Annotated in this window: 87 protein-coding genes, 8 tRNA genes and 4 pseudogenes; 46 read left to right on the top strand and 53 right to left on the bottom strand. The window is 34.5% G+C overall.

All coding sequences use genetic code 11. The features are described from left to right. From ACGH49_RS07515 to tcdA, 7 genes and pseudogenes are all read right to left on the bottom strand, one after another. Positions 1–77: pseudogene (locus ACGH49_RS07515) on the bottom strand (elongation factor Tu); the annotation flags it as partial. 191 nt (positions 78–268) lie between these two features. Then, positions 269–344: transfer RNA gene (locus tag ACGH49_RS07510), tRNA-Thr, on the bottom strand. 3 nt (positions 345–347) lie between these two features. Next, positions 348–422, bottom strand: a tRNA-Gly gene (locus tag ACGH49_RS07505). Between the two features lie 55 nt (positions 423–477). Beyond that, positions 478–562: transfer RNA gene (locus ACGH49_RS07500), tRNA-Tyr, on the bottom strand. Between the two features lie 33 nt (positions 563–595). After that, positions 596–671: transfer RNA gene (locus tag ACGH49_RS07495), tRNA-Thr, on the bottom strand. 152 nt (positions 672–823) lie between these two features. Then, positions 824–3520, bottom strand: a complete 2697-nt coding sequence (gene adhE / locus ACGH49_RS07490; RefSeq protein ID WP_411588895.1) for a bifunctional acetaldehyde-CoA/alcohol dehydrogenase — start codon at positions 3518–3520, stop codon at positions 824–826. 294 nt (positions 3521–3814) lie between these two features. Next, entirely contained in the window at positions 3815–4609 is a 795-nt protein-coding gene (gene tcdA, locus ACGH49_RS07485; protein ID WP_411588893.1) for a tRNA cyclic N6-threonylcarbamoyladenosine(37) synthase TcdA, read from the bottom strand. A gap of 287 nt (positions 4610–4896) precedes the next feature. On the opposite strand from tcdA, the gene ACGH49_RS07480 reads away from it, so the two are divergent. Then, a complete protein-coding gene (locus tag ACGH49_RS07480; protein ID WP_411588891.1) occupies positions 4897–5904 on the top strand; it encodes a dihydroxyacetone kinase subunit DhaK in 1008 nt (335 codons plus the stop codon). 1 nt (position 5905) lies between these two features. Beyond that, positions 5906–6535 (top strand): dihydroxyacetone kinase subunit DhaL, encoded by a 630-nt coding sequence (dhaL, locus tag ACGH49_RS07475; protein ID WP_411588889.1) that lies wholly within the window; start codon positions 5906–5908, stop codon positions 6533–6535. Between the two features lie 166 nt (positions 6536–6701). Here dhaL and ACGH49_RS07470 read toward each other — a convergent pair whose 3' ends face one another. The 7 genes and pseudogenes from ACGH49_RS07470 to ACGH49_RS07440 form a co-directional block, all read right to left on the bottom strand. Then, a complete protein-coding gene (locus ACGH49_RS07470) occupies positions 6702–7337 on the bottom strand; it encodes a class II aldolase/adducin family protein (protein ID WP_411588887.1) in 636 nt (211 codons plus the stop codon). A 61-nt stretch (positions 7338–7398) separates the two neighbouring features. Next, positions 7399–9468 (bottom strand): BglG family transcription antiterminator, encoded by a 2070-nt coding sequence (locus ACGH49_RS07465; RefSeq protein WP_411588885.1) that lies wholly within the window; start codon positions 9466–9468, stop codon positions 7399–7401. A 93-nt stretch (positions 9469–9561) separates the two neighbouring features. After that, positions 9562–10946: pseudogene (locus ACGH49_RS07460) on the bottom strand (PTS galactitol transporter subunit IIC). A 10-nt stretch (positions 10947–10956) separates the two neighbouring features. After that, the gene (locus tag ACGH49_RS07455; RefSeq protein ID WP_065605804.1) at positions 10957–11235 is read right to left on the bottom strand and encodes a PTS sugar transporter subunit IIB; all 279 of its coding nucleotides are present in this window, start codon (positions 11233–11235) and stop codon (positions 10957–10959) included. 9 nt (positions 11236–11244) lie between these two features. After that, positions 11245–11721 (bottom strand): PTS sugar transporter subunit IIA, encoded by a 477-nt coding sequence (locus ACGH49_RS07450; RefSeq protein WP_176701674.1) that lies wholly within the window; start codon positions 11719–11721, stop codon positions 11245–11247. A gap of 289 nt (positions 11722–12010) precedes the next feature. Continuing rightward, positions 12011–13366, bottom strand: coding sequence for a PFL family protein (locus ACGH49_RS07445; protein ID WP_411588882.1), 1356 nt, complete (start codon positions 13364–13366; stop codon positions 12011–12013). 35 nt (positions 13367–13401) lie between these two features. Then, positions 13402–13671, bottom strand: coding sequence for an ACT domain-containing protein (locus tag ACGH49_RS07440; RefSeq protein ID WP_296206888.1), 270 nt, complete (start codon positions 13669–13671; stop codon positions 13402–13404). A 140-nt stretch (positions 13672–13811) separates the two neighbouring features. On the opposite strand from ACGH49_RS07440, the gene ACGH49_RS07435 reads away from it, so the two are divergent. Beyond that, positions 13812–15026, top strand: a complete 1215-nt coding sequence (locus tag ACGH49_RS07435) for a pyridoxal phosphate-dependent aminotransferase (RefSeq protein WP_411588880.1) — start codon at positions 13812–13814, stop codon at positions 15024–15026. 63 nt (positions 15027–15089) lie between these two features. On the opposite strand, the gene ACGH49_RS07430 is transcribed toward ACGH49_RS07435, so the two are convergent. Continuing rightward, complete coding sequence (locus ACGH49_RS07430) at positions 15090–15236, bottom strand: hypothetical protein (protein ID WP_411588878.1); 147 nt, start codon at positions 15234–15236, stop codon at positions 15090–15092. A gap of 316 nt (positions 15237–15552) precedes the next feature. Further along, positions 15553–16311, bottom strand: a complete 759-nt coding sequence (locus ACGH49_RS07425) for a M48 family metallopeptidase (RefSeq protein WP_411588876.1) — start codon at positions 16309–16311, stop codon at positions 15553–15555. A 152-nt stretch (positions 16312–16463) separates the two neighbouring features. Between ACGH49_RS07425 and queA the strand changes: the two genes are divergently transcribed. Further along, positions 16464–17495 carry a tRNA preQ1(34) S-adenosylmethionine ribosyltransferase-isomerase QueA gene (gene queA, locus ACGH49_RS07420; protein ID WP_411588874.1) on the top strand — a complete coding sequence of 344 codons (1032 nt, stop codon included), beginning with the start codon at positions 16464–16466 and terminating at the stop codon, positions 17493–17495. Positions 17496–17582: 87 nt separating this feature from the next. Here the strand turns inward: queA and ACGH49_RS07415 are convergent, their stop codons facing one another. Both ACGH49_RS07415 and ACGH49_RS07410 read right to left on the bottom strand, forming a co-directional pair. Continuing rightward, positions 17583–17723: a hypothetical protein gene (locus tag ACGH49_RS07415; protein ID WP_411588872.1), complete on the bottom strand. Its 141-nt coding sequence runs from the start codon at positions 17721–17723 to the stop codon at positions 17583–17585. Further along, entirely contained in the window at positions 17723–18262 is a 540-nt protein-coding gene (locus ACGH49_RS07410) for a M48 family metalloprotease (protein ID WP_411588870.1), read from the bottom strand. Before ACGH49_RS07410 ends, ACGH49_RS07415 begins: the two co-directional genes overlap by 1 nt. A gap of 138 nt (positions 18263–18400) precedes the next feature. On the opposite strand from ACGH49_RS07410, the gene tgt reads away from it, so the two are divergent. Next, complete coding sequence (tgt, locus tag ACGH49_RS07405) at positions 18401–19537, top strand: tRNA guanosine(34) transglycosylase Tgt (protein ID WP_065636970.1); 1137 nt, start codon at positions 18401–18403, stop codon at positions 19535–19537. A gap of 71 nt (positions 19538–19608) precedes the next feature. After that, positions 19609–19685, top strand: a tRNA-Pro gene (locus tag ACGH49_RS07400). A 481-nt stretch (positions 19686–20166) separates the two neighbouring features. Here ACGH49_RS07400 and ACGH49_RS07395 read toward each other — a convergent pair. Continuing rightward, the gene (locus ACGH49_RS07395) at positions 20167–20373 is read right to left on the bottom strand and encodes a LacI family DNA-binding transcriptional regulator (protein WP_411588868.1); all 207 of its coding nucleotides are present in this window, start codon (positions 20371–20373) and stop codon (positions 20167–20169) included. Positions 20374–20644: 271 nt separating this feature from the next. On the opposite strand from ACGH49_RS07395, the gene ACGH49_RS07390 reads away from it, so the two are divergent. The 4 genes from ACGH49_RS07390 to rimL all read left to right on the top strand — a co-directional run bounded on the left by ACGH49_RS07390 (position 20645) and on the right by rimL (position 23418). Further along, entirely contained in the window at positions 20645–21088 is a 444-nt protein-coding gene (locus ACGH49_RS07390; protein WP_411588866.1) for a PTS sugar transporter subunit IIA, read from the top strand. A 32-nt stretch (positions 21089–21120) separates the two neighbouring features. Continuing rightward, on the top strand, positions 21121–21393 hold the full coding sequence (locus ACGH49_RS07385) for a PTS sugar transporter subunit IIB (RefSeq protein ID WP_065605788.1): 273 nt from the start codon (positions 21121–21123) through the stop codon (positions 21391–21393). 20 nt (positions 21394–21413) lie between these two features. Continuing rightward, the gene (locus tag ACGH49_RS07380) at positions 21414–22766 is read left to right on the top strand and encodes a PTS ascorbate transporter subunit IIC (RefSeq protein WP_065605786.1); all 1353 of its coding nucleotides are present in this window, start codon (positions 21414–21416) and stop codon (positions 22764–22766) included. Positions 22767–22866: 100 nt separating this feature from the next. Further along, positions 22867–23418 (top strand): 50S ribosomal protein L7/L12-serine acetyltransferase, encoded by a 552-nt coding sequence (rimL, locus tag ACGH49_RS07375; RefSeq protein ID WP_296300876.1) that lies wholly within the window; start codon positions 22867–22869, stop codon positions 23416–23418. Between the two features lie 85 nt (positions 23419–23503). Here rimL and ACGH49_RS07370 read toward each other — a convergent pair whose 3' ends face one another. Both ACGH49_RS07370 and adhP read right to left on the bottom strand, forming a co-directional pair. Beyond that, positions 23504–24955 carry an APC family permease gene (locus tag ACGH49_RS07370; RefSeq protein ID WP_411588863.1) on the bottom strand — a complete coding sequence of 484 codons (1452 nt, stop codon included), beginning with the start codon at positions 24953–24955 and terminating at the stop codon, positions 23504–23506. A 185-nt stretch (positions 24956–25140) separates the two neighbouring features. Beyond that, positions 25141–26175, bottom strand: coding sequence for an alcohol dehydrogenase AdhP (gene adhP, locus ACGH49_RS07365; protein WP_411588861.1), 1035 nt, complete (start codon positions 26173–26175; stop codon positions 25141–25143). A 387-nt stretch (positions 26176–26562) separates the two neighbouring features. Between adhP and ACGH49_RS07360 the strand changes: the two genes are divergently transcribed. Beyond that, on the top strand, positions 26563–27603 hold the full coding sequence (locus ACGH49_RS07360) for a tagatose 1,6-diphosphate aldolase (RefSeq protein ID WP_411588860.1): 1041 nt from the start codon (positions 26563–26565) through the stop codon (positions 27601–27603). 115 nt (positions 27604–27718) lie between these two features. Here the strand turns inward: ACGH49_RS07360 and grxB are convergent, their stop codons facing one another. After that, on the bottom strand, positions 27719–28369 hold the full coding sequence (grxB, locus tag ACGH49_RS07355) for a glutaredoxin 2 (RefSeq protein ID WP_296206911.1): 651 nt from the start codon (positions 28367–28369) through the stop codon (positions 27719–27721). Then, a complete protein-coding gene (locus ACGH49_RS07350) occupies positions 28366–28935 on the bottom strand; it encodes a Pr6Pr family membrane protein (protein WP_411588858.1) in 570 nt (189 codons plus the stop codon). The genes grxB and ACGH49_RS07350 overlap by 4 nt, the downstream gene beginning before the upstream one ends. A 335-nt stretch (positions 28936–29270) precedes the next feature. Here ACGH49_RS07350 and xerD point away from each other — a divergent pair, with 335 nt between their 5' ends. The 5 genes from xerD (at position 29271) to ACGH49_RS07325 (ending at position 34665) form a co-directional block, all read left to right on the top strand. Beyond that, positions 29271–30185 carry a site-specific tyrosine recombinase XerD gene (xerD, locus tag ACGH49_RS07345; RefSeq protein ID WP_411588856.1) on the top strand — a complete coding sequence of 305 codons (915 nt, stop codon included), beginning with the start codon at positions 29271–29273 and terminating at the stop codon, positions 30183–30185. 25 nt (positions 30186–30210) lie between these two features. Then, on the top strand, positions 30211–30909 hold the full coding sequence (gene dsbC / locus ACGH49_RS07340) for a bifunctional protein-disulfide isomerase/oxidoreductase DsbC (RefSeq protein ID WP_065605773.1): 699 nt from the start codon (positions 30211–30213) through the stop codon (positions 30907–30909). An 82-nt stretch (positions 30910–30991) separates the two neighbouring features. Further along, positions 30992–32728 (top strand): single-stranded-DNA-specific exonuclease RecJ, encoded by a 1737-nt coding sequence (gene recJ / locus ACGH49_RS07335; protein ID WP_411588855.1) that lies wholly within the window; start codon positions 30992–30994, stop codon positions 32726–32728. Positions 32729–32848: 120 nt separating this feature from the next. After that, positions 32849–34228 carry a UDP-N-acetylmuramate:L-alanyl-gamma-D-glutamyl-meso-diaminopimelate ligase gene (mpl, locus tag ACGH49_RS07330; protein ID WP_411588854.1) on the top strand — a complete coding sequence of 460 codons (1380 nt, stop codon included), beginning with the start codon at positions 32849–32851 and terminating at the stop codon, positions 34226–34228. Positions 34229–34305: 77 nt separating this feature from the next. After that, a complete protein-coding gene (locus ACGH49_RS07325) occupies positions 34306–34665 on the top strand; it encodes a helix-turn-helix domain-containing protein (RefSeq protein WP_411588852.1) in 360 nt (119 codons plus the stop codon). Positions 34666–34726: 61 nt separating this feature from the next. On the opposite strand, the gene ACGH49_RS07320 is transcribed toward ACGH49_RS07325, so the two are convergent. Next, complete coding sequence (locus ACGH49_RS07320; RefSeq protein WP_411588851.1) at positions 34727–36094, bottom strand: L-serine ammonia-lyase; 1368 nt, start codon at positions 36092–36094, stop codon at positions 34727–34729. Positions 36095–36384: 290 nt separating this feature from the next. Beyond that, entirely contained in the window at positions 36385–37683 is a 1299-nt protein-coding gene (locus ACGH49_RS07315; protein WP_411588849.1) for a serine/threonine transporter, read from the bottom strand. A 386-nt stretch (positions 37684–38069) separates the two neighbouring features. On the opposite strand from ACGH49_RS07315, the gene proS reads away from it, so the two are divergent. After that, positions 38070–39791 (top strand): proline--tRNA ligase, encoded by a 1722-nt coding sequence (gene proS, locus ACGH49_RS07310; protein WP_411588847.1) that lies wholly within the window; start codon positions 38070–38072, stop codon positions 39789–39791. A gap of 201 nt (positions 39792–39992) precedes the next feature. Beyond that, positions 39993–41444, top strand: a complete 1452-nt coding sequence (locus tag ACGH49_RS07305) for a M48 family metalloprotease (protein WP_411588846.1) — start codon at positions 39993–39995, stop codon at positions 41442–41444. A gap of 66 nt (positions 41445–41510) precedes the next feature. On the opposite strand, the gene ACGH49_RS07300 is transcribed toward ACGH49_RS07305, so the two are convergent. Continuing rightward, positions 41511–42173 (bottom strand): histidine phosphatase family protein, encoded by a 663-nt coding sequence (locus tag ACGH49_RS07300; RefSeq protein ID WP_411588844.1) that lies wholly within the window; start codon positions 42171–42173, stop codon positions 41511–41513. Between the two features lie 23 nt (positions 42174–42196). Next, the gene (gene rluC / locus ACGH49_RS07295) at positions 42197–43180 is read right to left on the bottom strand and encodes a 23S rRNA pseudouridine(955/2504/2580) synthase RluC (protein ID WP_411588842.1); all 984 of its coding nucleotides are present in this window, start codon (positions 43178–43180) and stop codon (positions 42197–42199) included. A 143-nt stretch (positions 43181–43323) separates the two neighbouring features. Here rluC and dsbB point away from each other — a divergent pair, with 143 nt between their 5' ends. From dsbB to rapZ, 4 genes are all read left to right on the top strand, one after another. Further along, the gene (dsbB, locus tag ACGH49_RS07290) at positions 43324–43857 is read left to right on the top strand and encodes a disulfide bond formation protein DsbB (RefSeq protein WP_411588840.1); all 534 of its coding nucleotides are present in this window, start codon (positions 43324–43326) and stop codon (positions 43855–43857) included. 79 nt (positions 43858–43936) lie between these two features. Continuing rightward, the gene (gene rluA, locus ACGH49_RS07285) at positions 43937–44593 is read left to right on the top strand and encodes a bifunctional tRNA pseudouridine(32) synthase/23S rRNA pseudouridine(746) synthase RluA (protein ID WP_411588838.1); all 657 of its coding nucleotides are present in this window, start codon (positions 43937–43939) and stop codon (positions 44591–44593) included. An 84-nt stretch (positions 44594–44677) separates the two neighbouring features. After that, positions 44678–45280, top strand: a complete 603-nt coding sequence (locus ACGH49_RS07280) for an XTP/dITP diphosphatase (RefSeq protein WP_411588836.1) — start codon at positions 44678–44680, stop codon at positions 45278–45280. Positions 45281–45361: 81 nt separating this feature from the next. Next, positions 45362–46210 (top strand): RNase adapter RapZ, encoded by an 849-nt coding sequence (gene rapZ, locus ACGH49_RS07275; RefSeq protein ID WP_065605755.1) that lies wholly within the window; start codon positions 45362–45364, stop codon positions 46208–46210. Between the two features lie 3 nt (positions 46211–46213). On the opposite strand, the gene ACGH49_RS07270 is transcribed toward rapZ, so the two are convergent. The 3 genes from ACGH49_RS07270 to ACGH49_RS07260 all read right to left on the bottom strand — a co-directional run bounded on the left by ACGH49_RS07270 (position 46214) and on the right by ACGH49_RS07260 (position 49376). After that, entirely contained in the window at positions 46214–47044 is an 831-nt protein-coding gene (locus ACGH49_RS07270) for a divergent polysaccharide deacetylase family protein (RefSeq protein ID WP_411588834.1), read from the bottom strand. After that, entirely contained in the window at positions 47044–48207 is a 1164-nt protein-coding gene (gene envC / locus ACGH49_RS07265; protein ID WP_411588832.1) for a murein hydrolase activator EnvC, read from the bottom strand. The genes ACGH49_RS07270 and envC overlap by 1 nt, the downstream gene beginning before the upstream one ends. 440 nt (positions 48208–48647) lie before the next feature. Continuing rightward, a complete protein-coding gene (locus tag ACGH49_RS07260; protein ID WP_065606186.1) occupies positions 48648–49376 on the bottom strand; it encodes an outer membrane protein in 729 nt (242 codons plus the stop codon). Between the two features lie 364 nt (positions 49377–49740). Here ACGH49_RS07260 and ppnN point away from each other — a divergent pair, with 364 nt between their 5' ends. Then, the gene (gene ppnN, locus ACGH49_RS07255; RefSeq protein WP_411588830.1) at positions 49741–51117 is read left to right on the top strand and encodes a nucleotide 5'-monophosphate nucleosidase PpnN; all 1377 of its coding nucleotides are present in this window, start codon (positions 49741–49743) and stop codon (positions 51115–51117) included. 99 nt (positions 51118–51216) lie between these two features. Here ppnN and radA read toward each other — a convergent pair whose 3' ends face one another. The 4 genes from radA to ACGH49_RS07235 all read right to left on the bottom strand — a co-directional run bounded on the left by radA (position 51217) and on the right by ACGH49_RS07235 (position 56397). Continuing rightward, the gene (gene radA, locus ACGH49_RS07250) at positions 51217–52596 is read right to left on the bottom strand and encodes a DNA repair protein RadA (protein ID WP_296300414.1); all 1380 of its coding nucleotides are present in this window, start codon (positions 52594–52596) and stop codon (positions 51217–51219) included. A gap of 9 nt (positions 52597–52605) precedes the next feature. Beyond that, complete coding sequence (serB, locus tag ACGH49_RS07245) at positions 52606–53580, bottom strand: phosphoserine phosphatase (RefSeq protein WP_034913517.1); 975 nt, start codon at positions 53578–53580, stop codon at positions 52606–52608. 146 nt (positions 53581–53726) lie between these two features. Continuing rightward, the gene (rsmB, locus tag ACGH49_RS07240) at positions 53727–55016 is read right to left on the bottom strand and encodes a 16S rRNA (cytosine(967)-C(5))-methyltransferase RsmB (RefSeq protein WP_411588827.1); all 1290 of its coding nucleotides are present in this window, start codon (positions 55014–55016) and stop codon (positions 53727–53729) included. Between the two features lie 37 nt (positions 55017–55053). Next, entirely contained in the window at positions 55054–56397 is a 1344-nt protein-coding gene (locus ACGH49_RS07235) for a Na+/H+ antiporter family protein (RefSeq protein WP_065560866.1), read from the bottom strand. Between the two features lie 184 nt (positions 56398–56581). On the opposite strand from ACGH49_RS07235, the gene ACGH49_RS07230 reads away from it, so the two are divergent. From ACGH49_RS07230 to ACGH49_RS07180, 11 genes are all read left to right on the top strand, one after another. Next, entirely contained in the window at positions 56582–57454 is an 873-nt protein-coding gene (locus tag ACGH49_RS07230) for a shikimate dehydrogenase (RefSeq protein WP_065560865.1), read from the top strand. Positions 57455–57564: 110 nt separating this feature from the next. Next, complete coding sequence (aroD, locus tag ACGH49_RS07225; protein WP_411588825.1) at positions 57565–58329, top strand: type I 3-dehydroquinate dehydratase; 765 nt, start codon at positions 57565–57567, stop codon at positions 58327–58329. Between the two features lie 327 nt (positions 58330–58656). After that, positions 58657–61083, top strand: a complete 2427-nt coding sequence (plsB, locus tag ACGH49_RS07220) for a glycerol-3-phosphate 1-O-acyltransferase PlsB (protein WP_411588824.1) — start codon at positions 58657–58659, stop codon at positions 61081–61083. A 268-nt stretch (positions 61084–61351) separates the two neighbouring features. Continuing rightward, a complete protein-coding gene (gene fdnG / locus ACGH49_RS07215; protein WP_296302088.1) occupies positions 61352–64420 on the top strand; it encodes a formate dehydrogenase-N subunit alpha in 3069 nt (1022 codons plus the stop codon). Positions 64421–64436: 16 nt separating this feature from the next. Further along, a complete protein-coding gene (gene fdxH, locus ACGH49_RS07210; RefSeq protein WP_296318094.1) occupies positions 64437–65411 on the top strand; it encodes a formate dehydrogenase subunit beta in 975 nt (324 codons plus the stop codon). Beyond that, complete coding sequence (locus ACGH49_RS07205) at positions 65404–66096, top strand: formate dehydrogenase subunit gamma (RefSeq protein ID WP_065590251.1); 693 nt, start codon at positions 65404–65406, stop codon at positions 66094–66096. The genes fdxH and ACGH49_RS07205 overlap by 8 nt, the downstream gene beginning before the upstream one ends. Positions 66097–66214: 118 nt before the next feature. Further along, positions 66215–67123, top strand: a complete 909-nt coding sequence (gene fdhE, locus ACGH49_RS07200; protein WP_411588822.1) for a formate dehydrogenase accessory protein FdhE — start codon at positions 66215–66217, stop codon at positions 67121–67123. A gap of 200 nt (positions 67124–67323) precedes the next feature. Continuing rightward, positions 67324–68283, top strand: coding sequence for an ABC transporter substrate-binding protein (locus ACGH49_RS07195; protein WP_065590249.1), 960 nt, complete (start codon positions 67324–67326; stop codon positions 68281–68283). 259 nt (positions 68284–68542) lie between these two features. Next, positions 68543–69520 (top strand): ABC transporter substrate-binding protein, encoded by a 978-nt coding sequence (locus ACGH49_RS07190; protein WP_141672738.1) that lies wholly within the window; start codon positions 68543–68545, stop codon positions 69518–69520. A gap of 61 nt (positions 69521–69581) precedes the next feature. Then, the gene (locus tag ACGH49_RS07185) at positions 69582–70526 is read left to right on the top strand and encodes an ABC transporter permease (protein WP_065560857.1); all 945 of its coding nucleotides are present in this window, start codon (positions 69582–69584) and stop codon (positions 70524–70526) included. Positions 70527–70528: 2 nt separating this feature from the next. Next, positions 70529–71323: an ABC transporter ATP-binding protein gene (locus tag ACGH49_RS07180; protein ID WP_034911817.1), complete on the top strand. Its 795-nt coding sequence runs from the start codon at positions 70529–70531 to the stop codon at positions 71321–71323. A 67-nt stretch (positions 71324–71390) separates the two neighbouring features. Here the strand turns inward: ACGH49_RS07180 and ACGH49_RS07175 are convergent, their stop codons facing one another. Next, on the bottom strand, positions 71391–72740 hold the full coding sequence (locus tag ACGH49_RS07175) for a histidine-type phosphatase (protein ID WP_065590248.1): 1350 nt from the start codon (positions 72738–72740) through the stop codon (positions 71391–71393). Between the two features lie 249 nt (positions 72741–72989). Here ACGH49_RS07175 and dauA point away from each other — a divergent pair, with 249 nt between their 5' ends. Both dauA and ACGH49_RS07165 read left to right on the top strand, forming a co-directional pair. Next, positions 72990–74663, top strand: coding sequence for a C4-dicarboxylic acid transporter DauA (gene dauA, locus ACGH49_RS07170; RefSeq protein WP_411588819.1), 1674 nt, complete (start codon positions 72990–72992; stop codon positions 74661–74663). 195 nt (positions 74664–74858) lie between these two features. Then, positions 74859–75401 carry an HdeD family acid-resistance protein gene (locus ACGH49_RS07165; protein WP_411588818.1) on the top strand — a complete coding sequence of 181 codons (543 nt, stop codon included), beginning with the start codon at positions 74859–74861 and terminating at the stop codon, positions 75399–75401. 141 nt (positions 75402–75542) lie between these two features. On the opposite strand, the gene rsgA is transcribed toward ACGH49_RS07165, so the two are convergent. Further along, positions 75543–76571: a small ribosomal subunit biogenesis GTPase RsgA gene (gene rsgA / locus ACGH49_RS07160; RefSeq protein ID WP_411588815.1), complete on the bottom strand. Its 1029-nt coding sequence runs from the start codon at positions 76569–76571 to the stop codon at positions 75543–75545. A 79-nt stretch (positions 76572–76650) separates the two neighbouring features. Between rsgA and orn the strand changes: the two genes are divergently transcribed. From orn to ACGH49_RS07135, 5 genes are all read left to right on the top strand, one after another. After that, a complete protein-coding gene (gene orn, locus ACGH49_RS07155; protein ID WP_034911832.1) occupies positions 76651–77217 on the top strand; it encodes an oligoribonuclease in 567 nt (188 codons plus the stop codon). A 5-nt stretch (positions 77218–77222) separates the two neighbouring features. Next, complete coding sequence (gene waaA, locus ACGH49_RS07150; RefSeq protein ID WP_065608943.1) at positions 77223–78494, top strand: lipid IV(A) 3-deoxy-D-manno-octulosonic acid transferase; 1272 nt, start codon at positions 77223–77225, stop codon at positions 78492–78494. 9 nt (positions 78495–78503) lie between these two features. Further along, on the top strand, positions 78504–79490 hold the full coding sequence (hemH, locus tag ACGH49_RS07145) for a ferrochelatase (RefSeq protein ID WP_296206975.1): 987 nt from the start codon (positions 78504–78506) through the stop codon (positions 79488–79490). Positions 79491–79689: 199 nt separating this feature from the next. Then, the gene (locus tag ACGH49_RS07140) at positions 79690–81021 is read left to right on the top strand and encodes a CoA-disulfide reductase (protein WP_411588813.1); all 1332 of its coding nucleotides are present in this window, start codon (positions 79690–79692) and stop codon (positions 81019–81021) included. 75 nt (positions 81022–81096) lie between these two features. Continuing rightward, a complete protein-coding gene (locus ACGH49_RS07135; RefSeq protein WP_411588812.1) occupies positions 81097–82518 on the top strand; it encodes a cation:dicarboxylate symporter family transporter in 1422 nt (473 codons plus the stop codon). Positions 82519–82933: 415 nt separating this feature from the next. Here the strand turns inward: ACGH49_RS07135 and murJ are convergent, their stop codons facing one another. Beyond that, complete coding sequence (gene murJ, locus ACGH49_RS07130) at positions 82934–84472, bottom strand: murein biosynthesis integral membrane protein MurJ (protein ID WP_411588811.1); 1539 nt, start codon at positions 84470–84472, stop codon at positions 82934–82936. A 138-nt stretch (positions 84473–84610) separates the two neighbouring features. Next, positions 84611–84757 (bottom strand): hypothetical protein, encoded by a 147-nt coding sequence (locus ACGH49_RS07125; protein WP_335340233.1) that lies wholly within the window; start codon positions 84755–84757, stop codon positions 84611–84613. Positions 84758–85437: 680 nt separating this feature from the next. Here ACGH49_RS07125 and ACGH49_RS07120 point away from each other — a divergent pair. Both ACGH49_RS07120 and pepT read left to right on the top strand, forming a co-directional pair. Next, positions 85438–87000: pseudogene (locus ACGH49_RS07120) on the top strand (AbgT family transporter). 28 nt (positions 87001–87028) lie between these two features. Further along, complete coding sequence (gene pepT, locus ACGH49_RS07115) at positions 87029–88261, top strand: peptidase T (RefSeq protein ID WP_411588810.1); 1233 nt, start codon at positions 87029–87031, stop codon at positions 88259–88261. A 465-nt stretch (positions 88262–88726) separates the two neighbouring features. Here the strand turns inward: pepT and ACGH49_RS07110 are convergent. From ACGH49_RS07110 to znuA, 12 genes and pseudogenes are all read right to left on the bottom strand, one after another. Beyond that, positions 88727–88802, bottom strand: a tRNA-Lys gene (locus tag ACGH49_RS07110). Between the two features lie 132 nt (positions 88803–88934). Beyond that, entirely contained in the window at positions 88935–89672 is a 738-nt protein-coding gene (gene ybgF / locus ACGH49_RS07105; RefSeq protein ID WP_296206985.1) for a tol-pal system protein YbgF, read from the bottom strand. A 67-nt stretch (positions 89673–89739) separates the two neighbouring features. Next, entirely contained in the window at positions 89740–90219 is a 480-nt protein-coding gene (pal, locus tag ACGH49_RS07100; protein ID WP_065606134.1) for a peptidoglycan-associated lipoprotein Pal, read from the bottom strand. A gap of 168 nt (positions 90220–90387) precedes the next feature. Then, complete coding sequence (tolB, locus tag ACGH49_RS07095) at positions 90388–91683, bottom strand: Tol-Pal system beta propeller repeat protein TolB (RefSeq protein WP_411588897.1); 1296 nt, start codon at positions 91681–91683, stop codon at positions 90388–90390. 388 nt (positions 91684–92071) lie between these two features. After that, positions 92072–92320, bottom strand: coding sequence for a transposase (locus ACGH49_RS07090; protein ID WP_411588808.1), 249 nt, complete (start codon positions 92318–92320; stop codon positions 92072–92074). Positions 92321–92410: 90 nt separating this feature from the next. Then, positions 92411–92713 (bottom strand): hypothetical protein, encoded by a 303-nt coding sequence (locus ACGH49_RS07085; protein ID WP_411588898.1) that lies wholly within the window; start codon positions 92711–92713, stop codon positions 92411–92413. Further along, positions 92713–92787 (bottom strand): annotated as a pseudogene (locus ACGH49_RS07080) (hypothetical protein); the annotation flags it as partial. The pseudogene ACGH49_RS07080 and the gene ACGH49_RS07085, both read right to left, overlap by 1 nt. 113 nt (positions 92788–92900) lie before the next feature. Next, entirely contained in the window at positions 92901–93200 is a 300-nt protein-coding gene (locus ACGH49_RS07075; RefSeq protein ID WP_411588806.1) for a transposase, read from the bottom strand. Positions 93201–93323: 123 nt separating this feature from the next. Next, positions 93324–94133, bottom strand: coding sequence for a bifunctional DNA-formamidopyrimidine glycosylase/DNA-(apurinic or apyrimidinic site) lyase (gene mutM / locus ACGH49_RS07070; RefSeq protein ID WP_065561616.1), 810 nt, complete (start codon positions 94131–94133; stop codon positions 93324–93326). An 11-nt stretch (positions 94134–94144) separates the two neighbouring features. Next, complete coding sequence (mrcB, locus tag ACGH49_RS07065; RefSeq protein WP_411588803.1) at positions 94145–96478, bottom strand: bifunctional glycosyl transferase/transpeptidase; 2334 nt, start codon at positions 96476–96478, stop codon at positions 94145–94147. A gap of 127 nt (positions 96479–96605) precedes the next feature. Continuing rightward, on the bottom strand, positions 96606–97955 hold the full coding sequence (gene mepM / locus ACGH49_RS07060; protein WP_411588801.1) for a murein DD-endopeptidase MepM: 1350 nt from the start codon (positions 97953–97955) through the stop codon (positions 96606–96608). A gap of 27 nt (positions 97956–97982) precedes the next feature. After that, the gene (gene znuA / locus ACGH49_RS07055) at positions 97983–98933 is read right to left on the bottom strand and encodes a zinc ABC transporter substrate-binding protein ZnuA (RefSeq protein ID WP_411588896.1); all 951 of its coding nucleotides are present in this window, start codon (positions 98931–98933) and stop codon (positions 97983–97985) included. 103 nt (positions 98934–99036) lie between these two features. Here znuA and znuC point away from each other — a divergent pair, with 103 nt between their 5' ends. The 3 genes from znuC to ACGH49_RS07040 all read left to right on the top strand — a co-directional run bounded on the left by znuC (position 99037) and on the right by ACGH49_RS07040 (position 102258). Continuing rightward, positions 99037–99819, top strand: coding sequence for a zinc ABC transporter ATP-binding protein ZnuC (gene znuC, locus ACGH49_RS07050; protein ID WP_065561619.1), 783 nt, complete (start codon positions 99037–99039; stop codon positions 99817–99819). Further along, a complete protein-coding gene (znuB, locus tag ACGH49_RS07045; RefSeq protein WP_065561620.1) occupies positions 99812–100612 on the top strand; it encodes a zinc ABC transporter permease subunit ZnuB in 801 nt (266 codons plus the stop codon). Before znuC ends, znuB begins: the two co-directional genes overlap by 8 nt. A 122-nt stretch (positions 100613–100734) precedes the next feature. Further along, positions 100735–102258, top strand: coding sequence for a YifB family Mg chelatase-like AAA ATPase (locus ACGH49_RS07040; RefSeq protein WP_411588797.1), 1524 nt, complete (start codon positions 100735–100737; stop codon positions 102256–102258). A 4-nt stretch (positions 102259–102262) separates the two neighbouring features. Here the strand turns inward: ACGH49_RS07040 and ACGH49_RS07035 are convergent, their stop codons facing one another. From ACGH49_RS07035 to ACGH49_RS07025, 3 genes are all read right to left on the bottom strand, one after another. Beyond that, positions 102263–102601, bottom strand: a complete 339-nt coding sequence (locus tag ACGH49_RS07035; protein WP_411588796.1) for a DUF413 domain-containing protein — start codon at positions 102599–102601, stop codon at positions 102263–102265. A 134-nt stretch (positions 102602–102735) separates the two neighbouring features. Beyond that, positions 102736–102811, bottom strand: a tRNA-Trp gene (locus ACGH49_RS07030). A gap of 8 nt (positions 102812–102819) precedes the next feature. Further along, a tRNA-Asp gene (locus ACGH49_RS07025) sits at positions 102820–102896 on the bottom strand. Between the last annotated feature and the right edge of the window lie 102 nt (positions 102897–102998).

The following is a 102998-nucleotide window of genomic DNA, read 5'->3' as shown; positions in this document are numbered from 1 at the left end:
GTTTTCCCGTGGTCAACGTGGCCGATTGTACCAACGTTAACGTGGGGTTTTGTACGTTCAAATTTTTCTTTAGACATTTATTGTCCCTCAAATGTAATACAAATCGGTGGTGAATCACCACATTAACCAAGTATCATATTTAATATCAACATAATACTAACTTAAAATTAGCTCTGAATGATAACAGATAAAGTTACCAAGTGACAAGCTCTAAAACAGGCAAATTTGATATTTTTAGAAGCTTAGGAAATTATGAGATTAACAAGAATGGTGCTGATAGGCAGATTTGAACTGCCGACCTCACCCTTACCAAGGGTGCGCTCTACCAACTGAGCTATATCAGCAATTGGAGCGGGCAGCGGGAATCGAACCCGCATCATCAGCTTGGAAGGCTGAGGTAATAGCCATTATACGATGCCCGCATGTTCAAACTCGGCTACCTAAATGCTTCAATTAGCTATTGCTAATATTAGATGATGGTGGTGGGGGAAGGATTCGAACCTTCGAAGTGTGACACGGCAGATTTACAGTCTGCTCCCTTTGGCCGCTCGGGAACCCCACCCCGAATCTTTATAAATTTGTCTACTTAGGAAAATGGTGCCGGCTGCCGGAATCGAACTGGCGACCTACTGATTACAAGTCAGTTGCTCTACCTACTGAGCTAAGCCGGCCTAAGTGCTGCGCATTATGAACTAGAACATTTAACCTTGCAAGCAAAAAAAACAAATTTTATTTTGTTTGCTTAAAAATAAATCAAAATCATAAAAAAACCCCAAAATATATGCTTATTTCAGGGTTTTATTCAGTTCAAAATAAACTTATGTTATTTCTTTTTAACTACTTTCTTTTTGGTTGTTCCTACACCTTTAGCCGCTGTTTGTACAGCTACATCTTCGCTAAGATCGCCTTTGTCTTGATATGCACGACCATAATAAGTATCAAGAAGGATCTGTTTTAGCTCCGCAATTAGAGGATAACGTGGATTTGCACCAGTACATTGGTCATCAAAAGCATCAACAGCAAGCTGATCAACTTGAGCCAAAAAGACCTTTTCATCCACACCAAATTCTTTAATAGAAAATGGAATATCAAGATCTTTTCTAAGTTGATCTAACCAACCAATTAATTTCTCGACTTTCTTTTCATCATTATCCGTAGCAGCGGTTAGACCTAAATGATCAGCAATTTCTGCATAACGGCTAACTGCTTTAGGATAACCATATTGGCTAAATGTACCTTGTTTAGTCGGTTTATCGGTTGCATTAAAGCGAACAACATTACTAATTAACATCGCATTAGCAACACCATGAGGAATATGGAACGCTGCACCAATTTTATGAGCTATTGAGTGACAAACACCAAGGAATGCTTGAGCAAAAGCAACACCAGCTAACGTTGCAGCACTATGCACTTTTTCTCGAGCAATAGGATTTTTAGCCCCTTCTCTATAACTTGCTGGTAAATAAGCTTTAAGTATGCTTAGCGCTTGTAGCGCTTGCCCATCAGAAAACTCACTTGCCATAACTGATACGTAAGCTTCTAAAGCATGCGTTACGGCATCATAGCCTCCAGCTGCACAAAGTGAACGAGGCATATTCATCACTAAGTTCGCATCAACTATTGCCATATTAGGCGTAATAGCATAATCCGCTAATGGATATTTTTGACCTGTTGCATCATCAGTAACAACGGCAAATGGAGTTACTTCAGAGCCTGTACCTGATGTGGTTGTTACACAAATTAATTTTGCTTTTTGCCCCATATTTGGGAAGTGGCAAGCACGTTTACGAATATCCATAAAACGTAATGCTAGCTCTTCGAATTTAGTTTCAGGGTGCTCATATAAAACCCACATGATTTTTGCAGCATCCATTGGTGAACCACCACCTAACGCAATAATTGTATCTGGTTGGAATGCTTGCATTGAATCAGTACCTTTACGCACGACACTTAATGTTGGATCTGCTTCAACATCAAAGAAAGTTTCACAAATAACACCTTGTGCTTCTAATTGATCAGTGATTTGTTTTGAGTAACCGTTATTAAATAGGAATTTATCTGTTACCAAAAATACACGCTTTGCACCTTGCTCAACCACTTCACTTAAAGCTACTGGTAGTGAACCACGTTTAAAATAGATAGAACTTGGTAGTTTGTGCCATAACATATTTTCTGCTCTCTTAGCGATTGTTTTCTTATTGATTAAGTGCTTCGGTCCAACATTTTCAGATACCGAGTTACCACCCCAAGAGCCACATCCTAATGTTAAAGATGGCGCTAAATCAAAATTATATAAATCACCAATACCACCATGAGCCGCCGGTTGATTTATTAAAATACGGCAAGTTTTCATTTTACTACCAAAATAAGCAATACGTTCACGATTGCTATCTTGATCAGTATAAAGGACTGAAGTGTGCCCCATTCCACCCATTTCAACCAATTTTTCTGCTTTATCAACAGCTTCAGAGAAATCTTTAGCCTTGAACATAGCAAGCGTTGGAGAAAGTTTTTCGTGGGCAAACGGTTCAGATAAATCAACTTTACTTACTTCGCCAACAAGTACTTTCGAACCAGCTGGAACTTTAAGACCAGCCATTTCAGCAATTTTAGTTGCTGGCTGACCAACAATATTGGCATTTAAGGCGCCTTTGTCGTTTAAAATAATACCTTGTACTGCTTTAGTTTCTTTAGCATTTAAGACATATGCACCATATTGAGTTAATAAGCGACGTACTTCATCATAGACAGAATCAACAACAACAATTGCTTGTTCTGATGCACAGATCATCCCGTTATCAAATGTCTTAGACATAAGTACTGAGGCAACAGCACGTTTCAAATCAGCTGTTTCATCTATAACAACTGGTGTATTACCTGCACCAACACCTAACGCAGGTTTACCTGAACTATAAGCCGCTTTTACCATGCCTGGTCCACCGGTTGCTAAAATAGCAGACACATCATCGTGGTGCATTAATGCATTTGATAATTCGATAGATGGCTCGTCAATCCAACCAATAATATCTTTTGGTGCACCAGCTTTAATTGCGGCATCTAATACAATTCGAGCAGCTTCAATAGTTGATTTTTTAGCTCGAGGATGTGGAGAGAAGACAATTGCATTGCGAGTTTTTAAGCTAATTAATGATTTAAAAATCGCAGTTGAAGTTGGGTTAGTTGTTGGAACAATTCCACAAATAATACCAAGTGGCTCTGCTATAGTAATAGTACCGAATGGTTCATTTTCAGCAACGACTCCACAAGTCTTATCGTGACGATATTTATTTAAAATATACTCAGCGGCAAAAAGGTTTTTTATGACCTTATCTTCGACAATTCCCATTCCTGACTCTGCAACAGCTTGTTGCGCAAGTGGAATACGTGCCGCAGCGGCGGCTGTCGCAGCTGCTACAAAGATTTTGTCTACTTGTTCTTGAGTATAAGTTGAATAAGTCTCCTGTGCCTTTTTGACTCGAGCCATTAACTCATTTAACTCATTCATGTTAGTTACTGCCATAGATTTCTCCTTGAAATAAAAAAATAAATCTGGATCGTTTGGCGTCTTCCCTGAAACTATTTAATGCTTAAGCATAATGACAAAACGAAATTGACGTTATCGTAAATCAGATTTTTACTTTATACAATAATATATTGAATAAAAAAAAGCATGTAACTAAAAGTAACTAATTTTTTATGCCTTTAATCAGTAAAAACGAAATAGATATAAAAACAAAAGGCAACCACTTTTACTCAAAAGTGGTTATCATTAATGGAATTTGTTATGGAAGAAAAAAGGACTAGTTTAAAAAAATTATATATTACACAATTTATTTAGCACATAACTAACCGCCACAAAACCAAAAGTAGCTGTAACTGTTGTAATTGCACCAAACCCTGACTCACAATCCATTTTTTTAAGACCATCTGCTTCACTTTTTGTTAAGCATACTTGTCCATTTTTAGAAGGATACGTTAATTGCTCTGTCGAAAATACACAAGGAATACCATATTTACCTTTACTATCTTTATTTAATTTATAATTATGCTTTAGTTTCTCTCGTAACTTCGCTACCAATGGGTCTTGAATTGTCTTTGCTAAATCTGAAATTTTAATTTGGGTTGGATCTTTTTGCCCACCAGCTCCACCAATGGTAATCACTTTCAATTTTTGTCGCTTACAATATGCAAGCACAGCCGCTTTATCGTATACACTATCAATTGCTTCAATAATATAATGATAACGGTGGGATTGCTTTGTTCCTAAATATTTGCCAACATTACTCGCATTAATAAAATCATCAATTTCATTTACGATACATTCAGGATTAATTTGTAAAATACGTTCAGCCATAACTGATGTTTTAGCTTTGCCAATATTGGATTTTAACGCATGAATTTGGCGATTTGTATTTGTTACACAAACATCATCCATATCAATTAGGGTAATTTGACCAATACCGCTACGCGCTAGCGATTCAGCAATCCAAGAGCCTACACCACCAATACCAATTACACAAATATGCGCTTGCGAAAAACATTGCAAAGCCGACTGACCATAAAGCCTAGCTATACCGCTAAAACGTTGAAAGTAAGATTCTTTATTCATCAATAATTAATAATAGTGTTTTATACTAAAACAACTACTCTCCTGAAACTTTTTTACAAAGTATAACTGTAATATTTTTTATATAAAGAACTTATCAATAATTATTAGAAATATTATACCTTTCACGAATAAAAAAACAAATTCATAACTTTTATAAAGGTCAACTACATCATCCCGATGATGAGCAATCGGTAGGATATTATTTGTCATTAATTGTATTCGTTCAAATTATTAATTTTTCCTACAATAAACATTGTTAACTATGATTACTTAAAAGGAAAAAATGAATGCGCAACCCAAAAAAACTACTTAATGATCCAAATAATGTAAGACAAGAAGTTATGCAAGGGTTAATTTATGCCTATCAAGGAAAATTAACTGCAATTTCAGATCATTGTGCCGTTTACGGCAACCATATTGCAAGCGATCAAGTTGTTATTGTCTCGGGCGGTGGCAGTGGGCATGAACCAACCTTCGCTGGATTCATCGGTAAAGGCGGTATTGATGGCTGTGCTGTTGGTGAAGTTTTCACATCACCATCACCAGATCAAATCATTGAAGTAACCAAAACTATAGAAAAAGGAAAAGGTGTACTATTTTTATATGGCAACTATTCTGGAGATGGAATGAATTTTGATATTTCAGCTGAAATACTGGCTGAAAACAATATTATTACTAAAACAATTCGTGCTACTGATGATATTGCTTCAGCGCCATTATCAAAGATTTCCGATCGTCGAGGTGTAGCGGGTATTATGTTTTTATTCAAAATTGCTGGTGCTGCGGCACAATTTGAAAAATGCGATCTAGAAAGTCTTCATCAAGTAGTATCAAAAGCTAACAATAATGTTCGTACTATAGGGGTAGCCCTAGATGGATGCGCATTACCTCAGTCCAGTAAATTCAATTTTGAGTTAAAAGATAACGAAATTGAAATTGAAATTGGTATCGGTATCCATGGTGAAGCGGGATTACGCCGGCAAGAGATAACATCATCTGATGAGGTTGTTAAAGATATGATAAACCACCTCTGTGATGATTTACCTTTTAAAAAAGGCGACCGAGTGTGTGTACTGATTAACAATTTGGGCGCACTTAGTAATACCGAGCTGTTCGTCATAACACGTAAAGTAGGTATTGAACTTGATAATCGAGGCATAATCAGACACGATGTTGTTGGTCATTTTTGTACGTCGCTTGAAATGTCGGGCTTTTCAATTACCTTAATGAAGTTAGATGAAGAACTTCAACATCTTTATGATTTACCTTGCAAAACACTAGGATGGAGAAAATAAAATGAATTTATCACAAATTCGCAAAATGATGTTATTCACTGCCGAAAAAATGGTTGAAAGTGAGCCAACATTAACATCTTTAGATCAAATTGTGGGAGATGGTGACCATGGCATCGGTGTGAAACGTGGATTCGCTGCGATCATTGCGTTACTACAAGATGAAAAATTTCAACCAACTAATATAGGTGATTTTTTTATCCAAATTGGCACAAAATTAATGACAAGTATGGGCGGAGCCTCAGGGGCAATTTTTGGTACTTTATTTAGAGCGGGGGGAAAAAGTATTACTGGAATCACAGTATTTGATTCCAATGCACTATCAAAACTACTTAATGAAGGTTGGCAGGCTGTTTATCAACGTGGCAACGCTAAACCTGGAGATAAGACCATGGTTGATGCCTTAGCCGCTAGTGCAACAACAGCAAGTCTATTAACTACTTTGAAGTTAAATGATGCACTACCTAAAATAGCACAATCAGCTATGGAAGGCGCAAAAAAAACGAAACAAATGATCGCTGTATTTGGTCGAGCTAAAAATTTAGGTGAACGAGCAATTGGTCATATGGATCCTGGTTCGGTTTCAATGGCGTATATTTTGAAATTCATGAATGAATATATTCAAACCCAATAAAAAAAGATCCGCCGATGATATTGGCGGATTTATTATAAAGATATAGATAAAATAAATTTACAAATAATATTAAAAATGTCTAATAACTCAAACAACTTCTAGCACATTTAAAATAAAAACCTTTCGTTACTCACTGTTTTTCAATTAACGCATTAAAATTAATAGACTAAAAATTATTTTTAAACTTAATTTGCGAAGGATACGCCCAGCTTTGTAACTCCTCTGAAGAGAATCCTCCGGGATCTTTGCCTCCATTAATAAGCAGAGAGTGATAGTAAATTTCAGCCATTTCTTCAATATAAGTGGCTTTTAATACAGCTTCATAAGGGTCTTTATCTACAGCAATAGCACCATGTTTTTCCATCAGAATCGCATCAGCTCTTTTTATGGATCCTATAACGCTATTTGAAAGATCTGGAGTTCCTGGTCTTCCATAGGGTGCAACAGGAATAACACTATCTTTTAAATTAAGAATTGCACATTCATAAACAACAGCGGGAATAGGTCTAGCTAATACAGCAAATGAAGTTGCAAAAATAGAATGAGTATGCGAAATAGCAAAAATATCTGGGCGAGCTTTATAAATCTCAAGATGCATTAAACATTCACTCGTTGGTCTCAATCCAGAATCAGCTTCAATAACATTTGCATCAAGATCCATTACAACTATATCCCTAATTGTTAACAATTTTTTATCAATTGTTGTTGGCGTAACAAGTACATACCCTGTTTCTTTATCACGAACACTAGAATTACCGGCTTTATGTTTACACAATCCCCACTCACTAGATTTTTTAGCCATATCGACCACGTATTATTTTTGTGTTTCTAACATTTTATAACTCCTATTTTGACAAAATATTTCATTGATAATTGGTAAATAATTCCCAGATTTCATTGCTATTTTTGGCATTTCGTATGCGAGTTGCGCCTTCATTTAATTCTAATAATTCGTTTAATTGGGCAAGTGCTTTAAGATGTTTTTGTGGATTATTTGTTGCTAAAACAACAATTAAATCAGCCTTCATATAACCACAAATATTGATTTTTTCAGATAATTTAAGTAGAGACATAGAAACTTTATTCACACCATCATCAATACCAGCATGAGCAATAATTAAGCCATTAACCAACATAATATAAGGTTGTTCAAATTGGATTTTATTAACCATTCTTTCAAGATAATAACTTTCTATGGATTGGTTATTTAATAGTGGCTGAGCAGCCAATGCCAATGCCTCTTGCCATGTTATATCAACCTTTTCTGTAATATTGATATGTTCTTTTTGCATTAAATCGGCTAATGAGGGAACTTCCTGTTGTGCTATTCGTACTGGGTTATCATTCACTTCATCGTTATAAAGATATGCAGTTAATTCCTTTTGTAAGGCTTTTTGATCTTTGATATTGGTGTATTTTTCAATAATTAACATAAGTTCTTCTACTTGAATTATGCTCTGATCAATACCTTGTAAAGCACCAATCACTTGATTTCGAAAAGCATTTTTATGGGAATTATTAAGTAAAGGATTGACAATAAATAACAATTTATCGGTAGATAAATATGAGGTAGAAAAAACAATATCGTAATAGTGATTATATTTTTCAAACTCACGTTTAGACATAACATCAGAAAAATGTAATTCCGGGAGTAACACTTGTAAAGTTAAATAAAGATAAGTTGAAACAGTTGCACTATTTTCACAAACAAAAATAGCTATCTTTTTAGTTTTAGTTTTAATTTGATTGATCAAACCTTCTCGAGTTAACCAACCACCAAATAATACAGTAATAAAAGCGGCCTCTTCATCTGGCATATTACAATGTAAAATTTTTTCAAAAGGACAAATCGCTTTTCGAACCATTTCATGTAAATGACCAAACTCTTGTAATACGATGCCATATACACTATCAATATTGTTAATATGATAACGAATACGATAATAAGCTGGTTTCCAATGCTGATATATACGTTCAATCAGTTCGCTTTTATCTTGAAAAGCTATACAACTGATCCGTTCAAAATTATTAATAACATCAACGACACTTTCTAACAATACCGCATCTAAATGAAAATATTTATCAGATATTGTTTGTATATTGGAACTTTGAACTAATACCATTAAAAAAATTTGTTCATTAATATCTGTAATACCGAATTTTTTGATCAACTTTTTCAATAATTGAAAATCTCGACTATTGGCAGCTTCAGCATAATTTTCAGGTAAACGTTTAATTTTTTTATCTGTTTCTATTCGCTGTAGTATAAAACAAATAAAATAAGTCAACTCTTGCAACTGCTCATCAGTAAAAACAATTTTCAATTTTCTTTCTATTTCACTAAAAACCTGTCCTACTTGTTCTAAATGCCCTTGAGTAATAATCTCATTTTCTCTAAAAATTTTATCAGCTATTGGCATACTGATAATTCTACGAATCAATTTTAGTAACAAATAACGTTTGTCGATTTCATCACCGATGATACGATATCCATTCTCACGGTCATAGCTGATTTGTAAATGATATTGAACAATCATTGCTTGTACTTTTTTAATATCATTTATAACTGTATTTTGGCTGACAGTAAGAGACGAAGAAAGATGTATTAATGACAACCTTCCTGTTCTAATTAACAAAAAAAACAGAAGCAAATGAATACGTTCATCTTCTGAATAAATATAACGTCCAATAGCAAGAGATACTGGTTCATCCCTAAATGTTTCGATCACTAATTTTGGAACACTAAATTTACCAGTCTTAAATCGTCTAATTAACCCAAAATTAGATGATTCAAGAAAATCATTAATTTTCTTAACGGTGTAACTAAGCTGTTTGCGGGTTAGCCCAAATTCAGATTGAAGTTCAACTCCACTAATGTTTGGATTATGAATTAATGCTTTTAATACAGCATGAATTCGCTTATCGACAACCATATAATAATTACCTTATCGTTCGTTGCCTGATGGTAATTAACATTACTATCAGATTTACTGCAAATTATGTTCAACGAATACTTTAACTTTCATTTATTCATTATTTTTTTTCGCTACATCTTGTATGACTTCTTTTCGTAGCTCACGTGCATAAAAGAAATAACCCACACACCAATAAACAGTAAAAATCAATGGCACAAAATAACCTTGCAAACATTGCCAAATAAATGAAAAAGCATAGGTAAAAACAGGTGCATCAATAGAACTATTTGAAATTAACTGATTAGATGGAATATCAATAGCTTTAGTGATTAATCCCAAATTGGTAATAATCGGTGCAAATTGAGTTCCGACAAATAAAAAGAATGGCACTCCAATAATGGCCAAAATTACCATCCTCAATGTGTTTCCTTTAGTTAGAATATAAGCAAGAACAATAAGAGCAACATTAATAATACCAGCAAAAGGCAGAATTTTGTTACCAGGTAAAATAACAGCCCAAATTAAGGTAAAAGGAATAGCAACTATTACTGTAAACCAAATCTCGCTCGCCCCCCCATAAATGGCCAATCTAAACCAACAAATAATTTGCGACCAGCAAAACGTTTATTCATATAATCACTAATCGCCTCAGAAATCGGCGATAGTGCTTGCATAAATAACTTAGAGATCATTGGAAATAACATAAGAGCAGTAGCAGCTTGTACCCCAAGCATTAAAATAGCTGCAACATCATAACCAGCAATAATCCCAAAAGTCACACCTAATAAAAATCCAATAACATGATTTTCAGCAAATACGCCAATCTTTGAGCGTAATGTTGCTGCATCCATCGGTTTATTTAAAATAGGTATTTTCCGTAGTAACAGATCAAAAGGATAATAAATTGCACTGAAAAACAACATTCTATGAGTACAAGTTACACTAGGAATACTGGTTAGTTTTTCGATTCGATGCTGATTAATATCACCAGAATTAAGTTCTAGTATGATCTGCAAAGTAGTAATAATAAAAGCAACAGCTAAAGCCATAACAGAACCTAAAATTGGAGTAGTTACAGCAACAACAATAAAAGCTGTAAAAATTTTCCCCCACACATTCCATAAGTCAGCGTTAAAAGTATCCGTCTTTTTTAAGACTAGCATTAAAATATTGACTCCTACTTGCAAAGGAAACATAAGAAAAGCATACGGCCAAGCCCAAGATACATTTGCCATAGTAGTCCAGCCACCATCAACAATGCTAAGTTCAATACCAGTTCGTTCCATCATGGTCTGCGCTGCTGAACCAATAGCACCAACCATAAATCCAATCAACATACTCATACCGACAAATGCAACACCTAAAGTAATAGCAGCGGAAGCGCTATCTCTAAATTTCATACGCACAATTAAACCAGCAATTAGCATAATGAATGGTACAAAAACCGGTGCGCCCAAGTTCAAAATATAATTTATAATTATTTCTAGAAACCCCATAACTGCACTCCTACTTACAGGCATCGATAATTTTTTGTAGTTCTGATTCCATATTTATCCCTGTTAAAAATGCAATACCATTGATGACGGGAATAGGGTACTGTTTTTCAATTTTAGTTATCACTATATAAGCAGCACTATTTTTAATGTGAGTATCAACAGATTTAAGATCAACTACTTCCACCTTTATCTCATCAAGGTTACGTTCTTTTAGTAAACGAGTAACCTTACTAGCGACGGTTTGTGATGTAGCTACTCCGCTGCCACATGCAACAATAACTTTTTTCATAATGCCTCCTTATAAATTTATATTCGACGTCAACAGTGTAAAAATTTCATGTTTAGTTTCTGCGTAATAAAGTGCTTCTAAAAAATGTGAATTCACAAAACAGGTTATCAACTTTTGCAATAAATCAATATGCTCATTTTTTTGATTAAATCCGAGTAAAAAGACAAAATTAGCTCTTAATACATTGTCATTATTAGCCATTTCACACCATGGAATCGTACCTTTAGCTCGAGCAAAATAGATAAAAGGTCTAATAACATGCTCAACATCAGTATGGGGCATTGCAACAACATAAGGTTCTGTTGGTAGTGCAGTTGGGAATAATGATTCTCTTTTTTTTATTGCGCCTAAAAAGGAATGATTCACATAGCCACCACTTTTTAAAATAGGAAACGTAAAATCGAAAAATTGATTAGTATTCTGAAAGTTTTTATCTAAAAGAATCAAATCTTCAAAAAACATTTGCCCGTTAGATTCATTTCCCATTTCGTCCTCCATCATAATGTGATCTGCAACTTTATAAAAATGTTACTAATTTGCTATTTCGTGAAATAAATCATTACTAATTTGATATCACTAATTTTAGGAAATTAAGATAAAAGAAACGAATGGATTTGATACCAAATAATATCCAAGATATTGCTCATCATAGGGATTATTATGTTGAAACAATTATTGAGTAGGAATTAAAAATGTATTTTACGAAAATGACAAACTGATTAATTTTTGATATTCCGCCTATTTTAGTGTAGGCGAAATAAGAGAAATAAATATATTAGTTTTTAAATGAATGAATTGGAGCGGGAATTCTTCCACCTCTATTAATAAAATCACATGAACTAAATTTGTTTACTGACATAACGGGAGCATGGCCAAGTAAACCACCAAATTCAATGTTATCTCCTACTTTTAATCCCTCGGCTGGAATAATTCGCACAGCTGTTGTTTTGTGGTTAATCACCCCTATTGCAGCCTCATCTGCAATAATAGCCGAAATAGTTTCAGCTGGCGTATCGCCTGGAATTGCAATCATATCCAGTCCAACGGAACAAACACAGGTCATTGCTTCTAGTTTTTCAAGATTAAGTGCACCGTTATTTACAGCATCAATCATACCAGCGTCTTCCGAAACAGGGATAAATGCACCGCTTAATCCGCCAACATGACCACAAGCCATTACTCCACCTTTTTTAACCGCATCGTTTAACATAGCTAGTGCTGCAGTTGTACCGTGTGTACCAACTGCTTCTAATCCCATTTCTTCTAAAATGTGTGCAACCGAATCACCAATTGCTGGGGTTGGAGCTAACGATAAATCGACAATACCAAATTTAACGCCTAAACGTTCAGAAGCCTCTTTACCAACCAGTTGCCCCATACGAGTAATTTTAAATGCAGTTTTTTTGACAGTCTCAGCTACAACATCAAATGACTGACCTTTGACTTTTTCAAGTGCTCGCTTAACTACACCAGGACCACTGACCCCAACGTTAATGACGCAATCAGCTTCACCTACGCCATGAAAGGCTCCTGCCATAAATGGATTATCTTCAACAGCATTAGCAAACACAACTAACTTAGCGCAAGCCATGCTACTATTATCAGCTGTTAATTGCGCGGCTTCTTTGATGACATTTCCCATTTGCTTTACTGCATCCATGTTGATCCCAGTTTGTGTAGAGCCAACATTTACCGAAGAGCAAACTCGTTCAGTTTGTGCAAGTGCTTGTGGAATTGATTTAATTAAAATTTCATCACCTTTATGGTAACCTTTTTGTACCAGTGCTGAAAATCCACCAATAAAGTTAACATTAACTGCTTTGGCGGCTTCATCCAAAGTTTTAGCAAACGCTACATAATCTTTATCATCACTAGCACCGGCAATTAAAGATATTGGCGTAACAGAAATACGTTTATTGATTATTGGAATACCAAATTCTGAAGTAATCTGATCACCTACTTTAACAAGATCTTTTGCCAGACGTGTAATTTTGTTATAAATCTTTTGGCGTGCTTTTTCACCATCACTATCTATACAATCAAGAAGAGAAATACCCATGGTTATTGTGCGGATATCAAGTTTTTCTTCCTCAATCATTTTAATGGTTTCGAGGATCTGTTTTGTTTCCATTAGTATTATCCTTTTATTAAAATATAGAATTAATATTATAAACGATGCATAGCATCAAAAATTTCTTCTCTTTGAAGATTAACTTTAACTTTTAGATTCTCACCTGTTTGCATCAATACTGTTTTTACTTCATCAAATGTCACATTGATTTTAGATAGGTCAAGTAACATAATCATCGTAAAATACTCATCCATAATAGTTTGGCTGACATCTAAAATATTAATATCTAATTCATATAACTTTTGGCTAATACCAGCAATAATACCTGTTTGATCTTTACCAATTACCGTTAAAATGGTTTTCATAACACTCTCCAGCACAAAAATTAGACAATTAAATAATATTTATTGAACTAACTATAATAGCATCTTCAAAAATTATCGAAATAGGAGTAGATTGTTTTTTCAGTAAAAATATCAACGCAAGAACTAAAAAGAGCAACTTTATGGTAAATTTTTCAAAATCCACAAAATTGGATCATGTTTGTTACGATATCCGTGGTCCAATTCTAGAGCATGCAAAACGACTGGAAGAAGAGGGTCAAACTATCCTGAAACTTAATATTGGAAACCCAGCACCGTTTGGTTTTGCCGCCCCTGACGAATTATTAATTGATGTAATTAGAAACTTACCCTCTTCACAAGGATATTCCGATTCCAAAGGTCTTTATTCTGCTCGTAAAGCAATCATGCAATATTATCAAGCTCGCGGAATTAATAGTTTAGATGTTGAAGATATTTACATCGGTAATGGTGTATCAGAATTAATCGTTCAATCCATGCAGGCATTACTAAATAGCGGTGATGAAGTACTTGTACCTATGCCTGACTACCCATTATGGACAGCGGCTATTAGTTTGTCCGGTGGGAGCGCTGTGCACTACCTTTGCGATGAAGAAGCAAATTGGTCACCTGATATTGATGATATTAAACGGAAAATAACCCCCAAAACTAAAGGAATAGTAATTATTAATCCAAACAATCCAACTGGCTCTGTTTATAGTAAAGAAGTATTACTTGAGATTGCTGAAATCGCTCGTCAAAATAATCTAATCATCTTCGCTGATGAGATTTACGATAAAATTTTATATAATGATGCTGTGCATTATTCAATTGCCGCATTGGCACCCGATTTATTTGTCATTACCATGTGTGGCCTATCAAAAACTTATCGAGTTGCTGGTTTTAGGCAAGGCTGGATGGCGCTTTGTGGCCCCAAAAACCATGTAAAAGGCTATATTGAAGGCTTAAATATGCTAGCTTCAATGCGTTTATGTGCCAATGTGCCATTACAACATGCTATTCAAGGAGCGCTAGGAGGCTACCAAAGCATTAATGAATTTATTGTTCCTGGAGGTCGCTTATATGATCAATGTATGTTGGCATGGCGTTTACTTAATGATATCCCTGGGGTTTCATGTACTAAACCACAAGGTGCTTTGTATTTATTTCCAAAGCTAGATCAGAAAAAATTCAACATCCATAATGATCAAAAATTAGTATTAGACTTTTTGTTACAAGAAAAAGTATTACTTGTACAAGGAACCGGCTTTAATTGGCATAAACCGGATCACGTTAGAATTGTTGCTTTACCTCATTCCGGTCAACTAGAAGACGCTATTGGGAGATTTGCTCATTTTTTATCTTCCTATAAGCAATAAATCGCTTATTAATGAATCCCCAGTTTCAACTGGGGTAATTCCAATAACTCAGTCAGAATAGATTTATAAAACCATACATGTATCTTCAAAACTTTTCTCAATCTTTTTAGTTTTTGATTCTAATGCAGGTAGAAGTTCTTTTTCTATAATATCTATTTGTTCTTGCAATTTATTTACACCTATATAAATAGCCATACTACCTTTAGCCATTTCATCATGGATATGAGCAACTTATCGATAGAAACGCTGTGCATTACGCAATAACTCTGGCGAAATACCTAACGTTACGGTTAAAAATTTCATATTTTCAAGCTAAACAGCATTGTTAATGTTCTTGATTAGTTACTAAATACGCCCTCTATAATTGTCGCGGTAAGAATAGAAAAATTGACTGTTCCAAAACTGCCTTTTAATTTCATCCATTTGTTCCACGCCTTAAGATTTGACCTTAACTTGTCAATTTAAGTTATTTGGTACCAAATAAAAAAGCGCTATTAATAGCGCTTTAGATTAAAAATTACTGTACTTATTTTTTAAGTTCAGCAATTTTTTTACGAATATTGTTTGCTCGATCAGCTGAAGATGGATGGCTACTTAAGATTGAAGCGTCACCACCACCTAATTTATCAAATGCAGATGCAAGTCCTGCTGGATTAATTTTTTTCTTAACTAAGAAATCGAATGAATAATTATCCGCATCTTGTTCTTGTTTTTGTGAAAATTGAGAGTGAATTACTGCTGATGCTAAAGCCCCTAATTTAGACTTTGATAGTGAGACTACTGCAGCATTACCTGATGACGCTGCTACATCATGTGCAATTTCGGTTGCATAAGCAACTTGCATTGCTTTCTTACTATGACCTAAAGCAACATGACCTAATTCGTGACCTAAAACGCCTTGAATTTCGTTATCAGTCATCATATCCATTAGACCACTATAAACACGAACACAACCATTAGCCATTGCCCATGCATTAACATCTTTAGTGATGTATACTTTATAGTTAATTGGTGTTCCATCTAAATTATTCCCAATCGCTTTAGCAATTTTATTTAATCGTTTAGTATAAGCGCTTTTTACTGGAGCAATTTTTGATTGTGCATCCATTTCAGCACATGATTGTTGACTTAATGCTTTCACATCATTATCACTTAGAGTAGCAGCTTTCAAACCTTTCATGCCAAGACTAGTTAAGTCATCTACACTCATATTTTTACAACCAACTAGTGACATTGCAGCAACTAAAGGAAATGCAGCCAACAATGTTTTTTGATGTTTATTCATAGTTCTTTCCTTACATTAATACAAATTTAAATAGCCTAACTTCCGTTAGGCGGCTAAATTCTAACGCAACTTTCTTAATAATCAACAAATAATTACTTGATTAGACATTATCAGGGATTTAGACTAGTGCCTCATTTTTGAGGAACATGATTATGCAGCTATCCGACTTTGATTTTTATCTTCCAAAAGAGCTAATTGCCAAACATCCTTCAGAAACCAGAAGTGCATGTAAACTTTTATCACTTAATAGTCACACAGGTAAAATTGAAGATAATGTTTTTACTGATATTATTGATAAAATCAATCCTGGGGATTTACTTATTTTTAATAATACTAAAGTTATTCCTGCTCGCCTATATGGAAAAAAGGCTTCGGGTGGAAAAATTGAAGTATTAATTGAAAGAATATTAGATAATAACCGAGCCCTTGCGCATATTAAGGCATCCAAATCACCCAAAGCCGGTGCTGAACTAATATTAGGTGAAAATGACCCTATTAAGGTTACCATGCTAACACGTCACGATGCTTTATTTGAATTGCAATTTCCAAATGATGTTCTTAGTATTTTAAATAAAATAGGTCATATTCCATTACCGCCATATATTGATCGTCCTGATAATGAACAAGATTGGGAAGTTTATCAAACAGTGTATAGTAAAGTGCCAGGAGCCGTTGCTGCACCCACGGCAGGTCTTCATTTCGATAAACCTTTATTAGAAAAACTAAAACAGAAAGGCGTCGAAATGGCATTTGTCACTTTACACGTTGGAGCAGGAACATTCCAACCAGTTAGGGTTGAAAACATTGAAACCCATATTATGCACTCTGAATATGCTGAAGTGCCGGAAACTGTTGTGGAAGCGGTGTTAGCATGTAAAGCACGAAACAAAAAAGTTATTGCTGTGGGAACAACTTCTGTTCGAGCTTTAGAAAGTGCAGCACAAAAAACAGGGAAAATAGCACCTTTTTTTGCCAATACCCAAATTTTTATTTATCCTGGCTATCAATTTAAGGTCATTGATTCACTTATAACCAATTTTCATTTACCTGAATCAACTTTGATTATGCTTGTTTCTGCCTTCGCTGGTTACGAAAATACCATGAAGGCTTACCAACATGCCGTTAAAGAAAACTATCGATTTTTTAGTTATGGTGATGCTATGTTTATTACAGCACAAAATTAAAAATATTTTAAATATCAAGAAAGTAGTCAATAAAATCAAACTAAGCTCAAACTTTATTGGCTATATTAAACCTATCTATATAAATACTTATATAGTACCTAATTTTTCTAAAATACGATCAATACGTTTTATATTTGATGGATGTGATGTTGTTGTATTATTTGTTGAATGAATGGGCATTTTTTTTAACATAGTTACAAGCCCTGTTGGATTTATATTTCTGCTCATTAATAACTCCAAAGCATAATGATCGGCCTCAAACTCATATTGTTGAGCAACCTCTTTTTTACAAGAATAACTACATCATTATTGGTTATCTCAACGTAAGGGGCTAATCTAAATGATTTTATAGCATGTTTAAGAGCAATATGTGCTTGTTCATGAGCTAAAACTGCCTGTAATTCATTATCGTTTAATAATTTTATTAACCCACTGTTTATGCGAATACAGCCACTAGCAGTTGACCATGCATTAGGATCTGTATTTAAATAAACTTTATAATTTACTTCAATATTATTAATCTTTTTAGGTAGCGTTCCGGTTAACCTTTCAAGTTTTTGGTTGAGCCAACTATTATCATTAGCAATAACAGATCGTTTATCTGAATCAGCACACACTTGTGCGCCAATAGCCTCTATATCTTGTTCAGATAAATGTTTAATTTGCTCTGATGTAATAGTTAGTACAACCTCGTTATTTTGATTTTGACAACCAACTAATAAAATAATTGAAAAACATGATATTAAAAATAAATCAATATACCTCAAAAGCCTTAAATCCTTATCAAATATTGTTTATTGAGAACTAGCACGATAAACTAATACCGCAAATTAATGATACTATAACGTATTACAACAATAATTCGCGCCAAACTGTTTATTTGGTCGCAAGAGGTTAACTAAAAAATGAAATTTGAATTAGACAATACCGATGGACTTGCTCGTCGAGGACGTATGAAATTCGATCGTCGTGGAGTCGAATATACTGTTGAAACACCTGCATTTATGCCTGTTGGCACTTATGGCACAGTAAAAGGCATGACCCCAGAAGAGGTTACTGCAACTGGAGCTCAAATATTACTAGGCAATACATTCCATTTATGGTTAAGACCTGGACAAGAAATCATGCGAAAGCATGGTGATTTACATGATTTTATGCAGTGGCATGGCCCAATTTTAACCGATTCGGGAGGGTTTCAAGTCTTTAGTTTAGGTGATATTCGCAAAATCAAAGAGGAAGGTGTCTATTTCCGTAATCCAATTAATGGTGATTCGATTTTCTTATCACCTGAGGTTTCAATGGAAATTCAATATGATCTTGGTTCTGATATTGTGATGATTTTTGATGAATGTGCCCCGTTTCCTGCTGATTGGGATTATGTCAAAAAATCAATGGAAATGTCTTTACGTTGGGCTAAACGTAGCCGAAAGCGTTTTGATGAATTAGGCAACAAAAATGCACTCTTTGGTATTGTGCAAGGCGGAATACATCAAGAATTACGTGATATCTCAATTAAAGGATTGACCGAAATAGGCTTTGATGGCTACGCTGTTGGTGGATTAGCTGTTGGAGAGCCTAAAGCTGATATGCATCGCATTTTGGAGGGTACTTGCCCACAATTACCAGCCGATAAACCTCGTTACCTAATGGGCGTGGGTAAACCTGAAGATTTAGTTGAAGGTGTACGTCGAGGTATTGATATGTTTGACTGTGTGATGCCAACCCGTAATGCACGTAATGGTCACTTATTTGTCACAAATGGGGTGATTAAAATTCGTAATGCAAAATATAAAGACGACACTACTCCGCTTGATCCTCATTGTGATTGTTATACTTGCAAAAATTATACTAAATCATATCTTCATCATTTAGATAAGTGCGGTGAAATTTTAGGTGCACGTTTAAATACCATCCACAATTTACGTTATTATCAACGCTTAATGGCTGAAATTCGTGAAGCTGTTGCGAATAAACGTTACGAAGATTTTGTCATTGAATTTTATCAACGAATTGGTAAAACACCAGCACCTTTACCGAAATAAGGACATAGCAGAATAAATCTTTATCTTAGGTATTGACACTTTTTAGGAAGCGCAGTATTATGCGCTTCCAACGGCGAGTAGCGCAGCTTGGTAGCGCAACTGGTTTGGGACCAGTGGGTCGGAGGTTCGAATCCTCTCTCGCCGACCAATTTTGTGAAAAAACTGTCAATTTGAGTATTTTTTATTTAGCATTGCTTTGTGCCAGCCATGTAAAAGTTGTTGAAAAAGATAGTATTGCTCGTTAGCTCAAAGCAATCCAATATATCAATAACCTTTTTTAATTACATGTTCCGACAACATATACATTGCTAAACTATCATCCAGTTCAACATTCATATTGATTAATTTATCATATTGCTTACCAATATTTATAATAGGAACAGTTTTTTTTCAGAACCACCTGTCGAATAAAATCATCCCTTTCAATATAAAAAAGCAAAATTGCCTCGATGTTATGGCTATATAGTGTATTTAATAATTATGATTCACATTTAAAGTAGTGATAAGACTCAATGATCAATACGGTATGTCCTTCTTTTGCTAGGCTTATTTGTAACGTATTAATTAATATTTGAATTGTGTGATCATGGATCTTATTGTTATAACTGCAATAACTTGATTAACAGATGCTAATGTAACAAACTAGTTACGATATTTGGTTTATAACTTAAAGCATCGACAGCTAATTGAATTTTTCCCCGAAGTTTATTAGAGACTCGCTCTGGTGTTTTTAAAGCACGAGATACTGTCATAGTTCCAACACCAGCATATTTAGCAACATCAAATAAAATAATCTGCCCATTACTTTTACGTTTTTTATATCCTGCATCTTTCATCCTAATTAACTTTCAACAATGGCAAATTAACAAGAGGTATAATAACTATACATGAAATTAGGTATCTATCCTTTTAAATCACAATTAATTAAATAATACAACTATGTTAAATAATATTATTTGATTAATTCATTAAAAATGTTACCTACATCACATAATAATTAAAAAAATTATCAATTTTGATAGCGCTATCACATTTCTTATTTTTTTTTATTTCTATTATTACGCTGTGTGTTAGTTTCTTAGTAAGATATAATTTAGCGGAGAAAAAATGTTAGCAAAATGGTTAACAAGTCAAACGGTCAACATTGTTGATTCAGTCGATGATTGGAAGGCTGCAATACAACTTTGTGCAAAACCTTTGTTAAAAAATAAAAATATTTCACCTGATTATATTCAAGCAATTTTTCATCTTCATGAATCAATTGGACCTTACTATGTATTGGCTCCAGGTATTGCCATGCCTCATGCTAGACCAGAACAAGGCGTAAACCAATTAGGCCTATCAATGCTATTAGTAAAAAAAGGAGTCAAATTTAATTCAGAAGAAAATGATCCTGTGTATTTAATTACTTTATTAGCAGCAAGTGATAGTACTAGCCACATTGAAATATTAACTAAATTGGCAGCACTATTTGGTGAAACAAATGATATCCAGAAAATTTTCAATGCACAAACCCCTGCTCAAATATTGTCTGTTATCAATCACTATTAAATTTAATTAAACTCAATAGAAGGATAAACAAAATGAAAATTATGGCAGTTTGTGGTTCAGGTCTTGGTAGTAGTTTTATGGTTGAAATGAATATAAAAAAAGTATTAAAAAAATTAAATATTGATGCAGAAGTAACTCATGCCGATCTTGCTTCTGCAACTCCAGATCAAGCTGATGTATTTGTCATAGCAAAAGATTTAGCAACCAGCTCGGGAATTCCTGCTGACAAATTAGTTATCCTTAATAACATTATTGATATCAATGATTTAGAAAATAAACTTGTTGAATTTTTTGCAAAACACTAATCAAATGATGGGGTGTTACTATGATCCAAGAAATAATAAAGTTTATTGTTGATATTCTAAAAACGCCAGCAATACTAGTTGGCTTTATTGCTATGGCAGGGCTTATTGTCCAACGCAAATCATTTGCTGATACGGTAAAAGGGACTGTCAAAACAATTTTGGGGTTTTTAGTATTAAGCGGTGGTGCTAATGTACTTATCAGTGCTATAACTCCATTAGGTATAATGTTTGAACAATCTTTTCAATTACAAGGAATTATACCTAATAACGAAGCCATTGTTTCTATGGCCTTAAATGAGTATGGTACAGCAACTGCATTAATTATGGCTTTTGGTATGATTGCCAATATCGTAGTGGCTCGATTTACACGTTTAAAATTTATTTTCTTAACTGGCCATCATACTTTCTACATGGCTTGTATGATCAGTATTATTTTAAAAGTTGCTGATTTTGATGGTTGGCAATTAGTATTTACTGGTTCATTGGTATTAGGTCTAATTATGGCTTTCTTCCCTGCTTTAGCTCAACCACAAATGCGTAAAATTACAGGAAATGATAATGTAGCGTTTGGTCACTTTGGTACTTTAGGATATATACTAGCTGGTTATATTGGTAAATTATTCGGTAAAAATTCTCGTTCAACTGAAGATATGAATTTACCTAAAAATTTAAGCTTTTTACGTGATAGTTCAATTTCTATATCATTAACGATGATGATCATTTATTTAATTCTTTCCATATTTGCGGGTTCTGATTATGTTCAAACAAATTTAAGTAAAGGCGATAATTATCTCGTTTATGCTATTATAGAAGCTATTACCTTTGCAGCAGGCGTTTTTATTATTCTGCAGGGTGTTAGACTTATTCTTGCTGAAATTGTACCTGCATTTACTGGTTTTTCGGAAAAATTAGTTCCAAATGCCAAACCTGCCATAGATTGTCCTGTTGTTTTCCCATATGCACCAAATGCTGTTTTGATCGGTTTCTTATTTAGCTTTCTTGGCGGATTAGTAGGTCTATTTATTTTAGGTAAATTAAATACTGTACTTATACTTCCTAGTGTAGTTCCCCATTTCTTCTGTGGTGCAACAGCAGGAGTGTTTGGTAACGCTATGGGTGGTCGCCGAGGTGCAATGCTTGGTGCATTTGCTAATGGTTTACTTGTCACATTTTTACCGGTTATTTTATTACCAGTATTAGGAGCACTTGGTTTTGCAAATACCACGTTTTCGGATGTAGATTTTTGTGGAATAGGAATTATTCTTGGTAATATGGCTAACTGGTTAAATAAAGATGCAATAATGATTATTATAATCGGTATTTTTGCTTTATTAGTTGCTTATAATTATTGGGTCAAACCTAAAAAACAATAATGCTTAGTCATTAATATTATAATATCATTATGCCAGATAGATAGATCTGGCATCATTTACAATTGCAGTTTTCTCGTAGATGTACTTTAAACGGTTAAAAATGACTAGTAATAACCAAGATTTTATCAGTGTTAATAAACATATTTGTTTAAAAACTGCGACAAAAAATTATGCAACAGAATTATTCAATATTATTAATTTTAATCGAGATTATTTTAGTCAGTTTATGGCATGGCCTAACTTCGTGATAAATGAAGTTGATACAACTAATTTTTTAAATGATTGCTTTGTTAAACATCGACAAGATCAAGCAAAAATTTATGTGATTTTACTCGAAGGTATTCCTGTTGGATTACTTTCCTTCAATCAAATCGATAAAGCGAATAAAACAGCTTATATCGGTTATTGGTTAGATAGCAGAGCACAAGGAAAAGGGATTATGACTCAAGCAATCCAAGCACTTACCCAATTTTATGCTCAAGAACGAATAATTAAACGCTTTATTATAAAGTGTTCAGTAGCTAATCTAAAAAGTAACCAAGTCGCTAAACGATGTGGATTTAGTTATGAAGGGCGATTAAAACAAGCTGAATATCTTAATGGTATTTTTCATGATCAAAATATTTATAGCTTGGTTTCAAATTATATTTAACTTTTTATTAAAAAAAATAAACCGACATTAGCGGCCTATTTATTGTATTGATTTTAGAATTTAAATTAATAATTAACTATTCTTATCATTTGCCACTAACGATATAACCATAAACAATTAATCCCAAAATGATACTTATTGAAACCGTAACGATCATATATTTAGTGCTAGTATCATATTTTTTCATTTCGCCAAGTGATAGCTCTTTATTTTTATTTCTTATATGATAATAGTAATACACAGGCAAACCAATTAAGGTGACCACTATTGAAGCTATACCATTTACGGTTTGATAAATTAACATTCCGTAAATAACATATATTGCACCTAACATAGCGATGATAGGAATAATCGGATAACCAATTATTTTATAAGTTCTAGTCACATTCGGGTATTTTCTTCGAGCAATTATTACACCAATGAAAGTTAATAAATAAAATACCCATATGGAAAACATCGATATTTCAGATAGACGATCAGCATCGAGTAACACTGAATAAAGGAAAGAAAAAATAACTAAAACGATAATCGCATTAATTGGTGAGCGACTTTCTTCATCAATAGTACTTAAATAACTAGCACCAATAATAGTCCCTCGTTCTCCCATGCTAAAAATTGTACGAGATAGCGTCATAATATAGCCATTAATACCACCTAAGATGGAAACCATAATACCAACTGCAACTAAATTACCACCAAAATGCCCAAACATCCGCTGTGAAGCAACCGCTGAAGCATCATGTCCTAGTGATACCATTTCTTTAACAGGAAAAATTTTGAATAATGCAATATTAATACAAGCATAAACTACAACAAGGAAGATTATGCCTAAAATTATGGCTTGGGGTAAAACTTTCGACGGATTACGGATTTCACCAGCTACCGATGCGACTTGCGCCCAACCGTCATACGCAAATAAAGTAGCTAAAATAGCAACAGCAAAAGGCGCATAGCTTTCAATCCCTTGCCCACTAGCACTGAACAATACCACTTGTCCACTACCTTTCCATAATCCAAATATAGCTAATAATAGTATTGGAATGAGTTTGCATATAGTGGCAATGGTTTGCAAATAACCTGCTTGTTTAATGCCAACTGCATTGATTGTTGCAATAAACACTAAAACGCCAGCACTCACTGCCATTCGATAAGCATCATTGATATGAAATAATAAGCAAAATACTGAGCTAAAATACCCGACTAGTGCTCCAATAAGTGAAGGCGCAAATAAGACAGTTATCATCCAACCATAAAGATGAGAAACTTTTGCTCCATAAATTTTTTCTAAATATACTAACATTCCACCAGTTCGAGGAAACATGACTCCTAGTTCACAAAGAGTTAAACCGCCACAAATAGAAAATACACCACCTATTACCCAAGCTAGCAACGCAAAATTATAATCACCAGCAACTTCTAACACAGCAGGAGGTTTCATAAAAGCTCCTGCACCTAAAACCATTCCAACGACTAGTGATAATGCAGAAACTAAACCAAGATCCTTGCGCAAATTATTCTCTAAATTATGATCTGCCATGAAGTTCCTCTTGAAACATATAAAATTAATTAGCAAAATCTGATTATGATAGGGATTTATTTATAAAATAACAAGAAAAGATTAACATCATTTACATAAAAACACCGATAAATCAAATAAATAATTTTTTTATTTATAAAAAAGCCAGCATATAGCCAGCTTTTTGAATTACAAATAAGGTTAATTTATTTAGACTTCTGCATTTTCATATCAACAACCATACGACCTCGAATTTTACCTGCTTTCATTTCGTCGATCATATCATTGATATCTTCCAACGGTCTTTTTTCAACTATCGGCACGACCTTTCCTTCTGCACTAAACTGAAATGCTTCTGCTAAATCTTCACGAGTTCCAACCAATGAACCTAAAACTTGAATACCATCTAACACGGTTTTAGGAATACTTAAATCCATATTTTCTGAAGGCAAACCTAAGGCTACCACACGCCCTAAAGGTCGCACTGAATTGATGGCCTGATTGAATGCTGTTTTAGTCACAGAAGTTACAACAGCACCGTGCACTCCCCCTCCTGTGTGTTCTTTAATATAAGCTCCCACATCCTCAACTTTTTTAGGATTAACGACCAAATCAGCACCTAGTGTTTTACATAATTCTAATTGGCTATCGCTGTTACTAATAGCAACCACTTTATTATTAAACACTTTTTTACCATATTCGACAGCAAGTGTTCCCAAACCACCAATCCCAAATACTGCAAGCCATTGTCCTGGTTTAGTAGCAGCCACTTTAATACCTTTATAGGTAGTCACACCAGCACAAGTTACACTTGTTGCTTGTGCAGGATCGAGCCCTTCTGGTACTTTAACCGCATAATCAGCTTTAACAATGCACTGCTCTGCCATACCTCCATCAACAGTATATCCAGAGTTTAATGCATTACGACAAAACGTTTCTTGCCCAGAGATACAATATTCACAAGTACCACAACCAGCATGGAACCAGGCAATACTAACCCGATCACCAACTTTTAAGCTTTTTACATCTGGGGCAACTTTAGTCACAATTCCTACACCTTCATGTCCAATAACACGACCTGGTTTTTTACCAAAATCGCCAGCTGCAACATGAAGATCAGTATGACAAAGACCACAATACTCAACATCAACTAAGGCCTCCCCTGCTTCTAAAGGACGAATAGGAATATCTTTGATTTCGACTTGACCATCGCACTCTTGCTTAATAACTGCTGCTTTCATTTTTTCTCCTAAATAATTTTAAAGTTAAAACATGATTACTTATCATTCTAAACTAATTATTTTTGAAAAATATGAGTAATTTCACAATTTCATTAAATAACATTGATTATTTAATCACCCACACTGAAATGTACAATTTAATAAAACTTTCTTACAAAATAAGAATAATTTAACCATTAAAATAGTAATCGACTATTTTGAAATTATCGAATTAAAAAAATAAGATACAATCGATAGCTCATACATGAATTATTTGATCAATAATACCATTACACAACTATTGAATTTACTAAAATTATGTATATTGCTAAAACCAGCACAAATGATTAATAAATAGCCAAACAAAAAAACTACAATAGCACATCTTACTAAACGGAGAGCTATAAAATGGCTAAAAAATGTATTTCTCGTGGTAAATTTACACGTATGCAGCAGTTATCAAACCAAGATGGCATTATTGCAGCACTAGCGATTGATCAACGCGGTTCAATGGTTAAAATGATGGAATCTGCTGTGGGGAAAGATCGTTATAATATCGATATGGTGTATGAATTTAAAGAACTTGTCTCTCAAGAATTAACTAAATATGTTAGTGCAATTTTGTTAGATGAAGAATATGGTTTTAAAGGCATGGCGGCTAAAAATAGCAATGCTGGATTAATCATGTCATACGAAAAAACAGGATATGATGCTAGTACTCCAGGACGATTACCCGATATTTTGCCTGAGGATTCATTACAACGCCTAATAAAAAAAGGTGCCGATGCTGCAAAAGTATTGGTTTATTATAATCCAGATGATCCTCAAGATATTTTAGACAAAAAACATGCTTTTTTAGAACGTTTAGGCAATGAAGCTAGAGCTGCTGATATTCCTGTATTTGTTGAACCGATTGTATATGATAACGTGATAACCGATGATAAAAGTCCTGAATTTGCAAAAATTAAACCTCAAAAAGTCATCAATACAATAAAAGAGTTCACTAAAGAGCAGTATTATATTGATATTTTAAAAGTCGAAGTTCCCGTATTGTTTAAGAATGTAGAAGGCTTTAACGACAACAATGTAGTTGTTTACACACAAAAACAAGCTGCTGACTATTTTAAACAAGCAAGTGAAGTAGCAACCCGCCCTTTTATCTATTTAAGTGCTGGCGTACCAACAAAGACCTTCCACCAAGAACTTATTTTTGCTGGTGAAAATGGCGCTAAATATAGCGGCATCCTTGGAGGTAGAGCAACATGGTTTGAAGGTGTTGCGGCCTATGCTAATGGAGGCAAAGAAGGTTTAAAACTTTGGTTAGATCAAACTGGTCGTGAAAATGTTGAGCATCTCAATAAGATATTAAAACAATATGCAACACCTTGGTACGATATCTATGGTGGTAAAGATAATATTGAAGTGATTGATGTTAAATTAGGTAATTAATTGCTAAAACAAAAAAGAACAGGTTTATTCCTATTTTTCCTGTTCTTTTTAATACCTCGTTTTAGAACCATGATTTAATATCAAACAAAAATAGCAAGATCCGCATTTTTAATCATTAAATAGCTTTATCAAAAAATAGATCAACTTTACTAAATTTAGCCATTGATTGTAGGTAATCCTTAATTTTAGATGAAAAAGTTAAGCTTTTAACACACGTCAAATTCCGTAAAACTGGAAACAAACAGATATCATCTAAAGATAATTGTCCATTACATGCATCTGGTGACACAATCAATAACTCAAGTTTATTTAATATAGCAGATACGGCAGACACTAATGAATCCGTTTGCATCAAACATTCATCAAACGATCCCATTTTTTTTGATTTACTATTAACAAAAGAATCGATAGCACTTTGTGTCGCAAACTCAGCTAAACCTAGTTTTATATAACGTGGACACACTAACTTATAATCATATTGTTGCAACTGTTTTATTAAATCTGTGATATCTGGCGATCTAGGACCTGTTAAAATGGGTTTATCGCCATAATTGTTATCAACATAATCAACAATGTCTAAACTCTCAGGCATATAGCTACCATCATCTTTTTGTAAAATAGGCACCATTTTTTCACCAATCATACGCTCTGGCGATTGAAAATCATCACTCAATAATACCTGTTTTTCAACCGGTATATTTTTTAGACCAAAAATCATTCTAGCCCTAACACAAAAAGGGCAATGCTCATAAATATACAGTTTCATTTTCGCTTCCTTAAGCGTTCAACCGCCCATAATAAAAAAACTAACCCCAAAAATAATAAAAAAACAATACTTGAAGCATACAAAGCTTTGGGATAACCGATTCGTACAACATTAATAAAAGGGTATGGATATTGATTAGTATAATAACCTCGGACAAAAATATAAATGCCGTAAGATAGCATTGATAATATTGATCCTATAATGACATGAACGTTGATGCGTCTAAATGGCCCCCAAATCAGCCAACTTAATAAACCCAAAGCAGGTATAACAGCATGTAAACTTTCGTTAGTGATTTTCATTAATACATTAGGCGGGGTATGGATACCTCTTAACACTAAATTATACACAATAGCCGTTATAATCACACCAGCCAAACCATTTAAACGAATAACTTTAAAACTATATCGATTACAATTAGGGTTAACAGATAGCCGCAAACAACTTAATGCCAGCATCAAATTTGATAACACCGTAAAAAAGCTATAATAATAAATTAATCGACCTATGGAAGAATTTGGTTGCCAAGGACGAAACTTTGTATGCCAATAAATATAAGTTTCCATAGCAATAATAGAAATAGCAAACAGCACAATAAAAAGATTAATACTTTGCTAAAACATAGACAGGACAAAAAACATCTAAAAACCCCTGTATATAGTAGAGCAATTAATAGAAAATATAATGCACAAAATCAATTCTTCGAAAAAATTGTCAAAAAGTTTCAGGAAAGATAGTGTTTAAGTATAAAAATTATTTTTAATAAAGAGTTATATAAATATAAAATACCACGATATAAACTTTTACGGTTATTATAAAAAGTAACTTATTGACTAAAACTGCAACTTATTGACAGCTAGTATATAATATAAAGAATAAACGTAATGTAGAGATAATTTTGATGTCTAGCCAAGATACACCTACCCAAAATAAAATGTTAATAGACTGTTTTCTAGATTCATTGTGGCTAGAAAGGAACTTAGCTGAAAATACCATTGCTTCTTATAGACTTGATTTGTTGGCACTAAGTCAATCTTTACAACAACAAAATGTCACATTCCTAACAACTCAAACGTTTAATTTACAAAACTTTTTAATGCAACGAGTAGAAGATGGGTATAAAGCAAGTAGTTCAGCACGTTTGCTTAGTGCAACTAAACGTTTTTTTCAGTATTTATATCAAGAAAATTATCGCACTGATGACCCCTCTGTAGTATTATCATCACCCAAACTTCCTAAAAAATTACCTAAAGACTTAACTGAATCGCAAGTCGATGCGCTACTAAGGTCGCCAAGCATAGAAGACCCCATTGAACTTAGGGATAAAGCGATGTTGGAAGTACTTTATGCCACCGGCTTACGCGTATCTGAATTAGTAAATTTAGAAATTAGCAATATTAGTCTACGTCAAGGCGTAGTAAAAGTAATTGGTAAAGGTAATAAAGAGCGCTTAGTCCCACTTGGAGAAGAAGCAATTTATTGGCTTGAATATTATTTTAAATATGCCAGAAATGAGCTTTTAAAAAATGGACCTATTGATGTGCTTTTTCCAAGCCGATTAGGAAAAAAAATGACACGACAGACTTTCTGGCATCGAATTAAATATTATGCCATACTAATCGGTATCAACATTGAAGCACTTTCTCCCCATGTGCTTCGACATGCATTTGCAACACATCTACTTAATCACGGAGCGGATTTGCGCGTCGTTCAAATGTTGCTTGGGCATAGCAGTTTATCAACCACACAAATTTATACACACGTTGCAACAGAAAGGTTAAAACAGTTACATAGTAAACATCATCCTCGAGCATAGAGTTGACAAAAATAAGGATAATTGAATGAAAAAATTAGTTATATGTTTAGGCTTAGCGTTAATTTCAAGTTCAGTATTAGCAAGTAATAATGAAATTGCAAAATCTTTAGATAAATTCGGTTACGATAGCAAAGAATCAAAAATTTTTGATAGTCCAATTAAAGATTTTAAAAGCGTTAGCACGCCAGAAGGTATTGTATACATTAGTAAAGATGGTAAATACTTAATTCAAGGTTCTATTTTTGATTTACAAGGTGATGAACCAGAAAACATTGCTAACAGCATCAATCTTAGTCTAATAAAATCAATTGAAAAAGATGCCATTATTTATAAAGCTAAAAATGAAAAATACATCATTTCAGTATTTACTGATTATACTTGCCATTACTGTAAACTGTTACATGAAAATATTGATAAGTATTTAGAAGCGGGTGTTTCAGTTCACTATTTTGCATTCCCTCGTGCAGGTGCTGACAGTGATGTTGGCAAAAACATGCAATCTATTTGGAGCATGGCTGATCGCAAAGCTGCATTTGACAATGCATACAAAGGTAATACAATTTCTCCAGCAAGCAGCATGATACCTTATGTAACACAACAATTTAACGTCGGTAAAAAGTTAGGGATTGGAGGCACACCTGCAATTGTTTTACCTAACGGTCAACTTGTTTCAGGTTACGTGCCTGCAGATAAACTAATTGAATTTCTTGATCACAAAAACTAAATAAAAATTAGCAGTTATTGTTGCTAAAATTTAAATATAAAATGAAAACACATGTTAGCGCGAATGCGCTAGCATATAAATTATGAAAAAAAGTAAATTAAAACATCGCAAATTACCTGAAGTACTTCCAAAATTTTCTGATGATATTCCGTTATTATTACAACGGATTTATGCATTGCGTGGTATTACTAGCATGCAAGATCTTGATTACACCACACGCAATCTATGTAATTACGATAAACTAGATGGTATTGAAAAGGCAGTCGAAATTCTTTATTCAGTAATGAAAAATAATCAACAAATCATGATTGTTGGTGATTTTGATACTGATGGTGCCACCAGTACTGCTTTAACCGTCAGAGCCCTAAAAAATATGGGGTACCAATTTGTTGATTATATCATTCCTGATCGCTTTGATGATGGATATGGATTAAGTGTTTCAGTTGTTAAAAAAGCTATATTACAAAATGCACAACTTATTATTACCGTTGACAACGGAATATCAGCTATTGAAGCTGTAGATTTTGCCAAGCAATCAGGATTGTCAGTCATTATTACTGATCACCATTTATGCCCTGAGCTACTACCTAATGCTGATGCCATAATCAATCCTAATTTACCTAATTGTACATTTCCATCTAAGCATTTAGCTGGGGTGGGTGTAGCTTTTTACTTTATGCTGGCTTTACGAGCAAAATTACGGCAAGAAAAGTGGTTCTCCGACAATAATTTAGCTGAATATAATGCAGCAAATTTATTAGATCTAGTTGCTTTAGGCACTATTGCTGACGTGGTTAGGCTTGATCATAACAACCGTATTTTAGTTCATCAGGGTATAAACAGAATACGAGCTGGTTATTGTTGTGAGGGTATCAAAGCCTTATTACAGGTATCTAAAAAAGATCTTATTAATCTTACATCTACCGATTTAGCTTTTTATATAGCGCCACGATTAAATGCAGCAGGCAGAATGGACAATATGTCATTGGGAGTTGAATTACTACTTTGTGATAATTCTGATTCAGCAATCAACAAAGCTATAGATTTGGATAATCTCAATAGTGATCGAAAGTTAATTGAGCAAATGATGCATAAAGAGGCCTTATCATTTATTCAAGAAATTGAAAAACAAAATATCACAATTCCTAATTTACTCGTGTTCCATCATCCAGAATGGCATCAAGGCATTATTGGGATCTTATCTTCACGTTTAAAAGATAAATATCATCGACCAGTCATATCTTTCGCCTCAACAGAAGATGGTTTTCTAAAAGGCTCAGGACGTTCAATTAAAGGCGTTCATTTACGCGATCTTCTTGATGAATTAAATCAGCAAAATCCTGATTTAATAATCAGTTTTGGAGGTCATGCAATGGCTGTTGGATTAACTATTCGGGAAGAAAATTTAGAACATTTTAAAAATAACTTTGAAACACTTTTAGATACACACTTAAAGCTTGATTTGCTAGAATCAATTATTGAAACTGATGGTGAAATAGATAGCCAAGATCTTACTTACGAAATCGCCAAGCGATTAAAAGAATCAGGACCATGGGGAGAAGGATTCTACACTCCCATTTTTGATGGTGAATTTATTATTCATCAACAGCGACTACTTTCAGACAAGCACCTAAAACTAGTGCTAGAATCCCAAAACGGAGGTCCACTTATTGAAGGGATAGTTTTTAATGTAAATCGACAGCAATGGCCTGATAAATCGATAAAAAATGTGAAAATAGTTTACCATTTAGATGTAGATGAATACCGCGGCAACAAAGCCCCTCTATTAATAGTTAAACATCTATGGCCTCTCGCATAAACAATCAGAATCGATTATAATTACAGAGTTGAGCTGAATTTACATCTGTTTACCAATCAAATAAGTAATGGTTGGCCTAATACTAGTGATATAAAATTTATACAACGTTAAGGATTCAAAATGCATATTCATATTCTTGGAATTTGTGGCACATTTATGGCAGGGATTGCCTTGATAGCCCGTTCTCTAGGTCATAAAGTAACGGGTTCAGATAAAAATGTTTACCCACCAATGAGTACACTTTTACAAAAAGAACACATTGATATCATTGAAGGGTATGATCCATCACAACTAACATCAAGACCTGATTTAGTCATTATCGGCAATGCGCTATCAAGAGGTAATCCTTGTGTTGAATATATTTTAGATAATAACATTCCTTATATTTCAGCACCTCAATGGTTACATGACAATGTATTACGAGATCGTTGGGTCATTGCTATTGCAGGAACTCATGGTAAAACTACAACTGCTGGGATGGTCAATTGGATTTTAGAAAAACAAGATTACAAACAAGGATTCGTTATTGGTGGTGTACCGGGTAATTTTGATGTATCCGCAAGATTAGGTGAAGGCAATTATTTTGTTATTGAAGCAGATGAATATGATTGCTCGTTCTTTGATAAACGTTCAAAATTCATGCATTACTGCCCAAAAACACTTATCATGAATAATCTAGAATTTGATCATGCTGATATTTTTGATGATCTCATTTCTATTCAAAAACAATTTCACCATTTGGTTCGTTTAGTGCCAAGCAATGGATTAATTATCTCACCACAAGAAGATGTAAATTTAAAACAAGTATTAGCTAAAGGTTGTTGGAGCCAAAAAACTTTTACTGAATCTGAAAATGGCTGGCTAGCACAACGTATGAATAATGATGCGAGCCATTTTGCGGTTTACTTTAATAATAAAAAAGTTGGCGAAGTAAAATATTCATTAGTTGGCGAACATAATATGCATAACGCACTAATGGCAATTGCAGCAGCTCATAATGTAGGCATTGATCCTGTTGATGCTTGTTTAGCATTAGGTTCCTTTGTCAATGCTAAAAGAAGGTTAGAATTTTATGGTGATGTTAATAATATTGAAATCTATGATGACTTTGCTCACCACCCAACTGCAATAGTAGCCACTTTAGAAGCTTTACGTAGTAAAATAGGAGCTAATCGTCGCATTTTAGCTGTACTTGAGCCTCGCTCAAATACAATGAAATTAGGGGTATCTAAAGATGAACTAGCCCCATCACTTGGCCGTGCTGATGAAATTTTTATGTTTCAACCTGAACAATTGCCATGGTTAGTAGCCGATGTGGTTGATGCTTGTATTCAACCTGCTTACTGGACTGGCGATATCGATTTATTAGTTGAAATGATCACAAAATCAGCTAAACCAACCGATGCAATTTTAATTATGAGTAATGGTGGCTTTAATGGTATCCATAAAAAGATTTTAGAAAACTTAAAAAAGAAACAAATAAAAAACCAAGAACAATAACCGCTAGTCTAAAAATAATATAAATAGCAATATGATATATGCCACATCATGTGGCATATCAAAAAAAAGGATATTTCATGAATGAAACTACCGACATGATTGCTATGCTATGTCGTAGAATAAAATTAGCCAGAATTGAGAAAAATTTATCTCAACTAGAACTTGCGCAAAAATCCAAAATTGGCATTGCCACAATAAAACGTATTGAACAAGGCGAATCAATTACATTACAAACATTAATTTCCGTCCTCCGTGGATTAGGCGAACTTGATCAACTTAATAATTTACTTGCCTATAACGAAGTTATCCATATTGCCTCAACAGAACAACCAAAACGAAAAAGAAAGCAACGGAAAGTAAAAACTGAACGAGTAGATGTACTAACAGAAAATGATTTTTTGCGCTCTAAAGTTAATACTATGCATTGGAAACATTAAATTGTATTTAATGTTTCGCCGATTTTACAATCGGCGAATTAGACAGAAAAATAGCAACAACCTAATTACAATGAACCGTAATTGCTAGCCCGCCACGCGATGTTTCTCGATATTTTGCATTCATATCCTTTCCTGTTTCATACATAGTTTTAATAACTTTATCTAAAGATACTTTTGCTGCAGTAATTCGTCTTAAAGCCATTCTTGTCGCATTTATCGATTTTACTGCAGCAATGGCATTACGCTCAATACAAGGAACCTGAACTTGGCCTGCAACTGGATCACAAGTCAAGCCTAAGTTATGCTCCATTGCAATTTCTGCCGCCATGCATACTTGTTGAGGATTACCGCCTAAAAGCTCAGCAAGTCCTGCCGCAGCCATAGAACAAGCAACGCCAACTTCCCCTTGACATCCCACTTCTGCACCAGAAATAGAAGCATTTATTTGATAAAGTTGTCCTATTGCGCCACAAGTTAGAAAGAAACGAATATAAATATCAGGTGTAACTGGATTAATAAATTTATCATAATAAGCGAGCACAGCAGGTATAATACCACATGCACCATTTGTTGGCGCAGTAACCACTCGTCCTCCTGCTGCATTTTCCTCACTAACTGCAAGCGCAAACATATTTACCCAATCAATAATCACCATTGGATCACTAATAAATTTATCCTTAGTGGTAGACAATTGACGGTATAACGAAAACGCACGACGAGGAACTTTAAGTGGTCCTGGTAATAGCCCTTCTGTATTCATACCTCGTTTGATACATTCCAAAATAGTTTGCCCAACACGAGAAAAATAGGATTCAATTTCTTCATAAGAGTGTATTTGCAACTCATTTTTCATCATAATACTAGAAATTGATAATGAGTTATCTTCACAATGTTTTAATAATTGCTCAGCTGAAGCAAATGGATAAGGAAATTTTACTGAATCCTGCTCTTGTTGACTAAATTGCTCTTCTTCAACAACCTGGCCACCGCCAACAGAATAATAAGTTTTCTGAAAAACTAATTTATCGCCGCTATATGCACTCAAAGTCATACCATTTTCATGTAATGGTAAAAATTTAGAATGAAACACCATACAACTTTCCAACGGAAAATCGATTTCATAACGATCATTGTAAATAGATAACCGCTGAGTTTGGCTAAGTTTTTCGATAACACTTGGAATACTATCAATATCAACAGAATCAGGTTTTTCGCCAGCTAATCCCATAATAATAGCAATATCTGTTTGATGACCTTTGCCTGTTAACGACAAAGAGCCATAAACATCAGCCACAATTTTTGTTACTGATGCCATCATATTATTACTGATTAGTTGATCTATGAATGCCTTCCCGGCCCTCATTGGTCCTACTGTATGTGAGCTTGAAGGTCCAATGCCAATTTTAAATATTTCAAATACCGAACTCATATTTTTCCCTTTTGATGCAAAAACATAAATTAATACTGCTATCCTAGTGATATCTTTACGAATTAACTTTTGCTAATAAAATAACCAATAATCATCTTGCCACTTACACCATACTAATACCTAGGTATCACTTTTGAAATTATGAAAATAAGTTTTAATACCCATTAATAGTTAATTCTTGCTATATCGGTAGATTATTTTACTAGTAGCTGTATTTACCTACCAACGAATGCCAGTAGGTTTTATATATTAAATAAACAAGTAAGTGGTAATTACCCATGAATTAAATTTTATAATAATTTATAGATGGCGGCTGAAATTGCAACTAATCCCATAACAACAATAAACACATTACTTAGCCTTCCTTTATATTTTGCTAGTACAGGTAATTTATGAATTGCATACATTGGCATTAAAAACAACAACACAGCTAAAATTGGACCACCAAGTGATTCAATAAGACCTAAAATACTTGGATTTAATGTTGCAACCCCCCAAGCAGTTACAAACATAAAGGCAATAGCTAATTTATCAAGTTTGTTTTCTGAAATTGTTTTATTACGGCTACGCAAAAATTTATTAACAACACCATTAAATCCTTCTTTACCACCTAGATAGTGACCTAAAAACGATTTAGCCATTGCAATAAATGCAATTGGAGGACCAATATACTCAATAACAGGTGAATTAAATCGATTAGCCAAATATGACAACGTTGAGATATTTTGAGCTTTTGCATCTAAAAGTTCAGCAGGCGACAAGCAAAGCGCACAACTAAAAACAAAAAACATCACTGTTACAACCATCATGATATTGCTTGCTGCAATAATTCTAGAACATTTAGGTTCAGCATAAACGTTACCATATTCTTTACGTTTAGCTACCGCTAAAGATGAAATAATTGGTGAATGATTAAATGCAAAAACCATAACAGGAATAACTAACCAAAGTGTCATTAAAATACTTTGTTCTCCGTCACTACTACCAAAAGACAAATTGGTAAAAATTTCACCATTCCACTCAGGAATTAAAAATAACGCTAAAATCATTAAAACGGCAATAAATGGAAAAACTAATATTGACATAACTTTAACAATAAGTTCTTCGCCAAAGTGAACAATTGACATTAAAAATGCAACTAAAACAAATGAAAGTAAAGCTCGTGGTAATGACTCCATTCCTAATTGATGAACCATAAAGCTATCTACTGTATTTGTAATACCAACGCTATATACTAATAATATTGGGTAAATTGCAAAAAAATAAAGTACAGTTATCCAGTTTCCTGCTGTGCGCCCAAAAGCCTCTTCAACAACAACGGTAATATCGCCATCGCGACTTTTACCTGATAATACAAATCGACACAAAGCTTGATGAGCAAAAAATGTCATAGGAAAGGCAAGAACCAACATAACCAGCAACGGAATTAACCCACCGACACCTGCATTAATTGGTAGAAAAAGTACTCCAGCACCAATCGCTGTACCATAAAGGCTAAGCATCCATAACGTATCACTTTTTTGCCATTTAGGTAATTTTGATTCTTTACATGAATCTATTACATTTTCGTTAGTCATTAACGTACTCATTTTGAACTACTCCTCAATCTAAAATTCTGCGCATATGATATCAATTTAATAACTTTTACAAAGTGATCTTTATCACACAAACAACAAAAAATTAAATATAATCAATATGATGAAAAATATCCAATTTGATACCTAGCAAAATAAAAATTAATAAAGTATTAATATTGATACAAAAAAGTAAAACATACTGCCATTCTATAGCCAAATAATCTGTATTTAGCGACTATAATTTAAAAACATACTTTATTAATGCTGAGTTGGAGGTATTACAAGAATTCCATATTAAAAATAACAATAAAATTACTTTAGTGTTACGCTTGGTACTGCTAAACTAGCTCACATTTTTATCATATATATTTATAAATAAATTTTTTTAGGATAAATTTATGCGAACCAGTAAATATCTTCTTTCTACGTTAAAAGAAACCCCTGCTGATGCTGAAGTCATTAGCCATCAATTAATGTTACGTGCAGGCATGATCCGCAAAGTGGCTGCTGGATTATATACCTGGCTTCCCACTGGTTACCGCGTACTTAAAAAAGTAGAAAATATTGTCCGTGAAGAGATGAATAAAGCCGGTGCAATAGAAGTATTAATGCCAGTTGTACAGCCTGCTGATATTTGGCAAGAAAGCGGACGTTGGGAACAATATGGCCCTGAATTATTACGTATTAAAGATCGTGGCGACCGTGATTTTGTTCTAGGCCCAACTCATGAGGAAGTCATTACAGACTTACTACGTAATGAAGTTAGCTCATATAAACAATTACCACTTAACGTGTATCAGATTCAAACCAAATTTCGAGATGAAGTACGCCCTCGCTTTGGTGTGATGCGTTCACGTGAATTTATTATGAAAGATGCATACTCTTTCCATACTACACAAGAATCATTACAAGAAACTTATGATGAAATGTATAAAGCCTATAGCGCAGTTTTTACACGTGCTGGTTTAAACTTTAGAGCGGTGCGTGCTGATACAGGATCAATTGGTGGCAACTGGTCACATGAGTTCCAAGTATTAGCCGACAGTGGCGAAGATGATATTGTTTTTTCAACCAAATCTGATTATGCGGCTAACATAGAAATGGCTCAAGCATTAGCACCAACACAAAAACGCGCTGAACCTACAAAAGCAATGGAGTTAGTCGATACTCCTAATGCCAAAACTATTGACGAATTAGTCGAACAATTCAATTTACCGATTGAAAAAACCGTAAAAACCTTGATGGTTAAAGCCACGAAAGAGAGTGGTCATCAATTAGTAGCTTTACTGGTTCGAGGTGATCATACATTAAATGAAATCAAAGCTGAAAAAATCGATATCGTTGCCTCACCACTTGAATTTGCAACTGAAGAAGAAATCCGTACGATTGTGAATGCAGGGCCAGGCTCGCTAGGTCCAATAAATCTAAACATGCCAATTATTATCGATCGTGATGTGGCTGTTATGAGCGACTTTAGTGCTGGTGCAAACATTGACCATAAACACTATTTTAATATCAATTGGGAACGTGACACTGCTTTACCTCGCATTGAAGACATCCGTAATGTGGTTGAAGGAGATATTAGCCCTGATGGTAAAGGCACATTACAAATTAAACGAGGTATTGAAGTGGGACATATCTTCCAACTTGGTACTAAATACTCACAAGCAATGAAAGCAACAGTCCAAGGTGAAGATGGACAAAACCACGTTATGATTATGGGTTGTTACGGCATTGGAGTAAGCCGCATTGTAGCTGCTGCAATTGAACAATGTCATGACGATCGTGGTATTGTATGGCCAGAAGCGATTGCTCCATTTAGCGTTGTCATTATTCCAATGAACATGCACAAATCCGAAAAAGTTCAAGCAACAGCCGAAAAACTTTATGCTGATTTACAAGCTGCTGGCATTGAAGTTTTATTTGACGATAGAAAAGAGCGCCCTGGCGTGATGTTTGCTGATGCGGAACTAATCGGGATCCCTCACACTATCGTAATTGGTGAACGCAATCTCGATAATGGAGAAGTGGAATACAAACACCGTTCCGGTGGTGATAAAGAAATGGTGAAAGTTAACAAAATCATTGAATTTATCCAAAGCCGCCGTCAAAAAGCATAATAAATCCAAGCATAAAAATCAAAATAACAACAACGTATTAATATAGTTGTTGTTATTTTACCAATTCAAGAATAAACATTATTATTCATAACACATATTACATCAAATAAGTTAAACCCTTAATTATAAATTCAAAGTGATATTGTTGTTTTTTTCAGCTAGAATAAATCAACGCAACTCTTATTTTAATTGGTTTGAATAATGTTAAAAAAAACAATCGCATTGGTATTATCCACCTCATTATTATTACAAAGTACATCTATCGTTTATGCTGATAATATTAACCTCCCTGATATTGGTACTGCGGCAGCCACAACGCTTAGCATTGGCCAAGAAATGGAAATGGGCGATTATTATATGCGAATGTTACGAGCAAGTGCTCCCATAATAAACGACCCTGTTTTAAACCAATATATTAATGATCTAGGCAAAAAATTAGTATCAAAATCAGAATCAGTAAAAACGCCATTCCATTTTTATATTATGAAAAGTGACGTACTTAACGCATTTGCTTTTTTTGGTGGAAATGTCGTCATTCATTCTAAACTAATATTAGACACCGACAATGAAAGCCAATTAGCCTCTGTTATGTCTCATGAAATTGGCCATGTCACCCAACGCCATTTAGCCAGAGCAATGGAAAACCAAAACCGTAATAGCCCTTATGTTTGGGGTGCAACATTAGGCTCTCTACTACTAACATTAGCCAATCCCGAAGCTGGCATGGCGGCAATGACAAGCACCATGGCAGGATCAGCTCAAAATATGATTAGTTTTACGCAAAGTAATGAACAAGAAGCCGATCGTGTTGGTTTAAGAACGCTTGCTAAAGCAGGGTTTGATCCTTATGCTTCATCAGAATTTCTACAAAAACTTGCCGATCAAAGCCGATTTAGTAGTAAAGCTCCCGAAATTTTACTTACTCACCCATTACCTAACAGCCGATTAACCGATATTCGAAATCGTTCATTGCAATATAGCAAAAAAAATGTATCTCCGTCATTAAACTACTATTTAGCGAAAGCTCGATTGGCCATATTAATGGCTAAAAATAAAAATACCGCAAAGCTATTAGTTGAAGATTATAAAAAACTAAACAATGAACAAAGTAAAACAGCTATTATTTATGCTAATGCTTTAGCAGATAATCTAAGTGGAAATAATCAAAAAGCGAAACAACAACTACAGCCATTATTAGATAGTGATCCCAATAATATTTGGTATATTGATTTAATGACTGATATTGATTTAGCGCTCAACAATAGCAGCACTGCAATCACTCGCCTACAAGCAGCATTAAAAAAAGCACCAAACAGTTCTGCATTGCAACTAAACTTAGCTAATGCGTATATAAAAAACAAAAACTATCAACAAGCCGTAAGCTTGTTACATCGCTATACTTTTGACCATAATGATGACTTAAATGGATGGGAATTACTCGTCACTGCTTACGGGGGATTACATGCAAGAGCAAAAGAAATGAGTGCTAGAGCGGAATTAATTGCATTAGGAGGTCAATTTCAACAATCCATACAACTACTACAAAACGCTAAGAATCAAACAAAAGGCGATCAGACAATGATTTCCAAAATTGATGCAAGAATTAATCAATTAAAGCAGCTACAAAAACGTTATGCAGCTTATAAACGATAATTTTATTAACAAAACCTTCTCGACTAATTATTTACACACCCATTAGTCGAGAAGATAACAAAATACTTATTTATCAACTAAATGATCCACATTATTGAAGAATTTTACAGTAAATGTCCCTTCAGATTGTTCATTACTTTGCTTATAATTAACCACACTAATGCTAGTATTTAACATTCGAGGGAAATAATCCTCATCACGATGTAAACGCCAATCACCACCATTTAAAACACAAAGTAATATACGTAATACCGTTCCATGTGACACAACCAAAATATTACCCATATCTTGAGGTGCATTTTTTACAATAGTATTTAACCCCTGCTTCATACGCAAAAGGGTATCAAGATAATTTTCACCTTGATTGACCGAAGCATCAAAATTAGCAGGATCTGTCAAATAAGTAGTAAATTCTGGAAACTCCTTTTTCAATTGAGGGACTTTCTTGCCTTCCCAAATGCCAAAATCCATCTCACGTAAATCAGCAAGCTCAAAAGTAGGAATAACTATATTATTTTCTTTAACAATATAATCTCGAGTTTCCATAGCTCGTTGTTGTGTACTTGAGTATGCTTGCATAAAAGGAACATTTTTTAAATGCTGTCCTGTCACTTTAGCACCAAAAATACCTTGCTCTGTTAAAGGTGAATTTTGAGAACCTTGCATCTGATCTTTAATATTCCACTGCGTTTGACCATGTCTAATTAAATATAAATTAATATCTTTCATTCGTACTAACTACCTTTTTTATTTTAAGATTCTGTTTTTTCATATTTATCTTTTCTTAGATACGACAAGCAAGCCTGCAAAACATCATCCATTGGTGCATTTAATTGCATCTCTTGCAAACTTTTAGGATGAATAAACCTAACACTTGCTGCATGTAAAAATAAACGATTAAGCTTAGTATCAGCTAATAACGTATCAAATTGTCTATCGCCATAACGATCATCAAAAGCAATTGGATGACTAGCGTATTGAGTATGTATGCGAATTTGGTGTGTACGCCCAGTAACAGGGCTAGCTTTAATCAAAGTGGCAAAATTGAAGCGCTCCTCAACTTTAAAACGCGTTTCAGAAGGTTTACCCTCTTTATCAACCTTCACCACACGCTCACCGCTTTTTAATACATTTTTAAGCAATGGGGCTTGTATCACTTTACATTCAGAAGGCCAATTCCCCTTAACAAGCGCCAAATAATTTTTTTGCATTTGCTTAAGGCGCAACTGCTCATGTAATGCTTTTAGTGCTGAGCGTTTTTTAGCAATCAATAACACGCCCGATGTTTCGCGATCTATGCGATGCACCAACTCCAAAAACTTTGCTTCAGGTCTTAAGGCGCGTAATCCTTCAATCACGCCAAAACTTAAGCCACTACCGCCATGAACAGCAATACCTGATGGCTTATTAATTGCCAACATTACCTCATCTTCATAGATGATTGCCTTTTCTAAATCAGCGACTTTATTAAGCTTGGTCGAAATCTCTGGCGTGGATTTTTCAGTCATACGAATAGGAGGAATACGAATTTCATCGCCAATGTTTAATTTATATTCAGGTTTAATCCGTTTTTTATTAACACGAACCTCACCCTTTCTTAAAATGCGATAAATCATACTTTTTGGCACACCTTTTAAATAGGTGATTAAAAAGTTATCAATACGCTGTGTCGCATTTTCCTCAGAAATAGTAACAAATGAGACTTGTAGTTTTGTATGTGGAACCGTTGAATGCATAAGGAATGATTAATCCGCCGTCAATAAATAAAATCGTTTTACATTACTCAAAAATAAACTACACTATTGTAATAAGAGTAAGATAGATTATATTTAATATAATTAAAAAAAGATTATAGCGAAATATGAGGGAATAAAATAGTATGTTATCATTACTTAATCAATACTCCCAAGCTAGATTGGCTTGGTTCTTATTGTTCTTTTCTACTTTTGCTTTTGAAATAACCGCACTTTATTTTCAACATGTTTTAGGGCTATCGCCTTGTACTCTCTGCATTTATCAGCGTTGCGCTATTTTTGGTATTATGTTGTCCAGCTTTGTTGGACTGATTGCTCCTCGCAACATTATTGTTCGATTAATAGGTATTTTCATTTGGCTTTTTAGCGCCTATAAAGGCTTTTCATTAGCAACATTTCATGCTCATCTACAATTTGAACCTAATCTAAATGATACTTGCTCAATTAAAGTACACTTTCCTGCTTGGCTACCATTAGATTCGTGGTTTCCTAGTTTGTTTAATGCTTATGGCTCATGTGCCGATAAAATTTGGACATTTCTAACAATTGAAATGTCACAATGGATGATTATTATCTTTGCTTGCTATCTTATTGTTGGTTTAGCTGTATTAATATCTCAGGTATTTCTATCCTCAAAAAACTCAATCTGGAGTAAATAACTTTATTTATAAAACTGGCACTTTTCGTTGATTTTGTTAGAATGTGTGACAATTTTATTTTACAAAACGTCACACATAAATGCTTTTGGAATACCACCCACCTATTGAACCTTGGCTATCAGTTTTGCATCAAGACGACCATATTGTGGTTGTAAATAAACAACCGGGTATTTTGTCGGTTTCAGGCAATAAACCTCAATTTATTGATAGTATTATTCACCGATTACAACAAAAATATAGCTACGTTGAATCCGTGCATCGGTTAGATATGGCGACCAGTGGTATCATGGTTGCCGCACTTTCTAAACTTGCCGATCGAGGGATAAAAAAACAGTTTCGTGAACGTATTCCTAAAAAAAACTATATTGCTGTTGTGCATGGACATCTTGAACAAGATTCTGGTCGTGTTGAATTACCACTAATTTGTGATTGGCCCAATCGACCAAGGCAAATGGTCGATTTAGAAAATGGCAAACATGCGCTGACAGAATATCAAGTTATTTCACGCAATCCTGACAACACAACTCGAGTGAAATTATTCCCTTTTACTGGGCGATCACATCAATTACGGGTACATATGCAAGCCATTGGTCACCCTATTTTAGGCGATAAATTCTATGCCCACCCTGAAGCCTTTGCTATGTCAAAAAGGTTGCTATTACATGCTCAATTACTAACAATTAACCATCCTAAAACAGGCGAAAGTATGACGTTTAGCTGCGAACCTGATTTTTAAAAATAGAAATATAAAATTAGCGACCATTATATAAAATCTGCTCATACGAATAAAAGATAAACAACTGTTATAAAGGAAATTAAAATGCAAAAAATTGTTCTAGCAACGAATAATCAAGGTAAAGTCAATGAATTGCAAGCATTACTCGCTAATGCCAGTTTTGATATTATTGCACAAAGCCAATTTAATATACCGGATGCCGACGAAACAGGTTTAACATTTATTGAAAATGCACTTTTAAAAGCAAGACATACTGCCAAATTAACTGGACTGCCCGCCATTGCTGATGACTCTGGTTTAGCGGTCGATGCACTTGGTGGGAAACCAGGGATCTATTCTGCTCGTTATGCAGGTGAACACTGTAACGACAAAAGTAACAATCAAAAATTACTTAAAGCATTACAAAATATTCCAAAAGAAAAACGCACCGCTTACTTTTATTGTGCGCTAGTTTTTATGCAACATGAAAACGACCCAACACCTATCATCTGCTTAGGAAAATGGGACGGTTTAATTTTAAATGAAGAACAAGGTGATGGGGGATTTGGTTATGATCCACTTTTTTATGTACCTGAATTAGATTGTACCGCAGCACAGCTAACAAAAGAACAGAAAAGCCAAATATCACATCGAGGCCAAGCACTAAAACAATTGATTGCAAAAATTAAAACTGCTAAGCAATGCTAGCAATATTATTTACACGCGAAATTGCATAGCAAGAAGTAAACAGTATATACTTAATGCATTAATGATATTGGAGTTAATATTGTGATATTAATGATAGTAAGTGGTCGCTCCGGTTCAGGAAAATCAATCGCACTACGCGCTCTAGAAGATATGGGATTTTATTGTGTTGATAACATACCTGTTGTTTTATTACCTCAATTAGCCGACTCATTAAAAAACCATAACACCCCAGTTGCAGTTAGCATTGACATTCGAAATTTACCTGAACGATTTGATTTTAATAACGATATATTCCAACGTTTACCCGAATCGGTGACACCTGAAATTCTTTTTCTCGATTGTAGCCGTAATACATTAATTCGACGCTATAGTGAAACACGACGCATACACCCATTAACCAATCAACACTATTCTCTTGAAGAAGCAATAGACCTTGAAGAAAAATATCTAGAACATTTAAAATCAAACGCAAGCCTTATTATAAATACCGATAACCTGTCAGTCCATGAACTATCTGATATATTAAGATCACGAATTTTAGGTAAAAAAGAGCGTGAATTAACCATCATTTTTGAATCATTTGGTTTTAAACATGGCTTACCGGTTGATGCTGATTTTGTATTTGATGTCAGATTTTTACCTAACCCACATTGGGAGGTAAGTCTACGCCCACTCACAGGATTAGATGAGCCGGTAAAAGAATATTTATTACAACACAATGAAGTATCCAATTTTATCTATCAAACCGCCAATTACTTAAATCAATGGCTACCTTTATTAGAAAAAAACAACCGCAGTTACTTAACCATTGCTATTGGATGTACTGGTGGTCAACATCGCTCTGTTTTTATTGCTGAACAATTAGCCGCATTTTTTAAAGCACAAAACAAACAAGTAAAAATTTGCCATCGAACTTTAGAAAAGAAGTAATGACTATTCTTCTTCAATTTTAAAATTTGATATTTCCTCAATGCGTTTTTTACATTTCCCCAAAATATCTTTCAACGTAGCTTTATGTTTAACTGGCGCTTGAGCTGGTATTGATACTGGCATAACCAATTGACTAAGTTTAGTTAACTCAATATCTACAGGTAAATTTGCAATCTTCGACCTTAATACATTAACTGTTTGAGGATAAGGATGACCAATAGCAATAGCAACGCCATTTTTGCGTGCTAATCTTACAGCCAAATCAAATTGCTGGCTAATAGCACTTTCTTTTTGCTGATCATCCAGAAAAACATCACGCGTTAACACTGGAATATTATAATCGCCCGCAGCTATTTTTACTTGCGTTTTACCAATTGTTTTACTATCCAAAAAAAACATCGAATAATGACTTAATGCTTTCATAACATTTGTCATTCCGGTAAGATTTGATGTCATTAAACTTCCCATATGATTATTAACACCAACAGCATAAGGCACTTTTGCAACCGCACTTGTGACAATTCGATTTACTTCAGCTTCATTCATAGAAGGAAATAAAGTATCTTTTTCCAAAGGTTGTTTACCTAATGGAGCCATAGGTAAGTGAATGATCACATCATTACCGCTATCATGAGCAATAGTTGCAATACGTTTAGCATTAGGAGAATTGGGTAGAACTGCAATAGTAATATTAGGCGAAAATAAGATTATTTGCTCTTCATTATGCTGTCGATAGCCAAAATCATCAATAACTATTGCAAGTTTTGCTGCCCAGGCATGTTGGATATTTAGCGTCAAAAATATGATAAAAAATAAATTGATAAAATAACGCATTATTTTATCCATCCTCTTGGATCAAGCGCCTTACCATCACGACGAATCTCAAAATATAAAGCAGGTGTATTTTGTCCACCACTTGAACCAACCAACGCAATGGGTTGACCAATATGGATCTTATCGCCCACCTCAACCAACATACGCTGATTGTAGCCATATAAACTCATATCTCCCTTACCATGCTCAAGAGCTACAACAAAACCATAGCCTTGTAACCAACTTGCCAATATAACTCGACCATCAGCAATAGCTCTAACTTGAGTACCATCTTTAGCATTAATCACCATTCCTTTCCAATGAAGTTCACCTTGAAGTGATTCACCAAATCGATACGCAACACTACCTTCAACAGGCCAATTAAACTGATGTTGAGGTTTACCAATCCCACTTACACGAGCCATAAGCGCCTTTTCATCCGAATTTAGGGTATAACTTGTATTCTTTTGCTTTTCTTCAATATTTTTTGCTTGTCTTACTTCTTCTTCTGCAATGCGCCGGCTTTCCTTTTCTGCTTGGGCAATTTTAGCTTGTAATTTGGCCTCATTGTTACGCAAATCGGTCAATTTTTGTTGATTAACTTGCATTGATGATTCAAGAGAAATTATTGTTTTTTGACGATTTTGACGTTTTTTTTCAAGCCCAACTTGTTGTTCTTTCAGTTTACTTTTTAATATTTTTTGCGAAGTTAGCTTTTTTTGTAACTCAGCTCTCTTTTCGCTCAATTGAATTTGTGTATCTTCAAGATTCTGAATTTCCTGTTGACGAGCTTGATTAATATAACTGTAATAAGTAATTATTCGATCATTACGTCTACTTTTCTCGCCCAAAAACATCAGCTCCCACCCTGTTATGTTGCCTAGCTTAAATGCACTTTCAAGTTGTTTTGCCAATACAGCTCGTTGCTGTTTTAGTTTTGTAGTTAATATATTAATTTGTTTAACTAAATTATTAATTTCTTGATCGAGTTTTCTGAGCGACAAATTATTTTTTTCAATTGATGTCAAAATCTTAGCTATTTCAGTTTCTTGCTGTTTAAGGTCATTAACTAGCTTTATACGCTCTTTTTTTTGCTGCGTTAAACGCTTTTCTTGTTCTTCTATAGAGCGACGTAAAGATTGAAGTTGCTGACTGTCATCAGCATACAAAAAACTGATTTTCATTAATCCAATAAAAACAATAATAACAATTTTTTGACAAATAGACATGGCGTTGTATTTATAATTTATAACCAAGTAATAATCATAATGTCACTATACCGACAAAGATAAATAAGTAAAGATGCAAGATGAAAACTATATTAAGTGCGTATAATTTTATTTTTGACATTGCTAATTTTTGTTTTTTTGTTACCAACACATTTAGACATCAATACTAGTAATATTCGTATATTATGAAAGAATAATATATTTTCTTTAAAAGAATTTATTACAACATTGATTTTATTTTTAATTGAAATTAGATACCTGATATGTGGTTTATGTCTTAATAAAGTTAAACCACATAAAGCAATTTCGAGTAAAAATTCTTATAAATTTTTAAAGAGTTATTTCAATTATGACATGTAAACAATCCAACGTTTTCCTACAACTTAACCTATTAATTAGAAGTTATAACGAACGCCTGCTAATAAATCAATTGAACTTAACTTACCGCTAGCTTTAGTTCGATAGTATTCATTATGCTCTTTAATCGTTACTTTACCTGCATCTACATAACGGGCAGTGAAATCTAAATCAATATTATTATTTAATTTATAACCTACACCAGCAGCAACATTCCATGCAAACTTTGTTTTCGTCTTTGATAATGAACGTTCATAATCAACACCATCAACAGAAACATTATATTTTTCTTTATAATTATTTTCTAATTTAGTGAATGCAACGCCTACTCCAGCGCCAATAAATGGGGTAATTGGCAAGTCATCAATATTTATATCATAATAACCATTTAACATTAGTGTATTCATGCGCACTTTGACTTTTTGAGTAGTACGAAGATGATATTCCTCATAAATATCATACCTATTTTCATTTTTATCTGCATTACCACGTAGTGTGAAAGATAATTCCGCTCGCACTGGAACATCATCATAATCAGAAAAGAAGTTGTAACCTAAATTTAAAGAGCCTGCTAATTTAGTTTTATGCATGGAATCTAAGATATTATCATTCAAAATATACCCATCATAATTCAAGGTATTTTTGAAACTATTCGTTTTTAACACTGATACCCCTAATTGTCCACCTATATAAAATCCATTTGTTTCAGCATGAGAAAAAGTTGAGAAACTCGCAAAAGTAGTTAATGTAATTAATAGTTTTTTCATTTATTTTTCATCACCTTTATAATCATTATTTATTTAATAAACAATGATTATAAAGTAGACACGTTTGAAAATCCACATTAAATATTAAAGATACTCCCAAAGTTAATACAGCAAAAAGTAAGAGAGAATTTAAATATGAAAAAATAACTAAATACCAAATCGTATTGATATTAAAAAGCCAATTAAAAAATGATCTTCTTATAGTTTAGTGGAAACTTTTGTAAGTTTAATTCAGCTTGGATTTTGTTGTATCACTTTTAGCTGTTAATTTAATATTAAGAATAATTTATCAACTTTACTTATTAAGCCAGTTTAAGTATATAATAGTCAGCATTGCCGATAAAATAGTCAAATCGAGGTTGTAATGATCACCCATATTAGCCCATTAGGATCAATGGATCTACTTGCTCAGGCAGAAGTCGATATTCTGAAAAAATCTGCCAATAGCGAACTTTATAAATTATATAGAAATTGTTCGTTAGCAACACTAAATGCAGGTAGTAAAACCGATAATACAAAAGATCTGTTAGATAGATTCCAGTCTTTCGAAATTAATGTGATTAGTAAAGAGCGAGGCGTTAAGTTAGAGTTGGTTAATGCTCCAGAAAGCGCTTTTGTTGATGGTCGGATTATTCGTTCAATTCAAGCTAATTTGTTTGCAGTATTACGCGATATTCTTTTTTTGAATAGTCAAATCAGTGCAGTTAAAGAGCTTATTTCCGATTTCAAATTTGAAAGGGATCATTCGTTTTATATTACAAACCTTGTTTTTTCTATTTTACGCAATGCCAATGCGCTCCATGTGGGTGAAGAGCCAAATTTGGTTGTCTGCTGGGGTGGACATTCGATTAACGAAAATGAATACTATTATGCTCGTCAAGTAGGCATGCAACTTGGTTTGCGTGAACTTAACATTTGTACTGGTTGTGGTCCAGGTGTTATGGAAGCACCAATGAAAGGAGCTGCCGTTGGTCATGCGCAACAGCGTTATAAAGAAAGCCGTTTTATTGGTATGACCGAACCGTCAATTATTGCAGCAGAACCGCCTAATGCATTAGTCAATGAATTGATTATTATGCCCGATATCGAAAAACGCCTTGAAGCGTTTGTACGAATGGCTCATGGTATTATTATCTTCCCTGGTGGACCGGGAACCGCTGAGGAGTTGCTTTATATTCTGGGTATTTTATTAAACCCTGCAAATAAACACCAAACTCTACCTCTTATTTTAACTGGGCCTAAAGAATGCGAAGATTATTTTGCTTCAATAGATAATTTTATTCGTAGTACATTAGGCGATAAGGCAACTAAACTTTATCAAATTATTATCGATTCACCTGAACAAGTAGCTCGTATTATGAAAGAGGGTGTTAATCATGTTAAAGCTTCACGCTTAAAAACAGGTGATGCTTATGGGTTTAATTGGCTATTAAAAATCGATGAATCATTACAACATACTTTCGAACCTACTCACGCTAATATGGCATCATTAAATCTTCATCGTGAGCAGCCTGTCGAGCTGTTAGCCGCTGATTTGCGCCGTGCGTTTTCTGGTATTGTTGCAGGAAATGTTAAAGAATTTGGTATGAAGCAAATTGCCGAAAATGGTCGATACAAATTACAAGGTGATATTGAAATTATGCAGCAACTTGATAATTTATTGCGTAGTTTTGTTAAACAAAACCGAATGAAATTGCCAGGAGGAAGCGCTTATCAACCTTGTTATGAAATTTGTTATTAAACAATAATATTAACCCATTTAATAAAATTGAATCCAACTTTAATCCGCCGATAATCTTATTGGCGGATTAATTTTAACTATTACTATTTTATATGGTTTTTAAAAATCACCTAAAATATCTAGTGCTTCTGACACTTTTTTAACTGCAAAAATTTGCATATTTTCGGGCTTCTTCTTCGGCATATTGGCAATAGGTACAATTGCTTTTTTAAAACCATGTTTAGCCGCTTCAGAGATACGTTCTTGTCCACTTGGTACTGGTCGAATTTCGCCACCAAGACCAATTTCACCAAAAATAACGATATCTTGTGGCAACGGACGATTGCGAAAACTTGATACAAGTGCTGCAATCAATGCTAAATCCGCACTTGTTTCGGTAACTTTTACACCACCAACAACATTAACAAAAATATCTTGATCGGCCATTTGCAATCCCCCATGCCTATGCAATACTGCAAGCAATAATGCAAGCCGATTTTGATCTAATCCTACAGTCACACGTCTTGGATTACCATACATCGAGTGATCGACTAGCGCTTGGATTTCGACCAGTAATGGGCGAGTACCTTCCCACAATACCATTACCGAACTACCTGGTAGCATTTCATCTCCACGGCTTAAAAAGATTGCTGATGGGTTGCTAACCTCTTTTAAACCTTGTTCGGTCATAGCAAATACACCCAGCTCATTTACTGCTCCAAAACGGTTTTTATGACTACGTAGAGTTCTAAAACGTGAGTCGGCATCGCCATCTAATAAAATTGAGCAGTCAATACAGTGCTCAAGTACTTTTGGACCAGCAAGAGAGCCATCTTTAGTAACATGCCCCACCATGATAATGGCAATGCCTTTTGTTTTAGCAAAACGTGTTAAATAAGCAGCTGTTTCTCGAACCTGAGCGACACTACCAGGCGAAGATTGGATATCAGTAAGGTGCATCACTTGGATAGAGTCAATCACCATTAATTTAGGCTTGGACTGCTCAGCCAATAAACAGATTTGCTCAATACTGGTTTCGGACAACATATTAATATTATCCACAGGTAAACCTAATCGATGGGCACGCATCGCAACTTGTTGGAGGGATTCCTCACCAGTAACATAAAGTGTATTCATTTGTGATGAGAGTTTACTCATGGTTTGCAGTAACAACGTACTTTTACCTGCTCCGGGATTCCCTCCTATGAGAATGGCACTCCCCGGTACGACACCACCACCAAGCACACGATCAAATTCTGAAAAACCAGTTGAAAATCTTGGCAGTGCCTCTAAACTGATCTCGGACAATTTTTGAATTTTAGCTTGCCCAATCCCGCTACCTGCATAACCCGTTAATCTGTCGTTACGTGAAGAGGTACTTGCAAGCCTAACTTCGGTAATGGTGTTCCAAGCATGGCATGAACTACATTGCCCTTGCCAACGTGGGTAATCTGCTCCACAATCATTACAAACATAAGCACGTTTCACTGCTTTTGCCAATTTAATCTCCTAACCTTCACTTAATAAACTAGTGGATAAAATACACCATAAACCTGTTAAATCTGCATAATTAATACTAATTCGTGCTTTTTCGACAACTTTAGGTTTACCATGATAAGCAACACCTAGACCAGCAATACGAATCATCATCAAATCATTGGCTCCATCACCAATTGCGACAGTTTGTTCAATGGGAATTTCCAACGATGCTGCTAGTTGTTGTAATGTCCTTGCTTTATATTTTGCATCAACAATTTGACCAGAAACTTTACCAGTTAATTTTCCATGTTTGATTTCTAATTCATTAGCATAAACGTCAACTAATTTTAACTTTTGCTTTAAATGATCCGCAAAATAGGTAAAACCGCCTGAGGCAATAGCAACATGCCAATTTTTTTTATGCAGTTCTTTTACTATATAAGTAAGCCCAGGAGTAAGTGGTAAATTATCTTTAACTTGATCTAAAATAGCTTGATGCGCCCCTTTTAAGGTTGCCACACGTTTTCGCAAACTTGTGGCAAAATCAAGTTCACCACGCATAGCTTGTTCAGTTACCGCTGCAACTTGCTGCCCTACACCATGCAATTTGGCCAGTTCATCAATACATTCAATGCCAATCGCTGTCGAATCCATGTCCATAACAAGTAACCCCGGGGAGCGTAGCGTGGGTAAATTATCGATTGGGGCAACATCAATACCTAATGCTAATGATATCGATTTAGCTTTTTTAGGTATCACCCCTGCAATACGAACAATCTGATAAGTTTTGATTTTCCATGATGAAACAATCACCATTGGCATAGCAAGTTGATCTTGGAATTTTGATAAGACTGTTTTATTTAACTTTTTACCATAAATAATCCAGCCTGTTTTACCTGCATTATAATCTAAAGGAACCACTTCACAGCCATTTAATGACAGTGGTAAACCTTGCCAATGTTGGATATTTTCAGGTAAATCATTGTAGGTGAGAGTATAAGCCATATCTGAACATCTTTATAAGATAAAACAAGCCCAAAATTTATCACAACTACTAAAGATTGTCCAAATTAGGATTGTGTAATTTTTTTAGTTTTTTATACTTAAACACATAGTTACCTGAAACTTTTTAACAAAAATAAAAGGGAAAATTATACTTTCTTAAATACTGCATAAAAGAAACCATCACCACCATTTTCAGTAGGTAAAAATTGTTTAATTTCACCTTGTAATTTGGCGCTGGTGTTTTCTTGTAAAAAACGCTCAATTTGTAATTTATTTTCGTCTGGTAGAATTGAACAAGTGGCATAAACTAAAGTACCACCAGTTTTTAAATAAGACCAAATATTAGTTAAGATTGCATGTTGTAGCTCAGTTAATTGGGCAATATCACTATCTCGGCGTAACCATTTTATATCTGGATGACGGCGAATAACGCCTGTTGCAGAGCAAGGTGCATCAAGTAAAATACGATCAAATTGTTGCCCTTCACACCATCGTTCTGGGGTTAATCCATCACCAACTTTAACTTCGGCATGTAAGTTTAATCGAGTTAAATTTTCGTGAATGCGCTTCACTCGGCTAGGCTCAATATCCACCGCTAAAACTTGTGCTTTTGGAGCAAATTCTAAAATATGTGTGGTTTTACCACCAGGTGCTGCGCACATATCCAAAATATACTCGCCATTTTGCGGTGCTAACAAATAAGCGGCATATTGAGCAGACAGATCTTGTACCGTGACAGCACCCCCATCAAAACAGGGTAATTTATTTACATTGACAGGTGACAATAATCGCAGAGCACTAGGTAACTCTGGAAAGCTATCAGACTCAATTTGTTGTTCAGCAAGTAATTGTTGGTAATCACTTACTGAATATTGGTTAAGATTAACTCGCAACCACATTGGTGGTTTTTGATTATTAGCATGAACAATAGCTTGCCACTGCTCTGAATAGGCTTGCTTAAGGCGTGTTAACAACCAACTTGGGTGTAATGTTTGCTGGTTTTGTTGCTTGCTGTCTTGCGTAAATTTTTGTTGTAATGATGTTTGTTGGCGCAAAAACTCACGCAATACACCATTTACAACCCCTTTAAGCTGTGTTTTTTTGAGAGTATTGACCGCATTAACTGTCTCACCGACTGCCGCATGTGCTGGGATACGGGTATAAAGAATCTGGTAAATACCCACTAACAATAGGTCATGTAAAATTCTATTTTTACCCGTTAACACTTTACTCATCAAAGTATGAATATAAAAATTGAGTTCAGGTAATACTCGCATCACACCAAAACAGATTTCTTGTACTAACGCCTTATCTTTATCGGCTATTTTGTGGTTTAAAGTTGTCAATGTAGCGCTTAATGACTGTCCTTCTTCTAGCACATTAAAAATAGCTTGCGCACAAATAGCTCTAATATTTTGGGATGATTTTTTATTCATAATGAATAACGACCTTAATTCATTTAATTGGATTAACTTATAAAATTAACGAGCCAACCCAACCAGCAATAAATAATGGAATATTAAAATGGGTAAATGTTGGGATAACGCTATCGCGAATATGGTCATGTTGTCCATCATGATTTAGCCCTGCTGAGGTCGCTAAAATAGTATCTGATGGCGGCGATCCCGCATCACCAATCGCACCTGATGCACCAATTAAGCATACGGTGGCAATTGGTGAAAAACCGAGTTGTACACAAAGTGGGACATATACTGCAGCAATGATAGGGACTGTCGAAAATGAAGATCCAATACCTAATGTAATAACCAGCCCAATTAGCATCATCACAAAAGCTGCAATCACTTTATTACCAGCAAATAATGCTGCACTGTTGATAACCAAAGGTTCTATTTCATGAGTCTGTTTTAACACTTCGGCAAAACCTTGTGCTGAAATCATTACAAACCCGATCATAGCCATCATTTTGATGCCGTCCGTAAAAACGCCATCAGCTTCGCCCCATTTAATCGAACCCGACACAATAAAGCAAATAAAACCAATTAAGGCACCTAAAATCATTGAACCAGTATAAAGTTGAACAGTAAAAGATAGAACAATCGCCAATAATGAAACAATAAGAGAACGCTTATTCACATCTTTTAAAGCATCTTGATTTGCCTCTCCACGAATAATTTTATATTCTCTAGGCTTACGATAACTAACAAAAATAGCCCATAATAGACCAGCAAACATGCCTAATGCAGGAATTGCCATTGCATGCATTACATTTACATGGCTAACATCCATTCCTGATGCGGTAATATTTTTTAATAAAATTTGATTTAAAAAGATATTCCCAAATCCTACTGGTAAAAACATATAAGGCGTAATTAATCCAAATGTCATAATACAAGCAATCATTCTTCTATCAAGCTGTAAACGGGACATTACGTATAAAAGCGGTGGAATTAAAAGCGGAATAAAAGCAATATGAATAGGAATAACATTTTGCGATGAAATACTTACTAACCCAATAATAACAATCAAAATCCACTTGATACGTTTTTTTGCATCGCTTGATGTAAGTTGCTTAATAGCTTTATCAGCCAATAATTCGGGTAAGCCAGATTTCGATATTGCCACAGCAAACGCACCTAACATAGCATAAGAAAGCGCAATATTAGCTCCATTGCTGATCCCAGTATTAAATGCATCAATGGTTTCTTTTAACGATAAATGACTAAATAGCCCACCAACAAATGCGCCAATTATTAAGCTAATAACGACATGAACACGGCAAAGAGATAAAATTAACATACAAATTACCGCAACTACAACCGCATTTATTGAAGAAAACAAATCAAGCACTGTATTCATAAAAATAGATTCTTAGTTAAGACGAAAACTTATTATTCTAGGTGATAGATGTTGAAAGTGCAATCGATAGTGTATACTCACTCTTTCATCTATATATAAATATATATAAAATTAAAAATATTCTAATAAAGAATTCTAAAAATACCCCCTTACTAATCAGTAGGGCTATTATGGAGAGTTGCTAATGAGAAATAACATCGACGGACATTTTCTATTGATTGGTTTAATGGCTTACCCTATTCGCCATAGCTTATCCCCTCAAATGCAAAATACCATTTATTCTAAACTAAAGGTGCCTTATGTTTATTTAGCATTTGAAGTTGACCAAAAAAAACTCCCTGACGCAATTAAAGGAATTCGAGCATTAGGATTACGTGGCAGTGCCGTGTCTATGCCCAACAAGCAACTAGTCTGCCAATACCTTGATAAGTTAACACCTGCTGTGGAAATGAGTGGTGCGTGTAATACTATTTCAAACGATAATGGTGTTTTAACAGGCTATAACACAGATGGAATGGGCTACATGCGTATGCTAAAAGAAGCCAACATTAATGTGATAGGCAAAAAAATAACCATTCTAGGCGCTGGAGGGGCTGCAACGGCCATTGTTGTACAAGCTGCTCTTGATGGCGTAAAAGAGATCACTGTCTTTAATCAAAAGGATGAGTGCTATACAAAAATAGAAGCTATTGCGAAAAAATTAAATCAAAATACTCAATGTTATGTACGCGTTATCGATCTGGCCGATAAAGATCAACTACGCAAAGAAATTTCAGATAGTGTCGTACTTTGCAATGCAACAGGTGTCGGAATGAAACCGTTAGAAGGAAAAAGCTTAATTACAGATCCAACAATGTTAACCCCCGATCTTGTTGTTACAGATTGTATTTATAGTCCGCGTAAAACAAAACTACTTGAAATAGCTGAGCAACAAGGTTGTAAAATATTAAATGGTATTGGCATGATGTTATGGCAAGGTGCAGCTCAAATAAAAATTTGGACAGGCGAAGATGCCCCTATTGAATATGTGAAAGAGCAAATGGGTTTTAATGATTAATAAATAATTTCTTATGCTAATGACTGCATGCTACTGTTTTATTTAATACAAAATTAAAACCAGATAAAATTATGGTCTATTAACGGAATTTTTAGCTAACAGGATACAAAATGAAAACACTTACCATCAAAAATCTTGAAATCGGTTCAGGTGCACCCAAAATTATTGTGCCAATTATCGGTAAAACCGAAGCAGAATTAATTGATGAAGTACAGTTTTTACAATCAATTGATTTTGACGTTTTAGAGTGGCGTGTAGATCACTTTATCCACGTTGATAATCTTAATACTGTAAAGTTAGTCGCTAAAAAAATAGCAGATTTACTACCAAATAAACCTATTTTATTCACTTTTAGAACCGCAAACGAAGGTGGAGCTAAGCCATGGCCATTAACATCTTATATCCAATTGAATAAAGAAATGGCTTGTAGCGGGCTTATCGATCTAATTGATGTTGAGATGTTTATTGGTGATGACTATGTAAAAAATATTATCAATGTCGCACACAAACATCAGGTATTTGTTGTGGTATCAAATCATGATTTTGAAAAAACGCCATCTAAGAGCGATATTGTCTATCGAATAAAAAAAATGCAAGAACTTGGCGCAGATATTCCCAAAATTGCTGTTATGCCCAACACCGAGGATGATGTATTAACTTTGTTAGCTGCTACCACAGAAATGAAAAAAAAACACTCAACAACGCCGATTATTACTATGTCAATGGCTGGGCTTGGAGCTGTTAGCCGTATTGCTGGCTCGACATTTGGTTCAGCGATGACCTTTGGAGCGGCTAAAAATGCATCGGCACCAGGTCAATTAGATGTCAAACAATTACGATATATCCTAGACGCATTATATCGAAGTCACAGTTAATACTTCAGAAATCATTGTATTAATCTATTGACTGCACAAGACAAAAAACAAAGAAATCTATGGAGTTGATATCAATAAATCTTTATATTAGACTTGCGTATCATTATATAAGTTGTTTTCATCTACCACTTGCATAGTGCTAAATATTGTGCAAATTTACTAATAGTTAAGCGGTAACAAGTATATACTTCTTATGTGCTTTTTTAGACTAAAAATAGTATCTTTTTTAATCGAAAATCCATTTTTTCGGTTTGGTTAAAAGGTGAAAAATATAATTTATTTAATTGGATGTGGATAATTAATAAAAATGTATGAGGTTTATTTTTTATGTTTTCTTGGTGGACTAAAGTTTATTTTTTTCTGATCCAGATTTTGGTGAAACTTTTTGTTAAAAGTAAACCAATTCCTACCGATCCAATAACAGAATTAAACCTAGATACCAACAAACCAGTTCTATACGTATTACCTTACAACTCTCAAATCGATTTGATGGTGATTCGTTCCCTGTGTTTGCAATATAATTTACCTGATCCATTAGTTGGCATAGATATTAATGGTAAGGTTATTCCCGCTTATATCTATATCGATAAAAAACCTGGTATTTTTGCATCTAACCAGCAAAAAAATAAAACAATTGAAATATTGAGAGATTATATTTCTGCACATCAACAAAATCATGCTCTTGATATCCAGATGTTACCTACTTCGGTCATGTTTGGACGACGCCCCGATAAAGAAGGGGAAAAAAAACTTTCACTACAAGTACTCGGTGCGCCCAGTAAATTATTAAAAATAATAACATCAGGCCGAGACTGTTATACACGCTTTTCTCGTACTGTTTCGTTTAAAGATATTCATGCCGATAAACAAGATCTTTCAGTGTTGGCACATAAATTATCTCGCGTAGCACGTATTCATTTTTCAAAACAAAGAATAGCATCTGTAGGTCCAAAGCTACCCGTTCGCCAAGAAATGCTTAATAAATTATTAAATAATCCTGGACTGTCAGAAGCAATACAAGAAGAGGCTAAAAGCAAAAATATTAATATTGATAAAGCGAAAAAAAATGCTTTAGTAATGCTAAACGAAATTGCCGCTAATTTTTCTTATTGTATGTTAAGAATAACTGATTTTGTGCTCACTTGGGCATGGAATAGGCTTTATCAAGGTCTTAAAGTAACAAACGCAGATCCAGTTCGTGAGCTTGCGCAAAACGGACATGAAATTGTTTATGCTCCTTGTCATCGTAGCCATATGGATTACTTATTATTATCTTATGTGCTTTATCAGCAAGGATTAGTTCCCCCCCATATTGCTGCTGGTATTAACTTGAACTTTTGGCCAGCAGGTCCTATTTTTAGACGACTTGGCGCATTTTTTATTCGCCGTTCATTTAGAGCAAATAAGCTATATACTGCCGTTTTTCGTGAATATTTAGCAGAACTATTTATCCGTGGTTATGCTGTTGAGTATTTTATTGAAGGAGGTCGCTCACGTACAGGTCGGTTGCTCGATCCTAAGACAGGCATGTTAATGATGACTATCCAGACTCTGTTACGAGGAGATGCTAGACCAATTACCATTGTTCCTACTTATATAGGCTATGAACATGTTTTAGAAGTCGCAACTTATGCCAATGAACTACGCGGTGCAAAAAAAGAAAAAGAAAGTTTATGGCAAACAATTAAAGCATTTTTCAAGTTAAAAAAATTAGGATTTGGCTATGTTAATTTTGGCCAACCTATACCTTTGAATCAGTTTTTAAATCAACAAGTTCCTGATTGGCGAAACGAAATTGAACCAACTGGTACACAGCGCCCTAGTTGGTTAACACCAACAACCAACTTACTCGCAAAAAAAATAATGGAACGCATCAATTGTTCTGCTGCAATTAATGCTATAAATTTATGTAGTTCAATACTATTGGCCGCAGATCAACGAGCACTAACCAAAGTTAAACTAATAGATTTTATTGATAACCTATTAAAATTTTTAAAAAACATTCCTTATTCAGATTTGATCACAGTTCCAGATCTAACAGCGCAAGAATTATTTGAACATGCAAAAGAAATGGGAAAATTTGTTATCACAACCGATGCTGCAGGCGAAATTGTTGGTCTGACAGACGAACAAGCGGTTTTAATGACTTATTATCGTAACAACATTCAACATTTGCTGATTATTCCTGCTATCGTAGCCAGAATTTTACTCAAACAGAACCAAATTTCATCTGGCGAAATTTTAGATCAAGTAAAACTACTTTTTCCTTTAATCAAATCAGAACTATTTCTTTATCATAATGAAGAGCAACTCACTGAATATGTGAATAAAATTATTAAAACATACGCCGAATTAAGCCTAATCAACTATTCATCCGACAAATTAACAGTCAACAGTTTAAAAATATCAGGATTACAATTATTGGCTTCATCATCCAGAGACACGCTACAACGTTATGCTATTGCGTTTTCATTATTACAAAAAGATCCAACTGTTAGCCGTGCGACACTTGAAAAAGAGGCTCAACTTATTGCTGAGCGATTGTCTGTCTTACATGGCATTAATGCTCCTGAATTCTTTGATAAAGGAGTATTTTCAATATTAGTTGCATCACTGCGAGAACAAGGTTATTTAGATGACTTAAATAGCACTAATCTAGTAAAAATTGAAAAAATGAATGCAATACTCAAACCACTTATAACTACAAGAGTAATGCAAACTATTGACGAAATTAATCCTTTAGTTAAACAATAAAATAACAAGGATATTTAGTCCCTTTTGTCCATTTATCCAAATGGACAACCTTACATTTATAAATGAGCTCAAAAGTAAGGATAAAAAATAAATTCATATAAAAATAATTATTTTGTATAAATTTTGATACACATCAAATTTTTGTCATTCTTCCTCGTTTTTTCCTTTATTTTCATTTAATTAAAGATTATCATTACAATTAGTAAGGATGTTAATCGCTTCCAATATAATAAATTAAAAAGTAATGTCAGCTTTCTAAGGAGTCCATATGCTATTTAACCGTAGACAGTTCTTTAAGATCTGTGCTGGTGGTATGGCTGGAACAACGGTAGCTACGCTTGGTTTTTCTCCAAATGTAGCGCTTGCTCAAACTCGCCAATATAAATTATTGAAATCAAAAGAAACTCGAAATAATTGTACTTACTGCTCTGTTGGCTGTGGTATGTTGCTATATAGCCGTGGCGATGGGGCTAAAAATGCCGAATCGTCTATTTTCCATGTAGAAGGAGATCCCGATCATCCTGTTAGTCGAGGCTCTCTTTGCCCTAAAGGTGCAGGTGTTCTGGATTATGTAAAAAGTGAACAACGAGTTAAATATCCTGAATATCGTGCCCCTGGTTCAGATAAATGGCAACAAATAAGTTGGGATGAAGCCATTGATCGTATTGCTCGTTTAATGAAAGCTGATCGAGATAAAAATTTTGTTGAAAAAAATGCGGAAGGCACAACAGTCAATCGCTGGACAACAACAGGCTGGCTTGTTACCTCAGCAGCTAGTAATGAAACAGGTTGGTTAGCGTTCAAAGTTGCTCGCGCATTAGGTATGTTAAGCCTTGAAACCCAAGCTAGAGTTTGTCATGGTCCTTCTGTATCTAGCTTAGCGGCTACTTTTGGTCGCGGCGCCATGACTAACAACTGGAATGATATCAAAAATGCTAATGTTGTTATCGTAATGGGGGGAAATGCGGCTGAAGCTCATCCGGTTGGTTTTAAATGGGCTATAGAAGCAAAAATTAATAATGGTGCTGAACTAATTGCCATTGACCCTCGTTTTCATCGAACAGCCTCAGTGGCTGATTTGTATGTACCTATTCGCTCAGGTTCTGATATTGCTTTTCTACTTGGTATTATCAATTATCTTATTAGCAATAACGAAGTTAATTTTGACTACTTAGTTACTCATAGTAATGCAAGCCTAATTGTTCGTGATGATTTTAATTTTGATGAAGCTACAGGGCTATTTAGTGGTTATGAAGCTGATACCAAACAGTATGATCAGACAAGTTGGGCATATCAAAAGGATGACAACGGGTATGCTCTTCGGGATAAAACGTTAAGTCATCCCCGTTGTGTATGGAATCTATTAAAACAGCATGTCAAACGTTATACACCCGAAATGGTAAATAAAATAACGGGAAGTCCTATTGAAGGTTTTTTGCATGTTTGCCGCTCACTTGCTAGCACTAAAACTAACAATAGAGCAGCCACATTTTTATATGCATTAGGTTGGACTCAGCATACTTATGGATCACAAATTATCCGTACTGCTGCCATGATTCAGCTTATTTTAGGCAATATTGGCGTAATGGGCGGAGGTATTAACGCACTACGTGGACATTCAAATATTCAAGGCTTAACTGATGTTGGTTTATTATCAAATCGTCTGCCTGCTTATCTTGATTTACCAAAAGATTCTCAAGTTTCACTTACTCAGTACCTAGATGAAAAAACACCAAAACCACTTGGTCCAAGCGAAGTGAATTTTTGGGGGAATTATCCAAAATTCTTTGTCAGCTTTATGAAATCAATGTACGGTGATAAATCGACTAAAGATAACGATTGGGGATTTGATTGGTTACCTAAATGGGATAAAACCTACGATGTTTTAAGATTTAGCAAAATGATGCGTGATGGTCAAGCCAATGGCTTTATTTGTCAGGGCTTTAACCCACTTGCTGCACTTCCCGATAAAAATAGTATTCGCGAAGGTTTGTCTAACTTAAAATTCTTGGTGAGCATTGATCCAATGCCAACAGAAACAGCTGAGTTTTGGAAAAACCATGGCGAATCTAATGATGTAGATTCTAGCAAAATTCAAACCGAAGTATTTAGATTGCCATCAAACTGTTTTGCAGAAGAAAACGGTACAATAGTTAACTCATCTCGCTGGCTACAATGGCACTGGGCAGCAGCAAGACCGCCTTATGAAGCTTTATATGATCCTGAAATTATTGCGCGTATCTTTTTGAGAATAAAAGAGCTGTATGCTGAAGAAGGTGGTGCTTATTACGAGCCAATTGAAAACTTAGTTTGGGATTATAAGGAGCCAGAAGGCCCAGCGGCTGAGGAATTAGCCAAAGATTATAATGGACGAGCACTTGCTGATATAACCGACGAAAATGGCAATGTTATTCTTAAAAAAGGTCAATTACTAAGTGGTTTTTCACAATTAAAAGCAGATGGTACAACCTCATCGGGTATTTGGATATTCTGTGGTTGTTGGACAGAACAAGGTAACCAAATGGCAAGGCGTGATCCAAGCGATCCATCTGGTAAAGGTGTTCATGCTGGTTGGGCATGGTCGTGGCCGATGAATCGACGAGTACTTTATAACCGAGCTTCAACAGATGAAAATGGTAAACCATGGGATCCTAAACGAGTTTTAGTAAAATGGAATGGCTCAAGTTGGGTAGGCAATGATGTACCTGATTTTACAGCAACATTACCACCAAGTAGTGGGGCAGGTGCTTTTATCATGAATAATGATGGTTTAGGTGGGTTATTTTGTTTAAATCGGTTAGTCGATGGGCCATTCCCAGAGCACTATGAACCGTTTGAAACACCTATTAGTAATAATCCATTGCATCCAAATCAAGTCAGCAGCCCTGTAGCTCGCGCATTTAAAGAAGATTTGGCTCGCTTAGGGAATGCTAGCGAATTTCCTTATGTTGGTACCACTTATAGTATCACTGAACATTTCCATTTTTGGACGCAACATGCAAGGCTAGCTTCAATTACTCAACCTGAGCAATTTGTTGAGTTAAGTGAAAATCTTGCCCTCAAAAAAGGAATCAAATTAGGTGATACGGTTAAAATCACTTCACATCGAGGTTATATTAAAGCTAAAGCAGTTGTGACTAAACGTCTTCCAACTTTAACAGTTGATGGTAAAGAGATCGAAACTATTGGAATCCCAATAGTATGGGGATTCACAGGTCAGACAAAGAAAGGTTTTTTGGTTAATGAATTGACGCCACATTTAGGTGATGCAAATTCACAAACACCAGAATATAAATCATTCTTAGTCAATATCGAAAAAGTTACTACAGCGGCATAAGATGGGAGGATAAATTATGTCATTACAAACTCAAGATATTATACGCCGCTCAGCAACCAATTCTTTAACTCCAGCGCCACGAGCTAGGGACTATCAACAAGAAGTTGCAAAACTTATTGATGTAACCACCTGTATAGGTTGTAAAGCATGTCAGGTTGCTTGTAGCGAATGGAATGACCTTCGAGCTGAAGTTGGCAATACTGTTGGTGTTTATGATAATCCTGCCGATTTAGAGCCAAAAGCATGGACTGTAATGCGGTATTCAGAAGTCGAGATAAATGGAAAATTTGAATGGTTAATTCGTAAAGATGGCTGTATGCACTGTTCTGATCCTGGTTGTTTGAAAGCATGCCCATCAGAAGGTGCTATCATTCAATATGCTAATGGTATTGTTGATTTTCAATCGGAACACTGTATTGGTTGTGGCTACTGTGTAGCAGGTTGTCCGTTCAATATTCCACGAATTAGTAAAGAAGATAATCACTCCTATAAATGTACATTATGTGTCGATCGCGTTGCTGTGGGTCAAGAACCCGCCTGCGTTAAAACTTGTCCTACTGGCGCTATACACTTTGGTACTAAACAAGATATGATTCGCCATGCTGAACACAGAATTGTAGATTTGAAAAAACGTGGTTTTGAACATGCTGGTCTTTATGACCCGCAAGGAGTTGGGGGAACACATGTTATGTATGTTCTTCATCATGCAGATCAGCCAGAATTGTATCACGGCTTACCAAAAAACCCTAAAATTAGTGAAATTGTCAGATTTTGGAAGGGTATTTGGAAACCATTATCTGCAGCTGCATTTGTGGCAACTTTTAGTGGTTTGCTGTTCCATTACATGGGCGTTGGTGCAATTGAAGTTGATGAAGATGACATTGAAGAAGAAAAAGAAGCAGATAAACAAGCTCGAAAGCGTTTAGGCTTGCCTGTTTTAGAACAGAAAATTGACTCTAATTTATCACAACAGGAGAATCATCATGGATAAGAAAAGCATGATATTAAGAACACCACTTATTGTTCGCTTCTGTCACTGGTGTATGGTCTGTCTGTTTATTCTGACTGCGCTATCTGGCTTATCTTTATTTTTTCCATCTATAAAACTGTTTGGATTATTTCTTGGTACGCCGCAATTAGTAAGAGCATTGCATCCATTTTTAGGGTGCATTGTTTTTGTTTTACTCATGTTTATGTTTATAAAACTTGCTCACCATAATATTCCAAATAAAAATGATCTTTTATGGATTAAAAACTTTAAACATGTCATTTTGGGCAAAGAAAGAGGCATTCCAATAGGCAAATATAATGTAGGACAAAAGTTTTTATTTTGGTGCATTATGGGGTTAATTTTAGTTTTATTTGTTACAGGCCTCATCATGTGGCGCCGTTATTTTGCGGATAATTTTTCTGTTCCAGTTGTCCGTATTGCGATATTTTTTCATTCTCTTGCTGCAATTGGCTTAATCCTGCTTGCAATTGGTCATGCTTATATGGCTATTTGGGTTAAAGGTTCCATTAAAGGGATGATAACAGGCTATGTTTCGCGTGCTTGGGCACAAAAAAATCATTCAACTTGGTATGAAGAAGAAATGGAAAAGATCTATCAAAATGAACTAAGGTTAAAGGCCAAATCTGAAGAAGAATCTACAGATATTAAACATAAACCAGCATAGTAATTTTCCTGCATCTATAATGGTATTTTCCGCTGATAGTTACTATCAGCGGTGTCATTTTAATAGTAAAAAAATAAAAAGCAGTGATGAATAAAATCACAATCAATGAGCATTTATAATGAGTATAAAAATTATCCCCCAAGAACAACTTGAACAACAAGCTACAAACTCAGTTATTAGACAAATCCCGTTACTATTTTATCCATCACCTAAAACACTTTATGCTCATCGAGCAGAACGTTTAAAAACTCTTGCAAACAATAATGCAATTAGTGATTATTTGAATTTTTGTGCAATTATAGCTGAACAACAAGCCAATTTAATTAAACATCAGCCTATAGATATTGATGTAACGTGTTTATTAAATAGCGAATATCCTCCACTTAGTTTAGATAATTTACCTCTTAAAGATACTTGGCAAGATTACTTTACTTCATTACTCGACTCATTTTCTGATACCACGCAGCAAATCGCTATAGTCATTGAACAGCTTAAAAAAAATAGCACTTTAGAATTACAAAATAAAGCATTACATTTGCTTAAAGGAGAATTTGATAAAGTTGATGGTAATGAAGCAATATTTATTTGGTCATCATTATCTGTTTATTATTGCCAACTGGCTAGTCAAATTAAAAGTAAAGCTATCGCAGAAAATACAGATAAACTCTGGTTATGTCCAGTTTGTAATAGTATGCCTACTGCTAGCATTATTCAATTAGGCGGTAACAACGGATTACGCTATTTACATTGTAGTTTATGTGAAAGTGAATGGTATGTACCTAGAATTAAATGTACCTGCTGCGATAATATGAAAGACATACAATACCTCTCTTTAGAAAAAGAACTCGCTGCAATTAAAACCGAGTGTTGTGATGCTTGCCATAGCTATTTAAAAATATTTGATCAAGATAAAGATCCTCATATTGAAGTCATTGCGGATGATATTGCTTCGCTGATATTAGATATCAAAACCGAAGAAGAAGGGTTTGCTAAAAGTGGGGTAAATCCTTTTATATTTGCTCAATAAAAAAACAAAGATACTGATAATATAGTTTTATAGGCATTATATCGAATATGAAATAATTCATTCAAAGCTCATTAATTATTTAACTATTTTACAATAACGATTATTTTGTAACATGATCATCAATTAAATAAAATACAACTTCACATTTTTGATTAATAAAGCTAGAATTAAACTATTGTACTAGTTTGCGAGTTTAATTCATGAAACGTTTTATTTTATTGGTAACAATATTATTGCTTACACCTTTTTTAAGTTTTGCAGATACAATTAAAAATGTGGCCATTACGGCAATTGTTGAGCATCCTTCATTAGATCAAATCCGTGATGGTGTTAAAGATGAATTGGCAGACAGCGGCTATACGTTAAACAAGAATTTAACCGTCCAATACAAAAGTGCGCAAGGAAGTAGTGCTACTGCAGCTCAAATTGCAAGGCAATTTGTAGCAGCAAAACCTGATGTTATTGTGGCAATTGCGACACCAAGTGCACAGGCAACAGCTGCAGCGACCAAACAAATTCCTATTGTATTTGCTGGAATTACCGATCCTATCGCCGCTAAATTAATTAAAGATTGGCAACCTGCTGGCACAAACATTACTGGTGTATCAGATTATCAAGAAATTGGTCCACAAATCGAATTTATGAAAAAAATTGTACCTAATGTTAAATCAGTAGGATATATTTATAGTCCAAGTGAAATTAATTCAACCGTGGTATTAAAAAATCTACAAACTCTTTTATCTCAACAAAATATTAATTTTATTGCGGTACCAGCTCAACGAACTGCTGATATTTCAACTGCTGCCAATACATTAAAAGGTAGAGTAGACTTAATTTACACGACAACCGATAATAATGTTGTTTCAGCCTATGAGTCATTAGTCAAATTTGCAAATGAAAATAAAATTCCTCTTTTAGCATCGTTCCCTGATGCGATTGAACGAGGAGCCGTTGCTGCATACGGAATGAGCTACTATGATGTAGGACGCCAATCAGGTAAGCTTGTTGTGCGCATATTAAAAGGTGAAAAACCAGGAAGTATAACTCCAGAAATAGGGCAAGCATTACGCCTTGTTGTTAATACTGATGCAGCTAAAAAACAAGGGGTTGCTTTGCCTCCAGAGGTAATTCAATCTGCTGACAAAGTCATAGGAAAATAATTAAGCCCTACTTCACTAAAATTAATTAAAAATTTTGCTCACTTAGTAGTTAGGTGAGCAAAAAAATGTAACCTACAGTAATCCAATAACTGGATTAACATCAATTAATCCAGTTTACCAAGTTAACATCAAATCACTGATAATGTGTAATAAAAAATTTACACTCATAGCTGTTTTTATACTAGAAAATTATCTTTTTTTGCTTTATAGTAACTTAATATTTAGCTTGATTGTAAAAAAAACATTACAGGAGTGCTCTATGCGTAATTCTATCATTAAACTTTGTATGTTACTTAGTTTATCGTTAGCAACATTTTATTCTTTCGCTGAGGCTAAAACCGAACAAAAATTTGTTGCCATTACAGCAATAGTTGAACACCCCGCATTAGATAATGTGCGTAAAGGTGTTGAGGATGAGTTAAAAGATAGCGGTTATATTGCTGGAAAAAATTTAAAGCTACAATTTTTAAGCGCACAAGGTAGTAGTGCAAATGCAGCCCAAATTGCTAAACAATTTGTAGCAAATAAACCAGATGTTATTGTAGGAATTGCCACGCCAAGTTCGCAAGCATTAGTTGCTACAACAAAACTTATTCCTATTGTTTTCACTGCCGTTACCGATCCCGTAGCAGCTAAATTAACCCCAAGTTGGGATGCATCAAAAACAAATGTAACAGGCGTATCTGACGCCTTATCACTAGATTCTCAAATCGATATGATGCTAAAAATAAAACCTGATGCTAAAAACATTGGTTATGTTTATAGCCCTAGCGAAGTTAACTCAACAATCATACTAAAACAATTACAAAATGAGCTAGAAAAACGAGGTATGAAAATTATTGCCGCTCCTGCGCAACGCACTTCTGATATATCTACTGCGGCTAGAAGTTTAAAAGGTAAGGTTGATATGATTTATACTACTACCGATAATAATGTGGTTTCTGCTTATGAAGCTTTAGCAAAAGTGGCTAATGAAAGTAAAATTCCTCTTATTGCATCCAACCCTGAATCGGCAGAACGTGGTGCTATTGCCGCTTTAGGCATGAGTTATTATGATCTTGGTCGTCAAGCTGGTAAAATTGTTATCCGTATACTTAACGGCGAAAATCCTGGTGATATTCCACCACAAGTGGGTAATGTTACTCAATTAACAATTAATAAAAAAGCGGCTGAACGCCAAGGTGTTATATTATCTGAAAATGTATTAAAATCAGCTACCAAAATTGTTGAAAAATAATTTTTACTTTTTTTATAACTAAGCCGCCAACTTTGGCGGTTAACTTTTATGGATTTTTTTCATGTCTTCTGAATTTTTATTAGGCTCAATTGGAATTGGGCTTATTTATGCGTTGGTGAGTTTGGGCGTATTTATCTCGTTTCGTTTACTTGATTTCCCAGATCTTACTGCTGATGCAAGTTTTCCACTTGGTGGAGCGATATGTGGATTATGCATTTATATCGGTATCGATCCTTGGATTGCAACGTTATTAGGTATGTTTGCTGGCTGTCTTGCTGGAGCAATGACAGGAATACTGTATGTTAAACTCAATATTCTTCAATTATTATCAAGTATTATTGTAATGATAGGACTCTATTCTATCAATTTAAGAATATTAGGTGTTGGTCCGTATATTATGGATGAAACATCAAGAATGGCAGGATCCCCTAATCTTTCTTTACTTGATGCCAAAACTATATTTTCACCATTTATTGCTGAAGATTACAGCAACCAATATATTGTACAACCTCTTATGGCTTTAGGATTTGTCATTGTGTTTTGGGCTTTACTCAATGCGTTTTTAAATACCCAAATGGGATTGGCCTTAAGAGCAACTGGCACCAACCAACGAATGGCAAAATCGCAAGGCATTCCGACTGGAAGAGTCACAATTCTTGGTATGGCTATATCAAATGGTTTAATTGCTCTCGGAGGTTCATTATTTGTACAAACACAAGGTGGAGCTGATATCACCATTGGTGTTGGTACAATTGTAATCGGTCTTGCATCAATTATTATTGGTGAAAGCTTATTCCCCGCTAAACGAATTTGGGCTGTGATGCTAGCAGTTATTGTTGGTTCTATTTTATATCGTTTATTTATTGCATTTGCACTTAGTAATGAGTTTTTACAAGAAATCGGGGTTGGAACAGAAGATTTAAATCTAATTACGGCGATACTCGTTGTGCTGGCTCTTGTTGTGCCTAAGCAATTAAAAAAACACGCAAAAATAAGAGGTAAGTAAGCATGATTAAAGTTGAACAATTACAATTAACTTTTAATCAGGGTACACCAATTGAAAATCATGTATTACGAGGACTAAACCTGAATATTAGTGAAGGTGAATTTGTTACCATAATTGGTAGTAACGGAGCAGGTAAAAGTTCTTTATTGAATGTGATTAGTGGCGATTTACTTCCTGATTCAGGAAAAATTGCTATTAATGGTAAAAATGTCACTCGCTGGCCAGCATGGAAACGAGCTAGTATGGTTGCTCGTGTATTTCAAGACCCCATGGTTGGCACATGTGAAAACTTAACTATTGAAGAAAATCTCGCTATAGCTTATAACCGAGGATATCGTTTTACCTTATCTTCAGCTCTTAATCGAAATATCAGATCAATATTTAAAGAAAAACTTGCTACTTTAAATTTAGGTCTTGAAAATCGATTATCGGATATGATGGGATTACTCTCGGGAGGTCAAAGACAAGCTATTAGTTTGTTAATGTCAACTTTACAACCATCTAAAATATTATTGCTTGATGAACATACCGCAGCGCTTGATCCTAAAACTGCACAGTTTGTTTTAGAGCTAACCAATGAAATTGTTTCAAAAAAACAATTAACAACAATGATGGTGACTCACTCTATGAAACAAGCATTAGAATATGGCACCCGAACGGTAATGCTTCATCAAGGACAAGTTGTGCTTGATGTATCTGGAGAACAACGAGCTAAATTAACTGTAACGGATTTATTAGATATGTTTGAAAAAACACGTGGTGAAAAAGTTACCGATGATGCTTTGCTTTTAGGTTAATCATCAAAAAGCAATATTTCTGATAGAAATATTGCTTTTTATCTATAGCAATTAACTCCATTACCACTTAATTTGCTGTTGCTAGTGACGGGATATAACTTAAACCTAATTTATTAAGCTTATCTGTATAAAATTGCTTTATATCACTCCAACGATAATAAGGATATTGCACTGATTTTATAGGTAAATGCACTTCACGCTCGTTTAATAATACTTTAACTAATACAGGCTGATTTTCTTTCTCGCTTTTATAAAAAATCCATTGAATATTAGCTCCCATAGGAATAATTTTATCCGCTTGCCAAACAGCATAATAATCAAAAATAGACTCAGCAATAGAGGATGTACCTTCAATTTCAAGTAAAGTGGCTAAAGGCGAAATGGTTTCAGCATGGGCAAAACGCAAATTGGCATCAATATTATTATTCGCTATTGCAATATCGGCAGTGTTTAACATATCCCACAACAATGGAGCGGCAATTTTTATTTGGATACCATTGGCATCAAAAGCAGGACCAATTTCCAGATAGTTTTTAGCCGTAACTACGGTATTAAGCCAAGTATTTTCATCAACCGAAAAATACGGATCAAGGTCAAAATAATTATCCTTTAATACTTGCGGCGAAAATGCTTGTAGCTCTTGATACAATTGATAAACCGAAATCACAAAATCCCGTGTTTTTACTGATGATTTATCGACAACCTCAATGCCCTTATCTAGCTTTCGGATAAAATCATCAGCAAAAATCTTTTTTACTACCTGTTCGCTTATTTGCTGTGTTTTAGGCGCATTCTCTATCAATTTCACCGAATCTTTCACTACTTTACTGTGTTTATATTCATTATAAACTGATGAATAATCAAAAAAGCGCAATAACGTTTGTTGATCTTCGGGCTGCTGTGTAACATGGATATCAGGATATTTAGATTTGAAAGAACTAATGAATATTTCTGCGGTTTCTTTGGCTCTAGGGGTTCGAGATGAAACAACATCAATTTTATTTCCTTTAAAAACAGTTGGATTATTCTTCTGCATACGCTGACTAATAAAAGCAATATCTTTACGACCAAAATCAGTAAGCTCGCCGTAATGATTTTTATTTAACTCAGCAATACGAATTATCTGCCTAAATAAATCTTTTCCTAAGCTAGTCAATTGATTTTGCTTTTCAGCCATTAACAAAATTTGATAAGCAATATCTTCAGATTTTGGTTTACTGATATAACGTGAGCCATGTCGTCCAACATGATCAATGTAAAAAGCCATATACCCTGTCGGCGCTGGTGTAATCTTTTGTTCAGCATCATATTGATAGGCTGTTTTAGAACCCACACACATAGTTTGTTGAGCAAGACTTACAGAAGAAAACGCACATAAAAAAACAATAAACCACTTACGAAAACGAACCATAACCATTCGCTTTTTCCCTTGAAATAAACAACGTTAATATACCATTAAAAATGGCCTCAACATCACTATCTATAGTGTAGATTAGCATAAAAATCAAAATAAGCAGTACTTATAAAATGATAGTGTTAATAAAACAATATCTATAAAACTATTTCACAAAAAAGATGATTATTTTCATAACACTCTTTCATTTTTCGTAAAAAAGATTATCTTATTAGACACTCGATACAACTTCCTTTTAATTAATTAAACACAATGAAATTATATGGCCTTTCAGGTACAAAAATTAGCTGTGCATTTATATCTGCATGTATAAGTACCCCTTACAACACAACTCGTTTTATTAAAGATTTAATAGCTGGAATAACTGTTGGGATTATTGCTATACCACTAGCAATGGCACTAGCTATTGCTAGTGGTGTACCACCACAGCATGGTCTATACACAGCAATTATAGGTGGTTTTATCATTGCATTAACGGGTGGTTCAAGGTTTAGTGTTTCTGGACCTACAGCAGCATTTGTAGTTATTTTATATCCTGTATCATTACAATATGGATTATCTGGACTACTAATTGCAACATTGCTATCGGGTATATTTCTTGTATTAATGGGATTAATTCGATTAGGTAGATTAATCGAATATATTCCTTTACCCGTTGTATTAGGTTTCACATCGGGCATTGCCATAACTATAGCAACCATGCAAATTAAAGATTTTTTTGGTTTAACACTTGAGCACATGCCAGAAAGTTATATTGGTAAAGTTACGGAACTAGCTAAAACACTACCAACCATTAATATTGCTGACACTTTAGTCGGTGTAGTAACACTAATTGTGTTAATAGTATGGCCAAAACTTAGACTTAAAATATCAGGACACCTACCTGCTCTAATTGCTGGTATTGCTGTCATGTTTATTTTTAATCAATTTGGCTATCAAATTGAAACGATTGGTTCACGATTTATCTATACACTAGCTGATAATACGATAGGTCATGGTATACCCGCTGTTCTACCAGAGTTTATTTTACCTTGGCAGCACGCTGATTTTACTTGGGATTGGTCAACATTTACTGCCTTACTGCCAATTTCACTGACCATGGCAATGTTATGCGCAATTGAATCATTACTCTGTGCTGTGGTATTAGATGAAATGACACACACTAAACACCACTCAAATAGTGAACTCATTGGTCAAGGCTTAGGGAATATTATTGCACCATTTTTTGGTGGCATTTCAGCAACAGCGGCAATTGCGCGTTCAGCGGCAAATGTCAAAGCAGGCGCAACCTCGCCTATTGCAGCCGTTTTGCATTCTTTAATTGTCTTACTTGCTCTTATTTGCTTCGCACCAGCATTATCATTTATCCCACTTTCTGCTATGGCGGCATTATTACTTATCGTGGCATGGAATATGAGTGCAGTTCAACGCGTCATTTATATTATCAAATGTGCTCCTAAAGATGATATTTTGATTATGCTTATTTGCATGTCGTTAACAGTACTATTTGATATGGTGATTGCAATTACACTTGGGATTATACTTGCCTCAATCCTATTTATGCGCCGTATCGCCCGCATGACTCGCTTAGTTGAACTTAATCGCAGTAACGATAAAACATTAGTGCTACGTATTAACGGGCCACTATTTTTTGCTGCCGCTGAACGTACATTTTTAGAAATTTATCAAAAGATTAATGGATATGAACACATAGTGCTACAATGGGATGCGGTACCTATTCTTGATGCTGGTGGGCTCAATGCTTTAATTCATTTTATTGATGAACTACCTGAACAAGTTGATCTATCAATTTGTGAGTTACAGTTTCAACCATTAAAAACATTAGCTCGCGCAAAAATTATTCCAATTCCTAACAAACTAATATTCTATTCAACGCTAGAAGAAGCACTGAAAGATAAAGATTAATTCTAAAATTAGATTTATTATATTAACTAATTTATATGCACAGTAACGGTTTGAACAGAAACTAATTACTGTGCAATAAATTGTACCTCCACTACCTTTCTTTTCATTTACTAAATCACCATTGACAAACTATAAGTGTTAAAAAGTGATTTTAATTTGAAATCCAAAATTAACTTATAAAAATAGGTAAATAACATGATATCTAACGAAAACAATGTCTACAATCTTAAAGAAAAATCAAGTTGGTTTATTTTAGTTGGTGTTATTTTAATTATATTGGGGGGCTTAGCTTTAGGTTATCAGTTCATGGCAACCGTCTTCTCTGTCTATTTTATTGGTTCATTAATTTTAATTGCAGGTATTGCCCAAGCGCTACATTCATTTCGCATTAAAGATTTTGGTCAGTCAGCATTATGGGCAGTAATGGGGATTTTATACATTTTTATTGGTCTAATGTCATTTTTCCAACCTGTTGCGGTTTCATCAGCCTTAACATTGGTGATTTCATTCTTGCTAATTATGAGCGGCTTTACACAAATATTTGCGGCTATGAATAACCGCAATTTACCTCGTTGGGGATGGGTTTTAACTTCAGGGATTATTACATTAATTTTAGGCTTTATGATTATTACAGGTTGGCCATATGACAGTCTTTGGGTATTAGGTATGTTTTTAGGTATTGACCTTATTTTCCAAGGTTGGGCATATGTAGCTATTGGTTTTGCATTAAAAAAATAGATGTTAAATAGCACATTCGTTGCTCACAATCTAGCAATGACTTTCAAGATGTTACCACTAATTGTGAGCAGCAAGTAATTACAGTAATGACTCGAACACAAATACAACTTATTTAATTTTGTTATAAATGAATTAAGCTGATTATTTATAGATTTTGTTAGTTTTTGCCTTAACTTCTTGCATTGTCTGTAAAATCCGATGATAGTTATCAAGCCTTGATGGTGCAATTTTACCGTCTTGTACTGCTTTTTGTAGTAAACAACCTGGCGTATCAAAGTGATTACAATCGCGAAAGTGGCAACCGCCTAAATAATTATCAAATTCTTTAAAACCACTAATCACTTGTTCTGGCTCTAAGTGCCATAAACCAAATTCGCGGATCCCTGGTGAGTCAATAATATCTCCACCATTTGGTAAGTGGTAAAGCCGAGAGGAAGTGGTTGTATGTTGACCAAGTCCGGATATTTCTGAAATACCTCCAGTCATAACTGATTGTGATTGATGAGGTAACAGTAAATTAATAATACTTGATTTTCCCACACCAGACTGCCCAACTAAAATGGAAATCTTACCTTGCAAAGCTTCTTGTAATACAGCAATGCCTTGTTGATTTTGACATGAGACATACAAAACTTGATAACCGATATGAGTATAAATCGTCAATTTTTTTTCAACTTCAGTGAGTTGATCATCATTAAGTAAATCAATTTTGTTTAAAACAATAATAGGTTTTATATCAGTGCATTCACAAGCAACTAAATAGCGATCGATAATATTTAGTGATAATTCTGGCAAGACAGCCGAAATAATCACGATTTGATCAACATTTGCGGCAACGGGTTTAACGCCATCATAAAAATCAGGCCGGACAAGTTCAGAATGTCTCGGGTGAACCGCTTCAATAATACCATTGGTATTTGGCTCTAAACTTTCGCGCCATACTACTTTATCACCAGTGACTATCGACGGTAACGTGCGACGAATACTACAACGATAAATAAGACCTACACTATCTTCAACATCTGCAGACTTACCAAAACGACTTATTACTACACCGTCACGAGGTGACGAAAAATTTGCCAGACTCTCATCTTGCTTTATTGCTAATCGTTGCTGATGTTTTGCCGCTACACGTCTTTTTTGATTATTGGATAGTTTATTTTTTGCCATAGTACTCATTTTTTACTAAAACAGATTGTCAGTTATGCTACACTACTCAGTATCAAAAAGAAAATCTCTATAGCAAATTATGAACAAACAATCTCAAATTAATAGTAACAATCTTATTTGGATAGATCTTGAAATGACTGGACTCAATCCAATAACTGATCGCATTATTGAGATCGCAACCATTGTTACCGATTCTAACTTAAATATTCTTGCTGAAGGACCTGTGATTGCAGTTCATCAATCTGATGAGCAATTAGCATTAATGGATGAGTGGAATCAAAACACCCATGGCAAATCAGGACTTATTGAGCGTGTTCGCAAAAGTACTATTAGTGAACAACAGGCCGAACAACAAACCATCGAATTTTTAAAACAATGGGTACCAGAAAACAGCTCGCCAATTTGTGGTAATACTATTGGGCAAGATCGTCGTTTTTTATTTAACTATATGCCTAATTTAGAAAGTTATTTTCATTATCGCTATTTAGATGTCAGCACAATTAAAGAATTAGCTAAACGTTGGAAACCTGAAATACTAAAAGGGATTAGCAAACAGAGTTCTCATCAAGCTCTTGATGATATTCGTGACTCAATTGCTGAACTTGTTTATTACCGTGAACACTTTTTTGATCTAACCAACTTATAATTAGTATGCAAATTTTATATACTTTTTTATTGTATTTGATTCAACCACTGGTTTGGCTAAGACTGCTTTGGCGTAGTCGTAAAGCGCCAGCTTATCGAAAGCGTTGGCTTGAACGCTATGGTTTTTGCAAAAATAAAGTTAAATCTAACGGTATTTTAGTGCATGCCGTATCGGTGGGTGAAACGATAGCAGCCATCCCACTAATCAAAGCACTTAAACAACAGTATCCTAGTTTACCTATCACAGTTACCACCATGACGCCAACAGGCTCAGAGCAAGTTAAGTCATTACTTGGTGATAGCGTCAGCCATGTATATTTACCTTATGATTTGCCCTGCGCGATAAATCGTTTTTTAAATACGGTTAAGCCCAAATTAGTGATCATTATGGAAACTGAGCTTTGGCCTAATTTTATCTGTCAGTGTTATAAACGAAATATTCAGCTAATTATTGCCAATGCCAGATTATCAGAACGTTCAGCTAATCGATACAGTAAACTCGGGCGATCCATTAGCAATTTACTATCAAAAATTAGTGCAATTGCCGCACAAAATAAGCAAGATGGGGAACGTTTTATTTCACTGGGTTTACCCCGTGATCGCTTAACAATAACCGGTAGTATTAAATTTGATATTGATTTAACAGATCAACAACAGCAAAAAATCAAAACGCTAAAACAGCGGTGGCAATTAGACCGCCCTATCTTTATTGCCGCAAGTACACATAATGGAGAAGATGAAATCATCTTATCTGCCTTTAAGCGGTTATTACAAAAATATCCCAATTTATTATTGATTATTGTCCCCCGCCACCCAGAACGCTTTAAAACCGTCGAAAAATTAATTAATGATTGCGGATTAAATTATATAAACCGCAGTAGCGGTCAAATTCCTGCTAAACAAACCCAAGTCATTTTGGGTGATACGATGGGAGAATTAATAGAACTTTATGGTATTGCCGATATCGCCTTCGTTGGTGGCAGTTTAGTGAAACATGGAGGGCATAATCCATTAGAACCCGCACTTCACCACATTCCAATCATTAGTGGCGAACATTTTTTCAATTTTAAAGTGATTTGTGAGCAACTTATTTCAGCTGATGGCATGATCATTTGTGCTAGCACAGCCGATTCCCTTTATTCAGCGATTAATGGGCTTTTAGAAAATAAAACGCGTAGTCAACAAATTGGCGAACAAGCGTATCAAGTATTAAAACAAAATCAAGGCGCACTACATAGGCTTTTTAACATTATCAACTATTATCTTTGCTCAAAATAAGGATTACTTGTGAATAAAAAACAAGGGTTATTGCTGATTAATCTAGGTACACCAAACGCGGCAACACCAGATTCAATAAAACGGTACTTAACCGAGTTCTTACTCGATCGCCATGTCGTTGATTTACCGAAACTGTTTTGGTATCCGATTTTAAAGTACCTTGTAATACCTAAACGAGTGCCTTATATTATCCATCATTATCAAAAAATTTGGATAGATGGCTCATCACCTTTACTTCATTACAGCCAATTATTATGTGATAAATTACAACTCCACTTACCAAATATTCAATGTGAATTAGCCATGACCTATGGTGAACCCAATATTCAATCTGCATTGAACAAGCTTCAATCATGTTCAAAAATTACGGTATTGCCACTTTTCCCACAATACTCAACGACCACAACACTCGCTGTACTTGATAAACTTAAACAAGTTATAGCAACCGACAAAATCATAAATAGTATTGACTATATTCGTGATTATGCCGATCATCCAAGTTATATCAATGCACTTTATTTACAAATTAAGCAAGCATTTCAATGCCAAGGTGAGCCTGAAGTGCTTATAATTTCTTATCATGGTATTCCAGAGCGTTATATTTACAAACGAAAAGATGATTATATTCAACGTTGTGAAATGACCACACAGTTATTAATCGAAAAATGCCGAACAAATAACATAAATATACCAATTCAAATGGCTTATCAATCTAAATTTGGAAAAGGTAAATGGGTTACGCCAAGTACCAGCGATACACTACAAACATTAGCAAAAAATGGTGTTAACAATGTGCACGTCATCTGTCCCGGATTTTCGGTAGATTGTATTGAAACTATTTACGAAATTGACGAAGAAAATCGAGAAATCTTTTTAAATGCAGGTGGAAAATCATTTTATTATATTCCCACATTAAATGACACGGACTTACAGATTAATTTAATCATGGCATTAATCAACCAAACTCAGCCACCTATACTTAATAATTTATACTGAAACACATAGTTACCGGAAACTTTTTAACAAAAATAATACGACTAAAAAATTACACTAAACAAGTAATTGTTGATTTTCAAACGAATAAAATTTTAAATTAACGAATATTAATGCTAACTATCTATCACCAAGGTAATCTATGGGGTATGATAAGGTATTATTTTATAATTCAGTATCTGAGCACTGAGGAGAAAATTAAGTGAAAATAATCATCATTGGCGCTCAAGCCGCAGGTGCAAGTGCTGCTGCAAAGGCTAAAAGAATGAACCCTGAGGCAACCATCCGTATTTATGAAAAATCAGATATTGTTTCGTTTGGTGCTTGCGGTTTACCTTATTTTATTGGTAACCACTTTACTGACGCCAACGAAATGATATCCCGAACGCCCGAGCAATTTCAAAAAGATGGTATTGAAATAAAAACTTTACATGAAGTCATTGCTATTGATACTAATCAAAAAAAATTAACTGTTAAAGATCTCAATACTGGCAATTGCTTTGATGATAGCTATGACAAGTTACTACTTGCAGTTGGTGCAAGTCCCATCATTCCCCCTTTTGAAAATAGCCAACTAAAAAATATCTTCACATTACGCAACCTGCATGACGGGTTAGCTATCAAACAGACATTATCCAACTCAAATATCAAAAATTTGATTGTTATAGGTGCTGGCTATATTGGGCTTGAAATAGCTGAATCGCTTGTTGCTTTACAAAAAAACGTCAAATTGATTCAATTGGATGACAGAATTCTTATCGATGCATTTGATAGGCAAATTACTGAACTAATTGAAGAAAATATTAAACAACATTGTGATCTATATTTGCAAGAGCGAGTACTTGGCTTTGAAGGATCACACAATGTCACACATGTAATTACTGATAAATCACGATATCCAGCCGATGTTGTCATTATTGCAACCGGTGTTAAGCCAAACAATGATATCTATAAAAACCTTGGTATCAAGACACTTGCAAATGGTGCCATAATCACCAACAGCTTTGGACAAACTAATATGGCAGATATTTATGCTGCTGGAGATTGTGTTGCCCTTCACCATAGAGTTAGTCATTCAATGGTATATATTCCTCTCGCTACAGGGGCGAACAAGCTAGGCAAAATTGTAGGCGAAAATTTAGGTGGCGGAAATTGTGAATATCCTGGTACTATTGGCACCTCAGCCTTAAAAGTCTTTGATATTGAAGCAGGACGAACAGGTTTAACTGAAAGCGAAGCCAAAAAAGCTGGAATTCCTTATAAAACTGTTATAGTTAAAGATAAAAATCACAGCAACTATGTTGCAGGTCAAACAAGTGTAACAGCAAAACTTATCTATCATGCCGACACTCGAGTGATTTTAGGTGGTCAAATAGCTGGAGGAGGAGGTGCGGCATTAAGGGTCAACACTCTTGCAACCGCAATATGGACGAATTTGAAAATTGATGAATTAGCCATGATAGATTTTCTTTATGCTCCACCATTTTCCAGACCATGGGATATTTTAAATATTGCAGGCTCAATCGCAAAATAAGATAGGTATTAATAAATCTATCAATAAATATTTTACTAGATAATTAAATTTATTATTAAAGGGTGAGGATTAAATATGCCAGATGCCATTTTTCAAGGAGTCTTTTTTGAAAAGTTCTTATCTATTACTCATTACCAGACATTAATTGGTATAGGGTTATTGCTCATCTGTTTTTTTACAGTAATGAGACCATTACAAAAGCGAAAGGTTAATTTTTCAATACGTATGTTAGTTGGGTTAATACTTGGTGCCGTGCTAGGTTTAAGCATTCAAGCTGTAGCAGGGTTTCCTGACACATCAACAATCTGGATGCAAGAAACCGCAACTTGGTATGGACTATTTGGTCGAGCATTTATCGCTTTTATCCGAATGTTAGTGATACCACTCATATTTGTATCTATTGTTAAAGTAATTATCGATTTCTCTGGTAAAAAAAATCTACCCCAAATCGCATTCAGAGGAATTTTTTGGTTACTGTTTACAACAGCAATTGCCTGTATTGTTGGTATTTTGTTAGCTAATCTATTTGCATTAGGTGAAATAAGCTCAAGTTCTGTACATCAAGCTCAGGCAAAACAATACACTAATATTATTGATACCTTTATAAATCTAATTCCGAGCAATATTATTGCATCAATGGTAAACGAAAATATTGTTGGATTGGTCATTTTCTCTGCCTTAATGGGGATTGCCGCCAACAGAATGGAAAAGAAAAACTCACAACCGATTGCCCTATTTAAAACGTTTATCGAAGCACTTTATAAGATCATCATGTCGATTGCGATGACAGTCATAAAGTACATGCCTTATGCAGTAATTGCTTTACTTGCTCGTACCATTATTTCTAACGGAATACCCGCAATTATTCAGGTTTCAAGTTTTGTTGCTGCGATCTACATCGCCACATTGATTATGTTGATTGTACATGTTTCCATTGTTGTGATTCATGGTATTTCACCAATCATGTTTATAAAAAAAGCGCTAGGAACATGGTTATTAGCCTTTACAAGTCGCTCCTCTGTCGGTTCATTACCAATGACTATTTCAACACTAACCGTCCGAATGGGTGTTAATACAGGTACCGCAAATTTAGTTGGCTCTCTAGGTAGTACCATGGGAATGAATGGATGTGCCGGTTTCTTTCCTGCTTTACTTGCTGTTATGGTAGCTCATATGGTTGGCATTGATACTAATATCCAATTTTATATTATGCTTGTCATTGTAGTGGTTATTGGTTCAATTGGTATAGCTGGAATTCCTGGCACTGCAACAGTTGCTGCAACCGTTGTTTTATCAGGTATGGGCATGGCCGAATACTTCCCATTAATTGGTATGGTTTTAGCTGTTGATCCAATTATTGATATGGCAAGAACTTTAGCTAATGTATCTGGCGCTATGACAGCCGCTGTCGCAACCGATAAAGAAATTGGTCTTATGGATATGACAGTATATAACGACCCCGATGTAACTCTTGAAAACGAGCAGCCAGAAGCTTAACTGCAATGGCTGTTGCTATGAGTGAAATAGTACAACAAATTTTAAGTTAATAATAAATTTTTGTTTTTTTTGTGTTATTGGGTTTAGGTGTGATTTTAGTACCTTCCTATAATTCGAGCCCTAACAAATCATCTGTTGTAGTCACCTTGGTTGCACCACTACTAAACTTAAAATATGGAGCGATGCCATGAACAGTATAGGTTGTTGTAATTGTTAATGCATGAGATTGCAATAAATACAGCAATAACAACAACCGCAACAGTGACAGAATCAAACGTCACCTTTAATTGACAATACACAAATCTATGATTGTGTCAGATTTATTCATCTATATTCTTATTTATTTTATAATTAAACATTCCTATTACTTAAAAATGTCTAACAAAATTTAATTTATCTTTATCTAAAGTTATTGTTAATCAATTCGTTTAATAAAATGTTTAATCTTGAATCCCATTTTCTTCAATGACACAAAATAGACTAAAATGCCCACAATAACCAATAAAAATAATCGCCCGATACGAACCAACATTGAACCAGTTGACCAGTCAGGTAATAACTGAGAACCAAACCACAATGCTGCAGACATTAAAATTACCGCAATGAGGATTTTAATCAAAAAGTAACGCCAACCAGGTTGAGGTTGATAAAGCTGTTTTTTACGCAACTGCCAATATAATAATCCAGCATTAAAGCATGCAGCTAAGCCAATTGATAATGAAAGACCGGCATGTTGTAATGGACCAATAAAAGCAAGATTCATTAGCTGTGTTAAAATTAATGTAATAATCGCAATTTTAACCGGTGTTTTAATATCCTGACGAGAATAAAAGGCTGGAGCTAGCACTTTAATCAAAATCAATCCAAGTAGGCCTATAGAATAAGCAACTAAGGCTCGCTGTGTCATTAAGGTATCATTTAAGGTAAATTGTCCATATTCAAATAGCGTTGATATAAGTGGGCGAGAAATAACCCCTAATGCAACCGTACTAGGTAGAGCCAATAAAAAACAAAGGCGTAATCCCCAATCTAACAATTCACAATATTGTTTATGATCACCTTTTGTAAAGCTTTTTGCTAATGATGGTAATAAAATGGTGCCTAACGCTACACCAAGTACACCAGCAGGAAACTCCATTAAGCGATCAGCATAATACATCCACGAAACCGAGCCTGAAACTAGAAATGAAGCAAAAATAGTGTTAATAATTAAAGATATTTGTCCTACAGATACGCCTAAAATTGCTGGTCCCATTTGTTTTAAAACCCGCCAAACACCGCTATCTTTAAAGCTAATATGCGGTAATACTAGCATGCCAATTTTCTTTAAATAAGGTAGCTGGTAAAGCAATTGTAAAATCCCACCAACACCAACAGATACAGCAAGAGCCAATACTGGTGGATTAAAGTAAGGCGTTAAAAATAGGGTAAATACAATCATACTCACATTGAGTAGTGTTGGAACAAAAGCTGGGACAGAAAACCGATTCCATGTATTAAGGATGGCTCCAACAAGTGATGCCAACGATATAAAAAAGATATAAGGAAAGGTTATGCGTAGCATGGTAGTTGCAAGTTCAAATTTTTCAGCTGATTCTTGCATAAATCCAGGCGCAGTTAGCATAATGATAAAAGGCGCTGTGATAACTCCAATTAGCGTGACCAACGCCAAGACCAAAGTTAATAATCCTGCAATATAAGCAATAAATGTGCGAGTTGCCTCAGTCCCTTGTTGATTTTTATATTCAGCTAAAATTGGTACAAAAGCTTGTGAAAATGCCCCTTCTGCAAAAATACGTCGAAGTAAATTAGGAAGTTTAAATGCAACAAAAAATGCATCGGTGGTCATACCTGCACCGAAAAAACGTGCAATAATGGCATCACGCACAAAACCTAATAAACGAGACACCATCGTCATTGAGCTGACAGTAGCTAAAGATTTTAAAAGATTCATATTCAAATTATATACAAAGTATACAGCCTAAAACTGATAATGAAGTATAGTCTACAAACTATTACTTTAAATAACCATGCTTTTTTAATAAACTTAATTTTGTCGATACCGCCAGCATAATACTGGCGGATGTTTGGTTTAACGATCTTTTAAGGGGATAAACGACTTAATTTCACCGATATTTTTATAAGCAGGGCGAATAATTCGGCGATCATCAAAATTGAGTTCTTCAATTCGATAAGCACACTTGATATTGAAAATAGCATATTTAGGTAAGCCAATCATGTAATAAATAAAGCTAAAATAAAAATCAACATTTACACAAACTTGTTTTTTGTTCTGGTATTTTTTCGATTCAAAATGGCACTAATAATCCGTTCTTCAAACAAGTTTAGAATATAGGCTTTTTCACGTGACTTTTGTACTGGCTATGGTGTATTTACATAATTGTTCACTTTTTAGGTTATATTCTTGTAAAAGATTTTCAGGAGCCTATGCCGTTTCTCGGCTAATCGATAATTTTCTGTATTTATTTGTTAAAATAGTATATTTACTACTATATAAATCAAAAAATTAAGAAACTTGCCTACCGACAAATGAATAGAAAAGCGAAACGGGTAATAAGGCTTTAATGTAGAAGCGGCATAATCAGCAAATATTTAGTGACTCAAAAGATAGAAAACAAAAGCTTAAGCAATTTTTGGTAAAACACCTTATCAATTTTTAGAGAATCACTTTAATCATGACATGTAAATAATTCGAGATGTTTTCCGACATAACTCCTATACTAGGGAAATATTATGTACTACAAAGAAAATTCAAATTTGTATGATCATATAAATAATATAAAGGGTTTTAAGTTAATAAGATGGTATCTGAATATAAAAACACCTAAAAACCATGTTTGCCTGTATTATTAATCTATGCTACATTATTTTTCGAACAATATTTATACTAACTTTATTATGAATCAAACAACTAACAACTCGTCATCAATAAGAACGGGTGGCTTTTTAAATACTATTGAACGAATTGGAAACAAAATCCCAGATGTAACAACATTGTTTTTCTATGCTTTAATCAGCTGCTTTATTACCTCTTTATTACTTTCTTTTGTAAACTTTAATTATATTAATCCTGTCACTCAAGAAAAGCTCATTATTGTCAATATGTTAGCCCCTGAGCACATTGTTGCTTTTTTTACCAAGATGGTACCTAATTTTGTCACTTTTCCGCCACTAGGCATCACAATCGTGGCAACATTAGGTATAGGGATTGCTGAAAGTAGTGGTTATATTCATGTATTACTTAAAAAATTATTGGCTATCACTCCTAAAAATTTAGCAACACCATCAGTTATTTTTGTCAGTATGGTTTGCCATATTGCTGCTGACTCTGCTTATGTGATTTTAATGCCTGTATCAGCTATGATGTTTTATGCAATTGGTCGTCATCCGCTTGCCGGTATTGCCGCTTCATTTGCTGGATTAGCTGGTGGGTTTAGCTCTAGTTATACACCTTCAATTATCGATCCAATCATGCAAGGCTTTACCCAAAGTGCTGCACAAATTATCGCCCCATCTTATCAAGTTAATGTACTTTGTAACTACTTCTTAAGCTTTGGTGGCACCTTTTTTGTATTATTAGCTTGCTGGTTTGTTACCGATAAAATCGTCGAGCCTCGTTTACATGCAACTATGCCTTTAAATAATGATTTGAAGTTAGATAATATTGCCAATTCACCAGCAATCACGCCGGTTGAAAACCGTGCATTTAAAGTGGCTTCAATTATCTTTTTAGCTATTGCTATTGGTTTAGTTTTATTATTAATACCAGAAAATTCTTTATTGCGTGCTCCTAATGGAAGTATGACTAGTAATAAAGCACCAATTATGCAAATTATTGTGCCATTATTATTTATATTTTTTGCCATTCCAGGCTTAATACATGGGTTTATAACTGGAGCATTTAAATCCTCTCGCGATATTGTAAAATCAATGGAAAAAATTACTAAATCTCTTATTCCATTTATCGTTTTTGCTTTCTTTTGTGCTCAATTTCTATATGTCTTTTCTCACTCTCATATTGGAACATTAATTGCTATTGGTGGCGCTGAGTTTTTAAAAGCACTACATTTGCCTTCTGTTGTCACAATCTTCGGTGTGATAATTCTAACGAGTATGTTAAATGTACTAATTACCTCGGCATCATCAAAATGGGCTATTTTAGCACCTATTTTTGTACCAATGCTTATGTCTGTTGGCATTTCACCTGAATTAACTCAAGCGGCTTATCGTATCAGTTCTGCAGTTAATGTTAGTACCCCTATGTTTGCTTTTTATCCTTTGATTATTGCCTATTGCCAGCAGTACTGCAAAAATACTGGTGTCGGCACATTAAGTTAGATGATGATTCCTTATACCGCAGCTCTACTCATTGCATTAACTATAAATTTATTGTTATTTTGGTTACTAGGTCTACCAATTGGTTTTGATAGTGGTTACATCTATCCGCCAGTAAGTAATTAATTAATCATCGATAAGGAGCCAAAATATTATGAATATTACTGAACAATTAGTTGAACGTTTCTTACGTTATGTCAGTATCCCAAGCCAAAGTTCTCTTGGATGTATGCATGTACCTTCAACACTAGGGCAAACAGAATTAGCCAAATTACTTAAACAAGAATTGCTTAAACTTAATTTAAGAGATGTTCACCTTGATGAACATAGTATTGTAACGGCTAAACTGCCAGGCAATACTCCAAATGCACCTAAAATTGGTTACGTTGCTCATCTTGATACTGTCGATGTTGCTTTATCAGATAAAATCAATCCACAGAGAATTACTTTTACTGGTCAGGATATTCTACTAAATAAAAATAAGAATATCTGGTTTAAAGTGGATGAACATCCTGAATTAAATAAATATCTAAATGAAGAATTAATTGTTACTGATGGTACAAGTGTGCTTGGTGCTGATAATAAGGCTGCTATTGCTGTTGTAATGACAATGTTAGATCAATTACAACAACGAAATTTTGCACATGGCGACATTTATGTCGCATTCGTACCTGATGAAGAAGTAGGATTAAAAGGCGCTAAAAAACTTGATTTAAACCGTTTTAGACCTGATTTTGCTTACACAATTGATTGTTGCGAACTAGGCGAAGTCGTTTATGAAACTTTCAATGCCGGTTCTGCAACCATCGATATCACTGGAGTATCTGCTCATCCCATGTCAGCTAAAAATGTTTTAATTAACCCAATCCGAATAGCTAACGATATTATTAACTGTTTTGATAGTTTTGAAACCCCCGAACATACTGAAGGTAAAGAAGGTTACTTTTGGTTTAATGATATTGTTGGAAATCAAAGTACCACAACATTAAAAATGAGTATTCGTGACTTTGATTTGGCTCGCTATGAAACACGAAAAGCTTATGTACAAGAAGTCGTAAATTTTATTAGCCGCAAATACCCAAAAGCTACAATTAAATGTAAAATTACCGATGTTTATAGCAATATAGCCAACCATTTAGGAAATGATCGTCGCTGTATTGATTTGATTTATCAATCATTTGAGCATTTCAATATTCAGCCAAATACAATAGCTATGCGGGGTGGAACAGATGGCTCTGCACTTTCAGCTAAAGGTCTTACTACACCTAATTATTTTACTGGTGCTCATAACTTTCATTCTTGTTATGAATTTTTACCATTATCATCATTTCTGAAATCATTTGAAATTACGATGAAGATTATTGAACTTTCGGCTAAAGACCAATAATATTTTAAAATTGAGAGGAGGATTACTCCTTCTTTTTATTTTTTACTATAATAAATAGTTTGCAGCCTATAAAAAGGTCCTTTATGTATCTAGCATACTATTTATACGCCTATTGAATATAAATCACAAAAACAAGTAACATAATTTTCTAGGTAAATTATGTACTAACTAAGGTATAGCTACAGGATCATTATTATTCCTAATTGTCGCAACAACCTTCATAGGATCGACATCTTTTTCTTCTCGCGCAATTGTAATAAAAGACTCTGTACTAAATAAGCCTAGTATCATTAATTGATTAATTTCATTGTTTATTCTATTATTTGCAGTTTTACTTTATTTAATTTTAATTAATCGCATATTGCTTGACTTAACTTTTGGTATCATGACTACTATATGCTATGCTGTTTGCTATACTTTGGAAAAATTTGGTTGACTTGTTGATTGAATTGTGAAAATCAAATATGGTGGGTCGTGAGCGATTCGAACGCTCGACCAACGGATTAAAAGTCCGCTGCTCTACCGACTGAGCTAACGACCCATTTGATAATAACTGTTATGCTCTTAATAGTTAAAAACACAAGCAATTTCGGGTTGGTATAATACTCATAATCATAGCGCTACGCAACCCTTTTATTGCTAATTTTATTCGATCGATGTTTATTTATGCGTTTTACTTTAGTGACGCTAACTTTTTATTAGCAAGTGCTACCGCATTTTTATCTTTTGAATATTTATTTACCACTTGTTGAAAAACAGCTTTAGCATTTTTAGTATCTCCTTTATCAAGTAAAATTAACCCTACTTTATAAAGACTATCAGCTGCTTTGGGGGAAGATGGAAAATCTTTTACCACAGTAGCATAATAAAATGAAGCATCGTCTTTTTTGCTTTGTTTATACGATAATTGACCGAGCCAATAATTAACATTAGCTCGATAACTAGACTTTGGATAAGTTTTCAGATATTTCTGGAATGCTGTAATAACCTCATTATTTTGTTTACTATCATTAATAAATTGCATTATAAAATTATAATCAACTTTATCATCACCTGAAGTTACCCATCCCAATAAATCTGATGAAGATATTAATGAAGTAGAATCCTGAGATGGAATGAAACTCTCTTCTTGAGAATTAAAATTAGTATTCAGCGAAAATCCAGAGCCATTAGCCATTTGCTGAAGTATCATTTTTTGGCGTTCAATTGTCTGATTAAGTTGATATATTGTCTCTTCCAATTGCCCACGAAGAGCGTCTACATCTGCTTGCAAATCGCTAATTTTTTGTTGGTTTTCAATCAATAACTGTCCTTGAGCTTGAACAGTTTGATCAATGCCAGAACTACCTGCTGCACAACCATAACCAGTAAATAAAAGAAATAAGAATAATGTGGGTATTTTTTTATGCATATTATTAGACTCGGCATGAACTTAGAAAATAAGAACGGCTGAATAATCAGCCGTTATAATATGGCTATTAGTATCCAACATAGGTTACTACAGCACGTCGATTTTTAGCATAAGCTGCTTCATCATGGCCTAACACAGCTGGTTTTTCTTTACCATAAGAAACAATTTCCATTTGGCTTGCAGGAGCACCATTACCTTGTAAGTATGATTTAACTGCAGCTGCACGACGTTCACCTAATGCAATGTTATATTCTGGAGTACCACGCTCATCGGCATGACCTTCAATAACAACTTTGATATTACTAGTACGAATAAATACAGCATGTGCATTTAATAATGTTGAATATTCAGATTTAACGTTGTATTTATCAAAATCAAAATATACTGTATTGATTTGTTGTAATTTTTGAAGTTGTTCTAAGGCTTCTTTTGATAAGGTACCATTTAAATTACCACCAGCGTTGTGACTGCTATTAGATGAACAAGCAGTTACAGCGATTAATGGCAAAGCAACCGCAGCTACTTTAAGAAATTTAGAAAATTGCATTGTATAAACTCCTTTTGTTTGAATAAATTATTATCTATATTTTATGTATCTAACCAACTTCAAAGTAACTCCCGTTACCAACCTGAAAGATTAGAAGTATATATTATAACGACCTTAAACTTTACACAATTTTAATAATCGCAAAGTTGTTGCTTTTTTAAGCTATCTTTACAAATATGGTGACCATGCAGGGAATTTTACTTGCCCATCAGTAGCTGGTAACCTTGCCTTAAAATTACCATCTGTAGAAACAAGGTTCAAAATTGTACCTAACCCTTGAGATGAACTATAAATGATCATTGTACCATTTGGAGCAATACTTGGCGTTTCATCTAAAAATGTATCAGTTAAACGTTGATAGGTTTTTGTATCCATATCATATCGAGTTATATGTTGTTCGCCATTATTGCTTGATATCATTGCAATAAAAGAACCATCAGGTGACACTCTGGCATTCTGATTTTGCGTATTATCCCAAGTCACCCTCTGCGATTCACCTGTATTTATATTAATACTATATAACTGCGGGCGACCTGCTTGATCAGAAGTGTAAACAATAGTTTGATTGTCCGGCATCCAAGATGGTTCTGTATTATTACTACGGCTAGAAGTAATCTGAGTAATTTGTTTGTTACTTAACGTCATCATATATAAATTTAAGCTACCGCCTTTAGATAGAGCAAATGCTAATTTACTACCATCCGGAGAAAATGCCGGCGCCCCATTATGCTGAGGGAAAGATGCAATTGTTTGAACAGCACCACTATCCAATGTTTTTAAAACTAATGAGGAATGTCCACCTTCAAAAGTTACATAGGCTATTTTTTTGCCATCTGGTGACCAAGTAGGAGACATTAATGGTTCCTTAGAACGATGAACAGTGATTTGATCATAACCATCATAATCAGACACTCTTAGTTCGTGTGAAAAAGGCCCTTTAGTCGTTTTTACAACATAAGCAATTCGTGTTCTAAATGCTCCTTTAATACCTGTTAGTGATTCAAAGATTTCATCACTTGCAGTATGGGCGGCATAACGTACCCAACGTTTTTCAATTGAGAATTGATTTTGTGCTAGAACTGTACCTGGTCGATTAACTGTATCGACTAATTGATAATTTATAAGATATTTTCCTGACGCATCTGGTTGTATTGATCCAACCACAACAGCAGAAACACCAAGTTTGTTCCATACGGCTGGAGTAACCTCTGAAGCAATTGTTGGTTTCTGAGGCATTTGATTAACATCAACAGGATTGAACTTACCACTGTTACGCAAATCAGACGCAATAATTTCTTCAATAACTTGTGGGGGTTCTCCTCCTCCAGCCCATTTAAATGGAGCAACCGCGATAGGTTTAGCTGAACTCACTCCATCAGTAATAATAATTCTAACTTCAGAATTAGCCATTGAGGTAAAAAATAAAATAAAACAAGTTGTCAAAAAGCGAGAAGCGAATTTGATCATCTTAAATTCCTTAATAAAAATAAGATAAATAGAGTTAAAGTAAATATAAACTCATAAAAAACAGAAAACAAAGTCTTTAAAAATTAATATCCTGTCTCTGATTAATTCCATATATTAAACTTTACAAATCATCAACAATCATAAGATGGAAAAGATAGCTGATATCTAGGTACAAGTCTATAATCTTTAAAATAAAAAGATTTTTATAATTTAATTGTTTTATTATATATAATAATCAAAGTGATAATAAAAATAATTATTCTAAATCTAGTTGCCTATACTAATCCTATTTAGGTAAGGTTTAAAGAGTTTCGTAAGATATTTTTATATAAGGTGATAGATGTGATGTATTAAAAATATTATTGCTTGGAATGGCAACACATTTTCAAACAAAAAAATTAAGGGGTAAGTGTTTTTTAAATTCAACGGGAGGCAAGTAGCCTAACGAAGAATGCAATCGTTTATGATTATACCAATAAGCATAAGCCGAAAAAGCGCGTTGTAACTCAGCTGTTGAGTTGAAACGTTGGCCTTTTACAAATTCTGTTTTAATTGTTTTAAATGTCGCTTCCGCTACCGCATTGTCATAAGGACATCCTTTCTTGCTTAATGAATGCTTGATATTAAATGTCAATGTCTTAAAACACGCCTCTAATAACCGATTATCAAACTCTTTGCCTCGGTCTGAATGAAATAAATCCAATTTTGATAATGGCAGTTTAATTTAGCTTAATGCCGACATAACAAGCTCTGCTGTTTTATGTTGACCAACATGATAACCGATAATTTGCCTATCGGATAAGTTCACTAAAACACATAAATAGTTCCAACGTTGCTTAACTTGAATATAGGTTAAATCTGCAACAACAATTTGTTTTTTATCACCTACATCAAATTGTCGTTGCAGGTGATTTTCTGTGGCGGTTTCATTCACTTCCGTATTGTGAGATTGATAAGGTTTAACGGGTATTTTGATACCAGCAATGAGGCTTTCATCAACCGAGCAATGTAACGGCGTGACACCCAAATATTCTCTTTCTGTAAATCAAAACGAATTCGTCTTGTACCATAAGACTGATAGCTCTGATTAAATAACGTCACGATTTTATTGGTATAAAGCCCTACTGATTTTTGTCTATTCAATTTACACTGATAATAAGCATAATGTCTTGATAATCCTAACTTTGTTATGCTATAACGATGTCGATTTGCTTTTAGGATAGCGATTTTCGTCCTATTATCAGTGCTGCGTGCTTTAGAATATCGTTTTCCATACGCAGCTGTTTAAGCTCTTTACGCAACGCGATTAACTCTTGTTCTTGTGGACTGCGATTATCTTTTGTTTTAAATGAGCCGCTTTGGCTTGCTTGCGTTATCCAACGGTCCAATGCTGATGGTGTCAAATCATATTCGGCAACAATTTCACTACGTGATTTACCATGTTGATAAAGACTGACCATTTGGTGTTTAAAATCATCTGTGAATGTTCGTTTTTTGCATTTAATCTTATTCATATTTGTTCCTTTTTTAGTTGTGATAAGTTTACCTTACCCTTAAAAAAGTTGTATGAATTAGTGTAGCCGATCCAGCTTTTTAACAAATAACCCAAAGTGGTAATCTTAGCTTAATAGGTATCTTTATTTTTGACAATATTCACAATAAAAGGTATTACGCTGTCCAATTTTTTGTGATTTTATTTCTGTACCACAAATCAGACATTGTTTACCTTCGCGTCCATAAACTTGTAACTCCTGTGCAAAATATCCAGGTTTACCATTAGATTGCAGGAAATCCTTGAGTGTTGTTCCTCCTTGTTTAATTGATTTAGTAAGAACTTGCTTAATAGAAGCTACAAGCCTTTCAAATTCATTTAATTGTAAGGAGTTTACTTTTCGGTTAGGGTTGATTTTTGCCATAAATAGCGATTCAGACGCGTAAATATTACCGACGCCAACCACAATGTGGTTATCCATAATCCAACTTTTTATTGGAACTTTTCGATTCCTCGCTTTTCTTAATAGATATTCCGCAGAGAATTCATTACTTAAAGGCTCCGGTCCCAAATGTTGTAATTGAGATATTTCATCTAGCGAATTTGCCCAAAGCCAAGATCCAAAACGCCTAGGATCGATATAACGTAGAGTGACGCCATTTTCTAAAACTAAATCAATATGATCATGCTTTTCTGCTTTTTGTGGATTTTTTAAAATACGTAAACTTCCAGACATTCCTAGATGAATTACGATCCAATTGTTGGGTAACTGTAATAATAAATATTTTGCACGACGTTTTATATCTAAAATAATTTGCCCGTGCACATTACTTATAGCCTTATCAACGGGCCAACGTAATTTAGGTTGTCGAACAATAATTTTATCAATAATCTGTCCTTTCAAATACGGCAAAATACCTCGACGACTTGTCTCAACTTCCGGTAATTCAGGCATATTGTTTTCACTTAGTTATTTAATAGGTCAGTAACCCAAGTCGGTGCTTGCTGAACCGGTATAGACTGGTTATTGACAGAGCATAAACTCTGAGGGTTAATCGTCCATACAGGTAAAGAGCGAATACCACTCCCATTACATTGCCACTGCCCATCACTATCAATAGGTACCATAAAAATATTTTGAGGTAGTGGCAATACTAATTTCTTTGGTGGATTATTTTGTAAATATTCACTATAAATTTTTAAGGCGCCAGTTGCTCCTGTTAATTTCATTGGAGAATGATCATCTAAACCAATCCAAACAACAGCAACATTTTTACCATCTATTCCTGTAAACCAACTATCACGAGAATCATTACTTGTGCCTGTCTTAGCTGCTAAATTAAATGAACCATATTTAGCTTTTAATGAACGAGATGTTCCCGAATTAACCACTTGTTGCATAGCATAAGTAGTTAAATAAGCTGATTGTTGAGATACAGCCTGAAGTTGTTGCGGGTAACTTTGATAAACTAATTCACCTTTATCGGTCAATACATATCTTAAAATAGAAAGTGGAGATCGTTGACCATTATTAGCTATCGTTTGAAACATCTGCGCAGTTTCTAATGGTGTTAATTCTAAAGCACCAAGTAGTCTTGATGGTAAATTGGGTATATGCTCTGCAGGTACACCTAATGACTGTAAAGTATTCTTTGTTGCATCAAGTCCTAATGCCATTCCTAAATTAACAGTAGGTACATTAAGTGAAAGCGCTAAGGCATCTACTAACATAACCCGATCACGAAATTTACGATCATAGTTTTTCGGTTCCCAATAACCATTACCATCAAGCTTTATCGATAAAGGTTTATCATCAAGCCAAGTATTAAGTTGATAATGATCAGGTTGTCCAAGTGCAGTTAAATAAGTTGACGGTTTAGCTAATGAACCAATTGCTCGCTGAGTTAACCAAGCACGGTTATATCCTGGATAACGGGGTTCAGCACTACCAATGATAGAGCGAATTTCTCCAGTTTCTCGGCTAACTATAACCATTGCTGTTTGTAATTCTTTATTAGTTGATTTTCGCAGTTTCTCAATTACGTTAGTTACCGCTTGCTCTGCAGCTGATTGAGCTACAGGATCAAAGGTAGTAAAAATCTTCATACCAGATAAGTGATCTGCTTTATCACCTAATTGTTTTCGAAGTTCATTGCGTACAACCTGCATAAATGCTGGTTGTGGTGAAATCACACCACCTTTGGGTAAAACTGATAGTGGGCGCTGACTTAATAAATTATATAACTCATCATCTATAATACCTTGCTGCTGAGCAAGTTTTAAAACTACATTACGGCGCTCAATAACTTGTTGAGGTTGTGTCCAAGGATTATATAAAGAAGCTCCTTTTACCATACCAACTAGTACTGCTTGCTGATCTAATGTCAGTTCATTAACTGGGCGGCCAAAATAGTAAAGACTTGCTAATGGAAAACCATGGATCTCTTCACTACCCGCTTGTCCAAAATAAACTTCGTTTAAATAAAGCTCTAAAATACGTTCTTTGCTATAGCGTCCATCCAAAATAAGAGCCATATAAGCTTCACGTATTTTGCGACTTAAACTACGTTCGTTAGTTAAAAAAAGGTTTTTGACTGTTTGCTGAGTTAATGTACTCCCACCTTCAGTACGACCTGTTGTTAGATTAACAAAAATCGCACGACCAATAGAATATAAACTTACGCCATGATGATCATAAAAACGTTTATCTTCCGTTGCGACTAATGTTTGTAATAATGAATCAGGAAACTCTTTTAATGGAACAAACAGACGTTGTTCGCCATTTGGAGAATGCATCATAGTAATTAATTTAGGATCAATCTTAAGCAATCCAAAATCACGTCCTGAATCTAGATTAGTAATACGATCAATACGATTTTCATAAAAAGTTATTCTGACTCTAAAAGCTTGCTCTTCACCATCAGGAAAAGTAAAAGGCCGACGATAAATTTCAACCGCATCATTTTTTACAATAAATTCACCAGGACGAGTAGCTTTGGTATCTTGTTGGCGATATTGCGCACCAACTAATATTGTTACCACATCATTTAGACTATATTCGCTATCTGGTTCGAGATCAATAATTTGTCCATAAACAGCCGCTGGTAACTCCCATACATTCCCATCAATCCGTTCTTTAATTTGTTGATCAAGATAAACACCATAAATAATAGCCACTGCAGCAAAGACAAGAAACAACTTGAATAGTAGTATCAAAAATCGTCGCCAAAGTGTAGTTTTTTTATTTTTTCTGATCTTTTTAGAAGAGCGTTTTTTTTCTGTTTTAGTTGATGTTTTCAAACTGCACCTAACATTTATTATTAAATAATAATTAGCTTATGATAACATAATTTTTTAAGGACACCTTGACTACCTTTTTTAAAAATTCAGCTAAGTAAGGAGCTAAGTATAAAACCAATGTATAACTTTAAAAGTTTAGCTGAGAGCTCATACTTTTAACTTTTGACAAGAATGCCTTTTTCGACTTACCTGTTAAGCCTTCCGAAATAGGTAAGCTTGCCGTTAATGGATTAACAGGCTTATTATTAATATGTAATTCAAAATGTAAATGAGGCCCCGTAGAACGCCCTGTGTTTCCTGATAGGCCAATTTTATCGCCTTGCTTAACTTGCTGACCAGGTTTAACTAAAATTTTATCCAAGTGCATATAAGTTGTCATATACTGACGACCATGCCGAATAGCAATATAGTTGCCCGCTGAACCACTATATTTTGCAATTACTACCTCACCATCACCAACCGATAATACAGGTGTGCCACGAGACACCGCAAAATCAACACCATTATGAGGAGCTATTTGACCTGTAACAGGGTGTAAACGACGGGGATTAAATCCAGAAGAAACACGCGCCTTTTTTGCTAAGGGATAACGGAAAAAACTCTGCGATAAGCTGTTGCCATTAATATCATAATATTTACCATCATCAGCTAAAATTGCATAATAATCTTTAGTTCCATTTTTAATTCGAACCCCCCGCAACTGACTATTGGATAAGCTTTTACCATGCATTTCTCGTGTTATAGCAACTGAAAATTTATCACCTACTTGTAATCGGCGAAAATCTAAACGCCACTGTAAAGCGCGAGTAATAATACCTATTTCATTACTAGTTAGACCGCTCTTTCGAGCATCAGCAACAAAACTAGATTTAATGTCACCTTTTATAACAATATCTTGTGGGACGGCTTCAACTGTTTCAGAACTTTCTACAAATTTATCGCCAGATTTTTCATAGATTCGGATGTTATTGCTTGATATTGTCCAACTAAAAGTTTGCAAGTTATGATTATCATCAGTCGTCCAGCTAATCTGTTGACCAATCCTTAAATTTGCAAGTTGCTTAAATTTTGACGTTAATAGATAGATATCATTTTTATTAACATTATAGCGAATTAGAATATCATGCAGAGTATCACCACGAACAATAGTATATTGTACTGCATTATCTTTACCATCAACGATATCATCTAATTCATCTTTAACAATTTCATCTTCAGGAACATCTGATGATTCAGTGACAGTAGCAATTTTACCATTTACTATCTCGACTCTTCCATCACCATCAATAGAGCTGGAATCATCATTTACAGTAGTTTCAACTTGAGGAGTTAAAGGAACATAAACCGTTCTCTCCAAATTGAGTGGACGCCACAGAGTAGTAAATAAAATAACAATAAAAAGAACTCCCAATATTGAAAAATAGGGAATTTTAAAATTATTTTTTTCAATACTGAGGGATTTTATTTTTCTTGCCAAAATTAACCTTAACTATTTATTACTAAACTAGTTTTTATCTAAACAATCCAACAGTTGCTGTGTTAAATTTGTTAAAAATTGTGAATAAGCACTTTTTGAAAGTATTATACCCGTTCCTAATGGATTCAATTCTCCAATTTGAACATTTGTTCCACTCACTAATTTCTCAATAACTGCAGGGCTAAACTGTGGCTCACGAAATACACATACTGCTTGATGATCCTTGAGCTCCTGTTGAATAGCATAAACTTTTTGAACACCGGGTTGAACTGCTGGATTTATAGTAAAACTGCCTAGCTTTTTTAATCCGAACTGTGCCTCAAAATATCCATAAGCATCATGAAACACAAAATACCCTCTATTTTGTACGGTAATTAGTTTTTTTGCAATGTTTTGTTCTGTTTCTGTGAGTTTGGTAATGAATTCGTCTAAGTTTTCATCAATCAATATACTTTTATCTGGATACAAGGTAACAAGCCTATCATGAATTGATTGTGCGATAATCTTAGCAATTTTAGGTGAAAACCAAATATGCTCATCATATTCACCATGGTGATGGTGATCTTGATTGATCTCATCATGAGAATGAGCATCTTCCGGTTCATGCTCGTCATGGCTTGTTCTAAGTAACGATTTAATTTCCGGTACAGCCATTAATTCAATTTGCTTTTGCTTATCGATACTTTTTAAGATAGTTGGCATAAAAGCTTCCATATCTTCACCGACCCAAATCACAAGTTCGGCTGATTTAAGTTTTGCCAAATCAGAAGGTTTTAAATAATAGGTGTGAGGAGATGCACCATCAGGAAGTAAAATATCAGTATCAGTTACTCCTGAAGCAATAGCTTCAGTGATAAATCCTATGGGTTTCACAGAAGAAATAACTTTCGCATTAGCAAAATTAGCGATAGTTTGCATAAATATCAATGAACTAAATATCATTAAAAAAGAGATTAATTGTTTATTATTTTGTGTAATATTTTTTTTCACACCATTATCCTATATTAAAAAGTATGATAGAATAAAACCAATAATTGTTATAATATAACATAACATGATTGTAGGCAAGGCTCTTAGCGATATGACACCACTAATCTCTCTTGATAGTGTTTCGGTGGAAATTGACCATCAAAAAATATTACATGACGTTTCGTTAGCAATACATCTTAATCAAATTATTACATTACTTGGCCCCAATGGCGCAGGTAAATCAACTCTAGTAAAAGTTATTTTAGGTTTAGTTCCATATACTTCAGGAACAATTAAACGTTCAAGCAATTTAACAATTGGCTATGTACCACAGTCAATCAATTTAAATACCACACTGCCTATTACTGTTAAACGTTTTATGCGCTTAAATAAACAATTAAATACCGAAAAGATTTTTAGTACGTTATCAATGGTAAAAGCAGAATATTTGATTAATAAATCTATGCATCAATTATCAGGTGGGGAATTGCAACGCGTATTATTAGCTCAAGCCTTAGCAAAGCAACCTCAATTATTGATTCTTGATGAACCAACTCAAGGCGTGGATGTTAATGGTCAAGTATTATTATATGATCTAATCGCTGATGCAAAAAAACAGTTTAATTGCGGTGTATTAATGGTTTCTCATGATCTTCATTTAGTTATGGCAAAAACAGATGAAGTAATTTGTTTAAATCATCATATTTGTTGTTCTGGCACACCTGCTATTGTATCTAACGATCCTGAGTTTATTTCTCTATTTGGCCAACATGGGGCTTCACAAATTGCTGTTTATAAACATCATCATAATCACCAACATGACTGTTGCTCCCCCTCGATTGATCAACATAGGCAAATTGCTATGTCTTGTTATGGAAAAAAACATAATGATTGAGTTATTATTACCTTCTTTATTAGCAGGATTATGCTTAACGAGCATAACAGGTCCTTTAGGTACTTTTGTTGTTTGGCGTAGAATGTCCTATTTTGGTGATACTCTATCCCATGCGGCTTTACTTGGTATCGCTTTTGGCTTTTTACTGAATATAAATTTATTTTATGCAGTCATTTTTGTAACTCTTTTACTAGCCTTAGGGTTACTTTGGTTAGAAGCCCAAAAACAACTTCCAATTGATAGTTTACTTGGTATTTTAGCTCATAGTGCATTATCTCTTGGTTTGGTTGTAATTAGTTTAATGAATAACATCCGTATCGATCTAATGGGGTACTTATTTGGTGATCTATTATCAGTAACATATTCTGATCTTTATCAAATTACCACTTGTGTAGCATTTATTGGTGCCTTATTGCTTTGGCGATGGAATGACATTTTATTTATTACTGTCAGTGAAGAGTTAGCTTTTAGCCACGGTATTAATATACAAATAACAAAATTACTTTTAACTCTACTGTTGGCGCTAACAATAGGTCTATCAATGAAATTTGTTGGAGCCCTAATTATTACATCTTTACTTATTATTCCTGCCGCAACAGCCAAATATTATTCAAAAACACCTGAAGCTATGGCCATAATTGCAATAATAATTGGTATGTTATCAGTTTTTATCGGATTGATGTTTTCATTTATTTACGACACCCCGACAGGGCCTTCAATTGTATTAAGTAATACTTGTTTATTTTTTATATCATTATTTATTTCAAAAATAACTTTAAATAAAAAAAATTAAGATTATTGCAAAAGCGGATTATTTATTGCGTGACAGATCCCATTAATAAACCGACTTTTATAGTTTACTCAATATTTCTAATACTATAACAATACAATTCAATATGTTGATAATTAGAAACTATGTCACTTGCAATTATTTATACTCGAGCATCTATTGGAATACAAGCACCGTTAATAAACGTTGAAGTTCATATTAGTAATGGGTTACCAGGTTTTGTTTTAGTTGGTCTGCCTGAAGCAACGGTTAAAGAGGCTAAAGATCGAGTTAGAAGCGCCATTATTAATAGTGGTTTTACCTTTCCTGCAAAAAAAATAACTGTTAACTTATCTCCTGCAGATCTACCAAAGGAAGGGAGTCGTTTTGATTTACCAATAGCTATCGCTATTCTTGCCGCTACAGAACAAATTCCAACAGATAACCTATTACATTATGAATTTTTAGGAGAATTGGCTCTTTCAGGAAAAATTAGAGCAGTGAAAGGAGCAATCCCCGCTGCTATTTCTTCTAAAAAGAAAAATCGTACATTAATAATTTCAGCAGAAAATCAATCTGAAATTTCTTTAATTCACCAAAACAATACCTTAATCACTAATAACTTATTGGAGTTATGCCAATATTTATATAAAGAAATTGACTTACAAGCAGTTCAATACCGTGAATATCAAGATGTTGATAATAACTTAGCTAGTTTACAAGATATAATCGGACAGGAACAAGCCAAAAGAGCGTTAGAAATAGCAGCCGCCGGAGGTCATAATTTACTATTAATTGGTCCTCCAGGGACAGGAAAAACTATGTTAGCAACTCGCTTGACATCGCTGTTACCTCAATTATCTGATGAAGAAGCGCTTGAAAGCGCTGCAATAACTAGTCTAGTTAGTCCAAATGGTTCAATCAAAAACTGGCGTAAAAGGCCATTTAGATCGCCACACCATAGTGCATCAGCGGCAGCATTAGTTGGTGGAGGAACAATACCTAAACCTGGCGAAATTTCACTAGCACATAATGGAGTTTTATTTTTAGATGAATTACCAGAATTTAACCGAAAGGTATTAGACGCTCTGAGAGAACCAATTGAGTCAGGTGAAATTATCATTTCGAGAGCAAACGCAAAAATAAAATTTCCTGCTAAATTTCAATTAATAGCAGCAATGAATCCAAGCCCTACAGGACATTATCAAGGAACACACAATAGAACAACACCCCAGCAAACAATCCGCTATTTAAATCGACTTTCAGGACCTTTTCTCGATAGATTTGATATTTCAATTGAAGTGCCTTTATTACCTAAAGGCACCTTAAGTCAAAAACCGACTTCAGTAGAATCAACCGAAACGGTAAAACAACGTGTTTTACAAGCAAGAAATATCCAGTTTAGAAGAAATAATAAATTAAATAGTCAGTTAAGTACAAATCAAATACAATGCTACTGCAAATTATCAGACGAAAATAATGAATATTTAGAGCAAGCATTGATAAAATTAGGGCTCTCTGCTAGAGCATGGCATCGTATTCTAAAAGTATCTCGCACAATTGCAGATTTAGACTTATCAGAAAACATAGAACGAAAACATATTTCAGAAGCATTAGGTTATCGTTCTATGGATCGGTTATTAATTCAATTACACAAAAATATTGGTTAAAAAATTAGTCATCCCCATCAACAAAATCATCAGTCGTATCAACTTGAGGTTTGCCACCAGATAATGTATGAAAGCGTTTTGGTTTATTTATACGAGAAAGATATTTCAGCCACGTTTTTTCAAAATCAGTTGATGGTTCTTTTTTGCCTTTGCAAACATCAACAAATGATTTTTCTTCCGCTGTAATAGGTTTTCTAACTTCAGCATCAAGATCTTTAAAAGCACAACCATATTTTTCTAATATAAGTGCTTCTTTAATAGTAAAGTCACCGTGACGAGAAAATCCTCTTGGGTAATTCTTATTATCAAAAAAACGTTGTTGATTTACAAAACTCTCAGCCATGTTCTATCCTCTAGGTTGTAAAAGTACTCGGGCGGGAATTATAATTGACTAAGTTAATCTGTAAACAAAATTTTTTTATTTGTTCGGGTAAAAATAACCAAACGATTAAATTTAAAACAAAATCATTATTCTTGTGGCAGGGGCGGAGAGTCTCGAACTCCCAACACCCGGTTTTGGAGACCGGTGCTCTACCAATTGAACTACGCCCCTAAATAAGGTGGCGGAACGGACGGGGCTCGAACCCGCGACCCCCTGCGTGACAGGCAGGTATTCTAACCAACTGAACTACCGCTCCACCGTATTTGGTATGTATATATTAAATTTAAAAGTCTGGCGGCACCCTACTCTCACATGGGTAATACCCACACTACCATCGGCACTACGGCGTTTCACTTCT

It is taken from the genome of Gilliamella sp. BG7 (assembly GCF_046635565.1).
Lineage (GTDB): Bacteria > Pseudomonadota > Gammaproteobacteria > Enterobacterales > Orbaceae > Gilliamella > Gilliamella apicola_P.
This window is presented reverse-complemented; position numbering and strand designations above follow the sequence as displayed.

Bases quoted from the DNA above. Each gene is read 5' to 3' on its own strand.
- ACGH49_RS07325 (WP_411588852.1), top strand. From the start codon at position 34,306: ATGAATGAAACTACCGACATGATTGCTATGCTATGTCGTAGAATAAAA.
- dauA (WP_411588819.1), top strand. From the start codon at position 72,990: ATGAAATTATATGGCCTTTCAGGTACAAAAATTAGCTGTGCATTTATA.
- ACGH49_RS07035 (WP_411588796.1), bottom strand. From the start codon at position 102,601: ATGGCTGAGAGTTTTGTAAATCAACAACGTTTTTTTGATAATAAGAAT.
- ACGH49_RS07165 (WP_411588818.1), top strand. From the start codon at position 74,859: ATGATATCTAACGAAAACAATGTCTACAATCTTAAAGAAAAATCAAGT.
- ACGH49_RS07370 (WP_411588863.1), bottom strand. From the start codon at position 24,955: ATGGCAGATCATAATTTAGAGAATAATTTGCGCAAGGATCTTGGTTTA.
- ACGH49_RS07075 (WP_411588806.1), bottom strand. From the start codon at position 93,200: ATGAATAAGATTAAATGCAAAAAACGAACATTCACAGATGATTTTAAA.
- ACGH49_RS07415 (WP_411588872.1), bottom strand. From the start codon at position 17,723: ATGAGCAGAAATATAAATCCAACAGGGCTTGTAACTATGTTAAAAAAA.
- orn (WP_034911832.1), top strand. From the start codon at position 76,651: ATGAACAAACAATCTCAAATTAATAGTAACAATCTTATTTGGATAGAT.
- ACGH49_RS07180 (WP_034911817.1), top strand. From the start codon at position 70,529: ATGATTAAAGTTGAACAATTACAATTAACTTTTAATCAGGGTACACCA.
- ACGH49_RS07385 (WP_065605788.1), top strand. From the start codon at position 21,121: ATGAAAATTATGGCAGTTTGTGGTTCAGGTCTTGGTAGTAGTTTTATG.
- ACGH49_RS07435 (WP_411588880.1), top strand. From the start codon at position 13,812: ATGGTAAATTTTTCAAAATCCACAAAATTGGATCATGTTTGTTACGAT.
- ACGH49_RS07205 (WP_065590251.1), top strand. From the start codon at position 65,404: ATGGATAAGAAAAGCATGATATTAAGAACACCACTTATTGTTCGCTTC.
- xerD (WP_411588856.1), top strand. From the start codon at position 29,271: ATGTCTAGCCAAGATACACCTACCCAAAATAAAATGTTAATAGACTGT.
- adhE (WP_411588895.1), bottom strand. From the start codon at position 3,520: ATGGCAGTAACTAACATGAATGAGTTAAATGAGTTAATGGCTCGAGTC.
- ACGH49_RS07040 (WP_411588797.1), top strand. From the start codon at position 100,735: ATGTCACTTGCAATTATTTATACTCGAGCATCTATTGGAATACAAGCA.
- tgt (WP_065636970.1), top strand. From the start codon at position 18,401: ATGAAATTTGAATTAGACAATACCGATGGACTTGCTCGTCGAGGACGT.
- ACGH49_RS07185 (WP_065560857.1), top strand. From the start codon at position 69,582: ATGTCTTCTGAATTTTTATTAGGCTCAATTGGAATTGGGCTTATTTAT.
- serB (WP_034913517.1), bottom strand. From the start codon at position 53,580: ATGGCTTATACTCTCACCTACAATGATTTACCTGAAAATATCCAACAT.
- ACGH49_RS07270 (WP_411588834.1), bottom strand. From the start codon at position 47,044: ATGCGTTATTTTATCAATTTATTTTTTATCATATTTTTGACGCTAAAT.
- ACGH49_RS07260 (WP_065606186.1), bottom strand. From the start codon at position 49,376: ATGAAAAAACTATTAATTACATTAACTACTTTTGCGAGTTTCTCAACT.
- ACGH49_RS07280 (WP_411588836.1), top strand. From the start codon at position 44,678: ATGCAAAAAATTGTTCTAGCAACGAATAATCAAGGTAAAGTCAATGAA.
- ACGH49_RS07320 (WP_411588851.1), bottom strand. From the start codon at position 36,094: ATGAGTTCGGTATTTGAAATATTTAAAATTGGCATTGGACCTTCAAGC.
- ACGH49_RS07440 (WP_296206888.1), bottom strand. From the start codon at position 13,671: ATGAAAACCATTTTAACGGTAATTGGTAAAGATCAAACAGGTATTATT.
- ACGH49_RS07360 (WP_411588860.1), top strand. From the start codon at position 26,563: ATGGCTAAAAAATGTATTTCTCGTGGTAAATTTACACGTATGCAGCAG.
- ACGH49_RS07300 (WP_411588844.1), bottom strand. From the start codon at position 42,173: ATGAAAGATATTAATTTATATTTAATTAGACATGGTCAAACGCAGTGG.
- ACGH49_RS07235 (WP_065560866.1), bottom strand. From the start codon at position 56,397: ATGAATACAGTGCTTGATTTGTTTTCTTCAATAAATGCGGTTGTAGTT.
- envC (WP_411588832.1), bottom strand. From the start codon at position 48,207: ATGAAAATCAGTTTTTTGTATGCTGATGACAGTCAGCAACTTCAATCT.
- rluA (WP_411588838.1), top strand. From the start codon at position 43,937: ATGCTTTTGGAATACCACCCACCTATTGAACCTTGGCTATCAGTTTTG.
- ACGH49_RS07465 (WP_411588885.1), bottom strand. From the start codon at position 9,468: ATGGTTGTCGATAAGCGAATTCATGCTGTATTAAAAGCATTAATTCAT.
- ACGH49_RS07315 (WP_411588849.1), bottom strand. From the start codon at position 37,683: ATGAGTACGTTAATGACTAACGAAAATGTAATAGATTCATGTAAAGAA.
- ACGH49_RS07445 (WP_411588882.1), bottom strand. From the start codon at position 13,366: ATGGAAACAAAACAGATCCTCGAAACCATTAAAATGATTGAGGAAGAA.
- ACGH49_RS07305 (WP_411588846.1), top strand. From the start codon at position 39,993: ATGTTAAAAAAAACAATCGCATTGGTATTATCCACCTCATTATTATTA.
- ACGH49_RS07455 (WP_065605804.1), bottom strand. From the start codon at position 11,235: ATGAAAAAAGTTATTGTTGCATGTGGCAGCGGAGTAGCTACATCACAA.
- fdxH (WP_296318094.1), top strand. From the start codon at position 64,437: ATGTCATTACAAACTCAAGATATTATACGCCGCTCAGCAACCAATTCT.
- dhaL (WP_411588889.1), top strand. From the start codon at position 5,906: ATGAATTTATCACAAATTCGCAAAATGATGTTATTCACTGCCGAAAAA.
- ACGH49_RS07175 (WP_065590248.1), bottom strand. From the start codon at position 72,740: ATGGTTATGGTTCGTTTTCGTAAGTGGTTTATTGTTTTTTTATGTGCG.
- fdhE (WP_411588822.1), top strand. From the start codon at position 66,215: ATGAGTATAAAAATTATCCCCCAAGAACAACTTGAACAACAAGCTACA.
- tcdA (WP_411588893.1), bottom strand. From the start codon at position 4,609: ATGAATAAAGAATCTTACTTTCAACGTTTTAGCGGTATAGCTAGGCTT.
- mutM (WP_065561616.1), bottom strand. From the start codon at position 94,133: ATGCCTGAATTACCGGAAGTTGAGACAAGTCGTCGAGGTATTTTGCCG.
- ybgF (WP_296206985.1), bottom strand. From the start codon at position 89,672: ATGCATAAAAAAATACCCACATTATTCTTATTTCTTTTATTTACTGGT.
- pal (WP_065606134.1), bottom strand. From the start codon at position 90,219: ATGCAATTTTCTAAATTTCTTAAAGTAGCTGCGGTTGCTTTGCCATTA.
- proS (WP_411588847.1), top strand. From the start codon at position 38,070: ATGCGAACCAGTAAATATCTTCTTTCTACGTTAAAAGAAACCCCTGCT.
- ACGH49_RS07470 (WP_411588887.1), bottom strand. From the start codon at position 7,337: ATGGCTAAAAAATCTAGTGAGTGGGGATTGTGTAAACATAAAGCCGGT.
- ACGH49_RS07125 (WP_335340233.1), bottom strand. From the start codon at position 84,757: ATGATTGGCTTACCTAAATATGCTATTTTCAATATCAAGTGTGCTTAT.
- rimL (WP_296300876.1), top strand. From the start codon at position 22,867: ATGACTAGTAATAACCAAGATTTTATCAGTGTTAATAAACATATTTGT.
- ACGH49_RS07350 (WP_411588858.1), bottom strand. From the start codon at position 28,935: ATGGAAACTTATATTTATTGGCATACAAAGTTTCGTCCTTGGCAACCA.
- mpl (WP_411588854.1), top strand. From the start codon at position 32,849: ATGCATATTCATATTCTTGGAATTTGTGGCACATTTATGGCAGGGATT.
- ACGH49_RS07380 (WP_065605786.1), top strand. From the start codon at position 21,414: ATGATCCAAGAAATAATAAAGTTTATTGTTGATATTCTAAAAACGCCA.
- ACGH49_RS07425 (WP_411588876.1), bottom strand. From the start codon at position 16,311: ATGAATAAACATCAAAAAACATTGTTGGCTGCATTTCCTTTAGTTGCT.
- rsgA (WP_411588815.1), bottom strand. From the start codon at position 76,571: ATGGCAAAAAATAAACTATCCAATAATCAAAAAAGACGTGTAGCGGCA.
- waaA (WP_065608943.1), top strand. From the start codon at position 77,223: ATGCAAATTTTATATACTTTTTTATTGTATTTGATTCAACCACTGGTT.
- plsB (WP_411588824.1), top strand. From the start codon at position 58,657: ATGTTTTCTTGGTGGACTAAAGTTTATTTTTTTCTGATCCAGATTTTG.
- ACGH49_RS07480 (WP_411588891.1), top strand. From the start codon at position 4,897: ATGCGCAACCCAAAAAAACTACTTAATGATCCAAATAATGTAAGACAA.
- rsmB (WP_411588827.1), bottom strand. From the start codon at position 55,016: ATGAATAAAAAATCATCCCAAAATATTAGAGCTATTTGTGCGCAAGCT.
- znuC (WP_065561619.1), top strand. From the start codon at position 99,037: ATGACACCACTAATCTCTCTTGATAGTGTTTCGGTGGAAATTGACCAT.
- murJ (WP_411588811.1), bottom strand. From the start codon at position 84,472: ATGAATCTTTTAAAATCTTTAGCTACTGTCAGCTCAATGACGATGGTG.
- pepT (WP_411588810.1), top strand. From the start codon at position 87,029: ATGAATATTACTGAACAATTAGTTGAACGTTTCTTACGTTATGTCAGT.
- grxB (WP_296206911.1), bottom strand. From the start codon at position 28,369: ATGAAACTGTATATTTATGAGCATTGCCCTTTTTGTGTTAGGGCTAGA.
- ACGH49_RS07190 (WP_141672738.1), top strand. From the start codon at position 68,543: ATGCGTAATTCTATCATTAAACTTTGTATGTTACTTAGTTTATCGTTA.
- adhP (WP_411588861.1), bottom strand. From the start codon at position 26,175: ATGAAAGCAGCAGTTATTAAGCAAGAGTGCGATGGTCAAGTCGAAATC.
- ACGH49_RS07135 (WP_411588812.1), top strand. From the start codon at position 81,097: ATGCCAGATGCCATTTTTCAAGGAGTCTTTTTTGAAAAGTTCTTATCT.
- fdnG (WP_296302088.1), top strand. From the start codon at position 61,352: ATGCTATTTAACCGTAGACAGTTCTTTAAGATCTGTGCTGGTGGTATG.
- dsbB (WP_411588840.1), top strand. From the start codon at position 43,324: ATGTTATCATTACTTAATCAATACTCCCAAGCTAGATTGGCTTGGTTC.
- rluC (WP_411588842.1), bottom strand. From the start codon at position 43,180: ATGCATTCAACGGTTCCACATACAAAACTACAAGTCTCATTTGTTACT.
- dsbC (WP_065605773.1), top strand. From the start codon at position 30,211: ATGAAAAAATTAGTTATATGTTTAGGCTTAGCGTTAATTTCAAGTTCA.
- znuB (WP_065561620.1), top strand. From the start codon at position 99,812: ATGATTGAGTTATTATTACCTTCTTTATTAGCAGGATTATGCTTAACG.
- ppnN (WP_411588830.1), top strand. From the start codon at position 49,741: ATGATCACCCATATTAGCCCATTAGGATCAATGGATCTACTTGCTCAG.
- ACGH49_RS07195 (WP_065590249.1), top strand. From the start codon at position 67,324: ATGAAACGTTTTATTTTATTGGTAACAATATTATTGCTTACACCTTTT.
- queA (WP_411588874.1), top strand. From the start codon at position 16,464: ATGCAGCTATCCGACTTTGATTTTTATCTTCCAAAAGAGCTAATTGCC.
- ACGH49_RS07430 (WP_411588878.1), bottom strand. From the start codon at position 15,236: ATGGCTAAAGGTAGTATGGCTATTTATATAGGTGTAAATAAATTGCAA.
- ACGH49_RS07395 (WP_411588868.1), bottom strand. From the start codon at position 20,373: ATGAAAGATGCAGGATATAAAAAACGTAAAAGTAATGGGCAGATTATT.
- ACGH49_RS07450 (WP_176701674.1), bottom strand. From the start codon at position 11,721: ATGGGAAATGAATCTAACGGGCAAATGTTTTTTGAAGATTTGATTCTT.
- ACGH49_RS07230 (WP_065560865.1), top strand. From the start codon at position 56,582: ATGAGAAATAACATCGACGGACATTTTCTATTGATTGGTTTAATGGCT.
- recJ (WP_411588855.1), top strand. From the start codon at position 30,992: ATGAAAAAAAGTAAATTAAAACATCGCAAATTACCTGAAGTACTTCCA.
- ACGH49_RS07390 (WP_411588866.1), top strand. From the start codon at position 20,645: ATGTTAGCAAAATGGTTAACAAGTCAAACGGTCAACATTGTTGATTCA.
- aroD (WP_411588825.1), top strand. From the start codon at position 57,565: ATGAAAACACTTACCATCAAAAATCTTGAAATCGGTTCAGGTGCACCC.